100 protein-coding genes, 2 tRNA genes and 3 pseudogenes (1 of these 105 only partly in view) are annotated in these 115,343 nt (G+C 61.1%); 61 read left to right on the top strand and 44 right to left on the bottom strand.

All coding sequences use genetic code 11. The features are described from left to right. Positions 1–1,499, bottom strand: partial view of an acyl-CoA dehydrogenase gene (locus AC066Y_RS15990; protein WP_478274701.1) — the 5' portion only. It extends 280 nt beyond the left edge of the window; only the first 1,499 of its 1,779 coding nucleotides appear in the window; its start codon is at positions 1,497–1,499; the stop codon falls past the left edge of the window. Between the two features lie 220 nt (positions 1,500–1,719). Here AC066Y_RS15990 and AC066Y_RS15985 point away from each other — a divergent pair. Then, positions 1,720–1,794 (top strand) — tRNA-Gln (locus AC066Y_RS15985). A gap of 202 nt (positions 1,795–1,996) precedes the next feature. On the opposite strand, the gene AC066Y_RS15980 is transcribed toward AC066Y_RS15985, so the two are convergent. After that, positions 1,997–2,494 (bottom strand): hypothetical protein, encoded by a 498-nt coding sequence (locus AC066Y_RS15980; protein WP_478274718.1) that lies wholly within the window; start codon positions 2,492–2,494, stop codon positions 1,997–1,999. Between AC066Y_RS15980 and AC066Y_RS15975 the strand changes: the two are divergent. The 3 genes and pseudogenes from AC066Y_RS15975 to AC066Y_RS15965 all read left to right on the top strand — a co-directional run. Beyond that, positions 2,484–3,417, top strand: a pseudogene (locus tag AC066Y_RS15975) (molybdopterin-dependent oxidoreductase); the annotation flags it as partial. The gene AC066Y_RS15980 and the pseudogene AC066Y_RS15975 sit on opposite strands and share 11 nt — an antisense overlap. Beyond that, complete coding sequence (locus tag AC066Y_RS15970; protein WP_478274716.1) at positions 3,391–3,873, top strand: Ig-like domain-containing protein; 483 nt, start codon at positions 3,391–3,393, stop codon at positions 3,871–3,873. The pseudogene AC066Y_RS15975 and the gene AC066Y_RS15970, both read left to right, overlap by 27 nt. Further along, a complete protein-coding gene (locus AC066Y_RS15965) occupies positions 3,773–4,177 on the top strand; it encodes a calcium-binding protein (protein ID WP_478274700.1) in 405 nt (134 codons plus the stop codon). Before AC066Y_RS15970 ends, AC066Y_RS15965 begins: the two co-directional genes overlap by 101 nt. A gap of 145 nt (positions 4,178–4,322) precedes the next feature. Here AC066Y_RS15965 and AC066Y_RS15960 read toward each other — a convergent pair whose 3' ends face one another. From AC066Y_RS15960 to AC066Y_RS15920, 9 genes are all read right to left on the bottom strand, one after another. Then, complete coding sequence (locus tag AC066Y_RS15960; protein WP_478274715.1) at positions 4,323–4,742, bottom strand: GntR family transcriptional regulator; 420 nt, start codon at positions 4,740–4,742, stop codon at positions 4,323–4,325. A 178-nt stretch (positions 4,743–4,920) separates the two neighbouring features. Continuing rightward, complete coding sequence (locus tag AC066Y_RS15955) at positions 4,921–6,186, bottom strand: aspartate aminotransferase family protein (protein ID WP_478274699.1); 1,266 nt, start codon at positions 6,184–6,186, stop codon at positions 4,921–4,923. A 4-nt stretch (positions 6,187–6,190) separates the two neighbouring features. Further along, positions 6,191–7,255, bottom strand: a complete 1,065-nt coding sequence (locus tag AC066Y_RS15950) for a phosphotransferase (RefSeq protein ID WP_478274698.1) — start codon at positions 7,253–7,255, stop codon at positions 6,191–6,193. Between the two features lie 19 nt (positions 7,256–7,274). Next, the gene (locus tag AC066Y_RS15945) at positions 7,275–8,210 is read right to left on the bottom strand and encodes a 2-hydroxyacid dehydrogenase (RefSeq protein ID WP_478274697.1); all 936 of its coding nucleotides are present in this window, start codon (positions 8,208–8,210) and stop codon (positions 7,275–7,277) included. 3 nt (positions 8,211–8,213) lie between these two features. After that, a complete protein-coding gene (locus AC066Y_RS15940) occupies positions 8,214–9,833 on the bottom strand; it encodes an ABC transporter ATP-binding protein (RefSeq protein ID WP_478274696.1) in 1,620 nt (539 codons plus the stop codon). A gap of 3 nt (positions 9,834–9,836) precedes the next feature. Beyond that, positions 9,837–10,676 (bottom strand): ABC transporter permease, encoded by an 840-nt coding sequence (locus AC066Y_RS15935; RefSeq protein ID WP_478274695.1) that lies wholly within the window; start codon positions 10,674–10,676, stop codon positions 9,837–9,839. After that, positions 10,673–11,644: an ABC transporter permease gene (locus AC066Y_RS15930; RefSeq protein WP_478274694.1), complete on the bottom strand. Its 972-nt coding sequence runs from the start codon at positions 11,642–11,644 to the stop codon at positions 10,673–10,675. The genes AC066Y_RS15935 and AC066Y_RS15930 overlap by 4 nt, the downstream gene beginning before the upstream one ends. Positions 11,645–11,714: 70 nt before the next feature. After that, a complete protein-coding gene (locus tag AC066Y_RS15925) occupies positions 11,715–13,265 on the bottom strand; it encodes an ABC transporter substrate-binding protein (protein WP_478274693.1) in 1,551 nt (516 codons plus the stop codon). A gap of 55 nt (positions 13,266–13,320) precedes the next feature. After that, a complete protein-coding gene (locus tag AC066Y_RS15920) occupies positions 13,321–14,094 on the bottom strand; it encodes a class II aldolase/adducin family protein (RefSeq protein WP_478274692.1) in 774 nt (257 codons plus the stop codon). 149 nt (positions 14,095–14,243) lie between these two features. Between AC066Y_RS15920 and AC066Y_RS15915 the strand changes: the two genes are divergently transcribed. Beyond that, a complete protein-coding gene (locus tag AC066Y_RS15915) occupies positions 14,244–14,948 on the top strand; it encodes a GntR family transcriptional regulator (RefSeq protein ID WP_478274691.1) in 705 nt (234 codons plus the stop codon). A 65-nt stretch (positions 14,949–15,013) separates the two neighbouring features. After that, positions 15,014–16,039, top strand: a complete 1,026-nt coding sequence (locus AC066Y_RS15910; protein ID WP_478274690.1) for a histone deacetylase family protein — start codon at positions 15,014–15,016, stop codon at positions 16,037–16,039. A 79-nt stretch (positions 16,040–16,118) separates the two neighbouring features. Here AC066Y_RS15910 and AC066Y_RS15905 read toward each other — a convergent pair whose 3' ends face one another. Together AC066Y_RS15905 and AC066Y_RS15900 are read right to left on the bottom strand one after the other, a co-directional pair. Further along, a complete protein-coding gene (locus AC066Y_RS15905) occupies positions 16,119–17,393 on the bottom strand; it encodes an SRPBCC family protein (RefSeq protein WP_478274714.1) in 1,275 nt (424 codons plus the stop codon). Positions 17,394–17,488: 95 nt separating this feature from the next. Then, positions 17,489–17,863 carry a helix-turn-helix domain-containing protein gene (locus AC066Y_RS15900; RefSeq protein ID WP_478274689.1) on the bottom strand — a complete coding sequence of 125 codons (375 nt, stop codon included), beginning with the start codon at positions 17,861–17,863 and terminating at the stop codon, positions 17,489–17,491. A gap of 986 nt (positions 17,864–18,849) precedes the next feature. Here AC066Y_RS15900 and AC066Y_RS15895 point away from each other — a divergent pair. From AC066Y_RS15895 to AC066Y_RS15865, 7 genes and pseudogenes are all read left to right on the top strand, one after another. Beyond that, positions 18,850–19,158 (top strand): annotated as a pseudogene (locus tag AC066Y_RS15895) (NAD(P)-binding protein); the annotation flags it as partial. A gap of 364 nt (positions 19,159–19,522) precedes the next feature. Further along, on the top strand, positions 19,523–20,989 hold the full coding sequence (locus AC066Y_RS15890; RefSeq protein WP_478274688.1) for an N-acyl-D-amino-acid deacylase family protein: 1,467 nt from the start codon (positions 19,523–19,525) through the stop codon (positions 20,987–20,989). Positions 20,990–21,030: 41 nt separating this feature from the next. Next, positions 21,031–22,260 carry a M24 family metallopeptidase gene (locus AC066Y_RS15885; protein WP_478274687.1) on the top strand — a complete coding sequence of 410 codons (1,230 nt, stop codon included), beginning with the start codon at positions 21,031–21,033 and terminating at the stop codon, positions 22,258–22,260. Further along, positions 22,260–23,423 carry a DSD1 family PLP-dependent enzyme gene (locus AC066Y_RS15880; RefSeq protein ID WP_478274686.1) on the top strand — a complete coding sequence of 388 codons (1,164 nt, stop codon included), beginning with the start codon at positions 22,260–22,262 and terminating at the stop codon, positions 23,421–23,423. Before AC066Y_RS15885 ends, AC066Y_RS15880 begins: the two co-directional genes overlap by 1 nt. A gap of 112 nt (positions 23,424–23,535) precedes the next feature. Beyond that, positions 23,536–23,838, top strand: a complete 303-nt coding sequence (locus AC066Y_RS15875) for a helix-turn-helix domain-containing protein (protein WP_173638845.1) — start codon at positions 23,536–23,538, stop codon at positions 23,836–23,838. Positions 23,839–24,094: 256 nt separating this feature from the next. After that, positions 24,095–25,048 (top strand): SphA family protein, encoded by a 954-nt coding sequence (locus AC066Y_RS15870; protein ID WP_478274685.1) that lies wholly within the window; start codon positions 24,095–24,097, stop codon positions 25,046–25,048. A gap of 77 nt (positions 25,049–25,125) precedes the next feature. Next, positions 25,126–25,569 (top strand): cupin domain-containing protein, encoded by a 444-nt coding sequence (locus tag AC066Y_RS15865; protein WP_478274684.1) that lies wholly within the window; start codon positions 25,126–25,128, stop codon positions 25,567–25,569. Positions 25,570–25,633: 64 nt separating this feature from the next. Here AC066Y_RS15865 and AC066Y_RS15860 read toward each other — a convergent pair whose 3' ends face one another. Continuing rightward, positions 25,634–26,389 (bottom strand): carboxylesterase family protein, encoded by a 756-nt coding sequence (locus AC066Y_RS15860; RefSeq protein ID WP_478274683.1) that lies wholly within the window; start codon positions 26,387–26,389, stop codon positions 25,634–25,636. After that, positions 26,389–26,979 carry a MarR family winged helix-turn-helix transcriptional regulator gene (locus AC066Y_RS15855; protein ID WP_478274682.1) on the bottom strand — a complete coding sequence of 197 codons (591 nt, stop codon included), beginning with the start codon at positions 26,977–26,979 and terminating at the stop codon, positions 26,389–26,391. The genes AC066Y_RS15860 and AC066Y_RS15855 overlap by 1 nt, the downstream gene beginning before the upstream one ends. A gap of 415 nt (positions 26,980–27,394) precedes the next feature. Between AC066Y_RS15855 and AC066Y_RS15850 the strand changes: the two genes are divergently transcribed. Both AC066Y_RS15850 and AC066Y_RS15845 read left to right on the top strand, forming a co-directional pair. Further along, positions 27,395–28,828, top strand: coding sequence for an amidase (locus tag AC066Y_RS15850; RefSeq protein WP_478274681.1), 1,434 nt, complete (start codon positions 27,395–27,397; stop codon positions 28,826–28,828). A gap of 170 nt (positions 28,829–28,998) precedes the next feature. Next, positions 28,999–30,063: a helix-turn-helix transcriptional regulator gene (locus tag AC066Y_RS15845; protein WP_478274680.1), complete on the top strand. Its 1,065-nt coding sequence runs from the start codon at positions 28,999–29,001 to the stop codon at positions 30,061–30,063. 117 nt (positions 30,064–30,180) lie between these two features. Here AC066Y_RS15845 and AC066Y_RS15840 read toward each other — a convergent pair whose 3' ends face one another. Next, entirely contained in the window at positions 30,181–31,908 is a 1,728-nt protein-coding gene (locus AC066Y_RS15840; protein WP_478274679.1) for an amidohydrolase, read from the bottom strand. A 97-nt stretch (positions 31,909–32,005) separates the two neighbouring features. Here AC066Y_RS15840 and AC066Y_RS15835 point away from each other — a divergent pair, with 97 nt between their 5' ends. From AC066Y_RS15835 to AC066Y_RS15790, 10 genes are all read left to right on the top strand, one after another. Beyond that, positions 32,006–32,797: a helix-turn-helix transcriptional regulator gene (locus AC066Y_RS15835; protein WP_478274678.1), complete on the top strand. Its 792-nt coding sequence runs from the start codon at positions 32,006–32,008 to the stop codon at positions 32,795–32,797. A gap of 193 nt (positions 32,798–32,990) precedes the next feature. Next, positions 32,991–34,121: a nitrilase-related carbon-nitrogen hydrolase gene (locus AC066Y_RS15830; RefSeq protein WP_478274677.1), complete on the top strand. Its 1,131-nt coding sequence runs from the start codon at positions 32,991–32,993 to the stop codon at positions 34,119–34,121. Positions 34,122–34,930: 809 nt separating this feature from the next. Continuing rightward, complete coding sequence (locus tag AC066Y_RS15825; protein ID WP_478274676.1) at positions 34,931–36,073, top strand: ABC transporter substrate-binding protein; 1,143 nt, start codon at positions 34,931–34,933, stop codon at positions 36,071–36,073. An 86-nt stretch (positions 36,074–36,159) separates the two neighbouring features. After that, on the top strand, positions 36,160–37,035 hold the full coding sequence (locus AC066Y_RS15820; protein ID WP_478274675.1) for a branched-chain amino acid ABC transporter permease: 876 nt from the start codon (positions 36,160–36,162) through the stop codon (positions 37,033–37,035). Positions 37,036–37,039: 4 nt separating this feature from the next. After that, on the top strand, positions 37,040–38,017 hold the full coding sequence (locus AC066Y_RS15815; RefSeq protein WP_478274674.1) for a branched-chain amino acid ABC transporter permease: 978 nt from the start codon (positions 37,040–37,042) through the stop codon (positions 38,015–38,017). Next, the gene (locus AC066Y_RS15810) at positions 38,014–38,766 is read left to right on the top strand and encodes an ABC transporter ATP-binding protein (protein ID WP_478274673.1); all 753 of its coding nucleotides are present in this window, start codon (positions 38,014–38,016) and stop codon (positions 38,764–38,766) included. The genes AC066Y_RS15815 and AC066Y_RS15810 overlap by 4 nt, the downstream gene beginning before the upstream one ends. Beyond that, on the top strand, positions 38,753–39,460 hold the full coding sequence (locus AC066Y_RS15805) for an ABC transporter ATP-binding protein (RefSeq protein ID WP_478274672.1): 708 nt from the start codon (positions 38,753–38,755) through the stop codon (positions 39,458–39,460). Before AC066Y_RS15810 ends, AC066Y_RS15805 begins: the two co-directional genes overlap by 14 nt. 460 nt (positions 39,461–39,920) lie before the next feature. Then, a complete protein-coding gene (locus tag AC066Y_RS15800) occupies positions 39,921–41,933 on the top strand; it encodes a hydantoinase/oxoprolinase family protein (RefSeq protein ID WP_478274671.1) in 2,013 nt (670 codons plus the stop codon). Beyond that, positions 41,923–43,518, top strand: a complete 1,596-nt coding sequence (locus tag AC066Y_RS15795) for a hydantoinase B/oxoprolinase family protein (RefSeq protein ID WP_478274670.1) — start codon at positions 41,923–41,925, stop codon at positions 43,516–43,518. Before AC066Y_RS15800 ends, AC066Y_RS15795 begins: the two co-directional genes overlap by 11 nt. A 47-nt stretch (positions 43,519–43,565) precedes the next feature. After that, positions 43,566–44,867: an aminotransferase class III-fold pyridoxal phosphate-dependent enzyme gene (locus tag AC066Y_RS15790; protein ID WP_478274669.1), complete on the top strand. Its 1,302-nt coding sequence runs from the start codon at positions 43,566–43,568 to the stop codon at positions 44,865–44,867. Positions 44,868–44,994: 127 nt separating this feature from the next. Here the strand turns inward: AC066Y_RS15790 and AC066Y_RS15785 are convergent, their stop codons facing one another. Then, positions 44,995–45,756 (bottom strand): IclR family transcriptional regulator, encoded by a 762-nt coding sequence (locus tag AC066Y_RS15785; RefSeq protein ID WP_478274668.1) that lies wholly within the window; start codon positions 45,754–45,756, stop codon positions 44,995–44,997. A gap of 295 nt (positions 45,757–46,051) precedes the next feature. On the opposite strand from AC066Y_RS15785, the gene AC066Y_RS15780 reads away from it, so the two are divergent. The 7 genes and pseudogenes from AC066Y_RS15780 to AC066Y_RS15750 all read left to right on the top strand — a co-directional run bounded on the left by AC066Y_RS15780 (position 46,052) and on the right by AC066Y_RS15750 (position 51,491). After that, positions 46,052–46,432, top strand: a complete 381-nt coding sequence (locus AC066Y_RS15780; protein ID WP_478274667.1) for a nuclear transport factor 2 family protein — start codon at positions 46,052–46,054, stop codon at positions 46,430–46,432. A gap of 477 nt (positions 46,433–46,909) precedes the next feature. Then, positions 46,910–48,367, top strand: coding sequence for an NAD-dependent succinate-semialdehyde dehydrogenase (locus AC066Y_RS15775; RefSeq protein WP_478274666.1), 1,458 nt, complete (start codon positions 46,910–46,912; stop codon positions 48,365–48,367). Positions 48,368–48,555: 188 nt separating this feature from the next. Further along, positions 48,556–48,760: pseudogene (locus AC066Y_RS15770) on the top strand (ABC transporter substrate-binding protein); the annotation flags it as partial. A 166-nt stretch (positions 48,761–48,926) separates the two neighbouring features. Beyond that, complete coding sequence (locus AC066Y_RS15765) at positions 48,927–49,154, top strand: hypothetical protein (RefSeq protein WP_478274665.1); 228 nt, start codon at positions 48,927–48,929, stop codon at positions 49,152–49,154. A gap of 2 nt (positions 49,155–49,156) precedes the next feature. Then, positions 49,157–49,429, top strand: coding sequence for an alanine racemase (locus tag AC066Y_RS15760; RefSeq protein WP_478274664.1), 273 nt, complete (start codon positions 49,157–49,159; stop codon positions 49,427–49,429). Between the two features lie 108 nt (positions 49,430–49,537). Next, positions 49,538–50,077, top strand: coding sequence for a type III PLP-dependent enzyme domain-containing protein (locus tag AC066Y_RS15755; protein ID WP_478274663.1), 540 nt, complete (start codon positions 49,538–49,540; stop codon positions 50,075–50,077). 274 nt (positions 50,078–50,351) lie between these two features. Continuing rightward, complete coding sequence (locus tag AC066Y_RS15750) at positions 50,352–51,491, top strand: acyl-CoA dehydrogenase family protein (RefSeq protein ID WP_478274662.1); 1,140 nt, start codon at positions 50,352–50,354, stop codon at positions 51,489–51,491. A 34-nt stretch (positions 51,492–51,525) separates the two neighbouring features. Here AC066Y_RS15750 and AC066Y_RS15745 read toward each other — a convergent pair whose 3' ends face one another. Continuing rightward, positions 51,526–54,339: a winged helix-turn-helix domain-containing protein gene (locus tag AC066Y_RS15745; protein WP_478274661.1), complete on the bottom strand. Its 2,814-nt coding sequence runs from the start codon at positions 54,337–54,339 to the stop codon at positions 51,526–51,528. Between the two features lie 181 nt (positions 54,340–54,520). Between AC066Y_RS15745 and AC066Y_RS15740 the strand changes: the two genes are divergently transcribed. From AC066Y_RS15740 to AC066Y_RS15720, 5 genes are all read left to right on the top strand, one after another. Next, entirely contained in the window at positions 54,521–55,696 is a 1,176-nt protein-coding gene (locus tag AC066Y_RS15740; RefSeq protein WP_478274660.1) for a CaiB/BaiF CoA transferase family protein, read from the top strand. A 333-nt stretch (positions 55,697–56,029) separates the two neighbouring features. Beyond that, entirely contained in the window at positions 56,030–56,791 is a 762-nt protein-coding gene (locus AC066Y_RS15735; RefSeq protein ID WP_478274659.1) for a crotonase/enoyl-CoA hydratase family protein, read from the top strand. 62 nt (positions 56,792–56,853) lie between these two features. Next, on the top strand, positions 56,854–58,086 hold the full coding sequence (locus AC066Y_RS15730) for an ABC transporter substrate-binding protein (RefSeq protein ID WP_478274658.1): 1,233 nt from the start codon (positions 56,854–56,856) through the stop codon (positions 58,084–58,086). Positions 58,087–58,130: 44 nt separating this feature from the next. Then, positions 58,131–59,696: an AMP-binding protein gene (locus AC066Y_RS15725; RefSeq protein ID WP_478274657.1), complete on the top strand. Its 1,566-nt coding sequence runs from the start codon at positions 58,131–58,133 to the stop codon at positions 59,694–59,696. 64 nt (positions 59,697–59,760) lie between these two features. Further along, positions 59,761–60,993 carry an acetyl-CoA C-acetyltransferase gene (locus AC066Y_RS15720; RefSeq protein WP_478274656.1) on the top strand — a complete coding sequence of 411 codons (1,233 nt, stop codon included), beginning with the start codon at positions 59,761–59,763 and terminating at the stop codon, positions 60,991–60,993. A 595-nt stretch (positions 60,994–61,588) separates the two neighbouring features. Here AC066Y_RS15720 and AC066Y_RS15715 read toward each other — a convergent pair. Both AC066Y_RS15715 and AC066Y_RS15710 read right to left on the bottom strand, forming a co-directional pair. Beyond that, complete coding sequence (locus AC066Y_RS15715; protein ID WP_478274655.1) at positions 61,589–62,239, bottom strand: LysR family transcriptional regulator; 651 nt, start codon at positions 62,237–62,239, stop codon at positions 61,589–61,591. 170 nt (positions 62,240–62,409) lie between these two features. Beyond that, positions 62,410–63,441: an MDR family NADP-dependent oxidoreductase gene (locus AC066Y_RS15710; protein WP_478274654.1), complete on the bottom strand. Its 1,032-nt coding sequence runs from the start codon at positions 63,439–63,441 to the stop codon at positions 62,410–62,412. Between the two features lie 80 nt (positions 63,442–63,521). Between AC066Y_RS15710 and AC066Y_RS15705 the strand changes: the two genes are divergently transcribed. Then, positions 63,522–64,148, top strand: a complete 627-nt coding sequence (locus AC066Y_RS15705; protein ID WP_478274653.1) for a TetR/AcrR family transcriptional regulator — start codon at positions 63,522–63,524, stop codon at positions 64,146–64,148. Positions 64,149–64,259: 111 nt separating this feature from the next. On the opposite strand, the gene AC066Y_RS15700 is transcribed toward AC066Y_RS15705, so the two are convergent. From AC066Y_RS15700 to AC066Y_RS15680, 5 genes are all read right to left on the bottom strand, one after another. Next, positions 64,260–64,336: transfer RNA gene (locus AC066Y_RS15700), tRNA-Arg, on the bottom strand. Positions 64,337–65,221: 885 nt separating this feature from the next. Then, positions 65,222–65,851, bottom strand: coding sequence for a hypothetical protein (locus AC066Y_RS15695; protein WP_478274652.1), 630 nt, complete (start codon positions 65,849–65,851; stop codon positions 65,222–65,224). A 9-nt stretch (positions 65,852–65,860) separates the two neighbouring features. Continuing rightward, positions 65,861–68,113, bottom strand: a complete 2,253-nt coding sequence (locus tag AC066Y_RS15690) for a xanthine dehydrogenase family protein molybdopterin-binding subunit (RefSeq protein ID WP_478274651.1) — start codon at positions 68,111–68,113, stop codon at positions 65,861–65,863. Between the two features lies 1 nt (position 68,114). Continuing rightward, entirely contained in the window at positions 68,115–68,579 is a 465-nt protein-coding gene (locus tag AC066Y_RS15685) for a (2Fe-2S)-binding protein (protein ID WP_461355754.1), read from the bottom strand. Between the two features lie 252 nt (positions 68,580–68,831). Further along, positions 68,832–71,639, bottom strand: coding sequence for an ATP-binding protein (locus AC066Y_RS15680; protein ID WP_478274650.1), 2,808 nt, complete (start codon positions 71,637–71,639; stop codon positions 68,832–68,834). Between the two features lie 527 nt (positions 71,640–72,166). On the opposite strand from AC066Y_RS15680, the gene AC066Y_RS15675 reads away from it, so the two are divergent. From AC066Y_RS15675 to AC066Y_RS15665, 3 genes are all read left to right on the top strand, one after another. After that, positions 72,167–72,925 (top strand): alpha/beta hydrolase, encoded by a 759-nt coding sequence (locus tag AC066Y_RS15675; RefSeq protein WP_478274649.1) that lies wholly within the window; start codon positions 72,167–72,169, stop codon positions 72,923–72,925. A gap of 50 nt (positions 72,926–72,975) precedes the next feature. Next, the gene (locus tag AC066Y_RS15670) at positions 72,976–73,989 is read left to right on the top strand and encodes an aldo/keto reductase (protein WP_478274648.1); all 1,014 of its coding nucleotides are present in this window, start codon (positions 72,976–72,978) and stop codon (positions 73,987–73,989) included. Between the two features lie 176 nt (positions 73,990–74,165). After that, on the top strand, positions 74,166–74,849 hold the full coding sequence (locus AC066Y_RS15665) for an alpha/beta fold hydrolase (protein ID WP_478274647.1): 684 nt from the start codon (positions 74,166–74,168) through the stop codon (positions 74,847–74,849). A 912-nt stretch (positions 74,850–75,761) separates the two neighbouring features. On the opposite strand, the gene AC066Y_RS15660 is transcribed toward AC066Y_RS15665, so the two are convergent. From AC066Y_RS15660 to aspT (AC066Y_RS15650), 3 genes are all read right to left on the bottom strand, one after another. Then, a complete protein-coding gene (locus AC066Y_RS15660; RefSeq protein ID WP_478274646.1) occupies positions 75,762–75,962 on the bottom strand; it encodes a hypothetical protein in 201 nt (66 codons plus the stop codon). Between the two features lie 205 nt (positions 75,963–76,167). Further along, on the bottom strand, positions 76,168–77,862 hold the full coding sequence (aspT, locus tag AC066Y_RS15655) for an aspartate-alanine antiporter (RefSeq protein WP_478274645.1): 1,695 nt from the start codon (positions 77,860–77,862) through the stop codon (positions 76,168–76,170). A 15-nt stretch (positions 77,863–77,877) separates the two neighbouring features. Then, positions 77,878–79,569: an aspartate-alanine antiporter gene (gene aspT, locus AC066Y_RS15650; protein WP_478274644.1), complete on the bottom strand. Its 1,692-nt coding sequence runs from the start codon at positions 79,567–79,569 to the stop codon at positions 77,878–77,880. A 360-nt stretch (positions 79,570–79,929) separates the two neighbouring features. Here aspT (AC066Y_RS15650) and aspD point away from each other — a divergent pair, with 360 nt between their 5' ends. The 5 genes from aspD (at position 79,930) to AC066Y_RS15625 (ending at position 84,207) form a co-directional block, all read left to right on the top strand. After that, complete coding sequence (gene aspD, locus AC066Y_RS15645; protein WP_478274643.1) at positions 79,930–81,561, top strand: aspartate 4-decarboxylase; 1,632 nt, start codon at positions 79,930–79,932, stop codon at positions 81,559–81,561. A gap of 195 nt (positions 81,562–81,756) precedes the next feature. After that, positions 81,757–81,945: a hypothetical protein gene (locus AC066Y_RS15640; protein WP_478274642.1), complete on the top strand. Its 189-nt coding sequence runs from the start codon at positions 81,757–81,759 to the stop codon at positions 81,943–81,945. Positions 81,946–82,031: 86 nt separating this feature from the next. Next, a complete protein-coding gene (locus AC066Y_RS15635) occupies positions 82,032–82,349 on the top strand; it encodes a hypothetical protein (protein ID WP_478274641.1) in 318 nt (105 codons plus the stop codon). A 329-nt stretch (positions 82,350–82,678) separates the two neighbouring features. Next, positions 82,679–83,758, top strand: coding sequence for an AI-2E family transporter (locus tag AC066Y_RS15630; protein WP_478274640.1), 1,080 nt, complete (start codon positions 82,679–82,681; stop codon positions 83,756–83,758). After that, complete coding sequence (locus AC066Y_RS15625; protein WP_478274713.1) at positions 83,758–84,207, top strand: potassium channel family protein; 450 nt, start codon at positions 83,758–83,760, stop codon at positions 84,205–84,207. Before AC066Y_RS15630 ends, AC066Y_RS15625 begins: the two co-directional genes overlap by 1 nt. Here AC066Y_RS15625 and AC066Y_RS15620 read toward each other — a convergent pair. Further along, positions 84,204–84,872, bottom strand: coding sequence for a helix-turn-helix domain-containing protein (locus AC066Y_RS15620; RefSeq protein ID WP_478274639.1), 669 nt, complete (start codon positions 84,870–84,872; stop codon positions 84,204–84,206). The genes AC066Y_RS15625 and AC066Y_RS15620 overlap by 4 nt on opposite strands. A gap of 247 nt (positions 84,873–85,119) precedes the next feature. Between AC066Y_RS15620 and AC066Y_RS15615 the strand changes: the two genes are divergently transcribed. The 3 genes from AC066Y_RS15615 (at position 85,120) to AC066Y_RS15605 (ending at position 88,220) form a co-directional block, all read left to right on the top strand. Continuing rightward, the gene (locus tag AC066Y_RS15615; RefSeq protein WP_478274638.1) at positions 85,120–86,964 is read left to right on the top strand and encodes a sensor histidine kinase; all 1,845 of its coding nucleotides are present in this window, start codon (positions 85,120–85,122) and stop codon (positions 86,962–86,964) included. 85 nt (positions 86,965–87,049) lie between these two features. Then, positions 87,050–87,682: a response regulator transcription factor gene (locus AC066Y_RS15610; RefSeq protein WP_478274637.1), complete on the top strand. Its 633-nt coding sequence runs from the start codon at positions 87,050–87,052 to the stop codon at positions 87,680–87,682. A gap of 163 nt (positions 87,683–87,845) precedes the next feature. Next, positions 87,846–88,220, top strand: a complete 375-nt coding sequence (locus AC066Y_RS15605) for a response regulator transcription factor (RefSeq protein ID WP_478274636.1) — start codon at positions 87,846–87,848, stop codon at positions 88,218–88,220. A 16-nt stretch (positions 88,221–88,236) separates the two neighbouring features. Here the strand turns inward: AC066Y_RS15605 and AC066Y_RS15600 are convergent, their stop codons facing one another. Both AC066Y_RS15600 and AC066Y_RS15595 read right to left on the bottom strand, forming a co-directional pair. Next, complete coding sequence (locus AC066Y_RS15600; protein ID WP_478274635.1) at positions 88,237–88,827, bottom strand: invasion associated locus B family protein; 591 nt, start codon at positions 88,825–88,827, stop codon at positions 88,237–88,239. A 27-nt stretch (positions 88,828–88,854) separates the two neighbouring features. Further along, positions 88,855–89,742, bottom strand: coding sequence for an alpha/beta hydrolase family protein (locus AC066Y_RS15595; RefSeq protein ID WP_478274634.1), 888 nt, complete (start codon positions 89,740–89,742; stop codon positions 88,855–88,857). 159 nt (positions 89,743–89,901) lie between these two features. On the opposite strand from AC066Y_RS15595, the gene AC066Y_RS15590 reads away from it, so the two are divergent. The 3 genes from AC066Y_RS15590 to AC066Y_RS15580 all read left to right on the top strand — a co-directional run bounded on the left by AC066Y_RS15590 (position 89,902) and on the right by AC066Y_RS15580 (position 95,058). Further along, positions 89,902–91,596, top strand: a complete 1,695-nt coding sequence (locus tag AC066Y_RS15590; protein WP_478274712.1) for a SulP family inorganic anion transporter — start codon at positions 89,902–89,904, stop codon at positions 91,594–91,596. A 186-nt stretch (positions 91,597–91,782) separates the two neighbouring features. Further along, a complete protein-coding gene (locus AC066Y_RS15585; RefSeq protein WP_478274633.1) occupies positions 91,783–94,533 on the top strand; it encodes a decarboxylase in 2,751 nt (916 codons plus the stop codon). Between the two features lie 90 nt (positions 94,534–94,623). Beyond that, positions 94,624–95,058 carry a hypothetical protein gene (locus tag AC066Y_RS15580; protein ID WP_478274632.1) on the top strand — a complete coding sequence of 145 codons (435 nt, stop codon included), beginning with the start codon at positions 94,624–94,626 and terminating at the stop codon, positions 95,056–95,058. A gap of 43 nt (positions 95,059–95,101) precedes the next feature. On the opposite strand, the gene ppk2 is transcribed toward AC066Y_RS15580, so the two are convergent. Then, complete coding sequence (gene ppk2, locus AC066Y_RS15575; protein WP_478274631.1) at positions 95,102–95,902, bottom strand: polyphosphate kinase 2; 801 nt, start codon at positions 95,900–95,902, stop codon at positions 95,102–95,104. A 22-nt stretch (positions 95,903–95,924) separates the two neighbouring features. Beyond that, positions 95,925–96,380 carry a hypothetical protein gene (locus AC066Y_RS15570; protein ID WP_092115708.1) on the bottom strand — a complete coding sequence of 152 codons (456 nt, stop codon included), beginning with the start codon at positions 96,378–96,380 and terminating at the stop codon, positions 95,925–95,927. A 155-nt stretch (positions 96,381–96,535) separates the two neighbouring features. Here AC066Y_RS15570 and AC066Y_RS15565 point away from each other — a divergent pair, with 155 nt between their 5' ends. From AC066Y_RS15565 to AC066Y_RS15555, 3 genes are read left to right on the top strand one after another with little or no spacing between them, the layout of a single operon-like run. Next, positions 96,536–96,973 carry a hypothetical protein gene (locus AC066Y_RS15565; RefSeq protein WP_478274630.1) on the top strand — a complete coding sequence of 146 codons (438 nt, stop codon included), beginning with the start codon at positions 96,536–96,538 and terminating at the stop codon, positions 96,971–96,973. Then, positions 96,966–98,198 (top strand): HlyD family secretion protein, encoded by a 1,233-nt coding sequence (locus AC066Y_RS15560; protein ID WP_478274629.1) that lies wholly within the window; start codon positions 96,966–96,968, stop codon positions 98,196–98,198. The genes AC066Y_RS15565 and AC066Y_RS15560 overlap by 8 nt, the downstream gene beginning before the upstream one ends. Positions 98,199–98,222: 24 nt before the next feature. Next, positions 98,223–98,636, top strand: coding sequence for a hypothetical protein (locus AC066Y_RS15555; protein ID WP_478274628.1), 414 nt, complete (start codon positions 98,223–98,225; stop codon positions 98,634–98,636). A 120-nt stretch (positions 98,637–98,756) separates the two neighbouring features. Here AC066Y_RS15555 and AC066Y_RS15550 read toward each other — a convergent pair whose 3' ends face one another. After that, positions 98,757–99,068 (bottom strand): hypothetical protein, encoded by a 312-nt coding sequence (locus tag AC066Y_RS15550; protein ID WP_478274627.1) that lies wholly within the window; start codon positions 99,066–99,068, stop codon positions 98,757–98,759. Between AC066Y_RS15550 and AC066Y_RS15545 the strand changes: the two genes are divergently transcribed. The 4 genes from AC066Y_RS15545 to AC066Y_RS15530 all read left to right on the top strand — a co-directional run bounded on the left by AC066Y_RS15545 (position 99,051) and on the right by AC066Y_RS15530 (position 103,224). Then, positions 99,051–100,070: a type 2 periplasmic-binding domain-containing protein gene (locus AC066Y_RS15545; RefSeq protein ID WP_478274626.1), complete on the top strand. Its 1,020-nt coding sequence runs from the start codon at positions 99,051–99,053 to the stop codon at positions 100,068–100,070. The two genes, AC066Y_RS15550 and AC066Y_RS15545, sit on opposite strands and share 18 nt — an antisense overlap. 66 nt (positions 100,071–100,136) lie before the next feature. Continuing rightward, positions 100,137–101,843, top strand: coding sequence for a DUF3300 domain-containing protein (locus AC066Y_RS15540; RefSeq protein ID WP_478274711.1), 1,707 nt, complete (start codon positions 100,137–100,139; stop codon positions 101,841–101,843). Further along, positions 101,840–102,772 carry a DUF2950 domain-containing protein gene (locus AC066Y_RS15535; protein WP_478274625.1) on the top strand — a complete coding sequence of 311 codons (933 nt, stop codon included), beginning with the start codon at positions 101,840–101,842 and terminating at the stop codon, positions 102,770–102,772. Before AC066Y_RS15540 ends, AC066Y_RS15535 begins: the two co-directional genes overlap by 4 nt. 29 nt (positions 102,773–102,801) lie before the next feature. Further along, on the top strand, positions 102,802–103,224 hold the full coding sequence (locus AC066Y_RS15530) for a hypothetical protein (RefSeq protein WP_478274624.1): 423 nt from the start codon (positions 102,802–102,804) through the stop codon (positions 103,222–103,224). 228 nt (positions 103,225–103,452) lie between these two features. On the opposite strand, the gene AC066Y_RS15525 is transcribed toward AC066Y_RS15530, so the two are convergent. Continuing rightward, entirely contained in the window at positions 103,453–104,316 is an 864-nt protein-coding gene (locus AC066Y_RS15525; protein ID WP_478274623.1) for a recombinase family protein, read from the bottom strand. A gap of 67 nt (positions 104,317–104,383) precedes the next feature. Here AC066Y_RS15525 and AC066Y_RS15520 point away from each other — a divergent pair, with 67 nt between their 5' ends. Next, positions 104,384–104,737: an NUDIX hydrolase gene (locus tag AC066Y_RS15520; RefSeq protein WP_478274710.1), complete on the top strand. Its 354-nt coding sequence runs from the start codon at positions 104,384–104,386 to the stop codon at positions 104,735–104,737. 470 nt (positions 104,738–105,207) lie between these two features. Here AC066Y_RS15520 and AC066Y_RS15515 read toward each other — a convergent pair whose 3' ends face one another. The 6 genes from AC066Y_RS15515 to AC066Y_RS15490 form a co-directional block, all read right to left on the bottom strand. Continuing rightward, positions 105,208–105,699, bottom strand: a complete 492-nt coding sequence (locus AC066Y_RS15515; protein ID WP_478274709.1) for an FAD-dependent oxidoreductase — start codon at positions 105,697–105,699, stop codon at positions 105,208–105,210. Between the two features lie 48 nt (positions 105,700–105,747). Further along, positions 105,748–106,569, bottom strand: a complete 822-nt coding sequence (locus tag AC066Y_RS15510; RefSeq protein ID WP_478274622.1) for an LssY C-terminal domain-containing protein — start codon at positions 106,567–106,569, stop codon at positions 105,748–105,750. A gap of 375 nt (positions 106,570–106,944) precedes the next feature. Beyond that, on the bottom strand, positions 106,945–107,457 hold the full coding sequence (locus tag AC066Y_RS15505) for a helix-turn-helix domain-containing protein (protein WP_478274621.1): 513 nt from the start codon (positions 107,455–107,457) through the stop codon (positions 106,945–106,947). 135 nt (positions 107,458–107,592) lie between these two features. Then, entirely contained in the window at positions 107,593–108,213 is a 621-nt protein-coding gene (locus AC066Y_RS15500) for a response regulator transcription factor (RefSeq protein ID WP_478274708.1), read from the bottom strand. Between the two features lie 247 nt (positions 108,214–108,460). Continuing rightward, entirely contained in the window at positions 108,461–108,805 is a 345-nt protein-coding gene (locus AC066Y_RS15495) for a hypothetical protein (RefSeq protein ID WP_478274620.1), read from the bottom strand. A 287-nt stretch (positions 108,806–109,092) separates the two neighbouring features. Continuing rightward, a complete protein-coding gene (locus AC066Y_RS15490; protein ID WP_478274619.1) occupies positions 109,093–109,563 on the bottom strand; it encodes a hypothetical protein in 471 nt (156 codons plus the stop codon). A 1,370-nt stretch (positions 109,564–110,933) separates the two neighbouring features. Here AC066Y_RS15490 and AC066Y_RS15485 point away from each other — a divergent pair. Continuing rightward, a complete protein-coding gene (locus AC066Y_RS15485; RefSeq protein WP_478274618.1) occupies positions 110,934–111,233 on the top strand; it encodes a hypothetical protein in 300 nt (99 codons plus the stop codon). Between the two features lie 277 nt (positions 111,234–111,510). On the opposite strand, the gene AC066Y_RS15480 is transcribed toward AC066Y_RS15485, so the two are convergent. The 3 genes from AC066Y_RS15480 to AC066Y_RS15470 all read right to left on the bottom strand — a co-directional run bounded on the left by AC066Y_RS15480 (position 111,511) and on the right by AC066Y_RS15470 (position 114,998). Continuing rightward, positions 111,511–112,815: an ABC transporter substrate-binding protein gene (locus AC066Y_RS15480; protein ID WP_478274617.1), complete on the bottom strand. Its 1,305-nt coding sequence runs from the start codon at positions 112,813–112,815 to the stop codon at positions 111,511–111,513. 16 nt (positions 112,816–112,831) lie between these two features. Next, entirely contained in the window at positions 112,832–113,773 is a 942-nt protein-coding gene (locus AC066Y_RS15475; protein ID WP_478274616.1) for an AraC family transcriptional regulator, read from the bottom strand. Between the two features lie 229 nt (positions 113,774–114,002). Beyond that, the gene (locus tag AC066Y_RS15470) at positions 114,003–114,998 is read right to left on the bottom strand and encodes an AraC family transcriptional regulator (RefSeq protein ID WP_478274615.1); all 996 of its coding nucleotides are present in this window, start codon (positions 114,996–114,998) and stop codon (positions 114,003–114,005) included. Between the last annotated feature and the right edge of the window lie 345 nt (positions 114,999–115,343).

The raw sequence follows: 115,343 nt of genomic DNA, 5'->3' as shown, positions 1-115,343 counted from the left end.
CGCTCCAGCGCGGCATGGGCGTCGCGCAGCTTGGTGCCGGTGGTGCCGAACGCCGGATCGTTGGAGGTCTCGACCTGCTTGATGGTGGCGGCGAGCTCGTCGAGCAGCGCCCATACCGAGGCGCCGCCATTGGCGCCGAGCTTGCGAGTGACGAGGTCGATCGACTGGATGCCGTTGGTGCCTTCATAGATCGAGGTGATGCGGGCGTCGCGGTAATGCTGCGCGGCGCCGGTCTCCTCGATGAAGCCCATGCCGCCGTGGACCTGCACGCCGAGATAGGCGACCTCGTTGCCGATGTCGGTGGAGAACGCCTTGGCGATCGGGGTCAGCAATGCGCCGCGTGCTGCGGCGTCCGCGCGCACCTTGGCGTCCTTGGCGCGCACCGAGACGTCGAGCGCGACCGCGGTCGCGTAGCAGATCGTGCGCGCCGCCGCCGTCATGCTGCGCATCTGCATCAGCATGCGCTTGACGTCGGGATGCACGATGATCGGATCCATCCCGTCGCCCTTGTGGCCGATCGCTTTGCCTTGGCGGCGCTCCTGCGCATAGGCCAGCGCCTGCTGATAGGCGCGGTCGGCAATGCCGACGCCCTCGAGGCCGACGCCAAGGCGGGCCTGGTTCATCATCGTGAACATGCAGCGCATGCCCGCGTTTTCCTCGCCGATCAGAAAGCCGATCGCGCCGCCCTTGTCGCCCATGGTCATGGTGCAGGTCGGCGAGGCGTGCATGCCGAGCTTGTGCTCGACGCCGGAGGCATGGATGTCGTTGCGCCCGCCGAGCGAGCCGTCAGCATTGACCATGAATTTCGGAACCAGGAACAGCGAGATCCCCTTGGTGCCGGCGGGCGCATCGGGCAATCGTGCGAGCACGAAATGCACGATGTTGTCGGTCATGTCGTGCTCGCCATAGGTGATGAAGATCTTGGTGCCCTTGATGCGGTAGGTGCCGTCACCCGCGCGTTCGGCGCGGGTGCGCAGCGCGCCGACGTCGGAGCCGGCGTTGGGCTCGGTGAGCTGCATCGTGCCGGTCCATTCGCCGGTGACGAGCTTCTCGAGATAGACCTTCTTCAGCTCAGTGCTGCCATGGGCGTCGAGCGCCTCGATCGCCGACAGCGTCAGCAGCGGGCAGAGGCCGAAGGCGACGTTCGATGCGCTCCAGATCTCGGTGCAGGCGGCGTTGATCGCGAGCGGCAGGCCCTGGCCGCCGAACGCTTCCGGCCCGGACACCGCGTTCCATCCCGCGGCGGTCCAGCGCTGATAGGCGTCGGGCCAGCCGGGCGCGGTCGTCACCTTGCCGTTGTCGAGCTTGATGCCGTGCTCGTCGCCGACCTTGTTCAGCGGCGCCAGCACATCGGAGGCGAACTTGCCGGCTTCTTCCAGCACCGCAGCGGTGATGTCGCCGTCGAAATCGCCGTAGTGGCCGGCCGCCACGGCGGCAGCGAGTCCCGCGCCGTGATTGAGGGACAGCAGGATATCGTTGATCGGCGCACGGTAGGTCATGGCGTTACTCCCGACGAGGCGTTTGGAAATTGTCTTCCCATGAAACCAGCGGCCTCTCAACTGTCCGAGCGGACATCGCCCGGTCTGTTTCGGCCACCGCGGCGTCGCCCTGTAATAAGGGTGCCGGCATCAACCTGCGGCTTTCCTGCGTTTTCGCGCGCCGCCCTGTTGAAATGGCGGGACTCACCCTATAGACCGGCGTGGCCTTCGATCGGCGCGTTGGGGCGTAGCCAAGCGGTAAGGCAGCGGATTTTGATTCCGCCATTCGGAGGTTCGATCCCTCCCGCCCCAGCCATCTCCAAGATATTGATTCTATTGTGATAAGTTGCGCGGTTTGAGCCGCCATCGCATGCCATTTGGAAACGAATTTCCCCCGTCATTTGGAAACTCCGTGCCCATTTTGTTCAACATCATTGTCCGCGACGCCGAATCGTACGCCGTGAGCGGCGTTCAAGTTTTGGTGGCCTGCAGAGACTATTGAACGGGGGCTGGCCACGTTAGGAGGCGGTCTGCCGCATTGCCTCGTCACCGCTCCTTGCGCTCTGCTCGCCCGCGTCAGCGTCCGCTTGTTCGAACTGCCTCTGCGCCAAAAGGTGCGCGTGACGTTTGCGCGTTGCCGCCAGCGCCCGCCGCATCGTTTCCTTGGCATAACCCCGATACGCCTGCGCGGTCTTGTGTCCGGAGAGCGCGCGGCCCTGACCGTCTGTCAGTTCGGCTTCCTCGAGTTCAGTCATGCCGCCATGTCGGCACGCATCAAGCGTAAACACCTCCGACACGCCAACGATCTTCTTACGCATCTGCTGAACGACTTTTTCCATGCCAGGATAGGACCACACCTTGGCGCAGCCCTTACGCTCGCCTCTTTCGATCTTGCGCATGATCATCGGAACGCCGAGCCTCGGCAGATGGCCCAGGATCTCCTCAGCCTCCGCATAAAACTTGACGGGTTCTCCGACGACGATCTCCTCGAGGGGGTGCCACCACGGGGTGTTCACGCCAAACGACCAGTTCTACGTGCGCTGGCACTGGGCGGTGATCCCGACGTCGGTGGACGCAGCCGCCTTCAGGCTTTCGGTGCGCGGCCACGTCAATGAGGCTTTGTCATTGTCCATCGACGATTTGGTCAAGATGCCCCGCGTGGAGCTTGCCGCCGTCAACCAATGCTCTGGGAATTCGCGAGGGTTCTTCCTCCCTCGCGTGCCTGGCGCGCAATGGGCGCACGGCGCGATGGGCAACGCGCGATGGACCGGCGTCCTGCTTAAGGACGTTCTCGACCGCGCAGGCGTCAGGCCGGGCACGGTCCAGGTCCGCTTCAGGGGCCTCGACGAACCGGTGGTGCCCGAGGTACCCGCCTTCCGCAAGTCGCTCGACGTCGACCACGCCCGTGATGGCGAGGTCATGATTGCCTTCGCCATGAACGGCGAGCAGATGCCGCTCCTCAACGGCTTTCCGCTGCGACTGATCGTGCCCGGTTGGTACTAGAGCTACTGGGTCAAGATGCTCAGCGACATCGAGGTCCTCGATCGCGCCGACGACAACTACTGGATGACGACTGCCTACACCATCCCGATACCCGCACGCCAGCATTACGCCGGGCCAGACCGGCTTCAAGACGGTCCCGATCAGCCGCATGGTGCCGCGTTCGTTCTTCACGAATGTCGCGGACGATGCGTCGCTTCCGGCCGACACAAGCGCAACGATCAGAGGCATTGCCTTCGGCGGCGACCTGGGCGTGGCCAAGGTCGAGCTTTCCGTGGACGACGGGCGGACCTGACCTGGCAGCTCACGACGCTGGGCGAAGATCACGGCAAATACTGTTTTTCGCCGCTGGGAGATCAACATCCCCCGCCTGTCGAAGGGACGCCATTCGCTGATGGTCCGCTGCACCAACGTGGCCGGCGAAGTTCAGCCCCATGACAGCGGCGGTGGTGATGCTGAGCTCGTCAGCAGCAACGTTATCTTCAATGTCGACCCGACGGCAGACGGGTCTCGCTACTTTGCATATACCGTGCGAGCCGAAAACGGCCAGACTGCGTCGAGTCACGTCGATCTTGATCTGACGCCAACTGATACAGCGCCGGTCGCAGTCAACGACACCGGCCTGACTGTGCAGGCCGGTCGCCAATTGGCGGTCACGCCGGACAGGCTATTGTCTAACGACATCGATCTAAGCGGTGATCCGCTAACGATCCTGTCGGTGCAAGACGCGGTCGGTGGAACGGTTGGTCTTGATCAGGATGGAAATGTGATCTTCACTGCAGCGGCAGACTCCAATGGGGGCGTCCTTCACCTATACTGTCGGAGACGGCTTTGGCGGACAATCGACAGCCCAGGTGAATCTCAATGTTTCTGCCAGCTCGAGCAGCGGCGGTGACATGCTGGTTGGTGGACCTGCAGACAACGTGCTCGTAGCGAGCTCGTCGAATGAGATCCTGACCGGCGGCGGCGGAAATGACAGCTACAAGCTGACGTCGGGGTTAGGCCAAACGGAAATCAACAATTTTGCCAATGATGGTATGACATCTCCGCGTGGTGAAATCGATTTCGGTGCCGGCATAACGGACCAAAATCTTTGGTTTGCACAAAACGGTAATGATCTTCAGATCGACGTTCTCGGCACGACGGACCAGGTGACGATTAGCGGTTGGTATTCAGAGGGCGCGCGAGCGCAGGTCTAGAGTATCAATACTGCCGATGGATTGAGACCTGATAGTCAAGTATCTCAGCTAGTTTCTGCGATGGCGACATATGCCGCGGGCAATCCTGCCTTTAGCGCGAGCTCAGCAACCCAGATGCCAAGCGACGCAGCCCTGCAGAGCACGATCAGCGCTGCATGGCATGGTTGATGGGCAAGTTCACCCGAGGAGCAGACGATAAGCCTAAACGTAATCGAGTCAGTGTTGAGTGGAATGGCGCGCGCGAAAGCAGGCCCGGTCGGGGGAAAAGGACGGGAGTATCCATCGGCGGCGCAAGCCGGCTGAATTGAGGGCCTTCGCCCCGTGAGCGCGGCCCATCGAGCGCCGATCGTGTTGGCCTGCCTTTCGACTCCGGAAGTTTCGCGGAGACGAAGGTGCCCTTGGTGCCGCGGGACGTCAGCCAACCTTGAGCGATCAACTCGTCGTATGCGACGACGACGGTCTTACGGTTGACGCCAAGCTCTTCAGCCATCTCACGTGAGCCCGGAAGGACTTCGCCGGCGATCAATCGGCCCCGCCGTATCTCGGCGATGAGTCCGTGGGCGATCTGAACGTAGACAGACGCGCCGCCAGGCCTGCGCTTCAGATTAAGCTTGAGGTTGAGCCTTCACTCGCGCAGCACCACTGCCTCCCCACTGGCCCATCTTCGATCCTAGATCTTGGCTTATGCCTTGGTCCAGCCCCCGGCCATAACGGCTCGCGGCAACGGCCATCGGATAGGGCCGTTAAGGTGACTCCCGTAGCGCCTGATCGAGCGCCTCGACCAATAGATCGCTGTGCTCCGCGCCGAATACCAGCGGCGGACGAATCTTCAGCACGTTGGCGCCTGGACCGGCAGCGCTGATCAGAACGCGCCGCTTGCGCATGGCGTTGACCAATCTCGTCGTCTCATCGGACGCTGGCGATTCGCCGCGGCGGAGCTCGATACCGATGAAAAGACCAGCACCGCGAACCTCCGCCACCAGTTCATGCCTCGCGCGCAGCGCGGCGAGCCGCTCGCGCAAATAGATGCCGGTGCACCTGGCGTTCTCGACCAGGCCTTCCCGCTCGATCACGTCGAGCACGGCCATGCCGGCAGCGGCGGACACGGGATTGCCGCCAAAGGTGTTGAAGTAGCGCGAGCGCGCGCCGAATTCCTTGAGGAGTGCCGGCCGCGCGGCCATCGCGGCGACCGGATGTCCGTTGCCCATCGGCTTGCCCATCGTGACAATGTCGGGAACGACGCCGTGGCGGGCGAAGCCCCATAGGCCATCGCCACAGCGGCCGAAGCCGGGCTGCACCTCGTCGGCGATGAACAGTGCGCCGGCGGCACGTGCAGCATCGACCGCCGGTCGGAGGAAGCCGGGCGGATCGGCGAACACCCCGTCGCTGGAAAAGATCGTATCGACCAACAGGGCGGCCGGACGAATGCCGCTCCGCTTCATGTCTTCGAACGCGGCGCGGACATGGCCTGCGAAGATCTCCCCGGTGTCGTCGCCTGCGGATTGTGGCGCCGGCACCAGACGGACATGGGGCGCGGTCGGTTCCGGAAGAGCGAGCGATGGCGACAGTTCAGCGAGCACGCCGGTGACGCCGTGATAGGCAGTCCTGGTGACGACGACGCCGGTGCCGCCGGTGCAGGTGCGGGCGACGCGGAGCGCGAGATCGTTGGCCTCACTGCCGGTGCAGGTGAACATCACATTGCCGATCTCGGCCGGGAAGGTCGCGAGCAGGCGCTCGGCGTAATCGAGAATGGTCTCGTGCAGATAGCGTGTGTGGGTGTTGATCACCGCGGCCTGCCGCGCGATAGCCTCGACTACGCGGGGATGGCAGTGACCGACGCAGGCGACGTTGTTGTAGGCGTCGAGATAGCGGTTGCCGGCCTGGTCGTATAGCCAGACGTCTTCGCCGCGAACGACCTGCACGGGCTGTTCGTAGAACAGCCGGTAGGCCGGTCCGAGCAGGCGATTGCGCCGCGCGATCAGGTCTTGCGTCGAAGTTTCCGCAGACATCGTGTCACTCCCCGTGGCAGGCGCGTTCGATCTGTCGCGCGGCCTGCTCGCGTGACAATGTCGCGATCCGGGCGAGCCGCGCCGAGGCCTGCTTGTTGTTGCGCAGAATATACGGGCTGTTCTCCGGATAGCGAGCGGCCCTGATGTTGCTGATCACGATCGTCATGACCATGCGGGTCGCGATCAGGTCGAACAGGATGGCGCGTTCGCGGGCTTCGAGCGGCGCGACCGCGTGATAGGCCGAAACCAAGTCGAGCGCCGGCGCCAGCGGATCGTCACTGTCGGTCACCTGATAGGCGGCTGCGATGGCTAGATCATTGATGCGGGCCGTCGCGGTCAGGTCGCCAAAATCGATGATCCCTGCGACACCGGTCGCGTCAGCCGGGTCGACCACGACATTATGCGGGTTCAGGTCGTTGTGCAGTGGTTGTTTGGGCACGTGCGCCAGCACCGGCACGGCATGGGTCTCAAAACCATCGAGGAAGCGCTCGATCAGATCGTGCTGGCCTGATGGCACCGTGCCGATGAGCGGCCGCAACTCGGCGGCGTGCTGGATGTCCCACAGCAGCTTGTGGCATGCAGCGGGATGGTGGAAATCGCGCATCGCCAAGGCGAGCCGCGCGGCGCACCGGCCGACGTCGCGTCGCAAGGCTGCGGACGGCGGCGCCTGATGCATCGGCGTTCCCGGAAGAAAAGACAACAGCCGTACGATCCGCCTCGAATCGTCGTCGAAGGCAAGGTCGAGTTCGACGGCGCCGTTCAGCGCGGGAATAATGCGCGGGATCGGCAGCAGCGGATCGCGCGCCGCGACGTGGCGCAGTGCCTCGGTCTGCAGATTGGTGACTGCGCGGTCTTCGGCGGGATTGGCGATCTTGAGCACGTATTCGCTGCCGTCGGACGCGCGCAGCCGAAAATTCTGATCGCGCTCACTGTCGAGACGGCGCACGGCGGCCCGTAGGCCGAAATACTCGGCCGCCAGCCGCTCCGCGCGCGCTTCGGGAATGGCAGACGCTGCGCGCAGTCCGTCGATCGGATCCGCAGATGCGATGGCGGTTGAACGGTCTTGCATCTGAGAGGCCCTGGGTCTTTCAATAGCCGCGGCTGCGATCGATCGCATGCGGCGGACGCTGTCCGGCGCGGAGTGCATCGGCCGTCACGGCAAGCGTCGTTGCGACGGCGTTGACGCTGACGTCGCTGGCGTCATGCGGCGTGATGACGATCTGCGGATGATACCAGAACGGGTGCTCCAATGGCAGCGGCTCGGTGGTGAAGACGTCCAGCGCCGCGCCGGACAATTGGCCGCATGCGAGTGCGGCGAGCAAATCGTCTTCGACCAGGTGCTCGCCGCGGCCGACCTGGATCAGGTAGCCGCCGCGCCGCATTCGGCCGAACAGTTCGCCGTTGAGGATGCCGCGCGTCTCCGCGGTCAGCGGCAAGAGGTTCACCAGCACCTCGGTTTCGCCGAGCATGGCGGCAAGGCCCGCGGGCCCATGGAAGCTGCGGCTTGACGACGAGATAGCCTTGGCGGTTCGGCTCCACGACATCACGGGAAAGCCGAGATAGGCGAGGTCGGTAGCGACGCGCTGGCCGATCTCGCCATTGCCGAGGATGCCGACCGGGAAGTCGTGCGCGCGCCGCTGGTCGCGGCGTCGCCAGATCCGTTCGCGCTGCTGGGCGCGGAAGGCGGTAAAGCCGCGCTGGTGTCCGATCACATGCCAGGCGATGAAGCCGGACATCATCTGCGCCTGTTCGCGATCGACGACACGCACCACGTCGACGTCAGGCGGCAGGCTCGGGCAGGCCATGATGTTGTCGACGCCGGCTGCGATCGAGCAGACGGCCCGCAGATTGGGATAGCGTTCGAATGCATCGTCGGGCGGATGCCAGGCAAGTGCGAGCTGAACATCGCCGGCCGGGGTGCCGGCCGCATGGTCCACCACCTCGATACGGGGCGCCGTGCGCGCAAGCTCCGCGCCAAAATAGCCACGAAGATCGAGGCTCTTGCTGACCAAAACGCAACGCATCGCCTAGGCCGCCCGTGATGACGAAATCTGGCCGGGCACCGCCGCGAGCAGTTCGCGGGTGTAGGCGTGCTCCGGTGCCGAGAACAGGGTCGCCGTCGCCTTCAGTTCGACGATGGCGCCACGCTGCATCACCGCGATGCGGTCGCAGATCTGCGCGGCCACCCGCAGATCGTGGGTAATGAACAGCATCGATAGGCCAAGCCGCGCCTTGAGGTCTTCCAGCAGGTTCAGCACCTGTGCCTGCACGGAGACGTCGAGCGCGGAAACGGCTTCGTCCGCAACGATGATTTCCGGCTCGAGCGCAAGCGCCCGTGCGATGCCGATGCGCTGGCGCTGGCCACCGGAGAATTCGTGCGGATAGCGCTCCATCGCGCTGGCGTTGAGGCCGACCAGGCCGAGCAGGTCGGCGGCGCGCTTGTGTGCGACCGCGGGATCGGTGCCGTGGGCGATCGGTCCATCGACGATGATGTTGCCGACCTTGCGGCGCGGGTTGAGTGACGCGAATGGATCCTGGAAGATCATCTGGATGCGACTGCGTTCCTTGCGCAGCGCACGGCCGGCGATGCGGGTGAAGTCGGTGTCGCCGAGGCGCACCGTGCCCTGATCGGGCTCGATCAGGCGCATGATGAGCCGGGCGACCGACGACTTTCCGGAGCCGGATTCGCCGACGAGGCCGACGGTCTCGCCTTGCAGGATGTTGAAATTGACCTCGTTCGCGGCGCGCACGCGCCGCTCCGGCCGGAACCAGCCGCCGCCACTGACATAGGTCTTGTCGAGACCGATCACCTCGACCGCCTTGGCGCGATCCGCGAGCGGCGCACGTTGCGGCGGCTGCATCGAGGGAACGGCCGCGAGCAGCGCGCAGGTGTAAGGATGCTGCGGACGCCGCAACACATCATCGGCCGCGCCCTGTTCGACCACCTTACCGTGCTGGAGCACGACGACGCGGTCGGCGATGTCGGAGACGACACCGAAATCGTGGGTGATGAACATGACGGCCATGTTGCGCCGACGCTGCAGGTCGCGGATCAGCTCGAGGATCTGCGCCTGCGTGGTGACGTCGAGCGCGGTGGTCGGCTCGTCGGCGACGAGGACCGCCGGTTCCAGCGCCAGCGCCATCGCGATCATGGCGCGTTGGCGCTGGCCGCCGGACAATTGATGCGGATAGGCGCGCATCGATCGTTCGGGGTCGGGCAGGCCGACCTCGCGCAGCAACTGCAGCGTCTTCTGCTTCCGCTGTTTCGGCGTCAGCAGATTGTGCGCCTCGAACGTCTCCGTGATCTGGTCGCCGATCCGCATCAACGGATTGAGCGCGGTCATCGGCTCCTGGAACACCATCGCGACGTGGCGGCCGCGCAGCGCAAGCCAGCCGGAGTCGTCGAGGGTGAGCAGGTTCAGTCCGTCATAGGCGATCTCGCCCGCTTCGCGGATGATGGTGTCGGGCAACAGTCCCATCAGCGCATGCGCGCACATCGACTTGCCGGAGCCGGACTCACCGACCACGCAGAGGATCTTGCCGGGCGTGAGGTCGAGGGAGACGTCGTCGACGGCGTAGGGGCGGTCCGAGCCTGGCGGCAGCGCGAGCTTGAGGTTCCTGATCGAAACGGCAGATGCGGCGGACATGCGTCAGCGCCCCTCCTTGTTGAGGCGCGAATTGAGCGTGTCGTTAAGGCCTTCGCCGATCAGGTTTAGCGCCAACACCGAAAGCAGGATCGCGATGCCGGGGAATAGCGTGATCCACCAGGCCTGCCGGATCACGGTGCGGCCGGCGCCGACCATGTAGCCCCAGGACATCAGGTTCGGATCGCCAAGACCGAGGAAGGAGAGCGAGGATTCCAGCAGGATCGCGGTCGCGACCATCAGCGAGGCCAGCACGATCACCGGCGACAGTGCGTTCGGCAGGATCTCACGCCAGATGATCCAGCTGTGGCTCTGTCCGGTGACGATTGCGGCTTGGACGTATTCGCGAGTGCGCAGCGACAGCACCTCGCCGCGCACTAGGCGCGCCACCGGCGGCCAGCTCACGATCGCGATCGCCAGCACGATCGAGACGATCGAGGGCTGCAGGATCGCGACCAGCACGATCGCCAGCGCAAAGCTCGGCACGGTCTGGAAGAACTCGGTGAAGCGCATCAGGGCATCGCCGATCTTGCCGCCGAAATAGCCAGCGAGGGCGCCGACGGGTATGCCGACCGCGAGCGCTGCCATGGTCGAGACCAGGCCGACCAGCAGCGAGACGCGGGCGCCGTAGATGATGCCGGCGAGCACGTCGCGGCCAAGTGCGTCGGTGCCGAGCGGCAGGCTGGATACCGTGAACGGCGGCACAAACGGCCGCTGCACCATGCGCCAGGGCGATGTCGGGAACAGCAGCGGGCCGAATACAGCAATCGCGATCGCAAGCATCAGGATCACGAGGCCGATCACGCCGCCGGGGTTGCGTAGCATCATTCGCCAGGACTTGCTCATGAGGCGAACTCGATGCGCGGGTCGACGGCGCGGTAGATCAGGTCGGTGATCAGGTTGAAGGCCAGCACCATCGCCGAGCAGACCACGAACACGCCGAGCAGGAGGTTGTAGTCGCGCTGCAGCAGCGCCTCGTACATCAGGCGGCCGATGCCAGGCCAGGCGAACACGGTCTCGGTCAGCACGGCGCCGCCGACCAGCGTGCCCGCCTGCAGGCCGGCGAGCGTCACCACCGGCAGCAGGGCGTTGCGCAACACGTGGCGGCGCTGGATCACGGCATCACGCAGGCCCTTGGCGCGCGCGGTTTTGACGAAATCATGCCGCTTCACTTCCAGCATCGAGGCGCGGGTCATGCGGGCGTAGGTCGCCATGAAAAACAGGCCCATCGTCGTCGCCGGCAAAATCAGATGCGCGCCGACATCGAGCACATGGGCGAGGCCGGTGTAATTGGCGCCGACGGTCTCGTAGCCGAAGCTCGGCAGCCAATCCATCGCGACCGAAAACAAGAGGATCGCCATCAGCGCGACCCAGAACAGCGGCGTCGCATAGAAGATCAGCGCCAGTATCGTGATCGCAGTATCGGCCCAGGTGCCGGCAAAGCGCGCCGCCAGAGTGCCGAACAGAACGCCGAGCAGCAACGAAATCACGAATGCTGTGACGGTCAGCAGTAGTGTCGCCGGCAGCCGTTCGGCGATCAGCTTGGCGACCGGCATCTGCTGGCGGAACGAGAAGCCGAGGTCGAGTGTCACGATGCCCTTGACGTAGCGATAGAGCTGGACCGGCAGCGGCTGGTCGAGCCCGAATTTCTCGCGCAATTGCGTGACGAAGATCTTGTCGCTGGCGCCGGCCTCGCCCGCCATCACCATCGCCGGATCGCCCGGCGCCATGCGGATCAGCATGAAGTTGAGGACGACGATCGCGAGCAGGACGACAACGGCCTTGGCAAGTCTCTGGGCTATGAATGCGAGCATCGGTGAGGTCGTTGCGTTCGAGGAAGCGGCGGAAGCCGCGGCGCTGGACGGCGCCGCGGCCGGATGGTCGTTACTTGTCGAGCCAGGCGTCGCGGAAGCCGTCGTTGACGCCGATCGCGGTCGTGACGAGGTTCTTGACGCTGCAACGGGTGATGGTCGGGAACTGCAGCTCGAGCTGCCAGGCCACCGGCACGTCGTCGGTCAGAATTTTCTGCGCCTTGACGTAGATCTCCTCACGCTTGGAGTCGGGGAAGGCGGTGGCGCCGTCGGCGAACAGCTGATCGATCGCAGGGTTCGAATAACCTTCGACGTTGTTGAACGGCGAGCCCTTGGAAATCTGGCTCGAGATGTAGTTGCGGCCGACGCCGAGTGCGGGATCGCCATACTGATAGAGATAGGTGAAGGCGATGTCGTAGTCCCAGTCGGAGACCTTCTGGTTCCAGCCGGGCACGTCGGTTGCGATCATCTCGACATTGATGCCGACGTCCTGCAGATTTTGCTTCACTGCTTCGGCCCAGCGCTGCCAGGTTTCGCCATAGGGCAGCGGCAGCAGGCGGACCTTCTCGCCGTTGTAGCCGGCTTCCTTCAGCAGCGCCTTTGCCTTCGCCGGGTCATAGTCGTAGGTGGTTACCTTGTCGGTGTAGTATTTGATCGTCGAGGCCGACGGGCCGGTTGCGACCTTGGCGAGGCCGTTCCAGATCACGTCCTTGGCGAAGTTGCGGTCGATCGCGTACATCAGCGCCTGGCGGAATTTCTTGTTCGCGGTCGGGCCGGAACGGTTGTTGAGCCACAGCCAGGAGTGCGGGCTGAAGAATTCCCAGCCGGCGCCGGTGACGCAGACGTTCTTCAGCTTGGTGAGGCGCGGCACATCGAAATTCTCGACCGAGCCGCCGGGCAGCACGTCGACCTTGCCGGTCTCGAACGCCACCGCGCGCGCGGCCGCGTCGGGGATCACGTGCCAGTAGATCTCGTCGAGATAGGGCTTGCCCTTGATGTAGTAGTTCGGATTCTTGACCAGGCGAATGAAGGAACCCTTCTGCCACTCCTTGAACATGAACGGCCCGGTGCCAACAGGCGTGTTGTTCGCGGGATTGGTCTTGTAGTCGGTGCCTTCGTAGATGTGCTTGGGGATCATCGGCAGCGAGCCGACCTCGAAGATGCCGAGGAACGGGCCGAACGGCTGCTTCAGCGTGAACACGACGGTGTCGTCGTCCGGCGTCTCGACCTTGTCGAGCTGGGCAAGGTTGCCGCGGGCGCGCGGATGGGTCTGCTTGAGGAAATCGATCGAGAATGCGACGTCGGCCGAGGTGAACGGCTTGTTGTCGTGCCAGGTGACGCCCTTGCGCAGCTTGAAGGTATAGGTCTTGCCGTCCTCGCTGACGCTCCAGCTTTCGGCGAGGCCGGGCAGCGGCTCGAGCTTCGGTGAGTAGCGGAGCAGGCCTTCATAGATGTTGCCGGCGACCATCTGGGTCGGTCCGTTCTGCACCAGGCCGACCATCAGGCCCGGCGGCTCCGGCTGGATCACCGCGTTGATCACACCGCCGGATTTCGGCTCCTGCGCAAATGTCGCAGTGCTCAGGGCACTCGCCACCAGAAGGCTCAGCAGAACTCGCTTCAACATGTCCAATCTCTCTTGCTGGATTGTCCCGGCCGCAGCTCCGGGCAATGGCTGACGACTAGTTCACGAAATCCGGATCGGTGCGCGCAAGCATGCGCTTGAAGGCCGCCCACTCGCTGTCGGGCACGCCGTTCGTCTCGATGCTGTCGTAGAAGGTCGCGTATTGACCGGCGGTCTTCTGTGCGACTGCATCCGACAGCGGCGCGATCTCGGCGCCGGCCGCCTGAATCGCGAGTTGGGCGCGGCAGGAACGCTCCAGATTGTGCATCAGCTTGAAGGCCTCGGCGACCGAGCGGCCGCAGGTCAGCATGCCGTGATTGCGCAGCACCATCACGAACTTGTCGCCGAGGTCGGCAACCAGACGCTGCCGTTCGTCGAGATCCAGCGCGATGCCTTCGTAATCGTGATAGGCGAGGCATCCGGTGAATTGCATCGACCATTGATTGAGCGGCAGCAGTCCCTGCTTCTGGCAGGACACCGCAATGCCGGCGACGGTGTGGGTGTGCAGCACGCAGGCGACGCCCGGCCGCGCCGCATGTACCGCGCTGTGGATGGTGAAGCCGGCTGGATTGATACCGAGCCCGAGCGGATCGTCGATAACGACGCCGTCGAGATCGACGGTGACGAGGTTCGAGGCCGTCACCTCGTCGAAGCGCATTCCGTAGGGATTGATCAGAAAGCGGTCATGACTGCCGGGCAGCCGCACCGAGATGTGGGTATAGATGCTGTCATCGAGTCCTAGCCGATGAATCAGCCGGTAGGCCGCGGCGAGGTCGATGCGGAATTGCTGGTTCTGGTCCTTCACGGCCTCGGGCCGCACATGCGTCGTCATCGTTGCTGCTAGTCCCTGTCCACGGGCCATTCGTGTTTGCATTGCAACACCCGCACCACTAAACTGTCGACAATCTAAGAATTGATCAAGCCTAAACTGTCGACAATCGACGATTAAATCCTGTACAATGGTCCAAACGGACCCTTTTGATGCGCACGATGTCCCCTCCGGTCGGCTTGCCGGCCCTCAACGAGACAGACCTGGTCGGACAGGTCGCCCGTCGCTTGACCGAAGCGATCGTTCAGGGGCGGCTGCAGCCGGGATCAAAGGTCGTCGAAGCTGGAATCGCGCGCGAACTGGGTGTCAGCCGGGCACCGGTGCGCGAGGCGGCGCGGCTGCTCGAGCAACAGGGCTTGCTCGTCGCCAATCCGCGCCGCGGCTTCTTCGTCCGGCAGTTTGCCGCCAACGATATCGACGAGATCTACGATCTGCGGCTCTGCGTCGAGCGTCATGCCGCGGTGCTCGCGGCGCGCAACCTGACATCCGAAACGCGCGACCTGCTGCGTCGGCAGATCGACGTGCTGCACGAGACAGCCGATCTCGACGATCCGGCGCGGCAGGTCGAGGAGGATTACCGCTTCCATCGCCTGATCTGCGAGATCGCCGGTAACCGGCGGATGCTGCGGCTGTTCGACGATCTCGCCTCCGAGCTGCGCATGGTGATCGGCCTGATCGGCCGCCTCTATGACGATCCGCACGAGATCGCGCGCACGCACGAGCCGGTGCTCGCTGCGATCGAGGCCGGCCATCCGGAGCGTATCGTCGCGCATGTCGACCATCACATCGGTCATGCCTGGCGCGAAGTCGGAAGACTGGTGCGCGAGATTCCGCCGTGGCCGGCGGCGGCGAAATAGGCGCGCGTGATCTTGCTCAGGCGCGATGCCATCGATCTTGCTCATTCATCCAACAGGAGTGTCCCGTGAAGGCCGTCTACAGTGATCTCCACCGCAGCCATGATCCGCAGTTCTTCCTGGTCCGCGGTGTGGTCCAGCGCACCACCGAGCAGCCCCAGCGCGCCGACCGGCTGCTGGCGGGCCTGAGAGCCGGCAAGCACACGCTGATCGAGCCGACCAGGTTCGGGCAGGGGCCGCGGGCGCGCGTGCACAGTCCGGAATATCTGAGCTTTCTCGCCGAGGCCTGGGATGCATGGTCCGCGCTCGGCGATGCCGGGCCGGAGATGATCGCGAACATCCACCCGGTGCGCAACGCCGGCACCTATCCGACCCATATCGTCGGAAAACTCGGCTGGCACACGGCGGACACCGCGGCCCCGATCGGCCCCGGCACCTGGGCCGGCGCCTGCGCCTCGAGCGACGTCGCGGTCACCGCCGCGCAAATGGTGCTCGACGGCGAGGACGCCGTCTACGCGCTGTGCCGTCCGCCCGGTCACCATGCCTATCGCGATCTCGCCGGCGGGTTCTGCTTTCTCAACAACAGCGCGATCGCGGCCGAGCATCTGCGCCAGCAGCATGAGCGTGTCGCGATCCTCGATGTCGACGTGCATCACGGCAACGGCACGCAGGGCATCTTCTACGAGCGGCCGGACGTCTTCACCGTGTCGATCCACGCCGATCCGTCGTTCTTCTATCCATTCGTCTGGGGCTATGCGCATGAGCGCGGTGCCGGACCCGGCCTCGGCGCCAATCTCAACATTCCCCTGGCCAGAGGCACCGGCGACGACGACTACATGAAGGCGCTGGCGGCGGCGGAGAAGGCGATCCGTTCCTTCGCGCCGACCGCGCTCGTGGTAGCGCTCGGCCTCGATGCCTCCGAGAAGGACCCGCTCGCGGGCCTCGCGGTCACGACCGACGGCTTCCGCCGCATCGGCGAAGGGCTGGCCCGGTTCGGACTGCCGACGGTGCTGGTGCAGGAGGGCGGCTATCTGTCCGATATCCTCGGCGCCAATCTGACGGCGGTGCTCGGCGGGTTCGAGGCTGCGCGCTGACGTTTCTTGCGCCATTGCGCAATTCGTGAACAGACTTGCGCCATGCTTTCGGCTTTTGAGCGAGGGCTCCGTCGGTTCCTCATTGGCGATTCCAGGTCCCTCGGATGATCTGGCGCACAAAGTTCAGCAACTGGCCAAAGGCGAGCGCCACTCCATCGATGGATGTTGCTTCCTGCGTCGGCTCTAGTGACGCCGCGCCCGAAAGCTGTCGTTCCAGATTGCGCGCAAAGTCCGCGGTCAGACGTACCGCAAGGTCTCGTACCAGTCTGTCGCGCGCGATTTGAGCGAGCATGCGTTGCAGGGTGTAGCCGATTGAGAGTTCGACGCGGGTTGCAGTGCCTGAGTTGATCGGCACAACGCGATAGCGGATTTCGCCTTGGGTGGAAGAGCGGGTGCCCTGGTCGTTCCCCGTTCCCACGATGCGGCCCGACATCGTGTCGGGTTCGCGCTCGATGCGGGCGGCTCCGCGAAAGCCTGCCGAAATCGGGCCGAGCTTGACGCGGATCACCCCCTCGACATATTCCGGAGTAGGCCTGCCCGTGAGCGAAACGCCGGGAATACAGGCAGCAATTTGCGTGATATCGCCAAACATCGCAAAGACCCTGTCGGATGGAGCGGCAATGGTGAAACGCTCGTCAAAAACCTTGTCAGGCTCGAAGTCGGGAATTGCAGCTTTGCCGCTGATGCGCTCCTGAGGCGCGGCATCGGCCGGCTGCCTGGGCGTCCCTGGATGGGCAACGCCTGCGCCGTTGCTGGAGCCTACCGGTCCAAGCGCAGCGCGGCCGGCACCGGGCACAGGCCGGATGCCGCGTTCGCGCCTGGCTTCAACGACCGAGCGCACGGCCCGGACGATGCCGACATAGCCGGTGCAGCGGCAGAGATTGCCGCTCAGCCCGAGGTGGATCGCGCGTTCATCCGCGGCATCAAGACGGGCAAAAGGATGCCCTTGTGCCCAAATCCTCCGCCGATATCGGGCGAGATGATGCGGATGCGGCCCTGCTACGAGGACCTGAAGGCGCGGTTCGAGATATCTTTTCACGATGTTCGCCATCGCGTCTTGCCCGAATAAAGCCAGATCGAGGTCAGTCGCGGCAAGAGGCTTTCGGGTCTTATCGTCGAGCCGGGCGTCCTTGCGCTTCTCGGCGGCCTCGACCGCATTCCAGAGTCGAGCGCGGTCGGCCATCCAGGCCGGTGGGCCGGGCGGCAGCCTGATCTCGGTGAACACCAGATCGCGTCGGCCGCCGAAGGCGCTGTCCTTTAGGGGACGTACTTTGCCCACGGATACACTTGTCGTCGCAGTCGCCGCCGCTGCGGCGCCCGTCGAATTGCGTCCCCTAATCCCTCTGCAAGTCATTGGAATCACATGCGCTGACTTTCTCGCGTCGATGCGAATGTTGACGCCAACCGAGCAATGTTCGTGCCCTTTCGAAAGTCATGGTTCGGATTGAACTAAGCCGCAACACTTCCACTCGCGGAAATCAGCAAATCCGCCGGAATATGGAAACGTTCGCGCAGACGCTTCACCATCGCCATGCTCAATTCGCGCTTGCCGGACATGACCTCACTGACGCGGCTCGCAGTGCCCAGAAGCTGCACAAGATCAGCGCGCGTCAAACCATGTTGCTCCACCAGATAGGTTAGCAAATCGGGCAACGGCGGCGCTTTGCGCGGCCAGCGCACGCGTTCATAGGCCTCGATAAGGCGAGCCTGCGCCACCATGCGCGCTCGATCGGCAGCTTCGTTCGATTGCATCAGCTTGCCGACAAGCGCCTTGGCCGCCTGATGATCGGCCTGGTTCTGGATAATTATCAATGTTGCCTTCATCACACCGTCTCCGCGTCCATCTTGTCATAGTCTTAAAGAGCCGGACCGACGGAGCGCGGTCAAGGCCGCAAGCCGGCGGAGCCAGTCGCGCGCAGTGCGAGCCTTGACGGTGCACCGTTGGTCCGGCAGCTGCCTCCCATGCGATCATGGACGGACATCATCCATAGGACGCGCCGCAAACCGCTATGCTGCGATGGGTGGCGCTGTGGGGGACCGGGAACAAGTGGCAATGCCGGGAGTCATTCACTGCTCCCGCGATCTGGTTGCCCCCCGACCGGGAGTTTAGTGGCGATCCTGGCGCTCCCCGCGCCAGGGTCGCTGTCGGTTAAAGCAAGCCGTCGAGGAGGCGGTAATCCTGAGATACCCGCCGGTTCACGCCTCGCGCACTTTGAGCAACTGTGGTTTGTCCCAAATGCGGGTGCGCGTGAGATGTAAGGCCGCTCACCTCGGCAGGGTTCGGATCTGCAACCCGCAGAGTAGAAATCCGCTACTCGGCCGGAGGGACCGGATTTCGCCAACTACCGATTGACCATCGAAATACCGTGAACAAATCGCGATAAAGGTGATCGTTCGCACGCGAACTTCGTTGTTTTTGTTGCTCTTTTCGTTCGCTATTTGCGTTCGGGACGCAGGGCTGCGGGTCGGCAACGGGAGCTGAAACGGCCCTTTGAGGTTGATAGCAACCTTTTGATCTTCATCGTTGGGATAAGCGGCTGAAATCGCAGCAAATGCGAACGCCCTCCGAGCGCACCATAAACCCACGACATAGTTGCCTACTCGGGGGGACGCCAACTCATGCAAGAGAACAACATCACGCTGCGCCGAAACACCAACTCGCTTAACCGGCTTATCAACTGATCTTGAAATCGCGGATCGGTAGCCTCTCGTGCCGGCTGCTCCTTCCGAAGAAACTTATATCGATTGATAAGATTGCAAACGCAAGTAATATTATCTAGGTAGATAAGCTGTTTGCGGAAGGGGGCGGGATGAAAGCAATCATCGTTGGCGGAGGAATTGGCGGGTTAACCGCCGCGCTGATGCTGGCGGCGCGCGGAGTTGCCTGTGAGGTGTTCGAGCAGGCCGACAGCATTCGCGAGTTAGGTGTCGGCATCAACACGCTTCCGCACGCGATCCGCGAGCTCGCAACGCTCGGCTTGCTCGGTCGGCTCGACGCGATCGCGCTTCGCACCGACGAGCTCATCTATCTCAACCGCTTCGGCCAGGAGGTGTGGCGTGAGGCGCGTGGCGTGGAGGCGGGCCACGACGCGCCGCAGTTCTCGATCCACCGTGGGCGGGCCGGAGGGGGGGGGCGATGCGGTGGAGGAGCTTGCCCCCGACGGCTTCAGCAATGTGGAAGCGGTCATGAGCTACGCGCGACGCAAGGCGATCGTCGAGGGCTACGCGGCGACCGCGGGCTTTGCCGTCCGCGCCGCGGGCGAGCACGCGCTGTATTCCTGACCCATCGCATTGGATATCAGAATCGTCGGTTGAGAGCGGCGCGCCGGCGCACGCGCGGCTTGTTCGCGCCGCGCGGCTCGTCCGCTATGACTATGCGGGAGAGATCTCAGGGGTATCTGCTTGATCGCCGAGCCGCAGATATAACTTGCAAATGCAACTAATTGTCGCTAGCCTCCCTCTCAACTGAACGAGGGGGAAGCGATGGCGACTGCAGGCGAAGCGGCGTGCGACCTGATTTTTTGCGAAGCGACGGTGATCGACGGCAGCGGTGCGCCGCGATTTGTCGCGGACGTCGCGGTGAAGAGCGATCGCATCGTCGCCATCGGCGATCTCGCCGGCGTAGCGGCGCGCGAGGTGGTTGAGGCGCGAGGCCGGGTGCTGGCGCCGGGCTTCATCGACACCCACAGTCATGATGATAATGCCGTGCTGGCGACGCCCGGCATGGAGATCAAGGTCTCCCAGGGGGTGACCAGTGTCGTGAACGGCAATTGCGGCGTGAGCCTCGCGCCGCTCGCCGTGGACAGTCTGCCGCCGCCGCCGGTCTCGACCCTCGGGGAAGCGAAGGACTTCGCTTTTCCAACCATGGCGGCCTATCTCGATCGCCTCATGGCGTGGCCCCCCGCGGTCAATACCGCGAGCCTGGTCGGACATTCGACGCTGCGGGTCGGTGCGATGAGAGACCTCAATCGCGAGGCAAATGCTGAAGAACTGGCCGTGATGCGCGAGCGCCTGCGCGAGGCGATGGCGGCGGGCGCGATCGGGTTCTCAAGTGGTGTGTTCTATCCGCCAAGCCAGGCCGCCACGATCGCGGAGACGACGGAGCTCGCGCGCGTCGCCGCTGAGGCCGGCGGCATCTACACGTCCCATGTCCGAGACGAGAGCGATGGCATCGTAACCTCGCTCCAGGAAGCCATCACGGTCGGTAGCGTCGCCGGCGCACCGGTGGTGATCTCCCATCACAAGGTTGCCGGCGTGAAGAATTTCGGCCGTTCGCGCGAGACGCTGGCGCTGCTCGACAAGGCCAACGAAACCCACGAGGTCGGGTTCGACGCTTATCCGTACACCGCGGCGTCGAGTTGGCTGACGCCCGACTATCTGAGCCTGTGTAGTCGCGTTACGGTGACGTGGTCAAAGCCCTTTCCGGAAATGAAGGGGCGTGACATCGCCGCGATCGCGCGGGAATGGGGCTGTGATGACAAGGAGGCGGCGAGCCGGCTGCAACCGGGCGGCGCGGTGTACTTCCTGATGGACGAGGCGGACGTGCGCCGTGTTGTCTCCCATCCCCGCGCGATGATCGGCTCCGACGGCCTGCCTAACGACATGCATCCGCATCCGCGGCTGTGGGGTACCTTCCCGCGCGTGCTCGGCCACTACGTCCGCGACGAGAAGCTGTTCGATCTCGAGGAGGCGGTGCGGCGCATGACTGGCTTGCCCGCGGCAACGTTCGGCTTCGCCGACCGCGGCGCGGTGAAGTGCGGTGCCTTTGCCGATCTCGTTTTGTTCGATCCGGACACCGTGATCGACGCGGCGACCTTCGAGCAGCCAGTGCAGACGGCGCACGGAATCGAGCTCGTGCTGGTCAACGGGGTGCCGGTGTGGCGCGACGGCGCCTCGACCGGCGCGCGGCCCGGCCGTGTGTTGCGGCGTCAATCGATGCGCGCGGCCTAGAGCGCAGCGCGTCGCCGGATCGATATCAGAGGAGGACCACTTTGGGTCGCGAATTCACCAAGATCGACATGAGCTTCGATCGGATTCCCTACGACTGGGAAAGCCGCAAGGCTTGGCTCGATATTCCGTTTCCCAGCGAGGAATATGATGCACGGGTCGCCCGGGTTCGGCAGGCGATGGGGCAGGCAGGTCTCGATGTAATCCTGATCCACGGCGGACCTGGCTGGCTCAATGGCGATGTGCGCTGGATCTCGAACTTCCCGTCGCAAATCGGCAATACCGTCGTCGTGTTGCCAAGCGACGGGCCGCTGACGCTGACGACGGATTCGATCCTGCACTCGGCGCCGATGCATTCCTTCGTGCACCACACCTGGATCCGCGATGTTCGCCCCGGCCACCTGCCGGGGACGGTCAAGGACCCGCTCGGTATTGGCCGTCATGTCTGCGACGTCCTCGCTGAGCGCAAACTCACCGCCGCGCGCATCGGTCTCGTCGGCGAACGGTTCTTCCCCGGCGTGATCCTTCATGAGATTCGCGAGCGTTGTCCCGCCGCCACGTTTTCCTCGGCCCAGCTGCCATACTGGTCGGCAAAACAGATCAAATCGCCGCGCGAAATCGCCTTCATCGAGCGGGCCGGACGAGCGACCGCCGCCGGTCTCGAAGCGGCGATGGATCTTGTCCGGCCCGGTGTGACCGAGCTCGAATTGTCGGCCGCGGCGCACCGCGCCATGGCCGGACTCGCCGACTGGGTGGGACACTGCATGGTCGCCACCGGGCCGCGCTCGGGGTTGAAGCACCTCTTTCCGACTGCGCGCAAGCTCGAGGACGGCGACATGGTGTTCCTCGACATGGGCGTCCATCTGCAGGGCTACTTCACCGACACTGCGCGTACGATGTGCGCGGGTGTAGCTGGTGCGCGGCAGCGCAAGGTGCTGCAATGCGGCCTCGACATGTTCGAAGCGGTGGTCGCCGCGGCCAAGCCGGGCGCCGTCATCGCCGAATTGCAGAATATCGCCCAGGGTATCGCCGAGGACGCCGGCCTTGGCGAACATTACTGGCCGAGTGGCTTCGGCCATGGCATCGGCACCAACATCGCCGAGCTGCCGAGCCTGCACTGGAAGAGCGATGCTGTATTGCAAGCGGGGCACGTGTTCGCGCTCGAGCCGATGATCGTGATCCACGACTTCGGCTGCGGCGTGGTCGAAGACCAGATCTTGATCACCGAGACTGGCGCCCGCTCACTCACGCCTGCGAAGAAGAAGGTGTGGTGATGACAAATTTCAGTTCGCCGCAGGAACCGCGGCAAAGTATCAATGCCGATCTGATCGGCGTGCCGGGCGGCGCGTTGCAGCTCGTGACTCCGGCGCTTGTCATCGATCTCGCTGCGATGCGCGAGAATCTCCATCGCATGACGCGGCAATGCCGGGATGCTGGCATGGCGCTGCGTCCGCACGGCAAGACCCACAAGTGCAGCGTCATTGCCCGCGAGCAGATCGCCGCCGGCGCGGTCGGCATCTGCGCGACCACGGGGCGAGAGGCGATTGCCTATTCGCAAGCCGGCTTGCCGGGCCTCCTGGTCACGACGCCGATCGTCCAACGTGCCCATATAGAAACGTTGGCGACGCTGCATCGCAGGGGGGCTGACATCACGCTGATATTCGACACTGCCGAAAACATCGTTGAATGGGAAGCCGCGCTTACCGGTGCCGAGCGCCTGCTGCCGGCGTTCGTCGACCTCGATCTCGGCATGGGGCGCACCGGCGCGGCGTCGATCAGCGCCGCTGTCGAGCTCGCACGGCGGCTGCACGGCTCGTCGGCGCTGACCTATGCGGGGCTGCAAGCCTATTCGGGCCGCGTGCAGCACATCCTCAGTTACACCGAACGCCGTGCCGTCTATCTCAAGCAGATCGAGCGGCTACGGCAAACGCTAGCGGCGCTGGAGGCCGCGGCGCTCCGCCCGCCGGTCGTCAGCGGTGGCGGCACCGGCACCTTCGCCATCGACGTCGAGCACGGGCTCTATACCGAGAGCCAGGCCGGCTCCTATGCGCTGATGGACGTCGACTATGATGTAGTCGAGCTGTTTCCCGACCGCGCCAACCCGTACCGCTTTGCATTGTACCTGCGCACCTCAGTGGTCAGCGCCAACCAGCCGCATCACGTCAGCATCAATGCGGGCTTCAAGAGTTTGTCGACCGACGGGCCCTTGCCCCGCGTGCGATCTGGGCAGTGGCCCGGAGCGGCGTACGATTTCTTTGGCGACGAGTTCGGCCTGATCGCTCTCGCACAGGGAGCCCCGCGGCCGACCGTGGGAGATTTGGTGGACATCGAGGTGTCGCACTGCGATCCGACCATCAACCTGCACGACTATTTCCATGTGCTCGATGGTGACACAGTCGTCGACATCTGGCCGGTTGACGCGCGGGGTGTGCTCTAGGCGCGAGAGGCTGGCGCCACCCGGTCAGCACGGCGGATGCCCCCGCCGCGACCGTGGCGGCGCTGCTGGGGGGCAGCAAAGGACAACGCGTGTCCGGCAGAGAGGTCGCAGTATGATCGTCATCACGCGTCAGATTCGCGCGGCACGCGCGCTGTTGGGTTGGGAGCAGTACGAGCTCGCCGTCCAGTCCGGCGTCGCCATCTCGACAGTGCGTCGGCTTGAGGGCTCGAAGTGCGCGGTGAACGTGCAGTCCGACACGGTCGAGAAGATACGACTGGCATGCGAGCGCGCTGGCATTGACTTCATCGGCTATCCCAATCCCGGTGTGCAGTTCAAAACCGGCGACCGAGCCCTGCCCGCCGACCTGCAGCAGGTGGTGATCTCCAGCTTCGCAATGCAGGCACGCGTGCTCTAGCGGCGCGCACAACGAGCGCGCGATGGATGCGAGATACAATGCGTGAGATCCCTGTCGCCGCACTGAAACACTCGACCATCATTATCGATCCCCGAGATGTTTTATAATTGAAATAATGTCGTCGACCGCCTTTCATCGTCTTGCGTGTTCAGCAATGGGCGGTCGCTGACCGTGTCCATCGCACGATGGCAGCGCAGAAACGAACGAGGAGGGGGCTATGAGAACAGGGAAGATCGGAATCGCCGTCGCGGGAATCATGGCCGCGACCCCGGTGAGTGCCTACGAATTCGGCTACTCAGGATACGCTTCGCTACCAGGCGTCACGGTGGGCGGGGCAACTGCCGGCGCGCCGCCGCCGGGTGTCTACATGTTCAATCAGGTCGGCGTGACGGTAGGCAGCATCGTTGGTCCGGGCGCGCCGAACATCAACGGTAGCGCGACGCCAGTCCACGTCTCGGGCGCAGCCACCGGGCTGTTGTGGGTGCCGGGCTGGACGTTTCTTGGCGCGACCTATGATGCGGTCGTCGTACAGCCCTGGTTCGCGGTCGATGTCGGCAACCCCGTCGACGCGCACCCGGTCGGCTTTCACAATACCTATTTCGTACCGGCCGAACTGAGTTGGAAGCTCGGCGACAGCGGCTTCTTCGTCAAGACGGGCTTCGGCTTCTACGCCCCGAATGGCAACATCTCAGGCGCCAACGGTCTTGGCGGCATCGGCAATCCGTGGTGGACGTTTCAGCCAGAGTTCATCGTGTCCTACCTGAAGGATGGGTGGAACTTCACCGCCAACGTGTCGCGTGAGTTCAACACCAAGAATTCAATCACGGACTATCGCACCGGCGACATCATGCACGCCGAGTTCACCGCCACCAAGACGATCGAGCGTTGGACCGTTGGTGGTGTCGCCTTCTACGTCGGACAGGTGACCAACGACACGTCCAGCGCGTTCTACAAGGGCGCCATCAACTCGAACAAATATGACGTCTGGGCCGTTGGCGGCTTGGTTGGCTACGACTTCGGCCCTGCGAACTTCACGGTGTGGGCGCTCGACCGGGTGTCCGCTGTGACGTCAGGCGGAACAGCTGGTCCTCCGGGAGTGGATACCGCTGCGATCTCGAAAGGCTACACAGTGTATGCACAACTCAGCTTCCGCCTGTGGGCGCCTGAAGAGAGTGCAATTCCGACGCACCTGCCGCTCATCCGCAAATAGACCTCGTCGCCTAGCGCAATGCCGCGAACTATCGCGGCTGCGCCAGTATCATCCCTTCATCACCTTAGAACATCAACATGATCTCCGAGACGACCGGCATAACGCCTGGCAATTCCGGCCTCGGCGGCATTTCCTGGAACATCCTCGGGCAGACATATGTCCCTAAGCAGTTCACGGACCGTTGCTTTGCGTGGCATGCGACGCTGCCGCCCGGAACCTTCGTGCCGCCGCACATTCATCCAACCCAGGACGAGTATCTCTATTTGCTCCAGGGCCCGCTCGACGTCCTGCTCGATGGTATCGAGGTAGGCGCGGCAACCGGAGATCTCGTTCGTCTACTGATGGGACTTCCCCATGGCATCTTCAACAAGTCTCCTGGCGTCGCCAAGGTCGTGTTCTGGGTGTCTCCGTCGCGCCGGCTGTTCGACCTGTTCAGAGGGCTCGACAATCTCACCGATCCCGACGCAATCGTCGCGCTCTCAGCACAGCATGAAGTCGATTTTCTTCCGCCCGTGGCGTGACGGCGGAGGAGTCCTGAAGCAGGCACGTCACGAGAACAGGAGCCATCGTCAATGAAGACGTTTCTCACGACCGACTGGGGGGCCTGGCGCTGCCGATGCCGGCTTCGTGCCTCAATTTCCTCGACCGGCAGATCTTTCGATCCTCAGTCGGGCAATGAGTGCCGAATTGCTTCTGTCGGACGGTGCAGCACTTCGCTACGCTCGAGCAGCGGGCGATGGCTGCCGCTTTCATGCTGCTGGTGACCAATTTGTTCGAGCTCGGTCTCTCGGCTCGGACGCGCTGCGCCATATTGGTCTTGACCCACTGCAGCGCGCAGAGCTGGTCGAGCAGACCGTAGTTGTTGGTGGTCCGCGTCGGGTCGGTCGCCGCAAGTTCCGGATGGGCGAGAAAGCCGAACGGTCCAAGCCGATAGTTGAGCGTAACCAGTACGACACCGCGCTCGGCAAAATGCGCGCCGTCATATCCGCTTTCGCTTCCCGAGCCGGTGAAGAAGCCGCCGCCGTGGATCCAGACCATGACCGGCGCCACAGCTTGCGGCGGCGCTGGCGCCCAGACGTTGAGATAGAGACAGTCCTCGCTGGTTGTGGTCGCACGCTCCGGTGAAATGGTGAGCTCCGGCGGCAGTGCCGGCTGCGGGCTCGCGGGGCCGAAGGCGTCAGCATTGCGCACGCCGTTCCACGCACCGATCGGTTCTGGTGCAAGCCACCGCCGCGCGCCGGTCGGTGCATGGGCGTAGGGAATTCCGAGGAACGATCGCACGACGCCGTGCTGTAGCCCGCGGAACTCGCCGGCCGGAGTTGTGACAACGCTTGCATCCATTATTCGATCGCCAGGGCCGTCGCGACTTCATCGCCCACCTCGCTGAGATCGTTTGCGCGCGCAAGGCCACGGTGGATTGTTCCGAGACCGAGGCACATCAACTGCGCCGCACCTTCGGGCAGATCCTGGCAAGCGATTCGGTTGATTCGGTCGGCGATCGGCCAGAGCTTGTCGAATAGTTCTTTGCCCTTGTTCGTCAGATTCAGGCGCAAGATGCGCATGTCCTGGTCGTCGGCCGTGCGTTCGATCCAGCCCGCGCGGATCATCTGCTCCATGGAGCGTGAAAGCGTGGTCGGATCGATGGTGGCGTATTCGGCGACCTCGGTCATGGTGATCCCCGGCCGCACATGCACCGCGAGCACGACGCGCCATTCTGGCACCCGCACGCCGAGGGCCCGGAATTCGCGGGCCAGCAGCCGGTCGCGCCGACCCATGATCTGAGTAACCCAGAAGAAGATGTGGCTGTGTGCGACCGGCGCCGGCGGCGATTGCGGCGGACTGTCGTCGAGCTCATCGAGTGGCGGCAGCGCTTTGATTGCGCTGGCAGCATCAACGGCGCGCACGCCGCGAACTGGTTTTTCCTTTGGCATCCCGTCGTCCGGTCTTGTTCGATTTCAAAGTCGCAACATACCGAATATACTTGCAAATGCAATTAAATGATGATGATTGCGGCAAGAATGCCGAACTTTTCGAACTTTTGTCAATGCAAACGCAACTGTCTGGTGAGCTGATTTGAGGACCAAGCTGCTGCGTTGGACTGGGGCTCCGATCCGTGAGCAGGTCGCTCATAAGGTGACGCTCAACCGCATCTCGGTCCTGAAAACGGGGCGCGATTCAGGTCCAGATCGATATGGCACGTGCAGCGCAGTCGCCAAGCGTACCGCCGATGCGATCGACGGCTTGCGTTGGAAGTCGCAATCCGGGTGGAACATCTGACCGATAGCGCGCCGCTACCAGACCTGTTCCCTTAGTTCGGATTTGGACACGCAAAATTTGGAGACCGGGATGAAACTCGACGAATACGCACGTTATGACGGATTGGGCCTTGCCGCGTTGGTACGGAGCGGCGAGGTGAGCGCTGGCGAGGTGGTCGAGACCGCCCAGAAGGCCATCGACGCCGTCAATCCCACCCTGAATGCCGTGATCGGCAGGATAGAGCCGCGCGCGCAGGCCGGAGACCGCAACGCTCCGTTCTTCGGCGTTCCCTTCCTGATCAAGGATCTCGCGCTGCACGCCGAAGGCGTGGCTTGCGACATGGGCAGCCGGCTGGTCGCGGGCAGCTTCGTCTCGCCCCATGACACCGACCTGATGCAGCGCTTCAAGGCCGCGGGCGTCGTGACGCTCGGTCGCACCAACACGCCGGAATTCGGGTTCTGCAGCACCACCGAGCCGGTGCTTCATGGTCCCACGCGCAATCCCTGGGATACGGGCCGATCGCCGGGCGGCTCGAGCGGCGGTTCAGCCGCAGCCGTCGCCGCGGGCATCGTGCCGATCGCGCATGCCAACGACGGCGGTGGGTCAATCCGCATTCCGGCCGCCTGTTGCGGGCTGGTGGGGCTGAAGCCGACGCGCGGACGCACGCCGCCGGGCCCCGAGGTTGGTCAGGCGTTGCACGGGCTTGGGGCCGAGCATGTGGTCTCACGCACTGTCCGCGACTGCGCGTCCATGCTGGATGCGGTGCAGGGGCCGGGCGTCGGTGATCCATTCGTGATCGCGCCGCCCCTGCGGCGCTACGCGGAGGAGGTCGGCGCGCCGGTGGGGCGGCTGCGTGTGGCGGTCTCGCTGTCGGGCATGATGGACGCCACGATCGACGACGATATCCGCGGCGAGGTGATGCGGGTCGCTCGCCACCTCGAATCCCTGGGCCACTACGTCACCGAGACCTCTCCAGCCTTCGACGAGACCACGTTCCACACCGCGAACATGACCTATTGGTGCGGGTTTCTTGCGGCCGGCGTGCTCGGGATCGCCCGGTCGAACGGTCGCAAGCCGTCGCGCGAGACGCTCGAGGCCACGACGCTCGCGTGCTACGAATACGGCGCGTCGTTGAAGCTGACCGATGTCGAACTGGCCGACATGCTCGCCAACACCGTCTGCCGTGCCGTCGCACCGTTCTTCAATGACTACGATGTGCTCTTGACGCCGACGGCCACCGGTGCCGCACTGCCGCTCGGCTTCACCAATGCCGACGATCCGAAGCTCGGCGCAAAGGGGTGGTACGAGCACCTGTTCCGGTATGCTCCATTCACGGCGCTCTACAACATGACTGGCCAGCCGGCGATCAGCCTGCCGCTCGCCGTCGATGCGAAGGGCCTGCCGGTCGGCATGCAATTCGTTGCGCGTTTCGGTGCCGAAGACATCCTTCTGCGCCTCGCCGCACAGCTCGAGCAATCGTTGCCGTGGGCCGGCCGCCGCCCGGGCGTTCACGTTGCAGCGTAGGCAGGTTCCCGGCGGCGCGCACGTTCCGAAGTGCAGCTGCCGAAATCCCCTTGCGAAGGAAAATCCTGTTGTCGAGAACCGTGTTTCACATTGAAAACGTGATCTGAACCGCACTACTCTTCGACCAGTTTTCGCAGAGGAATATCCTGCAGCGAGATCGGAGGCAGTGCATGTCGAACGTCGCGTCAACGTCCGTGCCTGCGAAGTCTCGCCGACGGGCGCGGGTGCGCAACGGCGCGGCCGACATGATTTCGCCACGCTCGCGCGACGGCAGCCTAGCCCGCCGCGCGAGCGCCTTCCTGCTCGATCTCTATGCGATGTCACGCACGCATTCGTTCGACCGTTTCCAACAGGCGACACTGTCGCGGCTGCGCGTCGAGTTGCCGTTCTGCTCGGCCTATTGGGGCATGTTGCGTGCACCGTCGGAAGGTCCCCTGATACTGCACAGCACCTTTGTTGATGAGTTGCCCGGCGAGTTTGTCCGTGAGTGGGAGACCGTCAAGCACAAGGACGAGCTGGCGGCGCGTGTCATTGCGAGGCCAGGCGTAGCATCGAGCATCAGGACCGTGGACATGAATCACAATGAATTCATGGCCATGGGTGAGCGGTTTGGAATCGGCAGCGCCACTTCCATTGCCGTGGTCGCCCCCGTACCCAGGCTACTGACGTTTCTGTCGCTCTATCGACCGTTCGATGAGCCGCCATTCGATCACGACGATCGCTGCCTGCAAGAAATCATCATGCCCCATGTCGCCGCCGCGTGGCATGCGAACCGGATGCATCATTTCGAAGGTGTGCGTGCCGGCACGGATGGATCCCGCAAGGGCTTTGCCGTCGCCGACAGATACGGCGTGCTGCATGTCAGCAACGCCACTTTCTCCGCCTTGATGCGCAGCGAATGGCCCAGTTGGAGCGGGCATGAACTGCCCGCCGCGCTGCGCTCGTCCATTGCAGGGGGCTGCGATTACGAAGGCGATCAGCTGACCGTCCTGTTACGCCGCCAAGGCGACCTAATCTTGCTCCAGGTTCGCCGGCGCAGTGCGCTCGACCGCCTCTCGCCGCGCGAGGCCGAAATCGTTGGCTGGTATCGCGAAGGTCTATCCTACAAGCAGATCGCCATGCGGCTCGGTTGCTCTCCGTACACGATCCGCCATCACCTCCGCGAGATCTACGGCAAGCTTGGCGTATGCAACAAGATTGCCCTCATCCGCCTCGCAGGTGACGCGCGCATGTAGTGACGACCACAAACAGGCTGCTCCGACAGGATTACTGTTCGGATCAAGGAATTTGCATCTCTGCGTGATGCGGGCCGCCAGGGGCGTCGGCCAATGCTCTGGCGGCCTGATGTCCGGCTAACCGATTTGCGGTCCGGCCGAAAACACGGTTCGTCCGCCAACGATGGTCTGAAGGACCTGGATCTTGGGCAGATCGTCGACCGGCACCTCGAAAGGATCGGCATCCATGATTGCAAAGTCGGCATATCCGCCGACCTCGATGGAGCCGATCCCCTTCCAGCCCAGAATATCGGCGGCGTCCTTGGTGAACATTCGGATCGCCTCCGAACGGGTGACCGGTTGGGAGCGATGCTGGTTCCTGCGGTTCGACCCGGCGAATTCACAGGTTTCGGCAAGCTTGATCTGCTCGAGCACGCTCTTGGGCCCCCAATCGGTCCCGCCGCCGACCTTGATTCCGTGATCGAGCAGCCGCCGCATCGGAATCAGGTCCGGCAGCGCGTGATCGCCGATCCGCTCGCAATACAAATCACCTTTGCCCCAGTGAAACCCCTTGCTGGTGGTACAGCACATGCCGTGCCTAGCCATGTTGCGCGCGCTGTTTTCGTTCACCAGAAGTGCATGCTGGACGATCCAGTGTTGGCGCGCGACGCTCTCCTGCACGCCGAGCTTGGCGATGGTGGCAAAGAAGTCGTCGAAATCGGGAGGGGTCGCGAGCAAGGCGCTCAGTCGCACGCCGGTCTCAGCACAGTGGCGCACCACCGTTTCCTCGACCCGGCGCGGCAAGAATTCCAGCCCGTAGGTCGTGCCGCCGTAGGGCGCCTTGATCGGCTCATACATCCGCAGAAAGCCGGGATTGCAGGGGCCGGTTCGGCAGAGCAGCACGCCTTCGGTGCGTAACCAGTCGTCGGTCAGGTCGGCTGCCTTGCTCATGAAGTCGATGACGTCACAAAGCTGGATGTCCGATGGCTGGTAGTGGATGTCGAATGCCGTGTCGGCGACATCCAGTCCAGCCAGCACGCGGCACGTCATCTTGCCTTCGCGGCGAAGTGTCTGATACGCAGCGAGTTGCGCCGCATTCATCGCGTGAATCTCGAAAATGCTCGTCACGCCAATGCTGTTCATCTCCGCCATCCCCGCTTGGCCGGCGATCGGCCAGATTGCAGGCGGCGGCGCTGGAAGTTTGCTCAGGATCTGAAGCCAGAACGGGTCACGCGTATAGTAGTTGGTCACCGCGCCACGCAGGATTCCACTGACTCGGTCCTCCGAGTCGCGATCGATCCAGACGTCGCAAACGCGCTCCGGCAGCACCTCGGAAATGCCGAGTTGGCTCAGCGCCAGGCTGTTGAGCGCGACGATGTTGGGTTGCTTTGGCGCATAGGCCTGAATGATCACCGGATGCTTGTCGGTCGCCTCATCGAGGCGCCAGCGATTGGGAAGTGTCCCCTCCGGCAGGTCGCGATAGGAGCGGCGAATAAAGTAGTGAGCTTCCCCGACCGGAGTGCAGAATATCCATTCGCCGGGCGGCGTCACCGCGGCTCGGGCACGGATGCGCGAGACGATGTCATCGTGCGACTGTGCGTCGCTCAGATCGATCGCCGCCACCTTCAAGGCAGCGAAGTGCATGGCGTGCGGATGGGTGTCGACAAATCCGGGGAGGATCGTTGCCCCCTTAACGTCGAAGCGTGGAGCGCTTGCCTTGACCATCCTTTCCAAATCGCCGAGCGCGCCGACGGCGGCAACTCTTCCGCCGCGGACCAGGATGGCTTCCTGAGGCGGCGATTGAAAATCGCAGGTCTGCACCCGGCCGCCGTGCAGCAGAAATTCCGTTGGTTGATCGTTCGACATGTCTCTCTCCACACTTGCAAGATCCCGACTGCGCGAGACCTTTGACAAGGCTGACGTCGTGCCTCATGGTTGCCAATCATCCTTCGGAGTGACGATCATGGCGCGCGGCGCTTGGCGATCGCATATCGCGGCGGCGGGCGGTCGGGCTGCTCACATAACCGGGCGTGGGTCGTGTGAGCAGTTCGATGCGCCGAAGTGCGGCGCTGTTCTGCCGTCCCTGATCAACCTCGCGCGCGTGCTCGTTGAAGCGCTCAGCTTTTTCGAGCGGACGATGCCGATCTCGAGCAGCTGTTTCTATTGGGTCGACGCCGAAGCCAATGCGGACCACCAGCAACTGCGGTCGCTGGATTCGGTCTGGCTCAGGGCCTATCGTGAGGAATTTCATCGTTGCGATCCGCTTCATCCGCGCCGTTGGCGCGCGGAACGTGGGCGGGTCGCTGCTCTGGATGGCACCGCGAAGCTGCGGGATCGCGGCTGCCGAAGCTACGTCGATAACTTTCTGTTGCCGCAGAACACGCCGTATCAGGCGGAGATCTATTTCTGGCAACGAGATCGGATGGTTGCCGGGATGTCGTTGCTGCGGACCGCCGATCTGGGAGCGTTCACATGCGGCGACATCCGCTCGATCGAGTCCGGGCTGCCGCTGATCGACCTGTCACTTTCGCTTCTGCCGGACGCCGCGCCGCTGGACGGGGGCCGCTTGAAGCTTACGCCGCGGGAGGCCGAGATCACGGCGATGGTGGCGGCGGGCGACAGTAACAAGCTCATTTGCCGCAAGCTCGGGATCGAATTGCCCACCGTGAAGACGCATTTGAAGCGAATCTTTCAGAAGACCGGTGTTGGATCGCGTACCGAACTGATCAACAAGCTCTATCTGGCCCGGCGGTGAAACCCTTCGCGCGACCCTGATCGTCATCCTTGCGGGTGATGGCCGCGCGGCGGAGGTCCTGCTAGCTCTCTCTCTCTCAAGACAGGGAGCTTCGGTGGATATGACTGACCCAAACGGCGAGGAGGCCGTCACGATTGGGGGCGCCGTCGATCGTACGGTTGCGCCCTATCTGGCGATCGGCCTGTCGACCATCGTGACGGGTATTGCGGCGCGCCATCACATCCGGAGAAATCTCGAGAACATTGAAGAGGCCGTTCACGCCGCGATCTCAGTCTGCGGCATCAACATGCCAGTCAAGCTCGTCGCACTTGCGGAGGGCGCATTGACCGGCTTTACCGATGAAATCTTCGATATCCCGCACGCCACCGCTGCACGCGAGCTGTTTATCGATGTTCCCGGCGAGGAAACGGAGCATCTGGCAGGTCTTGCCCGGCACTATGGCGTCTATATCGTTGCGCAATGCAAGGCGAGATGGCCCGAGGTCATGCGCGATCGCTTCTTCAATACGCTGTTCGTCATTTCGCCGACCGGCGATGTGGTGCACAAGGCTGCCAAGAACCACGTCTGGTGCCGGGAGCGAAGCTGTACGCCGCATGATGTGTACGACCGCTGGGTCGAATGCTTCGGCGATAGCGTTGAGGCATTCTTTCCGGTGCTTCGGACCGCGGACATCGGCAATCTCGGGACCATCTGTTGCTCGGACGGCGAATATCCCGAGGCCGTGCGCGCGCTCGCTTTCAACGGCGCGGAGGTCGTCTACCGCCCGTCGGAGGCGATGCCGATGACCGGCAGCAGCTATCCGGGGGGAGGCTCCTGGATGATCCAGAACCGCGCGCATGCGGAGTTCAATTCCGTCTTTATGCTATGCCCCAACATCGGCCCGGTGTATTTGAGTCCCAGTTCGCAGCACGCAATCGACATCGCCGGCGGCAACAGTCACATCGTGGACTACCGGGGCAACATCGTGTCGTATTCCGCGTCAGCAGCGAACACCATGACCTGCGCCGTGATCGACATCGAGGCGCTGCGCCAGTTTCGCGCGATGAACCTCAACAGCAACTGGCTGAAGGACCTCAGAACAGAGCTATTTCGTACCATGTATAACCGGTCGATCCATCCGAAAAATCTTTGGATCGCGGATGAGCCGGCGAGCCATGCCGCGGTCGACGCAATTTACCGAAGCAACATCGAGAAGCTGTACCGGTACCGCGTTTGGGAGCGTCCAGGGATCCATCGCCACGGCGCGGCCTATCAGCCCGCCAACGATGTGCCAGCGACGGAAGCCTGGGATCGGATGAAGGCCCTCTGGCGCGCATGGAACTGAGGGGTCCCAGAGCCTACGATCCGAATTCTTCGGCCCACGATGAGCAGGAGCTCGCCGTTCGGTCCGCACCGACACGATCAAGCCTCTGCCGAGCAGCCCTTATTTTCGATGGTTTTGCGTCAAGCCCTTCGAGGAAGACGCAGTCAGCTCGCGGCTGAAGAGCAAAGGTCTTCGATGGCCGACCATCGAGGCGCGCAAAGCGCGTCGGTGGAGATCGAAGCCGCGGCGATCATATACCTTATCCGAGCCTTGGTAGTTTGTGGGGGAGCTTGAATTTAGATTGTCAGCCAGACATTCGAGGCTGCGCATGGCGGTGATAGCGCACCTGACACGATTCGAACGTGTGACCTTTGCCTTCGGAGCAAGATAACGTGCCCGTCCGAATTGTGAATAGGCGCCCAACATTGACCCCGTCATCATGAGGTCGATCAGGTACTTAGAATGCCGATCGGCGCTCGGACCCCACGCCGAGTGACATACATGTCTCTCGACTGCGCAGGCAGCGTTGTCGCTTGAGGGGCCGTGACCGCTTGGCCGCGCATTGAATGCGCGAACTACCGAGTGCGCCGGATGAGCGCAGAGGCCACTCCAGCGTGTGAAGCAAAAGCAGGGAGCCCAGCCCGCTTGTATCAAATTGCGCTGCAAAAACGAGCATTGGGAGCCGCATTTTAATCCAAACCATACGTTGACAGCCACGGCAGGTTCGGCATAATTTTACGAATATCGGGTAAAAAGTTCGAAAATCGGAATTTATGGACGGGCGTTGGACTTACAGGGCTAGCCTTGTTTGTCTTTACGGGAGGGGAATCATGATCACTAAGCGCACGATGCTTGGACTGGTATGTGCGGCGGCGATAGCCGGCTCGCAGAATGCGGCAGCTGAAAACGCGCCGATTTCGATTGGAGCAACTATTCCTACAACCGGGCCATTGTCGCTAACCGGTAAGCAGTATTTTAACGCCCTCAAGCTCGCGGAAGAACACATCAACGCGGCTGGTGGCATCAACGGACGGCCGATCAAGTTCACCTTTGAAGATACGCAATCGTCAAACGGCACGGCGGTGACTGCCTACGTAAAGGTCGTTCAGGAAGCGTCGCCCGTCTTTGTATTTTTATCGAGCTATTCGACGCAGAACTTCGCTGTCTCTCCTGAAGTCAAGAAGACTGGGATTCCCGCGATGTACGCAGGCGGAGCAGACGCTGTCGCCGACGCGGGCAATAACTTGATGTTCCGTATCCGGCCCGCTGACAGCCTTGCGGCACGGGCGATGGCGCGCTTTGCGAAGTCGACCCTTAAATCGCAACGGCCGGGGATCATATACATTCAGAATGACTTCGGTCAGGGCGGGGCGCAGGACTTAGCGAAGCAATTCGAGCTCGCCGGCACGCCGTCTGTCGGGATGGAAGCGTACGGCCAGAACGACAAGGACTTCTCGGCGCAACTCCTAGGTCTGCGTCAAAAGGGCGCCGATGCGATCTTCGCGTTTGTCTATACGCAGGACGGCGCGATGTTGCTGCGACAGGCCAAAATGCTCGGCCTCAAAATGCCAATTGTCGGCTCGTCTGCTGCCTTCGTTCCTGCGGCTATTCAGCTTGTGTCTCCGTCCGATCTGGAGAACGTCTACGGGGTAGTTGATGCGTTCCTCGACGTAAACACTGGAGGCCGCATGCAAGAGTTTATCGAGCAATACAGGGCTAGATTCAAAAGCGACGCCGATCCCTTCGGACTTGCCTACTACGACGGTGCGATGTTGCTGGCCGAGGGAATGCGGAAGGTCGGAACCGAGCCGAAAGTGCTGCGAGACTGGCTTCAGTCAGTGCGTGATTGGAGCGGAATTGGCCACAACTACGCTTTCGACAACAAAGGTAATGGCGTTTTCGATCTTTCAGTGATCAAGGCCAAGCCTGGAACGAGAAGCTTCGAACTTGTTGAAAAACTCAAGCTTAACTGAATCGAGGGCCTGAGCCGATTCCGCCGGTCAGTTGCGAGGCCGCGCCGCTGATCCTCAAAGACGCTCACACAATACAAGGCAAGCTCATGTCCGATTTTCTTCAGCTGTTCGTCAACGGGTTGGCGTTGGGTAGTATCTACGCGCTTGCCGCCATCGGTTTCGTCATAATCTATTCCTCGACAGGCGTCGTCAATTTTGCGGCTGGTCAATTCGTAATGTTGGGCACGTTTTCGGGCGTCGCGATGCTCGTCAACTGCGGCCTGCCGTGGCCGATCGGCTACGTCGGTGCGCTGGTCGCGATGGTCCTTTTGGGAGCGTTGTTCTTCGCGGCAATCTATCTTCCGCTTCGTAGAAGTCCAATTGTCACCGTCATCATCGGAACGGTTGCCGCTGGCATAGCAATGCAGAACGCAGCGCAGCTCGCGTTTGGAACATGGCCTGTCAAGCTTCAGTCGCCGGTAGAAGGGCGGGCGTTGTCGGTAGGTGGAGCGATTATTTCTGTCCACTCATTGGTTGTTATTGTCGGTACGATCGCGATCGTTGCACTCCTGTGGTTGATCTTGCATCGAACCGGTGTCGGAATCGCGATGCGCGCGGTTGCGCAGGACGCGAAAGCGGCGCGTCTTATGGGCCTTCGTGTCAATGCGTTGCTGGCGTTCTCGTGGATACTCGCCGCGCTTCTAGCGGGAGTCGCGGGCTTGATGCTTGGCCCAATGTGGTTCGCGGACGTCAATATGGGCGATCCGATTGCGCTGAAGGCGTTTGCCGCGACTATCATCGGAGGCTTCGGAAGCGTGCCAGGCGCCATCGCAGGCGGCGTCCTCGTCGGCCTGACTGAAGTCCTTGGAGCATCTTATCTCTCGTCTGCCTACAAAGACCTCATCGCGTTTGCGGCAATGATAGCATTCCTGCTCGTTCGCCCGCAGGGGGTGTTTGGTGAGAAAATCCAAGACAGAGGATGATGAAATGCTCAAGATCATACTCTGGAGCGCGGCCGCAATCGTGGCGGCGCTTCTCGCTCCCGACATGGCCTCAGACTACACCGTGCGCCTGCTGAACGTAGCTGTGATTTCCGCAGTGGCGGTAATCGGATTAAATTTCGCGTTCGGCTACGCAGGGCTCATTTCACTCTGTCACTCTGCTTTCGCCGGATTCGGCGCTTACGTCGTTGCTACCTTAACGGTCAAAGCAGGCATTTCTGCCTGGCTTGCCATGCCGTTCGCGCTCGTTGTCACGCCGGCCGCCGCAGCCATCGTAGGGTTGCCGCTACTGCGCCTGAAAGGGCACTATTTTGCGCTAGCAACCCTCGGCCTTAACGTTAGCTTCGCAATCATAGTGACGAACTGGATTGATCTGACAGGAGGAACTAACGGTATCGCCGGCATTCCGAGCCTTCGAGTCGGGAGTCTTGATTTATCAACTGAGCGCAGTTTTCTTCTATTCGGAACCGTCGTCCTCCTGACAGCCGTGGTCATTGCGCGCCGAGTACACCACTCCCGATTCGGAAGGGAAATGATTGCGGTGCGAGATGACGAAACGGCAGCGTCCATGGCAGGAATCAATATCACCGTCGTCAAAGTGGCGGCTTTTGCTCTGTCATGTACATTTGCCACGGCCGCTGGATGTCTATTCGCCACGCACGTCGGCTTCGTTTCGCCGGATGACTTCAATTTTGCGCATTCGATCGTCTACCTCTCGATGCTGATCGTTGGCGGCGAGGGAGCGATCATCGGGGCGGTTCTGGGAGCGTTTGTTCTAGTGTTTTTGCCGGAATGGCTTCGCTTCTTGGGCGACGCCTATCTCCTCTTCTTCGGACTGATGATGCTTGCGATCCTCGTGTTTCTGCCGACCGGCATCGTCGGCCTCTTGAAGCGTGTCACCGATTCCAAGGACCGTAAAATCGGTGCGTCGCTCAGAGCACCAATTGAGGTGGAGCGGATATGAACTCTCTTACTCATGATGCCGTTCTCGAAGTTCGGGGAGTATCGAAGAGCTACGGAGGCCTTCAGGCTCTTTCCGATATTGATCTCTCGGTCAAGCCAGCTGAGTTCTTGTCCATCATTGGACCAAATGGTGCAGGAAAATCGACTTTGCTCAATGTACTCACCGGTCTGACGTATCCGACAGAAGGGCAGATCTTCTTGGATGGGAGAGAAATGACGCGAGAACCTACCTTCCGACGAGTACGCGCGGGCTTGGGGCGAACGTTTCAACACGGACGCATGTTCGAACGATTGACTGTAGTCGAGAACGTCATGACAGGAGCTGCGCTAAAAGCCGCGGCCGAAGAGAAACAGCGCACGCGCGCGTTGGAGATGCTTGAGTTCATGGGGCTCGCGCACGTCTCTCAGCGGTCAGTGTCCACGCTTTCTTACGGGCAGAAAAGAATGGTCGAGCTTTGCCGCGCTTTGGTCACAAAGCCGAGGGTCCTCCTGCTTGACGAGCCTGCAGCTGGATTGAATCTCGGCGAAGCAGACCTACTGTCGGATCGGCTGATCAAGTTGTGCGAAGAGCATCGGCTCGCGATCGTCCTGATTGAGCACAATATGGGTATGGTCATGCGGCTCGCGGAGCGGATCGCGGTGCTCAATTTCGGAAGAAAGATCGCCGAGGGGACGCCGCGGCAGATCCAGCGCGACCCGGTGGTACTTACTGCGTATTTGGGGGCGGGGTATTCGAATGCTGAGGTGTAGCAGGCTTTCAGTTTCGTATGGGGAAGTTGAAGCGCTGCATGACGTGAACATCCACGTCGGCTCCTGTGAGACAGTCGCGTTAATTGGCGCCAACGGTGCAGGAAAGACAACGCTACTACAGACGATATCCGGCCTGAACAAAGTACAGTCCGGCGATATCGTGTTTGAGGACCGCTCAATGATGGAAATGCCCTGCGAGCGGCGTGTCCGGGTTGGTATCTCCCACGCACCGGAGGGCCGCCGCATATTTCCAGGATTGACGGTTGCAGAGAATTTGTCATTGGCCGCTGGTCCATGGCGAAAGTGGAACCAATCGATCGCGGCAGATCTCGACCGAGTGTTCGACCTGTTTCCACGGTTGCGCGAACGGCGACGTCAACTCGGGTGGTCGCTATCCGGTGGTGAGCAGCAGATGCTGGCAATTGGCCGTGCGCTGATGGCCAAGCCCCGACTCCTGATGCTTGATGAGCCGTCACTAGGATTGGCGCCGAGGCTGGCGGAAGAGGTCTATGAGCGCGTTAAGCTCATTAGTGAGACCGGGATAGCGATTCTCGTGGTCGAGCAAAACACTGTGTTGGCGCTCAGCGTAGCCAATCGCGGCTATGTGCTGGAGAATGGCAGGATAGTGCTCGAAGGAGCAGCGGAAGAACTTCGGAAGAACCCCCGAGTGCGAGAAGCGTACCTAGGACGATAGCTTGCCGGATAGTCCGTCCGCACTCCGACTCCCGATGCTCGATGAGCCGTCGCTAGGATTGGCGCTGAGGCTGGCGGATGAAGTCGATGAGTGCGTTAAGCTCGCTAGTGAGGCTGGGATAGCGGTTCTCGCGGTCGAGCAAACCCCCTGTTTGCGCCTAGCATAGCCGACCGCCGCGGCTATGTGTTGGAGCTGGCCCCCGGAATACCGAGATCAGTTCGGTTCATGGCGCGAGTCGCCGAGGGCAGTAGCTGTCGCCGTATCTTTGAGGCGTGCCGACCAAACAGGAACGCTTTGCTCGCGATACAGCTTGACGGACGTGCTTTGCGATGGCATTCTGATTATCGAAAGCAGAGTTCGGAAATCGAAATCGAGCTCCCGGGATGCACGGGCGTCAAGCTTCTAGCCTGGACGCCATCTCGAGAACGAAGCTCTCGCGTAGCGCTCGAAAGGAATTGGGATGAGTAAGTGGCGGCTCGGGATCGATATCGGTGGCACGTTCACGGATGTCATCGCCTCAAGTACGAGAACGGGCGAGGTTCGACTCGCGAAAGTGCCGACCTACAAGGAAGACCCCGTCAAAAGTCTCGTGAACGGCATTGAAAGCGTTGGCCTGAGCTGGGATCAGCTCGCCGAGCTGACCCATGGCACCACGATGGTCACCAATGACATTGTCGAAGGTAACAATGATAGAGTCGCGTTGATCGCTTCAAGAGGCTTTGCCGACACGCTCGCAATTGGGCGAGTCAGAAGGCGGTACATCTATCATCTCGATCGGCTGCCAAAGCTCGCGCCTCTCGTTTCTGAGGAGCTTCGCTTCGAAGTTGCCGAGCGCATTGATCATAAGGGGGAAGTGAAGCTTGCCCTCACCGATGACGAAGTTCGCCGCGTAGTTGATCAGGTGAAGCGAAGCGGAGTTCGTGCGGTGGCCGTTTGCCTGATGCATAGCTATCAGAACTCCATCCACGAAAGGATGCTCGGCGATGCACTAGACGGCATCATTGAGCACGTCTTCCTCAGCCACATCATAAGCCCGGAGATACGTGAGTACGAGCGAACGAATACAACAGTGCTCAGCGCATCGGTCAGCAATCGTGTTAGATCATATCTCAAGCGGATCGAAGAGGAAAAACCGAAGAACAGCCATCTTCACTTCTTTCACTCTTCGGGCGGTATGGCGTCACCGAAGATCGTCGGTCAGCATCCGCTGTTCCTTGCCATGTCGGGACCCGCTGCGGGCGTTGGTGCAGCCGTGGAGACGGTGCAAGGCCTCAATATCGAAAAGGCTCTCACTTTTGATATGGGGGGCACGACGACGGATACGTGTCTGATCATCAATGGGCAGGCGGAAATAGCAACGGATCGCGAGCTGGCGGATCGCCGGATCAGACTTCCGATGGTGGCCGTTCACTCAATCGGCACGGGCGGTGGCTCGATCGCTAGGATGGAGGCGGGAGCTCTGATCGTTGGTCCGAGAAGCGCTGGAGCGTTTCCAGGCCCCGCATGCTATGGCCGAGGAGGAGCCGAGCCAACGATCAGCGATGCCAATGTAGTCTTGGGTTACCTGAACCCTCACCGAACACTCGGAAAGACGCTGAAGATCGATCATGGCGCTGCGGTCGCGTCGATGTCCAAAATCGCGATGGAATCAGGAAGAAGCGTCGAGGACGTAGCCATCGGGATACTGCAGGTTGCTCACTCTAATATGGTGCGTGCACTCAACACTGTCACGGTTGAGCGCGGAGTCGACGGAAGAGAATGTGTCCTGGTTGCGTTCGGTGGCGGTGGGCCAATGCATGCGGCGTTTGTAGCCAAGCAATATGGAATCAAGACGGTCCTCGTTCCGGCATATTCATCGGGCTTTTCTGCATTGGGATGCCTCTCGGCCAAGATGAGCTATTCGCGACAGCGCTCGATCGGCATGCGGAGCGCCGACTGGGACGCTGAAAGAATTGCGAATATCTACGAGCAGTTGCTTGAGGAAGTCGCAGTTCCAATGCGCGAGAGTGGCCATGCACCGGACAAGTGCCAGACCGAGTGTGTGGCTATGATGCGATACAGGGGGCAAAGTTACGACGTGCCGGTTCATCGAGCGTCGCTGGGAGACACCCAAAATCTGACTGCACAGTTCTATGCCCGTCATAAGGAGCTCTTTGGCTTCGCCACAGACGAGCCTTGGGAGTTGGCCTCGATACGAATCTCAATGATCGAAATGGCGGCTAAAGGGATCAAGGCAGTCGACAGCGCTTCAGGTGAAGCCAGGGAATCCAACCGAAGGTGCTTCTTCCGAGGAGCGGGGATAGTCGACACGCCGGTCTTCAGCCGAAACGCGCTCGTGTCAGGGTGGGAAGTCGTGGGTCCAGCAATTATCGAGGATGAGTGGTCAACGATTGTCGTGCCTCCCTATGACAAAGCAAGGATCGACAAGAACGGACATATCTTTATTGAGGTCGAGGAAGAGAATGAGCGTTGATCCCTTCGTAATTGAAGTTGTTCGAAATGCCCTATCTTCAATCGCAGAAGAAATGACGCTCGTCGTCATGCGGTCGGCGAGATCGCCCGTTTTAAGAGAGGCAGGCGACCTGTCGTCAGCGCTGACAGACGGCGACGGCTATCAGATAGCTCAAGGACAGGATGTCCCGATGCACATGGGTGTAATGAGTTACACTGTGCGCGAGTTCTTGAAGCTCGTCCCGAAGGAGAAATTGTCGCCAGGCGACTGCTGGATGCTGAATCTTCCCCACGTTGGGGGAAATCACCTGCCAGACGTCAAGCTTATTCGGCCGATATTCTCGAACGGGAAGATCCGTGCTTTTGCGATTAGTCTTGCTCACTGGGGAGATACAGGGGGCGGTGCGCCCGGCAGCTACTTCGCACAAGCGTACGATGCCTGGCAGGAGGGGCTTCGTATTCCGCCCCTGCGCGTGTTCACGGCGGCAGGGATCGACGAGGAGAAGCTTGCAATTGTTCTCGCCAACGTCCGCGCGCCGGATACCTGTCGTGGAGACATCATGGCGCAGATGGCCGCGACCCGAATAGCCGATCAGCGGTTTCAAGAGATGTTCGCCAAGTGGGGTGACGATTACATCGAGACTGTATTCGTCGCACTCCACGATCGAGCTGAGATGCAGATGAGAGCGGCAATCCGCCAACTGCCAGTCGGGGAATATTACGGCGAAGATAGCATGGACGATGACGGGCACGGCGGCACGCCGGCTGTCATCCGCTGCAAAGTCGTCGTACGCGATGATAACGTGACATTCGACTACTCGGCATCCGACGACCACGTAGCCGGGCCGATCAACACGACAAAGTACATCACGGGTGCGTCGGCGTACTACGTGATGAAAGCCGTCTGCGGTCCAGATATCCAGCCGAGCGCCGGATGCTATCGCCCGATCGAAGTGATAACTCGCAATGGGTCAATTTGTGATGCCGGCCCGGAAAAGCCAGTCGTTGGTGGTAACCATGAGACATGCCAACGCATTGCGGACGCCGCGATGAAGGCATTGTCCACCATCGTTCCCGAAAGGCTGAGCGCCGGTGGCCCTACAACATCCGGCTTGGTCATTTTCGGTGCCTATCGGGAAGATGGTCTCTGGACGACGCTCTACGAAACCCACGGAGGGGGGGAAGGCGCAAGAATCGATCGCGATGGCGCGCCGGTTATTCGAGTGCACATGGCCAATGTAATGAATACGCCGGCGGAGGTTATCGAGGCCGAATATCCGATAGCCGTCGAATATCAGAGAGTACGGAAAGACTCTGGTGGGATCGGCCGACATAGAGGTGGGGAAGGCCAAGAGCGCGCATACCGCATGCTGGTGGACGATGTGAAGCTCACGACCATGTTTGAGCGCGCGAAAGTACGACCTTACGGCTTGCAAGGCGGCGCAGAAGGCGCTGCTTTCGAAGTTGAACTCGTTAGGTTTGGTGCGAAGGGAAGGCTAATTCCCGGGAAGACCAACATGCGAATCGATAGGGACGATCTTGTCATCGTTCGGTCCTGCGGCGGAGGAGGATACGGAGTGCGTTCAGAAGCCGGAGGCGATGCCTAGACGATATCGGCATTCCTACCCTGAAGTATTTAAAGATAGAGGTGAAGATGAGCAAATTGGTGCACACGAGTTTGGTGGCTGGGGCCGGCAAGGAAGCTAGAATCGTCGGCGGAAACGGTGCCTGGCTCGAGCTGGAAGACGGCCGTAAAGTGCTGGATGGTTCGAATACTGGAGGCCCTCTCGGACACAAGCATCCGATTATGGTGGAAGCAGTGAGACGCGCTGCGGAGCTTCCGGTGGTCAATGAAGGGTGGTCCTGGATTGAGCGGGAGCAGGCCGCGGAAGAGCTGATCGAAATAGCTTTCGCGGGTGAAGATTGGGTTGGCGGAGTGCGGTTCTGTCTATCCGGCAGTGAGGCCAACGACCTGGCGTTATCCTTTTCCCAAGCGTTTACCGGGCGCAACGCTCTGGGTACTCGTCAACGTGCCTACCATGGCCTTGCAGGGCTTTCTCGCAGTATCACGGTCCAACCGCAGTGGCATGGCGGGTTATCGGTCTTGAACCGACCTTCGCAACCGGCACCCGTACCGTTTCCGGTGCGGATTCTTCCGGCACCTCTAAAGGCCCGTTACGGCGGCGAGCGCCAGAACGAATCATACGAGGAGAAGCTCGCTTCGATCCGGGCGACCGAGTTGCTTTCCGATGTGGCTGTTACGGCTATCGACTATTCTCAGGGCGGCATCTACTACGATTCAGAATATCAAGACGCGGTGGCCAAAGCTGCCAAGGACGCGGGTTCTCTTTGGTTGGCCGACGAAGTCGTAACAGGTCTTGGACGTTCCGGTAGATGGTTCGCCTTTCAGGGCGGGAGACGACGTCCAGATATCGTGACATTGGGCAAACCTCTTGCCGGTGGAGCATCTCCGGCTGGGGCCGTCGTGTTCTCTCGCGAAGTACTCGATCAATTGAAGGACAAGTCCTGGCGCACGTACTCGACGTTCCGCGGTCATCCACTAACCATGACCTGCATTCGCGCGTATCTCCGTGCCGTTCAGACCGAAAAGCTGTTGGATCATGTAAATGCACTGGAATCCATCATCGATGCTCGCATGGAGAAGATCTTTAAGCGGCACCCGTCGGTGGCTCGCGTCGACGGGTTTGGATTGCATTGGACGGTGGAATTGTGTGGTCCGGATTGGCGGACATTCGCTGCGAATACTGCTGACGTGCCTGTGGCAACCAAGGTGGTTGCGAGAGCTGCGGAAGCAGGAGCCATGATTGCAACATCAGGAGAGCAGACATCTATCTTCCTAGCTCCTCCTCTCATCGTGTCGGAAAGCGAACTAAATCAGATTCTCGACGCTCTCGATGAAGGGCTGACAGTCGCGGACGGTTTGATTGCCGCCTAGCGGCTCAACAATGATGTTCAATTGGTCTCCAGAGGCGTCGGGTAGCCCGCTCTTGTCAACACGAGAGGCCATCGAACTCGTCCGGGAGCGACGGAGTACCATTTCACGGGATGCACACCGCGTTAGCTCACGGCGTCGCAAAAAGGCGCCGTGAGATTTCGTCCGAAACCTTTTGCAGGGCCGTCTTAATGCTCCGCCGACTTACCTTTGAGAACCGTTCTCTCAAGCCGCACACGCCAAGCGCATATAGCACCTGATCGTCCTCCGAGAGGATCGGGCAGGCGTAAGCCAGAACACCTAGGTCCACTTCGTTGTCGCAGATCGAGAACTTCTCCTTTCGAACGGTCTCGAGTTCCGCCTGAACCTTGCGTCGGTCTGTTGTCGTATCGGGTGTCAGACGGGGTAGAGGCTCCTTCAGCACATCTCGAATGAATGCGTCCGACTGGAAAGCAAGGAGTGACTTGCCCGTGGCGGTGGCGTGAAGAGCCATGACACGTCCAGGATGGACAATTGCTCCCACCTCTCCAGGCGGCTCCTGAACGACAATTGTATGAACTACACGTCCCACCAGTTTGGTGATGTAGACGGTCTGCGAAAAATCGGAGCTCAGTCGCCGCAAAAGGTCGCTGGTCTGAGTTTCAATGTCACGCGCCAGAAGCTTAGCCAGTGCGAAGCGACGTGCGCGAGGGCCTAAAACGTAATGTTTGGGCGTAGGGCCGACCGCAAGCAGCTCTGCCTCCAAAAGCGAATTAACCAGCCGATGAGTTGTGCCACCTGTAAGGCCAAGGAAGGCAGCGATCTGCGAAATCGAGTTGCCATTGATCTCATGGGCAACGCATTCGAGGATCGAGAAGTATCGATCTAGGGGTTTGCCCTGCGAGGCATTCATTCTTGCTTAATCCGTTCGAGGATTTCGATTTTCGAAATTTACCGTTCCGAGCGTATACTTGCAATAGGCGAGGCACCGATCGAGCTGAGCCGAAGCCGAACGTGAGTTTCTATTGCAGAAAGAATTGCATTCCGCGTGCCTTAGGCAGTCGGTCCATCAGGCAGTCAAATCGCGAACTCGCAAAGTTCGTAAATCGGAATACTGACCCGAAAATCAAAAATTAAGGTTGCGAGCCGCAGCGAGAACAAGCTATTGGATGAGTCAGCCAATCGAAGATCGTGAACAGGAGAAAAGCGTGACCACGGAGGCTGAGACGGCTGCGATCGCAAAGCTGGCAACGCAATACTTTGATGCGCTTTACCATGGCGATGTGGAGCTTTTTCGGAAGATATTTCATCCTGACGCAAGGCTCTACTGCAGCAATGATCAGTATCTGACGATGGATGTGGATGCATACATGGACCTCGTCGCGAATCGAGAGTCGCCTGCGTCACGGAAAGACAAGCGCAGCGAAGAGATACTGTCGATCTCTATGTCAACTCCGACTACGGCTCATCTGCGTGTCCGGGAAACCTTCATTCCGAAGCATTTCACAGATGAGTTGCTGCTACTCAATGTTAACGGCGACTGGAAGATCGTCGCAAAAACTTGGGATTTCGTACTACTCAAGGCATAGGAGCACGGATACGGGGGTCTTTGCGATCATATGCGCGGAGGCGCCCAATTCGCCATGGGAAGGCGCGACGGCGCATAAAACAGGATATCGAGGAGCACATAGGCTCATCGATCGCCGCATCGCTGGCTTGAGCCTCGTCGGACGATGGTGGCGATATGGGTCTGTGGTCCGAGCCCAATCGGAGGCGGCCGTCTGCGCGAACTGTCGCTTTCGCATGGCCTGACCCATTTGGCAATCACACAGTGCCTGAAGGTGTGTTTCGATGAAGGGCTGTAACGGCTGTGGTGGCGTCGCCGCAATGGTCGCCGGATCACCCGACGACGGCTAGTCCAGCGGCATCGTCTGCCGAAATGCGCCGTTTCTTTAACGATCACGGCAATCTGAAAGAGATCGCGCAAAGATCACGGATGACCGGCCGCCTTGCAGGAAGGCGTTACTGACCATCCAAACCGACTCTAGATAGAACGGGAAGACACTATGTCCAAGCTTTCCAACAGTCTCAAAGACCGTGCGCTGCTGCGCAACCAGTGCTACATCGATGGGGCCTGGGTTGGCGCTGGCGACACAGTGGTCACAAATCCAGTCAACATGGTCGAACTGAGCAAGGTGCCCAACATGGGTGCTGAAGAGGCCACGCAGGCGGTTGAAGCCGCGGAGAAGGCTTTTCCGGCGTGGGCAAAGATGACAGCCAAACAGCGCTCCAACGTTCTGCGCAAGTGGTTCGACTTGATCATCGCCAACCGGGAAGACCTCGCGTTGATTCTGACATCCGAGCAGGGTAAGCCGATTGCCGAGGCGCTGGCCGAAGTTGATATCGGTGCCGCCTATATAGAATACTTCGCCGAAGAGGCGAGGCGTGTGTACGGCGAGACGATCCCGACCCATCGCTCCGATGCGCGGCTGCTTGCCATAAAGCAACCGATTGGCGTTTGCGGCGCAATCACACCGTGGAATTTCCCGAATTCGATGATTACCCGGAAGGTGTCACCGGCACTCGCTGCGGGCTGCACCGTGGTATTGAAGCCGGCTGACGAGACCCCGCTGTCGGCGCTGGCGTTAGCTGAACTCGCCGAGCGCGCGGGCATTCCCAAAGGAGTGCTCAACATCATTACCGGTGATGCCCCGGCGATCGGACTTGTGCTGTGCGAGCATCCAGCAGTCCGCTTCATCGGCTTTACCGGCTCCACCGGAGTAGGCAAGATTCTTTATAGTCAGGCCTCGTTCGGCATTAAGAAGCTGGGGCTGGAGCTTGGGGGCAATGCTCCCTTCGTCGTTTTCAACGATGCCAATGTCGATGCGGCTGTCGAAGGTGCCATGGTCTCCAAATATCGAAATATGGGGCAGACTTGCGTTTGCGCCAACCGTCTCTACGTGCAGGATGGCGTCTATGACGAATTCGTAGAAAAGCTGTCGAAGAAGGTCGCGGCAATGAAGGTCGGTGACGGTCTGGAACCGGGGGTCGTACAAGGACCATTGATCGACATGAGGGCGGTCGAGAAGGTTGAGCGGCACATTGCGGATGCAGTGCAGGGGGGCGCTAAAGTTGTCACCGGCGGCAAACGACACGCGCTTGGCGGCTCCTTTTTCGAGCCGACCGTGCTTGCGGACGTAAGGCCGGAAGCGTTAGTTGCGCGCGAAGAGACGTTCGGTCCGCTAGCCCCGATCTTCCGCTTCAAAGACGAAGCCGACGTCATCACTATGTGCAACGCCTCGCCGTTCGGTTTAGCCTCCTATCTCTATTCGCGAGATCTCGGCCGCGTGTGGCGCCTCGCTGAGGCATTTGAGGCCGGCATGGTCGGCGTGAATACTGGTCTGATCACCACCGAAGTTGCGCCGTTTGGGGGAGTGAAGGAGTCGGGCTTCGGCCGCGAAGGGTCACGCCACGGCATAGAAGAATATGTTGAAATCAAGTATGTGATAATGGCAGGTATTTGATTGGGCCATCACAACCAGCAACAGATGCGGCTATCTGTGGAGTCTATTGAAGCTGCTCGCACCTCTTTTTGGGCGGCGAAGGATAGCGCGTGTGCGGAGGGGTCGCTATCGCGACGGCTGGTCGGGCAGGCTGCTGTCATTGTTGGTGAACTGCGTGCAGCGCTGCCGTCCGGGCGCGAGGCCCACAATGCGGCGACGATTTGACACGAGAAAACGTAATGAAGCAGGCCTCGCTTCTCAGGGGCTTCGCCCCCGACACTCTCTTGCCGGGCATCGATATTAATACATCGCGACGGACTTCGCTCCGATAATGCATCTGCAGATGATGCGGTCGAAGGCAACAAGTGGACACCGTTCGGCGATATCATGAGCGGGACGAGCGATAAACAATAGCGTGCTAGGCTCGGAGCAAGCTCGGCGATCGTCCCGTGTGGCGGCGGATCAGACGATAGAGCGCCGAACAGCCTCGCCCAGCAGAAAAACCCCGGTTGATTTGCACCGTCTTCAGCACCCCATAGACCGGACGTCATCTGGTCAGCATGATCGAGCGAGCTTAGTCATGACGAACGGCTCGACGGCCATGGATCAGGCGAAAGCCCTAGTTGGTCGCGTTGGCTCGCGCTATCAATTGCCGACGCCCGCTCTCATTGTCGACGTCGAGGCGCTGGAACATAATATTGAGCGCATGGCACAGCGGGCCAAAAAAGCGGGGCTGGCACTCAGGCCGCATTCTAAGACCCATAAGTCGGCAACGATCGACGACGCCAAATCGCTGCCGGCGCAGTAGGCGTGTGCTGTGCAAAGCTCGGTGAAGCCGAGGCACTGGCGAACGCGGGTCTTCGCAAATTGCTCGTTACGTCGCCGGTGGTCGGCACGGATACGACCGATCGCGCCGTGGCGCTCGCGGGGATCGATGCGGATGTCATGCTCGTGGTCGATCACGAGCAGCAGGTTGATGCTCTGCGGGCTGCCGTAGCCAAGGCCAATCGCACCTTGTCCGTGCTGATCGATGTCATGTCGCCATGGCGGATACAGGTGTTGCGACGCCGCCTGCGGCTGTAGCGCTCGCGGGTAGGATCGCCACCTACCCATCGCTTCGTTTTGGTTGGTGTGCAGGGATACGGTGGGATCTGGCAGCATATCGTTGGCGAAAGCGAACGGCGAAAAGCCGTGGCGACCGGCATGGATCGTCTCGGTGCGATCGTCTACGAGCTGCGAGAAGCAGGGCATCGCGTTCCGCTTGTGACAGGTGGTGGCACCGGCACATTCGCAGCCGACGCGGCACTCCAGGTGCTGAACGATGTCCAGCCGGGATCGTACATTTTAATGGATAATCAGTATCGCGACGCACTCGGCCAGGATGAAGATGGTGGCTTCAAGCAGAGCTTGTTCGTGCAGGGGCGTGTCGTCAGCATCAACGCGGAGAAGTGGGTCGCCGTCGATGCCGGCCTCAAGGCCTTTGCGAGCGATGGTCCGGTCCCTCGCGTCGCTGATCAGCGTTTCACGACTGATGGCTATTTCTACTACGGAGATGAACACGGCGGGGTCATGCGACCGGCCGGCGGAAACGGGGTCGCGCTTGGGGAGCGGATTGAGCTAACGCCACCGCATTGCGATCTGACCGTCGATCGGTACTCGGTCTATCACTTCGTTCGTGGCAATACGCTTGTCGATATCGTTGAAATCGAGGCGGCGCGCCGATCGCAGTAGCTGGCGTGCTTGAAGGTGGTTGCGAGCAATTGACCTCCAGAGGTCCGGCTTGGCCGGAGTTGCAAGGAGAAGGGATGGTGCCAGACGGTGCAGGCCGGCTAGAGAGTACTGCAGTCGCCAATCGCTGGAGCAGATTCGAGGTGCTGGGGCCGTGCCCGTCCGCGGCGGCGCAGTCAGGCTGCTGGCCCACCCAACCCGAGTGGGGCTGGATTGCGCTCGCTTGACTAGTTGTTGGTCAGACGAATGAAGCTGCCATCAACCTGAGGGATCCTCCATGCAGATTGCTCGTACGGTCTTCCGCGACGACCATGAGATGTTCCGCGCTACGGTTCGACGATTTATCGAGCGGGAGTGTGTGCCGCGGCAGGACGAATGGGATGATGCTGGGCGTGTTGATCGCGAGGTGTGGCGTAAGGCCGGGCAGGAGGGGCTGCTGGGTGTGATCCTGCCGGAAGAATATGGCGGCGGTGGCGGTGACTTCGGTCACGCCGCGGTTATGGCCGAGGAGATGGCTCGCGCCAACGTCAGCGGTCCCGGTTTTCAGGTGCATTCCGACATCATCGCGCCATACATCGCGCGGGTCGGAAACGAGCAGCAAAAGAGGATGTGGCTGCCTCGTGCGTGTTCAGGCGAGTTGATCATGGCGATCGCGATGACCGAGCCCGGTACCGGTAGCGATCTCAAGTCGATACGGGCGACCGCGGTCAGGGACGGCGATGAATACGTCATCAATGGAAGCAAGACGTTCATCAGCAATGGCCTGAACTGCGACATCGTCATAGTGGTCTGCAAAACCGACCCGAGCGCCGGTGCCAAGGGCATGAGCCTCATCGTCGTCGAAGCGGATCGTGCGGGATTCCGGCGCGGACGGAAACTGAAGAAGGTCGGACAGTATTCGGCGGATACGGCCGAGCTGTTCTTTGATGACGTCCGCGTCCCCGCCAGCAACCGGCTCGGCGAGGAGGGAATGGGATTCAAGTATCTGATGGGTGAGTTGCCGCAGGAGCGCTTGACCATTGCGGTTGCGGCGGCGGCCCGGCTCGAGGTAGCGCTCGATCAAACGCTCGCCTATGTCAAGGAACGGAAAGCCTTCGGCCAAACCGTCTGGGATTTCCAGAACACAAAATTCAAGCTCGCGGATATCAAGGCTCAAGCCGTCGCGGTCCGCCTGATGATTGACCACTATCTGGTCGAACACATGAAGCGGGGGTTGACACTCCAGGAATCGGCGATCGCGAAATTGTTTACGACGGAGACCCTGGGGAAGGCGCTCGACGAGATGGTGCAGCTGCACGGTGGCTATGGCTACATGCTCGAATATCCGATCGCCAGATCGTTCGTCGATATGCGTGTCAGCCGGATCTACGGCGGTACAAGCGAGGTCATGCGAGACCTGATCTCGCGTCAGCTATGACGGTCCCGCGCATTAACTGTCGTCGTGCGTCGCCTCAGCGCGTCCGCCTGACGGAACCATCCGGGCGCCAGCCAATGTCCCGCATACGTGCCACTGCGTCGTCGCGACCGGCAACACCAAGCTTGCCGTAGATATTCTTGAGATGCCATTTGACGGTGTCGGGCGAAAGACCAAGCGCCCGTGCGATCTTCTTGTTGGGAAATGCTTGCGAGAGCAGGTCGATGACGTCGAGCTCGCGATCGCTCAGGCCCTCGATGAGCTCGGAGTTGCTCCGAGCCATATCGACGGGTGATGCTGAGGCCGCCCGTTGCAACGGTGCATCCGCGCCGCGCAGACGATCGACGTAGAATGAGAGCAAGACATCGAAGCCGACTTCCTCGCCGCACGAGCGAATGAGATCGAGCGCGGATGCGTCTGCGTCGAGTAGGCTCCGTACGAGGCCAAGCCGATGGCCGACGCGCAGCGCGGCCAGCGTCATCTTGCTGGCCTGCTCGCTGATGCCGCGGCGCTTTGCCACGATCGCGTTTTGGAGTTGGAGCATGGCTACGATCTGCTGATGGCCTCGTGCGTCGCATACCTCGATGAGTGGCGCAAGGCGCGCCGCGGCGTCATCATAACGGCCGACGGTAAGATCGCTTCTCACGTGCGCCCGCTCGACGATAATGAAGATCTCGTCGCCCAAATTGCTGCCGGATTTCGGGTGCCGCTGGCCGATCTCATCCAGCGCACTCAGCTTGCGCCTTGCGGCCTCGAATTCACCTTGCGCCAAATGGCGTCGAGCCTGTTCGCTGAGGCTATGCGCGAGCAGTCGATCGAGCCTGAGGTTCAAAGCGTAGTCTTCAAGCCGGTCCAGGTAGGAAAAGGCCTCCTGACGTCGCCCTGCAAGCCAATGCGACGCTGAAAGCACCGTCAGAACGCGCAGGACCGAGTCCGGAATGGACACACGCTCGAGCACATCGATGCGATCCTCGAGCAACTGCAATGCAGCCAAAGGATCGTTAAGCTCATAAAGCACTTCTCCGAGCAGTGCCGCGGCCAGGCAGGCTGGATCGATGCAGGAAGGGCCTCGCTGCTCGGATTCATAGAGGACGTCGCGATAGATCCGCTCGGCCTCGATGATCTGGCCCTCGAGGGCGTAGCTCAGGCCGACCAGGCAACGTCCCTGCAGCCGGCCGCCCGGGGAGCCAAGGAGGGGAACTCCACTTGCGCGGGAAGGGGAGCCAAGCTGTACCTGCCGCGCCAGTTCATAGTTGGCGCGATGCATGTAGAGCCAGGACAGGATGTTGTCCCGTCCTCCGATGGCGTCGGGGTCGACGTCCGGCGGCGGATGCAGCAATTGCGGAAGAACGAGCATCGCGGCGTCGGTATCGTCGCGGGCAACCGCCAGTGTTGCCTTGAGCAACGCCAGTGCAAAATGCCCGGATGCGTCGCGCGCCGGAAGATCGGACTCCAATCGTTCAATGCTCAATGCGCAGGGGTCCAGTTCGCGCGCCAGCAGCTGCGAGCGAGCCATCCAGAGGCGCAGGTTTGTGCGCGTCTGAATTTCTCGTTCCGGAAGCAGCCGAACCAGGCTGTTGAGATTCCGCGTTTCACCTCGCGCAAGCAAATCCCGACCGTGTTGGTCGAGCAGACTAGCCGCGGCGGAGGCCTCGTCGGCTGATACAGCGTGCCGCACTGCCTCATCGAGGTGGCCGTGATCGCGGAACCAGGCCCACGCCGCTCTGTGGCATTGCCTTTGTTGAACCTCTCCGCGCAGGCGAAAGCGAGCCCGCATGGCCTCGCTGAGCAGTGGGTGGAATCGATACCAGGTTTCCCGTTCCGACGTTTCAACGGGGATGATGAAGATGTTCTGCGCGACGAGACCGGTCAGAAGCAGCTCGATCTTGGCGCGGTCTTCCTCTTGGCCGAGTAGCGCCGCGCAGAGCGAGGCGCAAAAGCGGTTGCAGATCGAGGCCGCCTCGATCAGCGCGCACTCGCTCGTCGAAAGGTTTGACAGGATCTCGTGCTCGAAATAGTCGGCGAAGGATTGCTCGTCCTGGATCTGTCCCCTGGAAGCGAGCCTGATTTGCCTTGAATCGCGCTTCTTCGACCAACCGATCGAGAGCAATTGCAGGCCAGCGATCCATCCATCCGTAAGTTCATAAAGGCGCTGGGTGGTGCGACGGTCGACATCGCCGAACTTGCTCCGGAGAAACGTCTCGGTCTCGGCTTGAGAGAGGCGTAGGTCCTGAAAATCCAGCTCAAAGACGCCCTGCTGATCGCGTAGCCGGGAAAGGGAGACTGGAGCAACTCCACGACAAACAAGGACGAGGTGAAGGTTGCGTGGCGCCTGATCGAGCAGCCATTGCAAAGCCCACCGGCTCGCCGCGTCCGTGAGCAGATGAAGGTCGTCGAGGACCAGCACGGTCTCCCGTGACCGCACTGCGACACTCCGCACCAGGGCAATCAGCGTACGCTCGATCGCCTCACTGTCGCTGCCGCGCCCGGCGAGCTGCGACGGGGCCTGGCTGATAGTGGGATCGACCTGGGCAAAGCTTGCTAGGACATAATCCAGCCAGCGGGAGACTTCGTTGTCGTCGGGGGCGAGCGTCAGCCAAGCGACGTCGAAGCCGAGCGTGAGCAATTCGCGACGCCAAGCCGCAACGGTGGACGTCTTGCCGGAGCCCGCCGGGCCGTGCACCAGCACGCAGCGGTGCCGCCGCGCCTGCACCAGCCGCGCGATGAGATGATCCCGCGGCAACAGGCGGCCGCCTTCGCGTGGCGGGAATAGCTTGGTGCTGACGATGGATTGCAGGGGCTCTTGCAAGGAACCTGCTTCGTCCGGCGGACGAGACACCATCTCAGTCATTCCTCCATTCTCGGCGGGCAAGTCCCGACACCCGCCCTTCAGCCGGCCGACTTTGCGGCGGCGAAGTCACACTATGTAGCCCAGCAGCCCAAAGACCACCCGGAGCGGGTGGGGTGGCTCAGGCTCGTTCAGTTGTAGCCTTGACGCAAGCTGACATTCACAAAGGTCAATCGGAGCAAAATTGAGCGTTTTGTCCGGAATTCGGGTCCTCGAATTCGAGGCGATCGGCCCAGCTCCCTTCGGGGGGATGCTGCTCGCCGATATGGGAGCCGACGTTCTGCGGATCGATCGGCCGTCGCCGCCGGAGGACCTCGGGCCGCGCAGCAGCGGTAAGTCCGTCGATATTACCGGCCGCGGCCGCCGCTCGATCACGCTCGACCTGAAATCGCCCTTGGCTGCGTCCGCGGCGCTCGAACTGATCGAAAGGGCCGACGTGCTGATCGAGGGATTCCGCCCGGGGACAATGGAGCGGCTTGGCCTAGGTCCCGATCTGGCGCTCGAGCGTAACCCACGGCTGATCTACGCGCGCATGACGGGGTGGGGGCAGACCGGCCCGCTCGCCGCGGATGCCGGTCACGATCTCAACTACATCGCGCTGTCCGGGGTCCTGTCGGCGATCGGCCCGGCCGGCGGGCGTCCGCTGCCGCCGCTGAATCTCGTCGGTGACTATGGCGGCGGAGGCATGCTGCTCGCGCTCGGCGTCGTCGCTGCGTTGCTCAACGTGCAACGCGGTGGCGCGGGGCAAGTCGTCGACGCGGCGATGATCGAAGGCGCCGCGCAGCTTGGATCCATCATGTGGGGCCTGGTGGCGGGCGGCAACTGGCAGGAGCAGCGTGGCAGCAACGTCCTCGATGGCGGTGCTCCCTGGTATGACAGCTATCGCACGCTCGACGGGCACTACATGGCCGTCGGCGCGGTTGAGCAGCGCTTCTATGCCGAACTCGTCGAACGGCTGGGGCTTGCCGAGGCCGATCTTCCCAAACAATACGATCGCAGCGGCTGGCCTGTCCTGCGCAACGCCTTTGCAAGGGTATTTCTTGGCAAAACGCGCGATGAATGGTGCGCCATCTTCGGGGATAGCGACGCTTGCGTGACGCCCGTGCTCGCCTTTTCGGAAGCGGCCTGTCATCCGCACCATCGCGCTCGTGGCAACTTCATTCAAGTCGACGGCGTCGTCCAGCCAGCGCCCGCGCCGCGATTCCTGGGGACGCCATCGAAAGCGCCAAGACCGGCACCACGGCGCGGCGAGTATGGTGCGGCCGCGCTCAGTCAATGGGGTTTTGCCCAGTCGGATGTTTCGAGATTGCACCAGCTGGGCGTGGGATTTGCTGATGAAGCCGAGCTGCTGCCAGCGTGACAGATCCAATGGAGTACAGCAGGCAATGAGTGGAATCCTTGATCTGGGAAGCAAATTCGCGTTGATCACAGCCGCGGGAGAAGGCGTCGGCCGGCAGATCGCGTTGCACGACGTGGCTCACGGCGCCAACCGCGTCATCGTCAACGATTTCTTTGAAGTCGCGCGCGCACCGTCGTCGAGGAAATCACGGCACTCGGTGGCCAGGCCCGCCGCAACATATCGCGAACATGGCGCTCTAACTGGCCTCCAGCTCCGGCGACTGGATCACGGGCCAGACCTATTCCGGTCAATGGCGGCTTCTCCTTCTCAATGTAATTTTCGAGCGGTTATAAGATGAACGAGCGAGTTCTGACCGAGCGTCGCGGCCATCTCCTGGTGATCACGATCAACCGTCCGGAGGCCAAGAACGCTTTCGACCTTGCATGCGCTCAGGCGATGCATCGGGCGATGGACCTGCTCGATGCGGAGGACGACCTCTTCATCGGCATCATTACGGGAGCCGGGGGCACGTTCTCCGCGGGCGCCGACCTGAAGGCGGTGGCGCGCAACGAGCGCGCAGTAACCGAGCGCGGCGGATTTGGCATGTTCAAGCGTCCATCGCGTAAGCCGCTGATTGCAGCGGTGGAGGGATTTGCAGTCGGCGGCGGGCTTGAACTGTGCCTGTCCTGCGACCTCATTGTGGCGGCACGGAACGCGAAGATGGGGCTTCCCGAAGTGAGGCATAATGTTGCCGCGGTCGGCGGCGGATTGTTTCGGCTGCCGCGACGGATTCCTTATCACGTGGCTATGGAGCTCGCGCTGACCGGCAGCTTTTATGACGCCGAGTTCTTCCAGAGTCTTGGGCTGGTCAATCGCGTCAGCGAGCCGGGGTGCGCGCTTGCCGACGCGATCGCATTTGCCGAAGAGTTGCTGGTCAACGGACCCACCGCGCTGGCTGCCTCCAAAGAGATCATCTTCCAGTCGGCCAACTGGACCGACGAAGAAGCGTGGAGCCGGCAAGGTCCCATCGCGGCGATCGCGTTCGAAGCAGAGGATCGCACGGAGGGGTTGCGGGCCTTCGCGGAAAAGCGAAAGCCGTTTTGGCATGGACGCTGAAGGCGCGGTGTCACCGACGCGGCATCGGTAAAGGAAAACAAAATTAAACGGGAGGATGGGAGTTGGCTTGTAAAGATCTGGGAATTGCGACCGTCGCACTCACATCATGGATCGCGCTAGCGAGCGCTCCTGCCAATGCGCAGAAGAAGTACGATCCCGGCGCCAGCGATACCGAGATCCGGGTCGGCAACATCATGCCCTACAGCGGACCCGCGTCAGCCTATGGCGTCATCGGCAAGGCGAGCGAAGCGTATTTCCGCATGATCAATGACAATGGCGGCATCAACGGCCGCAAGATCACGTTTATCACATACGATGATGCGTACAGCCCGCCGAAAACCGTCGAACAGGCCAGAAAGCTCGTCGAGAACGACGAGGTGCTTCTGATTTTACAGCCGCTGGGAACGCCGGGTAACTCGGCGATCCAGAAGTACCTAAACTCCAAGAAGGTGCCGCAGCTCTTCGTTGCTTCGGGGGCGACCAAGTGGGGCGATCCGAAGCACTTCCCATGGACAATGGGCTTTCAGCCGAACTATCAGAGCGAGGGGCGGATCTTCGCGAAATACATCCTTGAGCACAATCCGCAAGCGAGGATCGGCGTCCTCTATCAGAATGACGATTTCGGCAAGGACATGCTGAAGGGGTTGAAGGACGGTCTTGGCGAGAAGACGTCGTTGATCGTTGCGGAGACAAATTACGAGATTTCCGACCCGACGGCCGACTCCCAGATCGTCAAGCTGAAGACCGCGAATGCCGATGTATTTGTCGACTTGACGTCGCCGAGATTTGCGGCCCTGGCGATCCGGAAAGTGGCCGAGCTGGGTTGGGAACCCATGCATTTCCTGAGCAACGTCTCCGGCTCGATCGGGTCCGTGCTGCAGCCGGCCGGACTTGAGAATGCGAAGGGCATCCTGAGTACGGCCTACACCAAGGATCCCTCCGATCTCCGGTGGAAGGACGATCCGAAAATGATCCAGTGGAATGCCTTCATGGACAAGTACATGCCCGGCGCCAACAAGGCCGACCAGGGCTACATCTGGTCCTACATGGCGACCCAGACCCTGGTCGAGGTGTTGCGGCGATGCGGCGACGATCTGTCTCGCGAGAACGTCATGCGGCAGGCCGCAAGCCTTCACGATTTCGAGGTCGACGTTCTGTTGCCGGGTATCAAAGTCAACACCAGCCCAACGGACTTCTTTCCCGTCGAGCAGATGCAGATGCGACGGTTCGACGGACACGTGTGGGAGCTGTTTGGTCCTGTCATGAACGGAGAGGTCGGCAGCCCGGCCGGCTAATTCAGCGAGATAGCGCCGTCAGGCAAGGATATGAGAGGCAAGAGATGAACGAGCAAATCGGGTTCGCGCCGACGACGACCGCGATGATCTCGCGCGCACTGTCGCGGTTTCCCGACCGTCAAGCATTCATCTGGAATGGCGGTAGCTTGACCTATCGCGCAGTGCGCGACCTGATAGCCGGCCTGCAGGCTGGAATGGTTCGAGCGGGCCTCAAGCAGGGTGACGTCGTAACCCTCTTGAGCGCGAACAGCGCCGAGACCTGGTGCGCCGGCGTTGCAGCGCAGGCCCTGGGCCTCCTAATCACTTGGCTGCATCCGCTCGGCTCGCTGGCCGATCATCTTGAGGTCATCGAGGACATCGAGGCGACCGTTCTGATCGTCGACCCGAAGACCCACGGCCTGCGTGGGGGAGAGCTGGCGAACGCCGCCCCCGGACAGCTCAAGGTGACGTTGACAATGGGACGAGCTGAATTTGGCCGCGATCTGCTCGCGATGGCCCAAGCGGCCGGTAGCGTCCGGTTCATCGATCTCACCAACATCAACGAGCATGCGATTGTGTACTATACCGGCGGTACGACTGGACGATCTAAGGGAGCAATCCACCGTCACCGTGCGCTGGTGGCATCGACGCAGTCGATCTCTGCCGAATTCGGGCTTCCCGAGGTGCCCCGCTATCTCGCGGCCGCACCAATCACGCATGTCTCTGGAAGTTTCGTCCTTCCATCGCTGACCCGCGGCGGCACTGTGCATTTGCTGAAAGGCTTCGACCCCGGAGAATTTCTTGCGACTATCGCCGGCCAAAAAATCAATATGACCATGATGGTGCCGACCATGATCTACGTCATGCTCGACGATCCGAAGCTTGAGACGACGGATATCTCATCGCTTGAGCTTCTGCTTTACGGCGCTTCTCCGATGTCGCCGACGCGACTGGTGGAGGGGATTGAGCGCGTAGGTCCGATCTTCGGCCAGCTTTACGGCCAGACGGAATGCTATCCAGTCAGTCTGCTCGGCAGGGCAGATCACGACGCCAAGCGTCCGGAATTGTTTGCGTCATGCGGATTTCCGTTGGCTTCCTGCGCGGTTTCCCTGATGGACGAGCACAATCACCCCGTCAAGCAGGGAGAGGCCGGTGAAATCTGTGTCCGGGCGACCCAGGCGATGGAGGGCTACTGGAAGCGCCCCGAGCAAACCGCTGAAACCTTCGCCGGCGGCTGGCTGCATACCGGCGACATCGCCCGGGCCGATGAACGAGGGTACCTCTATATCGTCGACCGCAAGAAGGACATGATCGTCTCTGGTGGCTTCAACATCTTCCCCCGAGAGGTGGAGGACGTGTTGTCGTCGCATCCCGATGTAGCGATGGCCTCCGTCATCGGCGTGCCTCATCCCAAATGGGGCGAGGCTGTCAGAGCCCTGATTGTCGCGAAGCCCGGCAAGCAGCCGAGCGCCGAGTCCCTGATGGACCTCGTCAAACAACGAAAGGGCGGTGCGCATGCGCCCAAGCAGATCGAGTTCGTTGACCGCCTGCCACTGACTGCGGTCGGCAAGGTCGACAAGAAGATGCTGCGCTCGAAGTACTGGGCCGGCCAGGACCGGCAGGTCGGGTAGCGGCTCCGTCGAATTCGGGCTCCGCGTAGCCGCAAAGTTCAATCGCCAACATTGTGAGACGGACATGGTTGAAGCACTGATTATCGATGCATGCAGGACCCCGCGGGGAATTGGCAAGGCCGGCAAGGGCGCTCTTTCCGGAATTCATCCGCAGCAGCTTGGCGCCACCGTCTTGCGCGCCTTGGCGGATCGCACCGGCATCAACACCGCGGATGTCGATGACATCATTTGGGGCACCAGTTCGCAGCGTGGTCGGCAAAGCGGCGATCTGGGCCGGATGTCTGCCCTGGACGCGGGGTACGACGTCCGCGCCAGTGGCGTCACGCTCGACCGCTTCTGCGGATCCGGCATCACCTGCGTAACCATGGCCGCACACGCGATCATGTCGGGCTCGGAGGATCTCGTGATCGCAGGCGGCACCGAGATGATGTCGATGGAGGGGCGTCTTGACGAAGGGACGTTGGTGATGGACGCCGGGAATTTACGGCTCCGTGCGCGACACCCGCAATCGCACCAGGGCGTCTGTGCCGACGCGGTGGCAACCCTCGAAGGCATCACGCGACGTGAACTCGACGAACTCGGGCTGGAGAGCCAAAGGCGCGCTGCGGCCGCGATCGAGGGGGGCCATTTCGACAGAAGCCTGGTCCCTGTTCGTCGAGAGGACGGCACGCTTGCGTTAGATCATGAGGAATATCCTCGACCACAGACGACGCTCGAGGGACTTTCGACGCTGAAGCCGGCCTTCGCGGCTATGGCGGACCACCCGCTCGACGAACGGGGTACGACCTACCGCCAGTTGATCCTGGAAAGGTACCCCGATCTCGAGATCAACTTCGTCCATCATGCCGGCAATTCGTCGGGCGTGGTCGATGGTGCCGCGGCGATTCTGCTGGGCTCGCCGGACTATGCGAAGAAGCATGGCCTGAAGGCGCGAGCGCGCGTCGTGGCGACCGCGAACATGGGCGACTCGCCAACGCTGATGATGAATGCGCCGGTCCCCGCGACACGTAAAGTGCTCGCGAGGGCAGGACTGACGCTCGACGACATCGACCTGTTCGAGGTGAACGAGGCCTTTGCCGTCGTCGTAGAAAAATACATTCGAGATCTCAAGATCGACCGCAGCAGGATCAACGTCAACGGCGGCTCGATCGCGCTCGGTCATCCGATCGGAGCGACCGGTACGATCCTGATTGGCACCATTCTCGATGAACTGGAACGGCGCGATCTAAGGCGGGGCCTCGTGACGATGTGCGCCGCTGGGGGCATGGCTCCCGCAATAATCATCGAACGCATCTAATGACGTTTGGAGGATGAGACGATTCCGCGCGCGACGCGCGAACCGGGAATCACGAACCGCCTCGCTGCGCGCTCACGTAGCGCCGCTTTCGGCGCAAAGCTGCCGCCATGGAGCGAAATGCGCATCGTAAAGTAGAATATCAAAGCAAGCACGGGCTCTCTTATCGCTCACCTCGATCATGTCGAGTACTGGCAATCCGGCCCTTCCGCAGGCAGCACCTGACGTCATGGCAATGATGATGCGCCCCGCGCCCGATCCCAAGTCCAATCAGGCAGGATTTCTGACCCACAGTCTTGCTTTTGCACGTCGCATCACGGGACCGGCGGCCTATCCGTTTGACGAGGAAAGCCACCGGCTCCTCGTTCTCGAAGAGGCACCCGCGCCTACGATCCCAGCGGCGTCGGACGGCAGATTGCAGCAATAGCGGTGGCCGGCGATCGGCGTCCGCGCCTCGCGACGATCAACGTGCCAGCGCTGGTGATACATGGCGCGCACGATCCGCTCATCCTCCCTGAGTGCGGGAGGGACACCGCCATGTCGATCCCTGGTGCTAAGTTCGCGTTGATCGATGGCATGAGGCACGATTTGTCGTCCCCTAGCATATTGAACGGGACTTAGTCGTCAGCAGATGTTCGAGCTCCGGCCCGGGGCCCTGGCTCGTGAGCAGTATCCGCTCCCCCGCCAGCTCCGGCCACTCCACGGCCGTGCGTTGGCAGAGCGGGTGGCCATCCGGAATCGCAGCAACGACTCGTTCGCTCCACAGCAGCAAGCACCGATCGTCCCAACTCGACGAGCTCCTCGTCATGATTGCTATGTCGATGGACTTCGCCATCAGAGCCCCGAAGAGCCGGTCATGGCCGCCATCCACGATATGGACGTCTACCTCTGGATACCGCCGGTGATGCCCCGCCAGGGTGGCATACATGTTTCCAGTGGTGAGCGAGGCGTAGACGCCGATCGTCAAATGGCCTGTTTCGCCGCGGCTCCGGGCTTTGAGTTTCCGAAAAGCTGCGGACGCGTCCCCTAGAATACGCCGCGCGGCATCGAGAAATTCGAGGCCGGCAACGGTTGGATGCGTGCCGCCATTGCTGCGAAGGAACAACTCAGCGCCAAGCTGGTCCTCAATGAATCGAAGCCGCCGACTTAGCGTGGATTGCCTGATGTTGAGGGTTTGTGCCGCCCGCCGCAAACTTCGGTGCTGCGAAGCGACGACCGCCCATTTGAGATCATGCAGGACCACGCCCATTACGCTTCTTCCTTACGGAAGGCGCATTCGCTAGAATCTTAGGCGAAGCGGCAGCAGGATTCGACCGTCCACCCCGCAAACTTGGGAAGCCGCCTAACTCCACGACATCATCGCCTTCCAGCCGCCAGTCCGCCTATCCAACTTCTCGAATGACCGACCGGTGCAACACTTCAGACCTTTACGATTACCGTTCCCAGGTGACCGCCTCTGATCGTCTGCTCTAAAGCCTGCGGGGCTTCAGCAAGACCGTTCACAACCACATGAGGAAAGCGGATTTGTCCTGATCTCAGCCATTCTCCGAGATGTTGTTCCCATTCCTGTTGAGCATCGGGATCGTCATCGGCGCTGTAGCCACGAATGAGTAGGCGCTTCATCAGGATGTGCGCGGAGTCGAGGGAGATCGGTGCGCTTCTGCTTCCACCCTCAGCTGCTAACTGCTGAGATAATGTTCCTGTCACCACCACGCGTCCGCCTTCGCGACACGCGATAACGCCAGCCTGAAATTGCTCGCCGCCCACATTATCGACGAAGACGTCCAGCCCTTCGGGCGCTGCCTCCGCCAGCTGGTGGGAGATTGGCGCTCCGCCACGATAGATGGCCGCGTCATAGCCAAGCTCCATCACTAGCCGATCGGCTTTTTCTCGCGTGCTAGTGCTGCCGATGACGCGGGCCGCGCCCAGTAGGCGCGCGATCTGCGCAGCCATCGAGCCGATCGCCCCTCCGCCGCTAGAGATGAACACGGTATCGCCCGGCCGAACATTGATGCCGCGCGTCAGAGCGGCATAAGCCGTCCAACCATGACCGAGGTGCGCGACGCGATCGGGAAGATCGTCCTGAACCTTGCGACACTGTGCGACCGGCACGGCCGCGTAGTCGCGCCATCCCAGAAAGTGAACGACTAGATCGCCTGGCGAAAGACCGCTCTTCTCGGGTGCTACTAGCACCTCGCCGAGCGCCTCGCCACGAAGCGTTTCTCCCACCCTTACAGCTGGAAACGGAACACCCTTTTCGTCCGCTGCGCCTCTGATGATCATCTGGCGTAAGGACGCTGAGACGAGGAAGTAGAGATTTCGGACGAGCACCTCGTCGGGCGCGGGCTCCGGGCAGGGCGCGCGTGCAATCTCGAAATCAGCCAGCACGGGAAGCCGCTTATGCGCCCTGACCAGCCTGACTTCTCGACTCTCGATCGGCAACTCGTACATAAGACACTCCTCTTGCGCCGAACGCATGACGGCGGGATCATATGTGAGTATACTGCTCATATTCTATCGGAGGTCGAGCTTTGGCTACTCGCATTTCCTCGTCCGCCAAACCCATGCGCAAACAGCCCCGCCAAGCGCGGTCGCGCGCCACCGTAGAAGCGATTCTGACGGCGGGGGCTCAGGTTTTAGGTGAGGTCGGATGGTTGAAATTCACAACCAATCGCGTGGCCGAAATCGCCGGTGTCAGCATCGGTTCGCTGTATCAGTACTTCCCCGACAAGACGGTCCTGGTCGAAGCGATCACCCAGCGCCATTTCGATGATGTCTTGGGCGTGTTGCGTGAGATCGATAGTTGCGAATTGCCGCTGCAGGTGCGCGCCGAGCGGCTCATCACCGGCATGATCCAAATTCATGGCAATAATCCACGCCTGCATCAGGTGCTCCTTCGGGATGTACCCACTGGCGAGGGCCTGAATGCCACGCACACAACTTTCGAAGCCGAGTATTTCCGACGCTACGAAAGCTTCGTCGCCCCAGCTAGTAGGGCTGGGTTGGACCGAAGGAGGGTGGCTGAAGTTCTGTCTTCCGCGATCGCGGGCGTGATTCATGACGCGGCGGAGAGGGGAACGCTGGGCCCGGTGCAGCTCCGACAGGAACTCATCGCAATCGTTCTTGCCTATGTACGTCATCGGCAAGGGTCGGTTTAGGATCCCGATTGGGTGGAATTTGGATTAAATCTACGGTCCGCAACTCGCGTTGCTTGCCCTAGGCGTCGAATCCATGGTGGCTGTCTGACTAGGAAAATAGCCACCGAGAGGTGGCGCACCCGACACGATTCGAACGTGTGGCCTCCACCTTCGGAGGGTGGCGCTCTATCCAGCTGAGCTACGGGTGCATCTCTCATTCGCCTAGCCCGACCGACCCGTGAGGGTCAACGAATTCGGCGATCATAAAACCAGACCCCATTCGAACGACTCGACGGCTACGCTCCGCCTGTCTGCGGTCCGCTTCCGTTCTCCCGAAAGTGCTTACGCGGTGCTTACGCGAATTTTCCGGGACTTCTGCGGCGGTAACCTGGGGGTCCTCAAGCTTCTGTTTTACATACCTTTCTTCAGTTGACGACGAACGAAACGCGCTTGACACAAGCCTACGGAGGGCAAACGCCAATCAACCCTGCTATCCACCGCCAACGGAAATCGAAGGGTTGGGCCGGTGCTTGGATGCTACGATGGATTCGGTGAAAAAATTGGAGGTGAAACGCCAGTTTTTGGCCGTGGCTCGAATAGTGGGTTTTGGCCTAAGAAGGTCAAAAATGCTCTATCTTTCAATGGGGATTGACTGACTCCCTCTCCGCCATTTACACGATTTTGTACGCTAAACTACGATTTCGCGCGCTTGGGTTCGTTAGTTGTGACGAACGCACGCCACCATGGCTGGCGTGAAGGACTCTGGATAATCATCGCCATCAACAAGGATGAGGACGCTGATCTTCCTGGTCGCCGATTACGTCCTGGTCGAAGCTGATGACGCGCGAGCCGGCCAAGTGGTGTTTCACCGAGAAAGGTCGCAACTTTCTCGCGATGCTCGATCGGCCGGTAGTCGAGGATCGAGACATCATGCTCGCGCGAGCCGATGATGGTTGCGACGGTAAGCCCAGTCATTGCAGCGGGGGTCGGCTGTGTCTCATCCGTCCGACGCAGCTTCACCGCCAGCGTTGCGCTTGATCGGTGTTCCGGGCGCCTTGTCCGGCGCCCGCCTTCATCACGGCATCGATGAACCGTCAATTTGGGCAGGGTTGCCCGGCAGCTCCCCACAGGGCCATGTCTTTAACATGACCCTCGAAGGTACCCGGTGGCGTGGTGCGGCCTGCTCCCGGTGCCCATCCCCGCGGGATGAAGCCGTTTAGCGATGCATCGTGCCGCAAGTGCTCGAGAAGACCGACGGCATCGCGACCGCCATTGCGTTTGGGATCCTTCAGTTGCGCACAAATCTCGGCGCCGCTCTTGCCGAACCAGATGAACGCCACCGGGGCGAGCTGCCAATCAATACCGGCGCGCGGCGGCGCCGGTGTCGGGTCGTTCGGTTGGGTAGAGGTCATGTGACAGGTCGAGCAGGGGATCGCTTCCGCCCCGATGCGGCTCTGTCCGCCATGGATATTCATGCCGTGCACTCGGGGCTTTGATTCGCCCGCCGGCGTCCAGATCGGAATTGCCTTGGCGTCGACATGGCAGTTGGCACAACGTGGATGTGTCACCACGGCTTCGATCCGTTTCCAGGCCTGCAGCCCCTCGGCGCGGCTGACGCTGCCCGGTGGGAGCGCATCCTTCGCCGGGTCTTTAGCGACGACAATTGCCGTGAAGGCCACTGTTGATGAAGCGGCGAACGCAAGCGCGATCAGAGACATCTTCATGGCGCGCGCTCACACGAAATCGATGAACTTGTTGAAGGGCATTTCGCGGATTCGCTTTCCGGTCGCCGCGAATATCGCGTTGGCAAGCGCGGGTGCGGCAGGAGGCACGGGGGGCTCGCCGACGCCTCTCACCTTGGGATCGCTCTCGAGCCCGCGCACCTCGATCACCGGACACTGATAGATCCGCATCGCTTCGTGGTGATTGTAATTGGTCTGCTGCACGCCGCCCTTGGCATAAGTGAGTTCGCAATTGATCGCGTGGCCGAGCCCCCAGATCACGCCGCCCTGCACCTGGTTCTCGAAGTTGACGGGATCGATGACCTTGCCGACGTCGACCGCGACCCAGACCTTGTCGATCCTGATGCCCTTGTCGGTCGCCGTGACCTCGACGACTTCGGCTGTCGGTGTCCCGAATGCTTCCACGAACGCGACGCCCCGGCCCTTGCCGTTGCCGAGCGGTCCCTTCCAGTCCGACATCTCCGCCAGCGTCTCCAAGAGCTTGCGGTAGGTCGGAATCGCGCACATCTCGATGCGCGCCTTCATGGGATCGAGCCCCGCCGCGTGGATCATCTCGTCGATGAAGCTTTCGGTGAAGAAGCCGGCCGTCGAAGCGCCGACCGAGCGCCATGTGGTGCTTGGCGATAGTCCCCGCGCCTCATAGGTCGTGGCCCGGAAATTCGGGATGTCGTAGTAGACGTTCCAGTGACCGGCGGCCAATTGGGCGTCGGGATCCTTCGAGGGGACGCCCGAACGCTCGAGCAGTCCGTTGAGCGGCGCGGTCGACGCCAGTTTCAGGTCGGCCGCGACGATCTTGCCGTTCTCCACCTTGCCCTTGTGCCGGGCGATCGCAATCTGCCGCGGAATGTCCTGGATGAAATCCTCCTCGCGCGAGAACACCAGCTTAATCGGCGTTCCCTTCATTTGATTGGCGATCTCGGCGAGCACACGGACGTTCTCGTATTCGAGACGATGACCGAAACTTCCGCCGGTCCATTGATTGTGGAAGGTGACCTGTTCCGGCTTGAGGCCGATCGCTTTCGCCGCGACCGACTGCACGAACTGAGGGCTCTGATGGCCGACCCAGATCTCTATGCCCTTGTCGGTGACGAGGCCGATCCCGTTGAGCGGCTCCAGCGGCTGATGCGCCACATAGGGGGCGCGATACTCCGCCTCGACCAGCTTGCCGGTCTTTAGCGCCGCATCGACATCGCCGATCTTCCGCCATTCCTTGCCGAGGAATTCCGGCTTGAACGAGTTCTCCAGCACCTTCCAGTGGCCGGCCTGTTCCGCGGGGTAGGTCGAAGGCGCCCATTTGCAATCGATCGCCGCGACCGCCTTCATCGCGTACCAGCTGTTGGTTGAGATGACAGCAACGCCATTCTTGATTTCGAGGACCTTCTTGACGCCCGGCATCTTCAGCGCCTTGCTGGCATCATACGATTGCAGCGGCTGCCCCTTGGCGGGGTTCAGCTTGACGGAGGCATAGAGCATGCCGTCCATCTTCCGATCGATGCCGAACTTCAGCTCGCCCATGACCTTCGATTTGATATCGAGGCGCATCATCGGCTTGCCGACGAGGCGCCATGTCGACGCCTCGCGCGGCTTCACATCGAGCACCGGCGGAATTGTCGCGGCTTCCGCGGCGAGTTGGACGTAGGGAATCTTCGTGCCGTCGGGCAGGATCACATCGCCGGACTGGGTGCGAATGTCGGCCACCGTAACGCCCGAACGTTTGGCCGCCGTCGCCTTCAGCGTCTCGCGCGCGACTGCGCCGGCTACCCGGCATTTTTCGTAGGTGTCTGGAATCGTGCTGGAGCCGCCTGTCATCTGCAGGCCGGTCTTTCTGAGATATTCGAGCGCCGCCGCGCGCGCTTCCTCAGCGGCAGGACTCTGGTCCGCCGCCAGGAACGGCGCGAACTCGTCCTTGAAGCCGGTGTTGAAGTAGGCGGGCGAGGGCCCGGCAAACCGGATTTCGAACTGACCGGGATCGAGATCCATCTCCTCGGCGATCAGAATCACCTGCGCGGAGCCGACGCCCTGGCCGATGTCGGCGTGTTGGGCAATGAGCGTTATTTTCTCCGGGCTGATCTCGACCCACGGATTGAACGTCACGGAGTTCGGACCGAGGCTCGCGGCCAATGGGTTGCCATTGGCGGCCATGGTAGCCGCCGCGCCGCTATACGAGCCGAAGGCAATGCCGCCGGCTACGGCCGCGGAGCCGAAAACGAAGGCTCGGCGGGAAATGCGCTGTAAGTCGCCCATCCTACTTCTCCGCCATCTTTCTTGCGGCAGCCGCATGAATCGCAGCGCGAATGCGCGGGTAGGTGCCACAACGGCACAGATTGCCGGACATCACCTCGTTGATCTGCTCCTCCGTTGGCTTGGGAATCCTTTGAAGGAGCGAAATGGCCTGCATGATCTGGCCGGTCTGGCAATAGCCGCATTGCGGGACCTGATGCTCGATCCAGGCCTGCAGGACCGGGTGCTGGTCTCTGTTATCCAACCCCTCGATCGTGACGACCGACTTGTTCGCGACGTCGCCGATGCGCGATTGGCAGGAACGGACAGCCTTTCCGTCGATGTGAACCGTGCAGGCGCCACATTGCGCTACACCGCAGCCGTATTTGGGGCTCGTTATGCCAAGCTCGTCGCGCAACACCCAAAGCAAGGGCATCTCAGGAACGACATCAACTTCGTGCCTAGTCCCGTTGACCGTGAGTTCGATCATGTCGATATGTCCCTTAGGGATGCTAATCCCAGCCTAGCTCAACTGTTTGTAGAGCGAAGGTAAAAGCAGGTTAAATCATTGCGGGCGCGCGACAGATGCAATCCCCGCTCCCCTGCAGCTTGACGGCGCCGCGCTCTTTCGCGAGGGCTTTCGTCAGAAATCGTCCCCGGGCTGAGGTCGGGATAAGCGGCTTCGGGATTTAAAGGACAACGTTGCCAACTGCCAACAAATCGCAGATCACGCGCAACGCGCTCATCTTCTCAAATCTCTCGTGGAAGCGCCTTCGGCGAATCGCTTGAGGACCGGTCGCATCAGTCGTGCCGCCTCTTTGTTGCGGCCCGAATCTGTGTAAAGGGACGCCAGATCGTTGACGATACGCAGTTCGAAAGAGACGGAGTTCATGCTGCGCGCCTCATCTCGCGCAATTCTTAGCAAGCGTTCAGCGTCAGAGTACTTGCCGGATCGAAGCAGCAGTAAGGCTTGAGTTCGCTGTATTTCTGGTCGGCACCATCGCTCCCGCTGCTGCTCTTGATGTCTCAGCGCCTTGATGATCGCTTCTTGAGCTTCGGGAATCTTGCCCTGCCGGGAAAGTACCTCAGCAAGATGCGCGAGATACATGCCGATGCGCATCAAGTAACGGCACTCTATCAACTCGCTGACGGCATCCCGCATCTCGAAAACGGCATCCCGATTGCCGTTCAAGTCTCGGACGACGGCCGCGAAAAATCTTTGAACGGGAACCCAGCGCGCGATATGTTCCCGCCTCAAGACGGATTGCAGTTGCAGGGTGTAGTTCTCGAGCGCATCGAGATCGCCATTATAGAGCGAGACCGGGAGCGCGCCCAATCCCAACGCGTTGGCTTGCGAGACCAGGTGACCCGCGTTTGCAGACGCGACGACAGCCTCGCTGGCAACACTTGCGGCGTAATCTACACGCCCGCTCAGCCATGCGACGATTGGCAGATAGAATCGTGTCGAGATGTAGCGATCGACATCCAGTTCCGCCATGCGGGTTCGCTTGTCGGGCTGACTGTAGGTCTTCGCTTGCCTCGAGAGGACGTCCCAGCTCCAAGTCAGATCTCCCGCATGCGCCTTTGCCCAGGCTAAAGCCCGATCGCCATCAGCGGCTCCCGGCCAATCCCCGTGAATTTGGCGTAGTGCGCGAAGTTCTTCGAGACGCTCAATGGCCTTGTCGATCTGTCCGATCTGCATCAGATAATAGGACAGTCCCAATAGGGCGCGCATTTGATAGTCGGGGCTGTTCGCGGAACGAGCATATGAAAGGGCGGTGATCCAGGCTTCCTCGTTCTCGTTCCGAAGTTTACGCGCGTAGAACAAGCCCCACGCGCGGGAACAAGCTAGTTTCGCCTTCGAAAGATCGTCGCATGGGACAGTGTCGGCCAACTCGAGGGCCAAAGCCACCCATTGCTGCGACTCCGACAGCAAAGACATCTCCGACCAGAGCGGGATCGCGGCCGCCGTGAGTTCGATGCCGAGTCCCTTTTCGTTTCCATGGCCGAATGCCCACGACAAAGCCGCTCGCAAATCGGCGAGGCGCCCGCGGTACCGGGTCAACCAGTCGTGACCCTCACTCAATTCGCACTCATCTTCAGATCGCTTTAGTAGGGTCAGTATCCGACGGGCGTGGCAATGAAGAGCCGGTATGTCAATCGAGCTCTCCTGCCGCCGCGCCGCCGCATAGCGCCGTGTGCTGTCAAGGAGTCTGTAACTGAGTCCCGCTCCAATCACTTGTGCTGTGACGAGTGATTTGATGACCAGGCCGCCCAGGCCGGCAGCGACATGGACCGGCTTCAATCCGGCGACCGCTGCGATGGCGCCGATATCGTCCAGTTCGAACGCGTCGGCGAAGACCGAGGTCAGCTGAAAGACCATTGCCTCGTTTTGGGATAGAAGCCTGAAGCTCCAGTCGATCGTTGCCAGTAGCGTTTCATGACGGGGCGTTGTGTCGCCAAGGTGAGGGTTTTGAAAACCCGCATGTTCATCCAGAATTGCCAGCAATTCGTTCGGAGCATAGTGCTCCATCTTGGCTGCCACCAGCTCGATCGCGAGAGGAAGACCGTCGATTGCGTGGCATATTTGTGTGATTGCGGCGCAATCTGAATCCACAAGTTCGTACCCGATCCACTCCGATGCTCGGCGTACAAACAGTTCGACAGCGGGAAAACTCAGGGCTTGCTCACTCGTGATCGTGTCTACGACGTCGGGACATGCGAGTGGATCTATCCAAATGATGTGCTCGGCCGAGGTCTCAAGCGGTTCGCGACTGGTCGCGAGTAGCTTCGTACTACCGCTGTCAGAGGCAAGCCCGCGAGCAAAGACCGTGACCGCTGGAAGTACATGCTCGCAGTTGTCCAGAATTACCAGCATCCGACGCTGCCGAACGTAATCGAGAATTGCGTTGAGGGTATCTCCTGGATTACCGCGGAGCCCCAATGCGGCAGCAAGTGCGATGGGGACCAAAGATGGGTCGTCAATAATCGACAAATCGATAAAGCAGACGCCGTCCGGGTAATGCCGCTCAAGGGCGCGAGCAACGGCTATCGCGATAGTTGTCTTGCCGATTCCGCCGGCGCCGACCAATGTTACGTGGTGCTTGTCGCGAAGTTCAGCCATGACGTTCGCAACGTCGGCTTCGCGTCCTACTATGTCGCGCTGCGCAGGGAGGCCGGATATGTCCTGCGACCTCTCAGGAACTTCCAGATCAGCGCGATCAGAAATGGTGGTCTGAACCGGAGCCACGAATCGGTAGCCATGACCGGCGATCGTCGCGATATAAATCGGGGCGGTCTGCACGTCGCCGAGGGAGCGGCGCAGACTGCTCATATTGACCTTCAAGTTGCTGTAGTGAACGTAAACGTCGGGCCAGGCGGCTGCGATCAACTCGGCCTTTCGAACCAATTGACCGCTACGTTGCACCAGTAGATGCAGAAGTTCAAAGGAGCGGCCGCCGAGTTTGACGGGTTGGTCGCCGAGCAGCAACTGTTGGCGTTTCGGATAGAGACGAAATGGACCGAAGGAGAATACGAGTTCGTTCGGCATTGAACTATACCGGTTGTTCTTCGTTGGGCGCAGTCTGGTCTTGCCAAGTCAAAAATCAGCATGCCTCCACAAGGCGATCTGCAACAACACGCTTGACGTGTTGCAGAGTTGCTGGGCACGATGCAGACATACCATGAAAACATTGGCGGAGCGATCTTTACGACGCCTCGAGCTGCTGACCGCTTTAAGTGCAGCTAGACACGAAAATGATGCTTTCTGCGGCAGGAGGCTGCGCGCATTGCAGCGGGAACTCGGGACAATGTCGCATTGGTCGACGCCGGCGGGAGCCCGCCGACCGGGCTGTGCAGCCCTCCAATAAGGCGACAATTGAGCCTGCACTCGGCGCGCTGCCATCAGCGACGCAACGCGGCCAGCTACACCATCCGCGAGGCGATTTTACCTTAATTGACCCCCGAGGCTCGGCTTCTCCGATAAGCATCCATCATGACGCCAGGTCTGGCTAAAGCAGCTCGACACTCGCTCATCTCAGTCACTCTTCTGCGAAGTAAACAACGGAGATCAACATCATGATCCGCATCTATGGCATATTTCTCGCGGCCCTGATCGCGGTCGCGCCGGCCGCCGCCGACGCGCAGGAGGCAAAGCCGGTCTCTATCGTGCTGGTCCATGGCGCGTTCGTGGATGGATCGGGTTGGAAGGCGGTCTATGAGGTCCTGACCAGGGACGGATATGAGGTTCTCATTGTGCAGAATCCGACCCGCACGCTGGATGACGACGTATCGGCAACCAACCGCATCATCGCCGCGGCGAAGCATCCGGTCATTCTGGTTGGTCACTCCTATGGAGGAGCAGTGATCTCCCAGGCCGGTGACGACCCCAAGGTCAGGAGCCTAGTTTATCTGGCGGCCTTCGCGCCGGACACCGGCGAGTCGGTTACCGAACTGGCGGAAAAGCCGACCCCAGGCGAGCCCAGCGCGCCGCTGCTGCCGCCGACCGACGGTTATCTGATCGTAGACCCGACAAAATTCCCTTCCGCGTTTGCCGCCGATGTTGACCCCTCGACGACCCGATTCATGGCCGCGGCACAGACTCCCTGGGGACTGAAGGCGCCTCAGACCAAGCTCACCAAGGCCGCCTGGAAGGTCAAACCGACCTTCTTTCTGCTGACGACGCAGGATCACATGATCCCGCCCAGCACCCAGCGGATGATGGCGACCCGGACCGGCGGCAAGTTGGTCGAGATCAGTAGCAGCCATGCCGTGATGCTGTCCCACCCCGAGGACGTCGCTTCCTTTATCGAAAACGCCACGCGTTCGTCGAACTAGCGGGAGTCGAACGCAACGGCCTTCGATCGCCTGAAGAAAGGAATCGGATAATGGCCCTCAAAGATATTCTCCCGAGCAAGCTTGGATTCGGCGCTGCCCCGTTAGGGAACATGTTCCGCGATATCCCCGAAGCGGAAGCGCTTGCGACCGTTGACGCGGCTTGGAACGACGGCATCCGCTATTTTGATAACGCGCCATTTTACGGGGCGGGCCTTGCCGAGATCCGGATGGGCGAAGCGCTCACGGCGCGACCGCGCGGCGACTACGTCATCAGCACCAAGGTCGGCCGCATCATCCTCGACGAAGTCGAGGACGTCAGCGCGCGCGATCTGGGCGAGAAGGGCGACGTGTTCAAACATGGCCGTCCTAACCGGATCGTGAACGACTATTCGGAAGACGCGACGCTGCGTTCGATCGCAGACAGTCTGAAGCGTCTCAAGACCGACCATATCGAAATTATCTGGGTCCATGACGTGGCGCAGGATTTCTACGGCGACGAATGGCTTGGTGTCTTCGAAGGCGCGCGGAAAGGGGCATTCAAGACACTCGACCGACTTCGCGATGAAGGGGTGATCAAGGCCTGGGGCCTTGGCGTCAACCGTGTCGAACCGATCGAGTTGCTGCTGGCACTCGAAGGGCCGCGTCCGGATGGCTTCCTTCTCGCCGGGCGTTATACGCTGCTCGACCATGACCGCGCACTCCAACGCGCGATGCCCCTGGTCGCGGAACGCGGCCTGGGTGTCATCGTGGGAGGTCCCTACAGTTCTGGCGCGCTCGTCGGCGGACCAAACTTCGAGTACGCACCCGCAACGCCGGCGATCCTCGACAAGGTCGCGCAGATCAAGGTGATCGCGGATCGCTACGGCATCAGCATGAAGGCCGCCGGCCTACAGTTCTCGTTGGTCCATCCCGCGGTTGCGGCAGTGATCCCGGGCGCGAGCCGCCCGAGCCGTATCGCAGAGGACAGTGCTGCGTTGAACGAGGTCGTGCCCGCGGACTTCTGGACTGAACTGCGCCGTGTGGGCCTCATCAACCGCGAGGCGCCGACTGGTCGCCCGGAATGACGCCATGAAAAGGGTCAGCGCAGCATCACCTCCCAAGGGAGAACCGTTTGCGAATTTTACTTCGTTTGACTGCGCGAACGCTGCTTCTCGTTCGATAATGCCGTCATGCACGACCGCGCTATAACGCAATCAAGTCGGCATGTCTTGAACAACGATCAACAGGTAGGAGTATCATCATGGCAATCAAAACTGTCGTTCTTGTGCATGGCGCGTTTGCTGACGGCTCTTGCTGGGCAAAGGTCATTCCGTTGCTCGTCAAGCGCGGGCTGAAGGCAATCGCCGTCCAGAATCCCTTGAGCTCACTGGCTGACGATGTGACGGCTGCGCATCGAGTCATCAACATGCAGGACGGCCCCGTTCTCCTGGTCGGCCACTCCTGGGGTGGCGCCGTCATCACCGAGGCCGGTAACCATCGACAGGTGAAGGGCCTCGTCTATATCGCTGCAGGCGCACCGGACGGCGGGCAGTCATTCGCGGATTGGTGGAAGGACTATACGCCCGCGCCCGGCGCGGCCGAAATAAAGCCGTACGGTGAGGGCTATGTCGCCTTGACTCCCGAGGGCGTTCGCAAGCACTTCGTGCAGGACATCCCGTCGGACGAGGCCGATATCGTATACGCGACCCAAGGACCGCTGGCCGTGAAATGCTTCGGCGACAAGGTCACCGAGGCTGCATGGCGCTCGAAACCGACCTGGTACATCGTCGCAGCCAAGGACGAGACCATTCCTCCCGCTGTCGAGCGCGATTCTGCGGACCGGATGGGTGCCGAGACCATCGTGCTGGAAAGCTCGCACGTCCCGATGCTGTCTCAGCCCGTGGTGGTGGCGGAGTTCATTGCCAAGGCGGCGGCGTCGCTCTGAGATTATCAGGATCGGGGCCGCTCAGGCGGCCCCTTTTCCGTGCCGGATGGCATCGAGGCGCCGCAGCCAGAGGCTTTCATCGAGTGGCGCAACGACTGGGCGCCGGATACAAGCCCAGCCCACCAACCGAACCCCATTCCGTCCGTAGCTCAAACAGTGGGTTCTGGTCTCGAAAGTTCGAAAATGTTCGATTTTTCAACGGGAGTTGACTGACTCCCTCTCCGCCATTGCGCTGTTTTCCAGCGTATCGGATCGCTTCGACCGGCGGCGGCTAATCGGAGGGTAGCGCGACACTGACGTTACAGCATGTCCCCCGATGTTACTCCTAGTCACCGCGCAAGCCGTAGCTTGTGAGCGTAGGTTCGGGGGGGAGGGATCATGCGATCGAAGCGTGGCGCGAAAAGCTCATGCGATCGAGGTTGAATGCAGAAAGGGGAGTGCGGCCAGTTAATTAGATCGCAACCTGAACCGAATGTCGGGATCGGTGGTTGCGCGTCCGGGATTTGAACCTATCGATCGATCACCTTGTAGCGGGTTGACCCAGTAAAGTCAGAGCAGCGCGTGTTCAGATATCAGGCAGTGCAACGACTATGATCGTGCGACGAATACCGATTCTTGGTTGGATAAGCCCAGTGGTGCGACCAGTAAGTCATTGATTGTTCTCAACCCGGGGCTGTCTCTTAATCAGCGGGTCCCAGGTTCGAGCTCTGGTGCGCCCACCATATAAATCAAGACCTTAGCAAGAGAAACCGTTTGAGAGGACCGAACTAAAACGGTTTTTCAAACGGTGTTTTTGACGGCTGGGTGGCGAGTCCACTCTCAGCAATGTGATCTGCGCTCCTCGTCTCGGCGGAGGCCAAAGGCGTCGCGAAGGCTGCCCGACAGAGCCGCTTCCTCAATGTTGTATCTGGGTCAGAGCCGCCCGACATTGCCGGCATTCTCCCACTTCTGTTCAATGTCATCGGCGACGCATTGGGACAGCTGCGCCGCGCTCCCATCGAAATAGTGCTTGAAGTCGACGTGGACCCTCATGTTGTCCGGGCGGTAGGCAGCCATGCGATCGTAGAGAAGAACGGACGCCGCCTCGAAACGCCGATAGACCGATTTGTGCATCGGTGATCTCGATTCTTCCGTTTCGGCATCGATCGGCAGGTCACGAACCCCGGCCTTGAGGAAGCCTCCCGCCTGCTCATTGTGCTGGGGACCCGCGGGATTGGGCGACAGCCGTAGCACACGGCCGTCGTGTCCTGACTAGTCCGGCACGAGGCGGGGATTTTGTAATATAATGACGAGCGTGGAGGGCTGGGGCTCTAATGGCTCATCCCGCGAAAACGATCACCATGACCGATCCCCAGGTCGTCAGCAGAATGTTCGAGATCGGGTAGGCCGGCGTATAGCCGAGCACCACCACGGAGCTGCCCGAGCGCTCCTGAATGGCAGCCATCGCCGCCGTAACCGTCTGTGCTCCGGTCAATGCGCCGAGCAGGAGGATGGGATTCATGCGCAGCACGAAATGGCCAAAGCAGAAGCCGACAATCTGCGGCAACAGGGTTACGATCATGCCGCCGAGAAGCAGGCCGATACCCGACTCCCGTATGGCGGAAAGGAAGATCGGCCCGGCATGAATCCCGGTCAGGCCGACAAAGGCCGCCAGTCCGAGCGACGTCATCAGACTGATCGCGCCGTCGGGGATACGGCCGAAATAGGGCAGACGGGTGCGGAGATAGCCGACCAGAAGTCCGGCGAGCAGGGTACCGACGCTGGTGCTCAGCGAGATCGTGATGCCACCAACAGAAAAGCTCACGAGGACACCAACGAGGCCGCCAAGGAAAATCGCGAGTCCCAGGACCACGAAATCAATCGTGGTGCTCGGCGCGACAATGACGCCGATGCTCTTGGCCGCATTCTCCACCACCGTTTCGGGGCCGACGATGCGAAGCAGATCGCCGCGCTGCAGGATCACCCCGGCGGCGATGGGGAGTGCTTCACCACCCCGGCTCAACGAGCGCAAGTAGAGGCCGCGTGTCCAGTCCTGTTCCGACGCCTGCTGGAGACTGCTGCCCGCGAGTTTCGGGCTGATCAGGAACACGTCGGCCGAGACCAGGGGGATATCCAGCAGCTCGCGGTCCTCCACCTCCTCGCCGCGTGGATCGACCAGTTCCACGATGATCTGGCGCGGTGCGGACAGCGCGACGACGTCGCCTGCCGCGAGCATCGTTCCGAGCTCCGCCTCGAGGATGCGCTCTCCGCGGCGAATGCGGTGGATGAACACGCGCTGCCCGGGCACCCGAGCTTCGGCGGCGGCCACCGTCAGTCCGACGATTGCCGCGTGTTGATCCAGCCGGTAGGCGCGCAGCTCGAACTTGCGCCAGGCGGACGCCAGCTCGGGCCTGGCGCGCGTGATGCCCAGGACCTGTTCGAGCTTGAGCGCTTCCGTCTTCAGATCGATCTTCAGCAGCGCTGGAACGACGATCGTGCAGAATGTGATGACGCCGGCATAGCCGAAAATGTAGCACACCGCATCGGCCACCGCGATGTGCGAGACGAACAACGCGCGCTGTGCTTCGGACACGGGCAGCCCGTTGACCGCGTCGGTCGCCGTTCCCATTGCCGCGCTCTGGCTCAGGGCTCCCGACATGAGCCCGGCCGCGAAGCCCGGGTCAAGTCGCAGCACGCGTGCCACGACGATTGCCGCCGCAAGGCCGGTGAGGCTGACGACAACGGCCATCAACATCGGCTTCAGCCCGTCACGTTTCATCGCCAGCACGAATTGCGGACCGACCGAATAGCCTACCCCGAACAGGAACAGCAGGAACAGGAACGATTTGGTCATGCTGGACACGGGAACGTGCGCGAAGTCGCCGACCGCAAGGCCGGCGAACAGCGAGCCCGTCACCGGGCCGAGGCTGAAAGCGCCGATCCTGAAGCTTCCGATCCAGTAGCCCGCTGCGATCACCAGGAACAGCGCGAGTTCCGGATAACGGACCAGAAACTGCTGCAGCCAGATCAACATTTCCCGGGGCCGCGGCTAGGTCATCATCATCACCAGCACCATGCCCCAGATGGTCAGCAGCGTGTTTCCGACCGCGTAGGTGACGGTGTAGCCGAGGCCGGGTATCTGGCTTTTCGCGCGGTCGTTGATCATGCCCAGCGATGCAGTGGTCGTGCGCGCGCCGGAGCAGCATCCGAGCAGGATCGCGTCGTGGAAGCGGAACAGGTATTTGCCGACGAACATCGCCAGGATCAGCGGCACCGTCGTCACGATGACGCCCCAGAGGAACAGGCTGAAGCCGAGCTTTTGCAATCCGGCGACAAATCCCGGTCCCGAGGAGATGCCGACCACGGCAATGAAGACATTCAGGCCGACCGAGTTCATGAACCACACGGTCGGTGACGGGATGCGGCCGAACGTCGGGTGCACGGATCGGAGCCAGCCGAAAAACAGACCGGAGATCAGCGCGCCGCCGGAAGTGGACAAGGTGAGCGGCACGCTTCCGATCTTGTAGACGAAGGCGCCAACAAGCGCACCGATCGCAATGGCTGCGCCGATGAACGCGACGTCGGCAACATCGGTCGCACGATCCGGCCGGCCGAGCATTGTCGTGGCGGCGGCGACGTCGGGCGTGCGGCCGACCAGGGTGACGATGTCGCCCCGGTTTATCTTCGTGTTCGGCAGGATCGGAATCTCGGTCGCGATCGCGCCCCGGGTGATCTTGCGCAGGAATATGCCGCGAGCGCCCGGTGCTCTCGCCAGTTCCTCCAGCGTCTTGCCATCGACGTCCTTGCTGGTCACGTAAACATCGACGCCTTCGATCGGCACCGCCAGCAGCTCACGATCGTCAACTTCTTCCGCCTGCTCGCCGATCAACTGCACGAGCACGTCGCGGCGGCCAGCCACGGCGACGACATCGCCGGCATGAATCACCGTGTCGGAGGTTGCCTCCACGATCTGCCCGGCTTGCCGAAGTCGGAGGATGAAGACGCGCTGCTCGGGTATCAGTGCCTCTGCCTGCTCGACCGTCTTGCCGACGACAGGCCCACGCTCGCGAACGCGGTAGGCGCGTAAGTCGAACTGGTGCCAGGCCGTCCCAGGGCCGCCCAGCTGCTTCTTGCCGCCATGCTCTTCCTCGTACTTCTTGCATGCCGTCTCGAGATCGATGCCGAGCAGTGCAGGACCTAGCAGGGCCAAGACGATCGCCGACCCGACCGTGCCGAAAATATAGGTCACGGCATAGGCGACCGGCATGGCATCGAGCAGCTTCTTGGCTTCGTCCGCGGGCAGACCAGCGCGATTGATGGCGTCGGTCGCGAGCCCCATCGACGCGGAGATCGTCTGTGAGCCGGCATAGAGCCCGACCGCCGATCCGACGTCGTAGCCGGCGATTTTCGCACCGAGATATGCAGAGAGAAGACAGAACACACAAACCACGGCCGCGAAAATGGCTTGCGGAACGCCGTCCTGCGCAATGCCGCGCACGAATTGTGGTCCGACGCCATAACCGATTGCGAACAGGAACATCAGAAAGAAGAACGGCTTCAGCGGGCCCGAAATGGTGATTCCGATCTGGCCGATGATGACTGCGGCGACCAGTGTCGCGGTGACTGCTCCGAGACCAAGACCCTTGTAGGTGAAGGACCCGAAATAGTAGCCGAGGGCCAAAGAGAGGAAGATCGCGATTTCGGGATAGGTGCGGAGCGTCTGGAAGAACCAATCGATCATGATGTCACCCGTTCATGCTGTCCAGGGGCTTCGGCATGCGCCCGCTTCGATCTCGCGCAGGGGCCGAGAAAGGGCGAGCAGCTCTATCGATCGACATCAGGCGGCGGCTGGTGAGAAGGACGTTGATCTATGTCAATCGCAACTGCGAGAGCGCTGCGGTTTCATTGCCTTGCCGACGACCTGCGCGCGGTTAGCAAAACTGCATCGTGACGAGCCCACCGTCGCCGCGCACCGCCTCCACGAGACCGTTGACATAGATCAAGGCTCGTCACCGGCTGCCGATCATGCTGAACGCGATTGCGCGGGCGAACAGCCTGTCCGCCTCCATCCCAACAGCTTGCATCGTTACGGGAGTGTCAAATGGCCGATCTTCTGACCTTAAGGAAATTCGAGGCATTGAGCCCCTTCGAGATCAAGGACGAATTGATCAACCTCGCGAAGAGCGCTTCGAAGCGAAGTCAGACGGCCTTTCTAAATGCCGGGCGGGGCAACCCCAACTGGGTGGCCACGACGCCGCGCGAAGGCTTCTTCCTGCTCGGACAGTTCGCCATCACCGAGAGCAAGCGGGTGATGGAGCATCCGGCGGGCATCGGCGGCATGCCGCAGGCAAAAGGCATCGCCGGGCGGTTCGAGGCCTGGCTCAAACAGCACAAGGACATGCCCGGTGCGAGCTTCCTGACCGAAATGCTGCCTTTTGCGGTCAAGAAATTCGGCTTCGATCCCGACGCTTTCGTCCACGAACTCGTCGACTCGATCATCGGCGACAATTACCCGGTGCCGGACCGCATGCTGGTGCACAACGAACGGATCGTGCACGAGTATCTCATGTGGGCGGTTTGCGGCGAGTCCCGGCCGGCCGGGAAGTTCGACATCTATGCGGTGGAGGGCGGCACGGCGGCGATGTGCTACCTCTTCAAGTCGCTGAAGGCCAATCGGCTGCTGGTGCCCGGTGATACGATTGCGCTGGCGACGCCGATTTTCACGCCCTACATCGAGATGACGCACCTGGAGGACTACGATCTGAAGGTCGTTCAGATCAGGGCTCCGCAGGAAAACAAGTTCCAGTTCACCGACGAGGAAATCAAGAAGCTGGAGGATCCGAAGGTCAAGGCCTTTTTCGTCGTCAATCCGTCCAATCCTCCGGGGATGGCGTTGAGCAAGGAGACGATCGCCAAGCTGGCCAATTTGGTCAAGACCAAGCGTCCCGACCTGATGATCCTCACCGACGACGTCTACGGAACCTTCGTGCACAACTTCCGTTCGTTGCTCGGCGAGCTGCCGCACAACACCATCGGCGTCTACTCCTATTCGAAGTATTTCGGCTGCACGGGGTGGCGGCTCGGGGCCATCGCGATCCATGAAGACAACATCTTCGACAAGATGATCGCAAAGCTTCCGGACGAAGCCGTGAAGGCGCTCGACAAGCGCTATGGGCCGCTAACGCTCGAGCCGCGCAAGCTCAAGCTGATCGACCGGATCGTCGCCGACAGCCGCGACGTGGCGCTCAATCACACCGCGGGGTTGTCGTTGCCGCAGCAGGTGATGATGAGCCTGTTCTCGCTTGCGGAGATGATGGACGTGAAAAAGGCCTATCAGGCCGCCTGCATGGAAATCGTCAACAAGCGCCTGTGGGCGCTGCTCGACGGGCTCGGACTTGCTGATAAGCTAACCCCCAATCCGAATTACGATGCCTACTACGGCCTGATCGATTTCGAGTTCTGGGCTCGAAAGAACATCGGGGACGATGCCGTTGAACACCTGAAGAAAAATGTCCACCCGCTGGATCTCGCATTCAGGCTGGCCGAAGCCCACGGGATCGTGCTGCTGAACGGCGGCGGATTCGATGCACCCGAATGGTCGCTTCGCGTATCGCTCGCGAACCTCCCTGACGACGTCTACGACGACATCGGACGAGGTGTCCGGACGATCGCCAGGGGCTATCGCGATGCCTACGAAGCAGCGACCGGGAACAAGGGAGGTGCAAGGCGCTGACGAACCGAGTTCTCCCATGGTTGTTGATCTCTGGCGCGAGGGCTATCGTCAATAACGCTGCCACGTCATTCGCCATTCAGAGCGTCGCGGTCAACCGGGCCGTTATAGTCGAATTGGGTAAGTCAGCTTGTCGCAAGCATTTCCGATTGTCTGGCACAAGCTGCGCTGGTCAGTCGGTTTTCTCCGTGATCTACCATGGCGATCATGGGAAATGGCAGCGACATATTTCGGCGAGCGGTTCGCGCAGGAAAGCCGGCCGGCGCTCGCAATTGGCTGCGTCGCCGGCTCGAAGCGATCGACGGAGATTTTGCCTTCAGGTTGATGGTTATAACGGCCGGGATGCTGTCGACTGTCGCGTTTGCCTTTGGATTGCTGTCGCTCTGAGCGAGCCTCTTCATCTGAGCCTGAGCGAACCGATGTCAGCGATGAATTCGGCACCTGCGACCGGAGACACCAGTCCGGGGCAATGAATGCGCTTCAAAATAGCTGCAAATTCGACCGGACGGCGAGATCATCTGGCCGCAAGGCCAGGAATCGGGCTCTCGGCCACGATTGCCCTGTTCTGCTGTGCACAACAGACGATCGCGCTGCCGCTAACGCCCTTCCGTTATGCGGCACAGGCCCAGCGGCATTGTCCCGGCGATACCGTGGTCTGGCTCGATTTTCGCCGTCGACGCTATTATCTCGAGGGGCAGAGCCGCTATGCCAGGGGTTTCGACGGCAGTTTCGTGTGCAGGAGCGAAGCTCGCGATAGCGGCTATCGGCGTTCGTTGCTCGGCCGGCGGTGACACCACTGAGGGCCGGCCTGGCGCCGAACAACCGACCTACCATCCGTAAGGATAGCGCGGCTCCTTCGGCGGGGCAGGCGATCCATCCTGCACCTTGGGACAACTGCCGACGACGGCGGTCCGTCGCTTAAGTCGGGGCGCGATCGCGTTCGTGATCCCGGCCGTGATCGCAACTCGACCTGCGGCGGCCCCGAATCTTGCTCCCGAACCGGGGCCGTTTACTTTCCGAAGGGGCGGACATGTGACGCTTGATCTGGATCAAGCCAAGCGTGGCGCGGCGATGGCACCGCTTCCTGCGTGCCTACTGACGCTCAATCGAAAGCACGTTCTTGAAAACGCTTCGCCAACTCGTGGCCGGAGACGAGTTCGTCCAGCTCGCAATTCGCCTCGGATTGCTGGCGCTGCTGATCTACTGGTCGTTCGTCCTGATCCGTCCGTTCGTGCCGATTCTGGCTTGGAGCGTCGTGCTTGCGGTCGCACTCTATCCGGTCTTCAACTGGCTCACAGGGATGTTCGGGGGCCACGCAGGCATCGCGGCCCTGGTCCTGACCTTGATCGCATTGGGGATCGTCATCGGACCGGCGACCTGGCTCGGGATCGGGGCGGTGGAGGGGGTGAGGGAGCTTGCCGGACAATTGAGCGCCGGTAACGTTGTCGTGCCATCGCCGATGCCGGAGATCAAGGATTGGCCGCTGATCGGCGGCCCGCTCTATGACCTCTGGGATCGGGCGTCGACCAATCTGCGCGCCGTGCTGCGCGAGGTCGTGCCGCATCTGAAGCCGCTGGCCGGGATACTGTTTGCGTTCGCCGGCAATGCCGGCGTCGGGATGCTGAAGTTTCTGCTGGCGGTCGCGCTCGCGGGGTTCCTGTTTCCTCACGGTCGGCAGCTTGCCGCGGCATGCAGGGGCTTCCTGTCCCGTATTGTGCCGGAGCAGAGCGAGCACTTCCTCGACCTTGCTGGCGCAACAATCCGGGCCGTCTCCCAGGGCGTCATCGGCGTTGCCGTCCTGCAATCACTGCTGGCCGGCGTCGGCTTCAAGATGGCCGGGATTCCGAGCGCGGGCCTGCTGGCGCTTGTGGTTATGCTATTGGCGATCGTGCAGATCGGCGCTGCGATCGTGCTGTTTCCCGTCGTCATCTGGCTCTGGTCGACCAAAGACTTCACGACGGCGCTTGCCCTGACGTTGTTCTTCCTGGTCGTCGGTGTCCTCGACAATGTGCTGAAGCCGCTGGTCATGGGGCGGGGCCTGACCACGCCGGCGCTCGTCATCTTCGTCGGCGTGATCGGCGGGACGCTTGCACACGGCATCGTGGGCCTGTTCATTGGCCCGATCATTCTCGCGGTCGCCTGGGAGCTGGTCACGGCTTGGATCCGGGACGACCGCGCGCGGCTGGCGGGACAGCGATGATATTGCTTCAGCTCCTCGCGGGATTGGCGGTGAGTGCGATCAATATTGCGCTCCATTCATTGTTCACCGTCGTGGTGATCCGACTGCTGCGCAATGTCGCCCTGAGCGCCGCCGCTCGGTTCGAGTTGCAGCTCAGCAGCGTGATGGTTGCGACCGCGCTGATCCTAATGGTAGCTCACACCTTGGAGATCGGGGTGTGGTCACTGGCCTATTTTGTGATTGGCGCAGCGCCCGCCGGCAGCAATCTGCTCTATTTCGCCTTTGTCAACTACACCACGCTCGGCTATGGCGACGTCGTGCCGGTCAAGCAGTGGTTGTTGCTCGGCCCGATGGCCGCCATGAACGGCATTCTGATGTTCGGCTGGTCGACTGCGGTCCTGTTCGAGGTGCTGCAAAAGACCATTGAGCGTCAGACGGCGGCCGCGGAATCCTCGTCAACATCGGGTTAGTTGTCCAAATTGGCCAACTGTTCGCGGTCAACCAGCATGATCTCGCGCTGATTGGAGCCGAGGAAGTTGAGTGCTCCGTGAGCGTGCAGCTTGGATAGCGCACGCGATACGGTCTCGAGGGTCAGCCCGAGATAGTCGGCGATATCGCGCCGGCACATCGGCAGGGCGACGACGTCGGCGCCGGTCAGCCGGCGATCCATCTCGAGCAGAAACGCGGCCACCCGCTCCAACGCGGTCTTGCGGCCGAGCAGCAGCATATGATCTTCGGCATGCTGCAGGTTGCTGGTGGTCATGATCAACAGGTTGCGAGCCAGGACGGAATCAGAATGGGCCCCCCGTTCGAGGCTCGTCCGCTTGATCAGGCGCACGTTGGTGTCGACGACAGCTTCGGCTGTGAAGCGATGGGTTTCGGCATTCTCAAGGCCGAAAATGTCCCCGACGAGGTGAAAGGCACCGATCTGACGTCGTCCGTCGGAGAGGAGCTTGTAGCTGCGAACGGCCCCCGAAACGACCTGGTAGACGTACTCCGCAGGCTCTTTCTCGCCGTAGATCTCGGTGCCCCTCCTGTAATGAAATTCACTGGTGATGAAGTTGGCGTGTTGGGCGGTCAGCCCACCGAGGATGCTCGGTACATTGGCCGGTCTGACATTGACGCGAGCGAACATGGACCATCTCTCTTCACTATGACTTTGCTGCGTCCGTAGCGGCTCGAAAATGCTTGTCCGCGTGCAATGACTACGACACGGCCCGACCAGCCTCTATTGGTCTTGAGGTCATTGTCCCAAAGGACAGGGTGCCCGAAATGCGGCAATTTGTTCGTAATTGGTAAGCAAGTCCTGGATTACTTTTCAGCATTTACGACGATAACCGTGCTAGACTTCTTGAACCCGTTGGTCTCCGGCTCCGAGCGCTATGGGCAAGGCAATTCGGCTCTCTGGACTGATCATCCTGCTGGCGAGCTTGCTGTCGCCGGCGGGCCTCTGGGCGCAAGAGATGCATTCACATTCCATGCTGGTGCTGGACCAGTCCGATCGACGTGGCCCCTTTTACTATCAGGTCTTCGTTGGACTGAGGGATGCCGTGAGCGCGCACGATCACGCCCCGACGACAATCTACACGGAAAGCCTCGATCTCAATCGCTTCGGTGGCGAGGGCTATCAGGAGGGTTTCCGGCGGTTTCTCGAGGCCAAATATCGCGATCGACCGATCGGTGTCGTGGTCACTGTTGGAGCCGCTGCGCTCGAGCTCGCGCTCCGCTGGCGCCCGCAGCTTTGGCCCAATACGCCGATCGTCTTCGCTTTGGTCGAAGAGGCCGACTTTAAGCGATTGCAGCCGCCTGCCTATGTCACGGGCGGCATGGTGACTTCGACGCTCAAGGATGCCGTCACGGCCGCTCGGGCCGTCGTGCCAGACCTCAAGACCGTGGTGCTCGTTGGCGCGGAATGGGATCGGCAGGTTCTGTTTCGCAATTGGAAAGATCAGGCAGCAGCCGGCATTCCGGGCATCGACATTATCGAGATTGTCGGACGTCCGATGCCTGACGTCCTCGAGCGGGTCGCTGCGCTTCCCGAGCACAGCGCGATCGTCTACACGGGCCTCTATAGTGACGGCAAGGGCAACTATTATCCGCCCTCGGATGCCCTCGCATTTGTCGCGGCGAAGGCAAATCGTCCCATCGTTGTCGCGGCGGAGACGTTCCTCGAGCCGGGTGGCATCGGCGGATTCACGATCGTCCCGTCCCTGATCGGTACCGAGGCAGCACAAAGGGCGCTGCGGATCCTGGATGGAGAAGCGCCGGAAAACTTGCCGCCGTCGGTCATCAATGCCGTGAAGCCGATCTTCAACTGGCAGCAGATGCAGCGCTGGAATGTCAGCGAAGCCGGTCTGCCGCAAGGCAGCGAAATCCGCTTCCGGGAGCCGACCCTTCTGGAAAAATATCGCTGGCGAGCGGTTGCGCTCGCTGCGGCGTTGCTGGTCCAGAGCTTGCTGATTGCGTTCCTGCTGCACGAACGGTACATGCGCCGAAAGGCCGAGGTCGAGGCGCGCAATCGCTTGTCCCAGCTGGCTCACAGCAATCGGCGGGCGACCGCCGGTGAGCTGTCGTCCTCGATCGCCCATGAGCTCAACCAGCCGCTTGGCTCGATCCTGACCAATGCGGAGACAGCGGAGTTGATCCTCGGTTCGCCGACACCCGACCTTCAGGAGGTGCGGGAAATCATTTCCGACATCAAGCGTGATGATCTACGCGCGAGCGAGGTGATCCGCAGGCTGCGCAGCTTGCTGAAGCGTGCACCATTTGAGAGGAAGGAGATCGACCTCAACCAGACCATGCGGGAAGCATTCGATTTCCTCAAGCTGCAGGCCTCGGCTCGCAACGTTGCAATCTACCTGCAGACGTCGCCGCAGATCCTGCGGGTGAAAGGTGACCCGGTCCAGTTGCAGCAGGTCATTCTCAACCTCGTGGTCAATAGCATGGACGCGATGGCAAAAATGCCCTACGGACGCACGATCATCGGTCGTACTGAAGTCAATGGAGGGGCCGCGGCCATAATTTCAATCTGTGATTCCGGTCCGGGAATTCCCCAGGACAGGCTGAACGAGATTTTCGATCCATTCTTCACCACGAAGGAGCAGGGAATGGGCATCGGCCTGTCAATCGCGCGGACGATCGTTCTGGCGCATAGCGGTCAGATCTGGGCTGAGAACCAGTCTGGGGGCGGAGCGGCTTTCCATCTTTCATTGCCACTGGCGGCATAGCGCGTTTGGGCTCTTACTTTGGCAGCGGGCAGTGCTAACTTGACGATCGCAGTATTTTGCCGTCGGTCGCGTAGGAGAGAGGGCAATGCACGCTTGCGTGCATATCGTCGATGACGACGCCTCGTTTCGTACAGCACTCGAGCGCAGGCTCAAGCTGGCCGGCTACCGTGTTGCGACCTATGCATCGGCCCGGCAACTGCTCGATCAATTGCCAGGCGACGAGGAAGCTGGCTGTATCCTGCTGGACGTACGCATTCCCGGAATGAGTGGTCCGGAGCTGCAGACCCGTCTTAACGAGCTGGAATCGACGCTTCCAATCGTATTCCTCACCGGACATGCCGACACAGCGACGACCGTGCAGGCGATCAAGGCTGGAGCCGAGGATTTTCTGACCAAGCCGATCGCGTCAGTGCAGCTGATCGAGGCAATCGATCGCGCCGTTGCACGGCACGAGTTGGCGCGTAGCCGGCGAACCCGGGTCGAATCGCTTCGCGCGTTGCTGGCGAAGTTGACTCCGCGCGAGCGGCAGGTGTTCGATATGATTGTACGAGGTCGGATCAACAAGCAGATCGGCTATGAGCTTGGCACGACGGAACGCACAATCAAGGCGCATCGTCACCAGGTCATGGAGAAAATGCAGGTGCAGTCGCTTGCCGAGCTGGTCTCGATCGCCGGGCGGCTCGGCGTTTGCGAGCTTGACGGCGAGGTCAAGGGGTAATCCGCCGGGGGGCAGCTGCGGCTGTCCTGTCCCATGGTACAATATGAAAGCTCTGTGACGGCGCTTATGTCCGATCTTGGCCGCGACGGTGTCGTGCTGCGATGTCTCCTGCATCGAGACGGACATTGGGTCACGAGTCAAAATTCAGCGCCGAGGTAGAGGTTTGCCGACCCCGAAGATTGTTTTCGTTGTGGATGATAACCCCTCCATGCTCCGAGGAATCGGACGGCTGCTGCGGGAATATGGATTCGCATCCAGATTGTTCGAGACGGGAAATGCCTTGCTGATGGATGGCAGCTTCGATTGCGCGCTGTGTTTGATCCTGGACATCAATCTCAGCGATGGTTCAGGGATCGAACTGCGCCACCGCTTGGCGGATCAGGGCATCGAAATCCCCGTCATCTACATCACCGGAAATGACAACCCGGCGACACGCATGGCCGCAATGGCATCGGGATGCGTGGCCTATCTCACCAAACCCTTCACGGCAAAATCGCTGATTCAGCCGATCGAACAATTGTTGGCTGGCGCGGTCTAGCGATCGCGGGTCCCAATCATTCGTCAATGGCTTGTTCGAGCGTCAGTGCGGGGGCCCCCTTGCGGACGGTCGCAAAGCGGTCGAGCGGCACCGATGTCGTCACCGTGAGAATGCTGGTATCGACGACATCGATCGAGAGCGCCCTTCCGCTATCCATTTCCTCGAGCAGCTTGGGATCGGCAACATCGGCCGCAATGCACATGTTGCTCACGCACCAGGTATAGGGCAGGCGATGGACCTGCTGCTGGTCGACCGACAGCTTGACTCCCGCCTGCAGGTACATCCCGACCGGTAGGAATAGCTGGAGACGGGCGCTCCCGTCTTCACGCTCGACCAGATCGATGCGAACGGCCGTCTGGCCGGTCCCGAAGGTACCGGTGATCGTGGTCCGGCATAGTGTCTTGGTGCCGGCCGCATTGAAACAAAGCCTGCGCCAATCGCCAAATTTGACGTCTCGCGCCACGCGCGATCCCCGAGAGGCCACCTCGCCACCATCCTTGACGGCGGGCGGCGGCGCGGGGGTCTGTTGACTGTGGGCAGCACTGATGCCGGCTGCTAACAGCGCCGACGTCGCCAAGGCACGATACAAGGCAACATGTCGTACCATGGATACTCCTCCAGCGAGATTGCGCGCCTAGCGCACCTTGTCCAGAAATCGTTCGACCAATGGCGACCAGGTGGGAATGGCATCGGGAGAGCCGATCAGGAAATGCCCTTCGTCACCGAACGGCGGCAATAGATGGTATTCAACCCGGCCGCCCGCGCGCGTGAAGGCCTCGTACATTCGCTTCGACAGGGCCGGGCCGAAAAATGTGTCGTTTTCGACGTAGAGCCACAGCATGGGTACCCGCGACGTGTGGCCGAACACGCCGGTCGCTTCGACCAGTTTGTCGGGGCCACAATTGTTGTTGGGCTTGCCGTCGACGCGGCCGCCGCGGCCCGCCGCGAAGGTGATGATGGCCTTGACCTGCGGTGGGTTGAGGCTCGACAACGCGATCGCCGCCCAGCCGCCGGCCGACTGCCCGACGACGATGACGCCTTCCGGCAGGGTGCGTTTTTCGGAGGCCATGTAATCAATGATCCAGAGATCGACCTGCGCAACCGCCAGACCCGGCTCGAGGAAGTTGGGATTGGCGCATTTCCCGATCTTGGAGAAGAACGGGCCGTAGAGACCACGTTCGGGAATATCGATGGCAGCCGCGCCATAGCCGGTGCCGACCGGTGCGACCACGAGATAGCCGCGCCGCGCAAACCACATTGCGGCGTCGCGAAACTCCACCAAGGGGAAGAAGCTGCGATCCCTGGCGTTCAGCGACACGCCGTGGTTCATGATGACCAGCGGGAAAGGGCCGTCGCCGACGGGGCGGGCCAGGTAAGCGAACATCGGTAGCGGCAGCGGCAATGCCCAGATCTCTTCCTGGATGCGCTGGGGTGGGCCTTGATCATCGGTGCGTGCGGGAGCGGTCAGGCCAAGCAACAGAAGCGTTGCGGTTGCAAGGATCCGTAAGCGGTGCTGACGCATGCCATGCGCTCCAGTGGTCGTCCGGCAAATGTGCAGGTCACGATAATCCGAGCTAGGTGAGAAGCACATTGCGGGCAGCGAGGCTTGATCTGAGTCAACGAGCATCGCATCCACCGGCGCAACCACATGCAGCCATTGCGGCTTCATACGGCGGGCTTGATGTCGATCCGGGGAGAGATGAGTTGGATGCGCCGGTTTCCGCCGGCGATCTGGCTCGCCGATTATCGCGTCTCCTGGCTTGGCGCGGACGCAATCGCCGGAGTCACGCTGGCGGCCTACGCGATCCCGGTGTCGTTGGCCTATGCGGGCCTCGCCGGGCTGCCGCCGCAGATCGGCGTCTACGGCTACCTGCTTGGCGGCGTGGGCTACGCCCTGCTGGGTTCCTCCCGGCAACTCGCGGTTGGGCCGACCTCGGCGATCTCGCTGATGATCGCCGGTGCCGTCGGCATATTGGCCGGCGGCGATGCCACGCGTTACGGACAGATCGTCAGCCTCGTTGCCTTCAGCGTCGCAGCGCTCTGCCTGATTGCCTGGTTGTTCAAGCTCAGCCTGCTGGTGCGGTTGATCAGCGATAGCATTCTGGTGGGCTTCAAGGCCGGGGCAGGGCTCACCATCATCATGAGCCAGCTGCCGAGCCTGTTCGGCGTCGCAGGCGGCGGCCATAATTTTTTCGACCGCGCGATCAAGCTTGCCGGCCAGTTGGGCGATACCCGCCCGCTGGTGCTCGGCCTTGGTGTGGCTGCGACCGTGCTGCTCCTGCTCGGCGAACGCAGGCTGCCCGGAAGGCCTGTTGGGCTCGCCGTGGTCGCGCTCTCGATCGTCACGGTCTCCGTCCTTGGGCTTGCAGAAATGGGACTGCCGGTGACCGGAACGATCCCGACGGGGTTGCCGACCCTTGCGCTGCCGACGTTCGGCTTGCTCGAATTTGACGATCTGTTTCCCATTGCCGCCGGGTGCCTGGTGCTGGCCTATGTGGAAGGCGTATCCGCCGCGCGAAGCTTTGCGGCAAAGCACGGCTATGCACTGGATGTCCGGCAGGAGTTTCTGGGACTCGGTGCGGCCAATCTCGCGGCAGCCCTTGGGCACGGCTATCCCGTTGCGGGCGGTCTGTCGCAGTCGGCCGTCAACGACGCAGCCGGCGCGCGGACGCCACTGGCGCTGGTGTTCTGCTCCGTGACCCTCGCACTCTGCCTGCTGTTCTTCACCGGTCTGCTGACCAATCTGCCGAGGACCGTGCTTGCTGCGGTCGTCTTTTCGGCCGTCTACAAACTGGTCGATATTCCCGCGCTCGCCAGAATGTGGCGGATCAGCCGGATCGATTTCTATGCCGCGCTCATCGCGCTAGTATCCGTGCTGTTCCTCGGAATCCTACAGGGTGTGCTGCTGGCAGCCGTCGCCTCGATCTTGCTGCTTCTGTTGCGCGCCTCCCAGCCGAATATCGCGTTTCTTGGCCGTCTCCCTGGCGGCGGCCGCTATTCTGATCGGGCGCGGCACGACGACGTGGAGCCCTTGGCCGGGATCATCGCGTTTCGCCCGGAAACCTCTCTACTTTATGTCAATGCCGAGACGATCTTCGAGACGGTTTTGGCGGCGCTTGCGATGTCCCCCGACGTCAAGCTGGTGGCCTGTGACCTGTCGGCCTCGCCATTCATCGACCTGGCGGGGTCACGCATGCTCCACGATCTGCACCAGGAACTCACATCGCGCGGAATCACGTTTTGCATCGTCGGGGCGCACGCGCAGTTGCGCGACCTGCTTCAGGCAGATGGCTTTGCCGACAAGACCGATAGTGGAGACTGGATGCGTACGCTTGACACCGTGTTGGACAACAGGAAGCCGCCGGCAAACACCTAGCGCGTGCGACCGAGCGGATCGCCCCCGACGCAGTAGCCCCGTCGCATCGCAAGCCGGGGCGCCTACCGGCAGCTGTGAGACGCGTCTCGATCCGGCGTCGGCTTGACTTGGATCAAAGGGAGCGTTGGGCCCGGTTCCTACGATCGGACAGAACCAGCGCCAGGATCACGAGATCAGGAGTCATTCATGGCCAACGACGCGAAGCCGGCACAGCAACGCATCGACCAGTTCTTCTCCGGACCCGGCGGACGCGCCGACAATTGGCGCGATCTGGTTGAGGCGGCCAAGGCGTGGAGCCGGGGCGGTGACCGTGCGCCGTACGACAAGGCGCTTTCGGCGCTTGCGGTCACAGAGGAGTTTCACGGCTATCCGGGCCTTCGCTTGATGGCGGCGCTGAAGGAAGCCGCGGCGGCGGGCGATGCCGCCACCTCGCATATGCTTTCGACCCGGATCGCGCAGGCACTTCAGACGAAATCCTTCCGGCAACATGCTCACGATTGGAGCACGCAGGACGACGGCAATGGCGACGTCCCCGATCTGCTTCCGCCAACGCTCGGACAATCGGGGGGCCGCCGTCCCTACTTCGAGACCCTGATCGTGACCGGGGTGCCTGCCGGCCACTGGCCGGGACTGCTTTCGGAATGGCGCAGGCTGCGGCGTCCGGTCGACGCCTTCATCTACGAGCCCGTAGTAGTGGGCAGTCTCGAGGACGCCTTCTGTGCGGCAATGCTGAATCCCAACATTGCGGCGGTGGTGATCAACGAAGGCTTTGGCTTGCGCTCGCGTCACGATGCTCCGGTGCTTCGTGCCATGACCGGCGCCATGGGGCTCAACGAAGAGTCCGATGCGTCCGCGCTCCGGCTGGCCCATATCCTGAAGCGAATCCGTCCCGAGCTTGATCTCTACCTGATGTCCAATCGCGACGTCGAGGAATTGGCCGGCAATCCCGAAGCCGACGTGGTGCGCCGGGTGTTCTACTCGGTCGAGGATATCCTCGAACTGCATCTTTCAATTCTGGAAGGCGTGCAGGATCGCTTCGATACGCCGTTCTTCGACAATCTGAAGAAATACGCGCAGCGGCCGATCGGAACCTTCCACGCGCTGCCGATCGCGCGGGGCAAGTCCGTGTTCAAGTCGGATTGGATCCGCGACATGGGCGAATTCTACGGGCTCAACCTGTTCCTTGCCGAGAGCAGCGCCACTACCGGCGGCCTTGACAGCATGCTGGAGCCGACCGGCAACATCAAGAAGGCGCAGGAGAAGGCCGCACGCGCGCTCGGTGCCGACCGCGTCTACTTCGTGACCAACGGCACCTCTACCTCCAACAAGATGGCGGTGCAGGCGCTGCTGGGTCCCGGCGACATCGCTATCGTCGATCGCAACTGCCACAAGTCACACCACTACGGCATGGTGCTGGCGGGCGCGCAGCCGCTCTACGTCGAGGCATTCCCAATGACGGAATACTCGATGTACGGGGCAGTGCCCCTGAAGACGATCAAGCAGGCGCTTCTGAACGCGAAAGCCGATGGCCGGCTCGACCGGGTCAAGATGATCGACCTGACCAATTGTACCTTCGATGGTCACATCTACAACACCCGGCGGGTGATGGAGGAATGCCTCGCGATCAAGCCCGACCTGATCTTCCTCTGGGACGAGGCCTGGTTCGGCTTCGCGCGGTTCTCGCCGTTCCTGCGGCGGCGAACCGCGATGGGCGCGGCCAACGACATCGAAGCCTGGATGCGCGATCCCAAATCGGTTGCCGCTTACGAGAAGCAGCAGGCCGAACTCGGCAAGAGCCCCTCGGACGAGGTGCTGCTCAAGACCCGGCTGATTCCCGACCCGCGCCAGATCCGGTTGCGGGTCTACCAGACCAACTCGACGCACAAGTCGATGTCGGCAATCCGGCAGGGCTCGATGCTGGCCGTCAAGGACATCGAATTCCACACGGTCGAAGCGCAGTTCAAGGAGGCCGTGTTCACGCACGCTTCGACCAGTCCGAACCAGCAGCTGATCGCAAGCCTCGACGTCTCGCGCCGGCAGATGGAGCTCGAGGGTTACGGACTGGTGGCCAATGCGATGGAGATCGCGTTCGCCATCCGCAATGCGGTCAACACCAACCCGCTGATCTCCCGGTACTTCCGCGTTCTGGGCGCGGATGCGATGGTGCCGAAGGCCTATCGCCAGAGCGGGTTCACTGACTATCTGGCGGCCGGCACCAACTGGGCGAGCGCCCTGAAGAGCTTGAACGACGACGAGTTCTGCCTCGATCCGACCCGGATGACGCTGGTCTGCGGCACGGCCGGGTACGACGGAACGCAGTTCAAGGGCCTGCTCGCCAGCCGCTATAACATCCAGGTCAACAAGACCTCGCGCAACTCGGTCTTGATCCAGTCCAACATCAACAATACGCGGAGCGACGTCGCGCATCTGGTCCGGGTGCTGGCCGAAGTCTCCGGCGAGATCGATCGAGGCCTCGCCAAAGGCGGAGCGAACGCCAGGGGCGATTTCGACGCGCGGGTCAACAGCCTGATGAAGGACGTGCCCGACCTGCCTAACTTCTCGCATTTCCACGACGCCTATCGCGGCGATGCCGGCACAAAGACGAACGAGGGCGACATCCGCAACGGATTCTATTCAGCCTATAATGCGGCGGGATGCCAATACATTCGCCTGAACGATCCCGAGATCGACCGGCGGCTGAAGAGCGGGCCCGATCTCGTCTCCGCGAACTTCGTGATTCCGTATCCGCCGGGCTTCCCGATCATGGTGCCTGGACAGGTCATCACGCAGGAGACGATCGATTTCATGCGCAAGCTGGATGTGAAGGAGATCCATGGCTACGACGCCGCCGAAGGTCTGAAGCTCGTGACCACCGAGGCGCTGGCCAAGATGGGCAAGCCGCGGGCGGCAGCGCCGAAGCTGAAGGCCGCATCATAAGGGCACAAGATCTCGCAAGGCGTCTTCGCATTCTCGCAGCGATGATCCTTGCACAACAAGTCGTAACGCAACCGGTTTCTGGAGAGAGTCATGAGGAAAGTGGGTTTGATCGGAGTTCTTGCTGCGGTGGTGATGGGATCGGCCGGCTTCAGCACGCCGTCACTGGCCGAAACCGGCTCGGTCGCCGTCATCTTCACCAAGGGCGGTTTCATCGTTGGTGTCGGAGGCGGCGAGGGCGTATTGACCCTGCGAGGCAAGCATTATCCCTTCACCGTGTCGGGCATGAGCGTTGGCTTCACGATCGGCGCCTCGACCACCAAGCTTGTCGGGCGCGCCATCAACCTGAGGGGGCCCGGCTCAATCGAAGGCTCGTACAGCGCCGCGGGCGCCGGAGGTGCGATCGCCGCGGGCGCGGGAGGGGTGCATCTGCAGAACGCCAATGGCGTGATCCTGCAGCTCAGCGGCCCGAAGGTCGGCGCCGAAGTCTCGGCCGCTGTGGGCGGAGTCACGATCCGCCTGAAATAGGTGGCAAGGACCCGGGCCGCGCATCCCGCGGGGCCTGGATTTTTCAGTACCGTTCCTCGACGAACTTCATCCCCCGCAGACCGGCCTGATCGTTGAAGCGCCCTTTGCCGGAGCGCCTAGGCAGTTTCACCTTGTCACGCTTGACCCGTCCGTAGGGGATCGTCTTGAGGAGGTGCGCAATGCAGTTCAGCCGCGCGCGCCGCTTGTCGTCGGAGCGGATGATGAACCAAGGCGCGTGCTTCGAGCTCGTCGCCTTGAACATCAGATCGCGCGCGCGCGAATAGTCGTACCAGCGGCGGTAGGATTCCGTGTCCATCGGGCTCAGTTTCCACTGTCGCAGCGGATCGTCGATCCGGGCCCTAAAGCGGCGTTCCTGCTCATCCATCCCGACCTCGAGCCACAGCTTGATCAGAATGATACCTCCCTCGATGATGTATTGCTCCATCTGCGGGCAGAGCGAGAGGAACCGCTTGTGCTCAGCCGCCGTGCAAAATCCCATCACATATTCGACGCCTGCGCGATTGTACCAGCTGCGATCGAAGATGACGATTTCGCCGGCGGCCGGAAACTGTTGCATGTAGCGCTGGATGAAGAGCTGGGACTTTTCGCGATCGGATGGCGCGGGCAGGGCGACCACGCGAAACACCCGCGGGCTGACCTTCTCGGTCATGGCCTTGATCGTTCCGCCCTTGCCAGCCGCATCGCGACCCTCGAACAGGATGATGACCCTGAGATGATTCGCCTTCACCCACTCCTGGAGATGACAGAGCTGAATCTGCAGCTTCTGCAGCTCTTCCTCATAATCTTTGCGCTTCATCTTCCCAGTGGACTTGTCATTTGCCATCGATGCCCGTCCATCGTTTGAACTAGTCGCCCCAGGCAATGACAATGCCGATGTCACCGGGCATGCCACCCGGATAATCCACGATCTGGTAGCGGATGCGATAGCCGCGCGGCTGCAGGTAGTCAGCCCAGAGCTGGTATATTTCCTTGGGTATACCTGTCAGCGTCTTTTCCCAGCCCACCTCCATCTGATTGATGGCCCGTCCCTTGTCGGTGCACAGCGTGTTGGGGAAGCGATAGACCTGCACTTCGGTCAAGCCGTTGCGCACCGCGCGCTGAATTACCGTCGACGCCAGCTTGACTTTCTCGTCCTCGCTGAGCCCAGAGGGCTTGCTCAGGCGTTCGATCAAGGCGCGCTTCTCTGCCTCTGCAGCAGCCGCACGCTTGGCGTGCTCCTCAGCTTTCTCCGCTTCCTGGAGCGCCGCCTGCTTCTGGATCTCATGCGCCTTTGGGATCAGGTCATCGATTTTGTCTCGCATGGCTGGGGACTCCTAAGCCGACCTTCGACCGTGCCCTCAAACGGTATGACCGGGCCGACCGGCTTCCTTGATCCAGATCAAGCAAGCCGCAAGGCGGAAAGGCACGGTGCCGGGCACGGCTGCGAAGCGCCAGGCGCCCGGGAAGGGAATGAAATTTGAGCGAACAGATGCATCCGGCAGCCCCCCATCATCTGCCCTTTTTCATTCCAGGCGCCGACGGGTCGGACACCCTGATGGTGGTGATGGGCTTTTTCCTTGTAGCTACTGTCTTGTGGGTTGGCACCCTTTACTGGAAGCTGCACAGCCTGCCGGAGCGCATGGCCCACAAGTCCCAGAAGCTCCAGTTTGAGATCGTCGCCGTCCTCGGCCTGATATCGCTTTTCACCCACATGCATATCTTCTGGGTCGCCGGCCTGCTGCTGGCCCTCATCGACCTGCCGGATTTCGGCACTCCGATGCGCAGCATTGCCGATTCCGTCGAGCGCATTGCCGACGCCACGCCGAGCGCGCCGGCTGCCGAAGCCGAATCGGTGTCCGACGGCGGTCCCGACGTCCCGACGCCCGCGAAGCAAGGGGTACACGACCATGCTTGAGCTTATGATTTGCTCGCTGGTGACGATCCTGCCGGATTACCTCTACCGCCGCTATCGGCAAGGCAAGCGGTTCGGCAAGGAGATCACGTTCTTCTCGGTCTGGTACGAATTAAGGTGGGGCATCACCGGCTGCCTGATGCTCACGATCTCACTGATCACGATGATCTTCTACTTTCACCCCTCGACAACGTCCGCGGCGATCTACTTCAGGACCGTGCCGATCCTGCCCGAAGGGTCCGGCCGCGTCGTCGAGGTCAATGTCGACTTCACCGCGCCGGTGAAGAAAGGCGACGTTCTGTTCCGGCTCGATAGTTCGAAGCAGGAAGCTGCGTTGGAGACCGCCAAGCGAAAGATCGCCGAGGTCGATGCGTCGCTGATCTCGGCGCAGGCCGATGTCGTCAAGGCGGACGCTCAGACAGGGGAGGCGAGAGCCTCCTTGCAGCAGGCCAAGGACGAACTGGAAGTGAAGAGCGAATTGCAGCGTCGCAATCCCGGCATCGTGCCGCAACGCGACATCGAGAAGCTGCAGGTTCTGGTTGATCAGCGGCAGTCTGGCGTCGATGCCGCTAACGCCGTCAAGGAATCGGCGACGTTGCGCGTCTCCACGCTCCTGCCGGCCGAGAAGGCGAGCGCCGAGGCCGCGCTCGCACAGGCGCAAGTGGATCTCGACAAGACCTTCGTCCGTGCCGGCGTCGATGGCCGTGTCGAGCAATTCCTCGTGCGCCCCGGGGACCTTGTCGCCCAGATCATGCGGCCGGCCGGAGTCCTTATACCGGACGAAGCGGGTCGGAATAGATTGCAGGCGGGATTCGGGCAAATCGAGGCCCAGGTGATGAAGCCCGGCATGGTTGCGGAAGCCACATGCATCTCGAAGCCATGGGTGATCATTCCGTTGGTCGTCACCAGCGTGCAGGATTTCATCGCCGCCGGCCAGTTCCGGGCCAGCGAGCTATTGATCGACCCGCAGAATCTGCAAAAACCAGGTTCGATTCTCGTGTTCCTTGAGCCGCTCTACAAAGGCGGTCTTGAAGGTGTGACACCGGGCAGCAGTTGCATCGTCAATGCCTACACGAGCAACCATGACGTGATTGCCGATCCGAAAACCGGTGCATTGAAGGGATTTGCCCTGCACGCGGTCGACGCAACCGGGCTCGTTCATGCATTGCTGCTTCGGATCCAGGCCCTGCTGCTGCCGATCCAGACGCTGGTGTTCAGTGGTCACTGATGGGCGCGAACAAGGAGACGGCAGATGAAACCGGACAGCAAGCTTCGCGCAACCGTGGTGGCGGGCATAATCCTCGCATTGCCGGATTGCGCGCACGCGTTCGATCTCGCCGGCGCCTGGGCCACGAGCGCGGGCCAATGCGGCAAGGTGTTCGCGCGCAAGGGCAGGGCGAACCAGGTCACGTTCACCAATTTCTCCGGGGTCTATGGCGGCGGCTTCATCGCGGAGGCCGATCGTCTGAGGGGCAAGTTCGAGAACTGCAAGATCAAATCGCGCAAGGATGATGGCAAGGACCTCAATATCATCGTGAGTTGCGCGTCGGGGATCATGGTGTCCAACGTGCAGTTCTTCCTCAAGGTTGTCGACGACGACACCATCACGCGCGAGTTTCCGGGTATCGAGGGGATGCAGGTCTCCTATCATCGCTGCAAACTGTAGCGGAATGCAGCCTTGGACCAACTTCTGCAGCCCGATATATTGAATGTTGTGACGCAGAATCCGGTCAATGCCGGATTGACCGAGTAGCGCGCCGTGGATCCCAGCAGTTTGCCAAGGTCGTTACGCGTCGCCCTGGTGGTCGGGCTCGTTCTGATGCTCGGGGGTGCCACTTTGTTGGCCTATCGCTGGTATTTTCGGCCGACCACTCTCACTGTCGCCGTCGGTTCGCTGGATGGGGAGGCGAACAAGCTCATTTCGGCGATCGCCGGCAAGCTCACCGAGTCGAAAACGACGGTCAGGCTTCGCCTGGTCCAGACCACGGGACCGCTCGAATCTGCCGCTGCGTTCGCGTCCGGAAAGGTCGATCTTGCGGTGGTGCGTGGCGATGTCGGCGACCTGTCTCAGGCCCAGGCCGTGATCGTGCTGGCTCATGCCGCCGTTCTGATCGTTGCTCCGCCTGGGGCTTCGATATCTGACGTGACGGAGCTGAAGCGCGCCATGCTCGGCGTGATCGGGTTCGACACCAATCAGAAGCTGATCAAGGTGTTATCAGACGAGTACGATCTTGCGCGCGCAGGCGTGACCTTCAAGCCGCTTCTGCCCTCGGACGCGCGTCAGGCGTTGGAAACCAAGCAAGTCCGCGCCATCCTGCTCGTGATTCCTCTGACCGAGAAATATCTCTCCCTTCTGCGAGGCGTTCTCCCGCACACTTCGCGAACCGGCCCCGTGATGATCGCCATCGAGTCCGCGGGCGCGATTGCTGAAAAGGAGCGAGCCTACGAAAGCTTTGATGTACCCAAGGGAACCTTGCGGGGCTCGCCGCCAATTCCCCCCGATGACCTGACGACGCTGCGGACGTCATTCTACCTGGTGGCGCAGAAGAAGCTTGGCAACGACCTGATAGGCGACTTGACCCAGTCGATCATGACCGCACGGCACGATCTGCTTGCTGAATTGCCGGGGCTGGCGCAGATCGCGACGCCCGACACCGATGCAGATGCCTATATCCCCGTGCATCCGGGCGCGGCCGCGTTCTACGAGGGGACCCGGGAGAGCTTTCTCGATCAATGGGGTAATGCGATTTTCCTGGCGCCGATGATCGCAGGCGGCCTTGCATCGGTGCTTGCCGCGGCCTGGAAGTTTCTCCGGCCGGTCGAGACACCGAGCCGCCAGGAGGCACTCGACATGCTTTATGCGCTGGGGCCCCGGATCCGGGCGGCCGAGCATGTGCCGGAGCTGGAAGAGATCGAGCGCGAAATCGACCAGCTGCTGCGGACGCAGCGCAAGCAGCCGGTCGCGGACGACCAGGCCGAGCGTGCCGTCACCGCGGTGAACGTCGCAGCCCATCGGCTCGAGAACCTGATCCATGATCGCCGTGCCTATCTTGCATCGCAGCAGCCGGCCTGGCCGGAAGCTGAGCGACGCTTTCCTTGATCTCGATCAAAGGACAGGCGCGGCCGTGGCCGATGCTGTCGACCGTCGGTGTCGATGGAGGTCGCGATGTTCCGTTGGGGCAAGACTCTGCTTGCGATTGCGCTGGTATCGGCCATCCCCGCCGCCGCGGTTGGGCAAACCGCCGACAAGCCGTCTGCGCAGAGTAGTCAGCCACAGGCAGCTGCGCCGACGGCACAGCCGGCTGACAAGTTGTTGAAGCCCGAGCAGCTCGAAGCGTTGGTCGCGCCGATTGCGCTCTATCCCGACGAGCTGCTGGCCAACGTGCTGGCGGCGTCGACATACCCGCTGGAAGTTGTGCAGGCGGATCGCTGGCTGAAGGAGCGCAAGAATCTAAAAGGCGATGCGTTGAAGACGGAGGTCGAGAAGCAGGCCTGGGACGAAAGTGTGAAGGCGCTTGCGAGCACACCCGACGTCATTTCGATGATGAGCGAAAAGATCGATTGGACCAAAAATCTGGGCGATGCGGTGCTCGCGCAACAACCGGATGTGATGGATGCGATTCAGCGGTTGCGGTCGAAGGCCTATGACAACAAGAAACTGGTGACGACCAAGCAGCAGAAAGTCAGCGTTCAAACACAAGAGAACAAGCAGGTGGTCGTGATCGAGTCGGCAGATCCGAATACGATGTACGTGCCCTATTATGAACCGGCCACGGTCTACGGCACCTGGCCATACGCGGAATATCCGCCTTACTACTTCGGGTATCCGTCCTATATCGGCGCAGGCGTCATCGCGACCGGCCTGGCGTTCGGCGCGGGATGGGCAATCGGCCGCTGGGGCAACTACTGGGGCGGCGGGTGCAACTGGGGCAACCGCAACGTCTACGTCAACCACTACAACCGGGTTAACAACATCGGCAACAGCTGGCAGCACAACCCGGCGCATCGCCAGGGCGTCCGCTATAGCAACACCAACGTCCAGCAGCGGTTTGGCGGCAATAATGTGAAGGCCGGCGTCTCGGACCGAATGGATTTCCGCGGCCGTGACGGACAGCAAGTGCTGCGTCCGAACCAGGGAGCCGGAGATCGGGCGGGTGACCGAGCCGGAGATCGAGCGGCGGATCGTGCAGGTGACCGTGGTGGTGACCGCGGCGGAGATCGTGCCGCCACGCGTGATCGGCCCGGTGGCGGTGATCGTGCAGGTGCTTCAGATCGCGCAAAGGGCGGCGGCGATCGAGCCGGAGCAAAGGGGGGCGGCGATCGCGCAAAGGCCGCCAACCGAGGCAGTGCCGGTAATCGCGCCGCTGCGGCTAATCGCGGTGGCGGCGGCAGTCGCGGTGGCGCCATGAACGTGTCGTCCGGACGGGCTGCTGCAGCGGCATCGGCGCGCGGCCGATCGAGCATGGCCAGCATGCCGCGTGGCGGCGGCGGAGCAAGCTTCGCCGGTCGTGGCGGCGGCGGATTCCGGGGCGGCGGCGGAGGCGGCTTCCGTGGTGGTGGAGGAGGCGGCGGCTTTCGCGGCGGTGGTGGCGGCGGACGGCGCTCCGACATCGCGCTCAAACACGATATCGAACTGCTAGGGCATCTCGCCAATGGCCTCGGCTATTACCGCTTCAGCTATCTCGGCAGCAGCAAATCCTATGTCGGCGTCATGGCGCAGGAAGTCGAGCAGCTCATGCCAGCGGCGGTGACGCGCGGTGCCGACGGCTATCTCAGGGTCTATTACGACAAGCTCGGTCTCAAGCTTCGCAGCTACGACGAATGGCGTGCCACTGGTGCGAAGATTCCATCTCCGTCGGAGGCATCACGATGACAGGCTTTTCGTTCTTGCGATTGAATCGCATTGCTTCCATCAGCATCACCGCGGCAGCAGTGCTCGCTCTGCTGTTGTCTCCAGTTCGCGCCCAGCAGGGCTTCCCCAATCCCGAAGACGCAGCGTCCGCCTTGGCGACCGCCGTCAAGACCGGCACCAGCCGGGCCATGCTGAAGGTGCTGGGCCGCGATGCCGCCGATATCATTGAGTCGGGCGACGATGTCGCCGACGTCAATGCGCGACAGCGCTTCCTTTCGGCTTACGACGCCAAGCATTCGATCAAGGCCGACGATAATAAGAAGGCCACCCTGATTCTGGGGCCCGACGACTTCCCGTTCCCGATTCCTCTCGTCAACAACCGTGACGGCTGGAGTTTTGACGCGGCTGCGGGACGTCGCGAAATCCTCTACCGCAGGATCGGCAGTAACGAGCTTGCTGCGATCCAGACCTGTCTCGCCTATGTCGACGCTCAGAATGAATATGCCGAGAAAGATCGCGGCGAGGGTGTGGGCGCCTATGCCCAGCGCATCGTCAGCAGGCCGGGCAAGACCGACGGATTGTTCTGGCGCGACGACAAGGACCCGAGTCCGCTCGGCGAGCTGGCGGCCCAGGCCGCGGCGGAGGGCTACAAGGTCGGCGAGCAGAGCGCGCCGTATCACGGATACTACTATCGGATACTGAAAGCGCAGGGCTCCGATGCTCCGGGCGGCGCGTTGAACTATGTCGTGAAGGGCAAGATGATCGGTGGATTTGCACTGGTCGCCTGGCCCGCCGAATACGGCAATTCCGGCGTCATGACCTTCCTGGTCAACCACGCAGGCACTGTCTATCAAAAGGATCTCGGCTCGCGCACCGATTTCCTTGCCAAGCGCATGATCGTTTTCGATCCAGATCACACCTGGAAGAAAGTCGACCTCACAAATCCCTGAGCCAGGAGAGGGCTGCAGCGATGCGATTCATGATGCGTCCCGTCATACTGGCGCTTGTGGCGATGATCCTGTCGGTCACGCCATGCTCCGCACAGGCGACCGGCCATGTCCAGGTCAAGTTCGTGAAGGCGGCTCTCGTCGTGGGTGGTGGCGGCGGGAACGGCACGCTCACCTACCGTGGGCGGCACTATCGGTTCATCGTGTCCGGCTTCAGCCTCGGCATAAGCGCGGGCGCGTCAGTGACCTGGCTGGAAGGCACCGCCTCAGGCATCAGGGAGGTCAACGATTTCGCCGGGAGCTACACGCTGGTCGGAGGAGGCGGTGCATGGGCCGCCGGCGTAGGCGGCGTGAGCATGCGAAATGAACACGGTGTTCTGCTGACGCTCAAAGGGCCGAAAGCGGGACTGGAATTTGCAGCAAATCTGGGCGGGCTCACAATCTCGCTGCGGTGAACTTGAGCTGTATTCGGACTCTAACGATAGGCTTGGAAAAGTGGTAACGCTCCTTCTAACTTGGGCGAGCCACGACGAATCCCCATCTTCGGTCGGATAAGCCCCGAGGTGCGACCTGCAAGTCATTGAATATACTGGACTCGTAGCTGACTCTTAATCAGGGGCTTTGTCGGTGCATCTCCAACCGATGAGTGGGCGACGATAATATTCACCGTCACCCAAGACGGCCTAGCGCCATCGAGCGGGTTGAAGGGTGACCAATTCTGCCTTGCGACCTTCGAGTTCATCCATCGCCGCTTTCATGGATGGCTGGAACATGCCCTCTTTGATGGCCTCAATAATGCCTTGGATTTGCTTCTCCACCTTGATCAGCTCTGACCGCCAAGCTTCACCGTTCGAACGCCGTTCGCGATTCAGCCGGTTTGTCTCTTCTGCATAGGCACGCATCGCCTCGGCAACCATCTCCGGTGCCATCATCCGGTCCTTCAATCCGGTCAGGACGCGCCGTTCGAGTTCTTCGCGCGGAATGGTCCGGCCGTTCGAGCAAGAGCCGTTAGTAACGTGAGCAGAGCAAACGAAGCGATCGGCACCTCGCAGCGAATAGGGCCCGCTACAGCAACCGCAGAAAACCAATCCCGACAGCAGCGACCTTGGCCGACGCGCGCTCTTCAGCCGATTTTTGGAGTGGTGTTCGCGGATGGCCTCAGTCACGTTGACATATTTGTCTGCAATTTCGCTCTGACGGGTTTTCACCGCCTGCCAAAGCAAGTCATCGAGAATGCGTAGCTCCGGAACGTCAGTGACGATCCATTTTAAATCTGGGTTGAGGCGCGACACGCGCCGCCCCGTCGAGGGGTCCTTTACACAGCGCTGTCTGTTCCAGACTAAGCGACCAATGTACAACTCGTTGTTAATAATGCCGGTCCCGCGCTTAACATGCCCGCGGATAGAAGTGTCGTTCCATAGCTTCCCTTCCGGGCCGGTGACACCCTCATCATTGAGCGTCTTGGCAATCGTGCGCGGACTGGTGCCCTTCGCGAAATCTCGAAAGATGCGGCGAATCACGCCCAGTTCTTTCGGCGTAAAGAGCAATCGCTGCTCGGCGAGATAGCGTAGCCACGACGGTCAGGTTCTTCTTAACAGGCAGTACAAGCACGGAATAAGGAAAGTTGTACTTGAGCTGCCCGCTGGCGGAATCGGTCGGAGCGAAGAAGCTCTCACCGCCGCCAGACGAGAGCTCGAAGAAGAGACAGGCTATAGAGCAGTCGACCTAATATTCCTTGGCCGCTTCGTCCTAGATCCGACTGGATCGGATGGCTTCGTCTATCTCTATCAGGCTAATGCCATTACCCCAACTGGGCGCAAGGCCGCTGACGAGCGCGAGAAAATCGAAAACATCTTCGTTCCAGAAGCCGATCTTCCACGCCTCATCCGCGATGGTGAAATCGACGTCCTCTCGCATGTGGGCCTCATTCAGTACGCGCTGATGTTGCAACGGCGAGATTCGGGCTAGGCAGTGTCACCATTCGACGATGGCTAGAATGCCTAAGGTTCGCGGAACGATTGGTGATGGCTACATGGTGAAGTTGCACAGAAGCTTTCTCGGCTCGAAAGCGCCTGAGTTTGAGCTCACGCGGCTGGCCGATGCCAATCGCGTCGCCGCCCAACTGAGGCGCTGCGGTGGAGATGGCAGGACACTGCGGATGACCGGCGACGTCGACAAGATCAATGTAGGATCCCGGGCAGCGAACCGCATTTTCTTGGGTGGATTGCTCTCTTTGGGGCACCTACGATCTCCTGACGTAGCGTCACGCGCAACGCCAAGAAGTTCCGCGGCTTCTGTTGCTATCAGACTTGCAGAGCCGAAACGAGACGCTGTTCGTTGGCATTGGGCCGTTATCCCGAATGCCGTCGACGTCGGAACCTTCCGTCTCGCGATCCGTGGGCATGTCAACAAGGTGCTGTCGCTCGCCTTGCCCGAAATCATTCGGGGCCTGCCGCAAGTCGAGTTGAATGCCGCTGGGTTGCCTCAGTATCAGCCTTCACAGGAACCTCATTAAGGCCGACGCGCGCGAACGGCGGGTCGACAAACGTGCAAGAGGGGATAAGGCTGCCGGTCGTACGACGGTCCAGGCCATCGAGATCGTCGCGAACCACCCGAAAGTCATCGAGCGACATATGGGTGAACTGCGGGCTTCCAGCGCAGTCACCCAGCGCCCAAACCGAGGCAGCGGTCGTCCTCAGGTGATCGTCGACGACGATGTTGCCCTTCTTGTCGATCTCCACTCCAGCAACATCCAGTCCCGCTTCGGTCGTGTTTGCGGAACGGCCGGTCGCGACCAGGATGTGGCTGCCCCGAATGACCTCTTCGGCGCCGGCTCGACCCACATGGACCGTCACGGCATCACCGGAACGCCCCTCCACGCCGATGATCTGCGAGGAGGTACATATGGCGATCCCTTCATGATTGAGAATATCCGACCAGCCACACTCAGCTGGCCCAGATCAAGTTGCGGAGGTCAACTAGGGCGCACCGGAGCGGTCAGTGTGGGCCGAAGACGCCCAGGAAAACACGGCATCCTTTATCTGAATCAATGCGGGCGGCGGCAGCGCCATGGCAACCCTGTCCGCCTTGTCGCCTCGGCGAACGAGCCTGGCCACCCATATCTCTCCATCCGTATAATAGGGGTCTCCCTCGCCATTCCGTCCATTGAGCGTGGGACCGATCCCTCTCATTTGATAAATGCCCGTGACCATCTGCGCTTGATTCAGTTCGTCAACCAATTGATCGCGCTCTTCATCAATGTTTGATGCGATCTTATGGGTCACCTGGCCGGTATCGTGGCTCAGTGTCACTCCCTTGTCGAAAGTAGCAGATCCAAGCCAGACGGCACGTGCATCGGCCCCGTTGGCAAGCACGAACCACACCCGGACGTGTTGCCGGCGGTCGGCGCTCACCCCATCCGGCTTTTCAAACGCCAGGTCCTCGCGCCGCCCCTCGAAGAAGAGCGGACTGACAGGCGCGTCCTTGTAAGGCCGATCAAACAATACGCTGCCCACGATTTCTGCGCTGGTCCGCAACGTAATCGGGTCTGCCGGATACCAGCCGGCGGCATGAAATGCAGAAACGACGTCTTCACGGCTTCCAACGAGGCCGACGTTGATGGGGCCGCCTGGAATTCCCTGCGCCGTCGCAGTCAGCATCGGCCGGTGTGAGAGTCCGGGCTCGTGTTCGATCCGTGACCATGTCGCAGGCAGAATCAAGTAGCTGATCGTGACGTAACAGGCGATCATCGCTGCGGGAACGGCAAATAGCGGCGTCCGAGTCCTTCTGGATCTATTCATGGTACTGCCTTCGAAATTTGATCGTGACAAATGGACGCAATATCTGCGAGCCTATACTGCGGCCGGGTGACCCGACCCAGATCCGGGTAAGTCGCTTACTTCGTCACGATCCGCCGCGTTGGCGTGACCGTGCGGGTGGGCGCCATCGGCGAGACCGCGAACGTTATCCAGGCATTCAAGCCGCATGGTCGGTTCTGCGCTTCGAACTCGTCATAGGCCTTCGGGTTGAGGTATCCCTGCATATCGCCGACGGGAAACACGAAACCGGCTGAGGGGCGATGCAGCGCACGCGCGACTATTGCGGGCCATCTGCCTGTCCCCCTCGACGGCGGCGTGGATAAGCGCAACGATCGGACGTCTCATCTCGGGCCAATGCTATGCAAATTCGGCCGGGTTCTTTATTTCGTCCTCGTCTGTGTCAGCTAGGTCACGCTGGAACTGTATTATTCCCGATTTCGCTGAAGGCTGCTCCCTGCGGTCAGCATAGGCCTGACCTGTGGCACTCCGCTGCAGGGTTTTCGAAGGACTCTCACCATACACCTTGCGGTACTCGACCGAGAATCGGCCCAATTCCACGAAGCCGAAGTGGGTAGCGATCTCGGTTACCGTTGCAAGATTACTGCCGGCGGACAGAAGCGCGCGCCTGGCCTGCGCCAGCCGCTGCATACGAAGATGGCGGCTGGGTGGGGCGCCGTGAACGGTATGAAATGCCTTGCGCAGCGTGCGCTCGCTGACGGCGAGAGCGTTGCAGAGCGCCGAAATGTGCAGCGGCGAGTCGGGCTCTGCGAGAACGATCGCCTCGGCCCGGTCGACGAGACCGCGCCAGGTTCTGCTGGTCGACTGGCAGGAAACGTCCGAAAAGTTTTCTGACCAATAACGGATAGTCATTAGTGCCCCGAATTTAGGATCACGGTAAAAGCGCTAGAGCTGTGGGCAACACAGCATCAAGTCGCGGGGGGCGCTACTGTACCTGGGGGCAAACGGTGCCTGGTCGAGCGGCCCTAGGCGCTTGCCCGGCGATGGTTATGAAGCGCCCCTGACATCGGGCGAGGGCTCAGGCGTCAGCATCCCGGTGCGCTCCGCCACAGAGACTGCCTCCGCAAACGAGCGGACCTGAAGCTTTTGCATGATCATCTGCCGATGATATTTGATGGTTCGCTCTGAGGTACCCAGCGAATGGGCAATCTGCTTGTTCATCTTGCCGCGGACCATCAGTGCGAACACTTCGCTCTCGCGAGGAGTTAGTTGCGCAATCAGCGCCTTTAGCGAATCGAGCCGGCTCTGATTCCGTTGGACCTCCCTGAAGCGTGACAGTGCGCGTTCAATCGTTTCCAGCAGCGTCTGCTTGAGGATCGGCTTAGAGAGAAAGTCCTCTGCGCCGGCCTTGATGGCGCGAACGCTCGTGGGAATGTCGCCGTGACCTGTCATAAAGATGATCGGCCAGTGATACGACAGTTTTGCCAGCTCCTGCTGAAGATCGAGACCGCCGAGTGCGGGCATCTGCACGTCGAGGAGAAGGCAACCCGGCTCGGCGTCGGTGGCTTCTAAAAAGCTCGCAGCCGAATCGTAGTCGGCAACGGCATAGCCTGAAGCTTTCAACACCCGGGATATCGCGCTGCGAAACGATGCGTCATCGTCCACGATATGAACTCTGGGAGCACCTGCTATTCCCAATCTCGCCCTCGTCTTGGCTCGTCGGCCGAGTCCCGAAAGATCTCGGACGATTTGCTGCGGGCAGACCAAGGCTCAACTAAGCGCCGCAGCAAGAAGTAACCGGAAACGTGAGAATAAGTGGGGTGGTCTCGGGCAGTCAACTGGAGCGTGCATGTATGGAGTATACAAGTCTCTGCCTGACTGCTGTATGCAGTTTGTGCCAAGCGAGCGAGGCTGGCTACAGGCACGCCGTGTGGGAGCCAACCATACCAGGATTGACGCCAAGGCCGATGACTACAGCGTTTGCGGCAAATGCCGCGGCATGTCCAGACATTCCCAGTCGCAGCGAGTCGCGGCTCATCTCTTCCGGGATAGAGATCGTCGCTGGAAATACTGTTGTCCCGGCGAGTGCGTTGGTGCGCGCGAGCGTTCCGGACGTGGCAATCTGCCCCTGACCGACGCCTTTCGGGATTTCGGTGATCTCTGCGCAGTGGATGCGGCCTGGCACATTGCCGAAAACGATATCGACGGGAGCGCCGACCTTGATCGTATCGAAGCCATTCTGAGAAAAATATTCCGCCAATTGTAATCTCATCCTCGACGATAACTGACACTGCCCAAGCGTTGGATCGCGATTCGTGAACGGCTGCTCCGGCTCGCTTCCTGAAGAGGGTTTCGCGCGGTGATCCGGCGGAGGTCGAAGAGCGGCGCTTAGCTGCCTAGCTGCGGCGCTAGGTCGGTCAGCCGCCATCACAACAGCAAATTCATGTAACAACGATCTTACACCTGCTCACGCTTTGAGTATCGTCTTTGTGTAGCGCGCCCATCGGGTGCCAGCCTCGCGCGATTCTGCGTCCAGCACGATTCAATTTACGATAGGGACAACCTCTCTCTGCTTCCGACATCCGAAAGTTCGCTGATCATGGCGAACAAGAACGCCGTCGTCAGGCCAAACAGCAGCATGCCATTCAACGCTTCCAAAGCTCCCATCAGCTGCCACTGATCTTTGAGATAGAGGTTTGCGTGACCGTAGCTGGTCATGGCGCTGAGCGAATAGAGCATCGCAGACCGCCCATCGGGAAACGCATCAAGAAATCGATATGATACAGCCCATAGGGCTCCTTCAAGAGCGTGAAGTACCGTGGCGAGCAATACAGCCACGCCCAGCACCGCGATAAACATTGGTGCAAAGTATCTGTGAACCGCTGCAACATTCATTGTATGGACGGCACCTCGAAGGATCGTCATGAGGCCGACGACGTGGATGACCACGCTGACGACGATCAATGGTAAGCCCCAAAGCCAGTCGATGTCCCAAGGGGCCGCCACAGTTGAACTCATTGCTCACCCCCAAACCCCAAACCAGTAACACTAACCCTCTGACTGGATGGGGAACGAACGCAGCTCTCGCAGTGCGCGGCCATTGGTCGAGTCTTGCTTAGCGGCGACGGCCTACGGAGATGTTCGTAAACGCGAATACGGAGATCGTTGGCCACCCACTGCTCGACGCTTGTCGTGTAATAGTTGTCGGCATAGCTTGCTACCGCACCGAAGATGACAATAACCAGCGTCGCGGTCCCGGCGAATAACGCTACACCGAGCGCAGCCCGTGATCTCCGAGGGCGTCATCGAGGACAAGCCTCAATGGCCATGGACGTGGCTGCTACCGCAGGACTAGCGGCAAACTCCGCACGTACCATTGGGCCGCGCTGGGCCGCGGATTGCCGCCGTTATCCCGTCCTCATCGCGCTCTTGCGCGTTGACGACGCACGGTTTGTTGCCATCCCGCACGATTGAAAGCCGAGGCGTCAGAGCATCTATCAATTGTAACAGGCAGCCCGCCAACTCCTCTTGGGAACTCACACTAGGTGCTCCTGCTTCTGGTCGGGCACGGCGACAGCACGCTGTAGAGAACAACACCGAAAGGTTCGATCACGTGGACCAGCGCCGTCTCTACCACTTCGCGGTAGAGCTTGGAGGCATGACACGCGTCCGTGTCTCAGTTGATAGATTAACCCGACCGTGCGCCTGTCAGTATCGACGCACTCCAACGGCTCCTCTGCGGTATCCATACCGGCCAACTCCAACTGCCGCACATCCCCGTGGCCCGCAACGAGCTGCTGCGCAACCTCTTGGCCCACATCCCGCAGCGCCTGCTCTATAGTACGCTTCACTCCGACCACCACCAAAGGTGACGAGGCCGAGAAACACGGTGAGACTCAAAGCCATGACACGAACAATCGGTGACATTTTCTTCTCCGGCGCTATCCATCTTGTCGCGCTACTTTGCACTGACCAAGCTTGACGTAAATATCAGAAGCCTCGTGGAGTCGACTATGCAAAAGCGGACAGTGAGTAAAAAAGTCTCGGCGCGCTACAGAACTAACATTGCCAGTGCAAAGTAGTTTGTTGCGCTAAGCTAGCCGGGATGACCACTGTGGCTGGTCTATTGGATCTCTCGGAGACGTGCACCCAGCAAACGTGCACCCAGCAAGAAGCACCTCGGATGATGTCGGGCCTAAGTTTACTGAAGATTAGAATGAATCGGTAACGGGCGACGACGGGCCGCCGAAACGGCCGTTTACGCGCATAATGACCACATATCCACATCCTGGCTGATCCGATTGAGCGCACCGGCGCGTGTGGTCGCCACCCGGCCAGTAACGACCATCTCCAGTGTATCGCGGACGACGTCGACGACGATCTCTGCAATGACGATTCAGGTATCTTCTTGCGCGTCTCATGCGTGGCTCCCGCCCGGTCCCAGGCCGCAGCCACGTCGCGCCGAGTACCATGAGGCATTGCCGATCCACGTTGGTGGGAAGCAGCTCAGTCCCGGCGTCGAGCTGATTGATCCCGGTTTCGAGACTTCGCACGGCAAAAAGTCGCTCGTTCCAGCGTCTCTCAAACTCTTCGGCTACAAGTCGACTGTCAGCGTCGATCGCGTCATACTGTCGGTGCGCTCGAGCTGGCTGGATACGAGCTTGCCGGAGCACGAAGTCAAGCTTTGACTTCCACTGCCGCGGCGTCGATCGGTCGGATCTTCCGATCTATGTCTACACGGGTGACGCGGATCCGATAACCGCAAGGCTTGAATTTGTTACCGCAGTGGGCCTACGCTCCGACACCCGTGATTGTGGCTCCATCTACGGCTGGACCGGCTTCTAAATCGGCGCAAACGGCGGGTGCGGAACGAGCCGCAATTCCTGGAGTTTCGTGCCAGAAGTTGGCGTGGTCACCATCAGGCGGGCCGCCTATGCAAAATCGGCAGAAATGAACGCAGATCGATTATGACGCTTTCAGCATGGCCCGGCGCGCGTGTATGAGGCTCTCAACCCTGTTGGCGGCAACGTTCAACGTCGCCATATCTGCTGCATTCTCGTCCCCATCCACAATTTTGAGGCGCTGGTCGCTCAAGATGTCATCAATCCGGTTCTCTATCTGGGACAATTCCTCCTCGCGCTCCGCCTTGCGAACCCGACGAGCCAGGACATAGAACGCGTCGAGTGCCGCTTCATCCGGTTTCGATGTCCGCAGGCCGATGAACCGCCAGGCCGCCGCGAGAATCGAGGCCAATCCGCCAAGGATCATCGGCGTCAGGTAGATCGCATTGCTCCATTCGTCCAAAAAGCTCTGCTGGGTGCCATTGAAGTACTCAGCCGCACCTGCATGGACCGGCAGGAAGGCGTCGGGATCCGTGTCGGGAGCGGTGACCTGCGCTAGCATCGGCAGTTCGTGGATGAGGTCGCGCCGCGCGGCGAGAAGCGATTTCGTCAGGTCGGCAATGGTGTCGGGATTGAGCTTTTTTTGCGCGACCAGGTAGAATGACACACGCAATGTCGTCAGGTCGTCGCTCGGAAGCGGTGGCGCGCCGCGCAGCGTGCCCTTCGGCACATCGAAGCTTTCATATGCGGGATGGCTTTCCGCGATCGCCCCGGCCGATTCGATGGGAATGAGCACCGGCTGGGATTTCGCATTTTGCGGGAAGAGGCTGCGCGCCAGCGCCAGGTATTTTTCGGTCAAGGGAAGCACAAGCAGAAGCGCGTCGACGCTCCTCGAGGCGATAGCGCGGCGTACGTCAGACGCCGGGATATCCTTGAAGGTGACTTTCGCGCGGTCGAGATCATATTCCTGACGCAGCGCGTCGACGACGGCTCTGTTGATCTCCCCGCCGACCACGCCGACGCTGTGGCCTTTCAGGCTCGGCACATCAGTCAGCGACGAACCGGGAGGGGCCAAAATCAGTACGACGGCGTGGGTAAGCACGAGGACGGCCTGGGCCTGCGACAGGTCGCCCACGTCACCACGGACGACGGCGAGATCGACCTTGCCCGATGAAAAGGCCTTGGCGGCTTCGAGCGTGCCCGGTTGCTTGACGATCCGCAGCCTTACCGGCGCCCCCGTCGCGGTCAGCCGATTGGCGATGGCAGACAGGATCTTGTCGGCTTCGCCATCAAGCGATCCGACGGCAACTGTCAGCGAGATCGGACGGACATACCAGAGATAGGCGAACAGCCCGGCGCCAATGGCCAGCAGGAAAGCGCCGCTCACCATTACGATACGTAGCCAGGCCGGTAGCTTGATCGAGGTCATCGGGAAACTCTCCGAGCTAAGCCTTGCGTTGCAACGTCGTCAACGGCGCTTCTCCGAAGGCGGCACGATACGTCGCGGCAAAGCGTCCGAGCTCGAAGAATTGATGGTCCCGCGCGATGCTCGCGACGCTCGCCCTAGACGGGTCGGCGCGCCGTAGCGCAGCGCGGACCTTGTTCAGCCTGCGCAACAAGAGGTATCGCATCGGGCTGACGCCGAGAAATTCGCGACAGCACATCCGCAATGTGCGTTCGGCGACGCCGATTTCGGTACAAAGACCGCGCAGCGCGACCTTCCGGTCGACGGATTTGCGTAGCGCTTTTTCGAGGCGGATCATCAAGGAGGTGTGCTTGGAGCGTGTCCCGGGGCTGTCTTCAGTCCCGTCGCCGGTCAGGCAATGGATCACGGCATGTAGCATGTCCTGTTCAAGTGCTCGTGCCACTTCGGGCTGCTCAATTAGTTTGCTTGTGGGGGCTGCCAGGTGACAGGCGTGTTGGAATAGGCGTCGAAATCGGGACAGGTCCGCGCCGCAAGGGTGGAGCAGTCTGGTTGAGCGCGGTGGCAGGATCGGCTGGCCGGTCAATGCCGCACCGCTGCTTGCGAGTTGATCCAGGGGCAGGGATATCAGGCCCCATTGGCATTTCCCGCTCGATAGTTGATGCATCTGCTGGCCTGGGCCGTGAAAAGCGATCTGGTCACTTTGAAAAGCAAACCCGTCGCATTCCAGGCTCGCCCGACCAACTGGAAAGGACAAGAAAGCCCTGTCGACTGCAAGCGAAATGCAGCCAATGCGCGGCAGCCATTCGCGCAGCCGCATGATGACGAGATGGTTCAGTTTCAGCCGCAGCAGCTCCGCTTCGAAATCTCCGGGACCGGTTATTGTGAGATTGACCCCGATGTCGCCAAAACCCGCTTCGTATGCTCCAGGATCGTCAAAGCTTTGAATGGAGCGTTCAGTCATATCCGGTGTTCCATCGGACGGGCGAACGGCTCTTACGGCCTTTTGATGCCCGTGAGTATCCTCGACGCGGCACCATCAGACAACTGATAGGCGCCGGCTATGCAATTCCGGCAGCGTGAGACGAAAGGCCACTTCAGGGAGCGCGGACGCACATCCAGCTCCGGCAAATGCCGCGCTAGCGCAAATCGGGCTGGTCGATTGTGCGTGGTTTGGTAACGAAAATGTTGCGTCAATGAAGGCGTCCCACGATGTTCTCGGTGGGCAGCGTCGTGGGACGATTGAGATGGAGATCGGGATCCTGTGCGGGCCGTCGCAGTGTTTCCGACGGCAACTCTCCAAACAGCTGGCGGTAGGTAACCGAGAAACGCCCGAGCTCCCAGAACCCGTAGTCGGTCACGATGCGGGTAACGGTGGCTTTGGATGCGTCAGCGCGCAGCAGCGCGCGCCGGACCAGATACATTCTTCGCAAGGCGAGATAGCGCATTGGGGCCATGCCGAGATGTTCTTCGCAAGCCGATCGCAGCGTCCGCTCGGAAACGCCTGTCGCAGCGCAGAGTTCGGTCAGATAGATGGCCCGGTTCGGATTTGCGGCCAGATAGTCCTCGAGCCGGGCGATGATCGCATTGTGACGCCGCCTGCCGGCGGTAATCTCGATGCCGGCGCCTTCTGCAAGGCATCGAACCATCAGATAAGACAATTGTTGCTCGAACCCGCGAAGCAGCTCCGGCGATTCCAGTGTGTCCGGCGCCGTACGAGCCAAATCGCCGACGGTCTGGTGCACCTTCAACAGGCGCGCCATCAACTCCGGGCGGGGCCGAACCACGCGGGTTGTCAACTTTTCCAGAAAGTCAGCTCCGATGACGGTCGTGAGAGTTGCGTTCATGTCCTCCTCGGAGAGAGACATCCCTCCATGGCGATGGTTGGCGCCGGAACGCTTGTGCGACACGTCGAACTTGTCGATGATAATATCACCCGGCGTGACGTCCATGCCGCAGTGTTGAATTGAAGCGCCTTCCGATTGCGTCAGAAAGCTGATGGATCTGCGGCCCGGCCGGACGGCAAGTTTGTTAACTTGAGGCAGATTTACCTCGTATCGACTCATCCAAAGCCGATTCAAACCAATCTGCTCTATTTTTAGATCAAACTCACCACGCATTGTCGGAAATACGTTGAGCTCGCATCCTTGAACGGCACTCGGGCAAAGCAGCGGATCTTCGATCCTCATCGTTCTAACCCAAAACACTTCGGATGCTCCTGCAATGGTTGGATATCTCAGGAAAGATGGCTCGAAACTAGCGCAGCATTCCAAAAGTAAAGTTGTAATTCAATATCGCATTCAGGCGCCGATCAATGAAGCCGTTATGACGAACCGAAAGGGCAATTTTCGTCGTGTTGGCGCAACCGGTTGCCGATAGGTCTCGGCTATCACGGGGAATGATAGAAGGTTGGAGCGCTGAAGGCGTTTGAATTTCGAAGCCGCGGATTCGCTGCGAATTCGGTGCCGTGAGCCAAGGGCGCAATCTTTTCGCTTACGCCGAGTTCGTCGTGCCGATTTTGCATAGTCTCGGCT

The organism is Bradyrhizobium sp. USDA3010 (assembly GCF_056429065.1).
Note: the sequence above shows the minus strand (reverse complement) of the source record. Positions and strands in the feature narration are given on the sequence as shown.

What these genes read in the sequence shown, in the direction of transcription:
- AC066Y_RS15815 (WP_478274674.1), top strand. Translation starts at nt 37,040, where the DNA reads ATGCTCAAGATCATACTCTGGAGCGCGGCCGCAATCGTGGCGGCGCTT.
- AC066Y_RS15690 (WP_478274651.1), bottom strand. Translation starts at nt 68,113, where the DNA reads ATGGGCGACTTACAGCGCATTTCCCGCCGAGCCTTCGTTTTCGGCTCC.
- AC066Y_RS15540 (WP_478274711.1), top strand. Translation starts at nt 100,137, where the DNA reads ATGTTCCGTTGGGGCAAGACTCTGCTTGCGATTGCGCTGGTATCGGCC.
- AC066Y_RS15835 (WP_478274678.1), top strand. Translation starts at nt 32,006, where the DNA reads ATGGCGCGCGGCGCTTGGCGATCGCATATCGCGGCGGCGGGCGGTCGG.
- AC066Y_RS15890 (WP_478274688.1), top strand. Translation starts at nt 19,523, where the DNA reads ATGGCGACTGCAGGCGAAGCGGCGTGCGACCTGATTTTTTGCGAAGCG.
- AC066Y_RS15710 (WP_478274654.1), bottom strand. Translation starts at nt 63,441, where the DNA reads ATGTACGAGTTGCCGATCGAGAGTCGAGAAGTCAGGCTGGTCAGGGCG.
- AC066Y_RS15610 (WP_478274637.1), top strand. Translation starts at nt 87,050, where the DNA reads ATGCACGCTTGCGTGCATATCGTCGATGACGACGCCTCGTTTCGTACA.
- AC066Y_RS15635 (WP_478274641.1), top strand. Translation starts at nt 82,032, where the DNA reads ATGCGCTTCAAAATAGCTGCAAATTCGACCGGACGGCGAGATCATCTG.
- AC066Y_RS15750 (WP_478274662.1), top strand. Translation starts at nt 50,352, where the DNA reads ATGCAGATTGCTCGTACGGTCTTCCGCGACGACCATGAGATGTTCCGC.
- ppk2 (WP_478274631.1), bottom strand. Translation starts at nt 95,902, where the DNA reads ATGGCAAATGACAAGTCCACTGGGAAGATGAAGCGCAAAGATTATGAG.
- AC066Y_RS15615 (WP_478274638.1), top strand. Translation starts at nt 85,120, where the DNA reads ATGGGCAAGGCAATTCGGCTCTCTGGACTGATCATCCTGCTGGCGAGC.
- AC066Y_RS15945 (WP_478274697.1), bottom strand. Translation starts at nt 8,210, where the DNA reads ATGCGTTGCGTTTTGGTCAGCAAGAGCCTCGATCTTCGTGGCTATTTT.
- AC066Y_RS15955 (WP_478274699.1), bottom strand. Translation starts at nt 6,186, where the DNA reads ATGTCTGCGGAAACTTCGACGCAAGACCTGATCGCGCGGCGCAATCGC.
- AC066Y_RS15535 (WP_478274625.1), top strand. Translation starts at nt 101,840, where the DNA reads ATGACAGGCTTTTCGTTCTTGCGATTGAATCGCATTGCTTCCATCAGC.
- AC066Y_RS15640 (WP_478274642.1), top strand. Translation starts at nt 81,757, where the DNA reads ATGGCGATCATGGGAAATGGCAGCGACATATTTCGGCGAGCGGTTCGC.
- AC066Y_RS15685 (WP_461355754.1), bottom strand. Translation starts at nt 68,579, where the DNA reads ATGATCGAACTCACGGTCAACGGGACTAGGCACGAAGTTGATGTCGTT.
- AC066Y_RS15765 (WP_478274665.1), top strand. Translation starts at nt 48,927, where the DNA reads ATGACGAACGGCTCGACGGCCATGGATCAGGCGAAAGCCCTAGTTGGT.
- AC066Y_RS15530 (WP_478274624.1), top strand. Translation starts at nt 102,802, where the DNA reads ATGATGCGTCCCGTCATACTGGCGCTTGTGGCGATGATCCTGTCGGTC.
- AC066Y_RS15695 (WP_478274652.1), bottom strand. Translation starts at nt 65,851, where the DNA reads ATGAAGATGTCTCTGATCGCGCTTGCGTTCGCCGCTTCATCAACAGTG.
- AC066Y_RS15560 (WP_478274629.1), top strand. Translation starts at nt 96,966, where the DNA reads ATGCTTGAGCTTATGATTTGCTCGCTGGTGACGATCCTGCCGGATTAC.
- AC066Y_RS15585 (WP_478274633.1), top strand. Translation starts at nt 91,783, where the DNA reads ATGGCCAACGACGCGAAGCCGGCACAGCAACGCATCGACCAGTTCTTC.
- AC066Y_RS15510 (WP_478274622.1), bottom strand. Translation starts at nt 106,569, where the DNA reads ATGAATAGATCCAGAAGGACTCGGACGCCGCTATTTGCCGTTCCCGCA.
- AC066Y_RS15800 (WP_478274671.1), top strand. Translation starts at nt 39,921, where the DNA reads ATGAGTAAGTGGCGGCTCGGGATCGATATCGGTGGCACGTTCACGGAT.
- AC066Y_RS15670 (WP_478274648.1), top strand. Translation starts at nt 72,976, where the DNA reads ATGGCCCTCAAAGATATTCTCCCGAGCAAGCTTGGATTCGGCGCTGCC.
- AC066Y_RS15950 (WP_478274698.1), bottom strand. Translation starts at nt 7,255, where the DNA reads ATGCAAGACCGTTCAACCGCCATCGCATCTGCGGATCCGATCGACGGA.
- AC066Y_RS15475 (WP_478274616.1), bottom strand. Translation starts at nt 113,773, where the DNA reads ATGACTGAACGCTCCATTCAAAGCTTTGACGATCCTGGAGCATACGAA.
- AC066Y_RS15480 (WP_478274617.1), bottom strand. Translation starts at nt 112,815, where the DNA reads ATGACCTCGATCAAGCTACCGGCCTGGCTACGTATCGTAATGGTGAGC.
- AC066Y_RS15660 (WP_478274646.1), bottom strand. Translation starts at nt 75,962, where the DNA reads ATGCACAAATCGGTCTATCGGCGTTTCGAGGCGGCGTCCGTTCTTCTC.
- AC066Y_RS15725 (WP_478274657.1), top strand. Translation starts at nt 58,131, where the DNA reads ATGAACGAGCAAATCGGGTTCGCGCCGACGACGACCGCGATGATCTCG.
- AC066Y_RS15900 (WP_478274689.1), bottom strand. Translation starts at nt 17,863, where the DNA reads ATGAAGGCAACATTGATAATTATCCAGAACCAGGCCGATCATCAGGCG.
- AC066Y_RS15870 (WP_478274685.1), top strand. Translation starts at nt 24,095, where the DNA reads ATGGCCGCGACCCCGGTGAGTGCCTACGAATTCGGCTACTCAGGATAC.
- AC066Y_RS15805 (WP_478274672.1), top strand. Translation starts at nt 38,753, where the DNA reads ATGCTGAGGTGTAGCAGGCTTTCAGTTTCGTATGGGGAAGTTGAAGCG.
- AC066Y_RS15880 (WP_478274686.1), top strand. Translation starts at nt 22,260, where the DNA reads ATGACAAATTTCAGTTCGCCGCAGGAACCGCGGCAAAGTATCAATGCC.
- AC066Y_RS15675 (WP_478274649.1), top strand. Translation starts at nt 72,167, where the DNA reads ATGATCCGCATCTATGGCATATTTCTCGCGGCCCTGATCGCGGTCGCG.
- AC066Y_RS15490 (WP_478274619.1), bottom strand. Translation starts at nt 109,563, where the DNA reads ATGAGTTCAACTGTGGCGGCCCCTTGGGACATCGACTGGCTTTGGGGC.
- AC066Y_RS15965 (WP_478274700.1), top strand. Translation starts at nt 3,773, where the DNA reads ATGGGGGCGTCCTTCACCTATACTGTCGGAGACGGCTTTGGCGGACAA.
- AC066Y_RS15550 (WP_478274627.1), bottom strand. Translation starts at nt 99,068, where the DNA reads ATGAGCCAGCACGATCACGGCCTGGGCCTGAGACAGGTCGCCGACATC.
- AC066Y_RS15930 (WP_478274694.1), bottom strand. Translation starts at nt 11,644, where the DNA reads ATGCTCGCATTCATAGCCCAGAGACTTGCCAAGGCCGTTGTCGTCCTG.
- AC066Y_RS15485 (WP_478274618.1), top strand. Translation starts at nt 110,934, where the DNA reads ATGACGATTCAGGTATCTTCTTGCGCGTCTCATGCGTGGCTCCCGCCC.
- AC066Y_RS15505 (WP_478274621.1), bottom strand. Translation starts at nt 107,457, where the DNA reads ATGACTATCCGTTATTGGTCAGAAAACTTTTCGGACGTTTCCTGCCAG.
- AC066Y_RS15795 (WP_478274670.1), top strand. Translation starts at nt 41,923, where the DNA reads ATGAGCGTTGATCCCTTCGTAATTGAAGTTGTTCGAAATGCCCTATCT.
- AC066Y_RS15715 (WP_478274655.1), bottom strand. Translation starts at nt 62,239, where the DNA reads ATGGGCGTGGTCCTGCATGATCTCAAATGGGCGGTCGTCGCTTCGCAG.
- AC066Y_RS15810 (WP_478274673.1), top strand. Translation starts at nt 38,014, where the DNA reads ATGAACTCTCTTACTCATGATGCCGTTCTCGAAGTTCGGGGAGTATCG.
- aspD (WP_478274643.1), top strand. Translation starts at nt 79,930, where the DNA reads ATGGCCGATCTTCTGACCTTAAGGAAATTCGAGGCATTGAGCCCCTTC.
- AC066Y_RS15905 (WP_478274714.1), bottom strand. Translation starts at nt 17,393, where the DNA reads ATGACTTGCAGAGGGATTAGGGGACGCAATTCGACGGGCGCCGCAGCG.
- AC066Y_RS15860 (WP_478274683.1), bottom strand. Translation starts at nt 26,389, where the DNA reads ATGGATGCAAGCGTTGTCACAACTCCGGCCGGCGAGTTCCGCGGGCTA.
- AC066Y_RS15875 (WP_173638845.1), top strand. Translation starts at nt 23,536, where the DNA reads ATGATCGTCATCACGCGTCAGATTCGCGCGGCACGCGCGCTGTTGGGT.
- AC066Y_RS15840 (WP_478274679.1), bottom strand. Translation starts at nt 31,908, where the DNA reads ATGTCGAACGATCAACCAACGGAATTTCTGCTGCACGGCGGCCGGGTG.
- AC066Y_RS15825 (WP_478274676.1), top strand. Translation starts at nt 34,931, where the DNA reads ATGATCACTAAGCGCACGATGCTTGGACTGGTATGTGCGGCGGCGATA.
- AC066Y_RS15925 (WP_478274693.1), bottom strand. Translation starts at nt 13,265, where the DNA reads ATGTTGAAGCGAGTTCTGCTGAGCCTTCTGGTGGCGAGTGCCCTGAGC.
- AC066Y_RS15570 (WP_092115708.1), bottom strand. Translation starts at nt 96,380, where the DNA reads ATGCGAGACAAAATCGATGACCTGATCCCAAAGGCGCATGAGATCCAG.
- aspT (WP_478274644.1), bottom strand. Translation starts at nt 79,569, where the DNA reads ATGATCGATTGGTTCTTCCAGACGCTCCGCACCTATCCCGAAATCGCG.
- AC066Y_RS15855 (WP_478274682.1), bottom strand. Translation starts at nt 26,979, where the DNA reads ATGCCAAAGGAAAAACCAGTTCGCGGCGTGCGCGCCGTTGATGCTGCC.
- AC066Y_RS15735 (WP_478274659.1), top strand. Translation starts at nt 56,030, where the DNA reads ATGAACGAGCGAGTTCTGACCGAGCGTCGCGGCCATCTCCTGGTGATC.
- aspT (WP_478274645.1), bottom strand. Translation starts at nt 77,862, where the DNA reads ATGTTGATCTGGCTGCAGCAGTTTCTGGTCCGTTATCCGGAACTCGCG.
- AC066Y_RS15940 (WP_478274696.1), bottom strand. Translation starts at nt 9,833, where the DNA reads ATGTCCGCCGCATCTGCCGTTTCGATCAGGAACCTCAAGCTCGCGCTG.
- AC066Y_RS15620 (WP_478274639.1), bottom strand. Translation starts at nt 84,872, where the DNA reads ATGTTCGCTCGCGTCAATGTCAGACCGGCCAATGTACCGAGCATCCTC.
- AC066Y_RS15470 (WP_478274615.1), bottom strand. Translation starts at nt 114,998, where the DNA reads ATGAGGATCGAAGATCCGCTGCTTTGCCCGAGTGCCGTTCAAGGATGC.
- AC066Y_RS15785 (WP_478274668.1), bottom strand. Translation starts at nt 45,756, where the DNA reads ATGAATGCCTCGCAGGGCAAACCCCTAGATCGATACTTCTCGATCCTC.
- AC066Y_RS15600 (WP_478274635.1), bottom strand. Translation starts at nt 88,827, where the DNA reads ATGGTACGACATGTTGCCTTGTATCGTGCCTTGGCGACGTCGGCGCTG.
- AC066Y_RS15680 (WP_478274650.1), bottom strand. Translation starts at nt 71,639, where the DNA reads ATGCCGAACGAACTCGTATTCTCCTTCGGTCCATTTCGTCTCTATCCG.
- AC066Y_RS15935 (WP_478274695.1), bottom strand. Translation starts at nt 10,676, where the DNA reads ATGAGCAAGTCCTGGCGAATGATGCTACGCAACCCCGGCGGCGTGATC.
- AC066Y_RS15580 (WP_478274632.1), top strand. Translation starts at nt 94,624, where the DNA reads ATGAGGAAAGTGGGTTTGATCGGAGTTCTTGCTGCGGTGGTGATGGGA.
- AC066Y_RS15790 (WP_478274669.1), top strand. Translation starts at nt 43,566, where the DNA reads ATGAGCAAATTGGTGCACACGAGTTTGGTGGCTGGGGCCGGCAAGGAA.
- AC066Y_RS15665 (WP_478274647.1), top strand. Translation starts at nt 74,166, where the DNA reads ATGGCAATCAAAACTGTCGTTCTTGTGCATGGCGCGTTTGCTGACGGC.
- AC066Y_RS15590 (WP_478274712.1), top strand. Translation starts at nt 89,902, where the DNA reads ATGTCGATCCGGGGAGAGATGAGTTGGATGCGCCGGTTTCCGCCGGCG.
- AC066Y_RS15850 (WP_478274681.1), top strand. Translation starts at nt 27,395, where the DNA reads ATGAAACTCGACGAATACGCACGTTATGACGGATTGGGCCTTGCCGCG.
- AC066Y_RS15595 (WP_478274634.1), bottom strand. Translation starts at nt 89,742, where the DNA reads ATGCGTCAGCACCGCTTACGGATCCTTGCAACCGCAACGCTTCTGTTG.
- AC066Y_RS15555 (WP_478274628.1), top strand. Translation starts at nt 98,223, where the DNA reads ATGAAACCGGACAGCAAGCTTCGCGCAACCGTGGTGGCGGGCATAATC.
- AC066Y_RS15820 (WP_478274675.1), top strand. Translation starts at nt 36,160, where the DNA reads ATGTCCGATTTTCTTCAGCTGTTCGTCAACGGGTTGGCGTTGGGTAGT.
- AC066Y_RS15845 (WP_478274680.1), top strand. Translation starts at nt 28,999, where the DNA reads ATGTCGAACGTCGCGTCAACGTCCGTGCCTGCGAAGTCTCGCCGACGG.
- AC066Y_RS15865 (WP_478274684.1), top strand. Translation starts at nt 25,126, where the DNA reads ATGATCTCCGAGACGACCGGCATAACGCCTGGCAATTCCGGCCTCGGC.
- AC066Y_RS15775 (WP_478274666.1), top strand. Translation starts at nt 46,910, where the DNA reads ATGTCCAAGCTTTCCAACAGTCTCAAAGACCGTGCGCTGCTGCGCAAC.
- AC066Y_RS15915 (WP_478274691.1), top strand. Translation starts at nt 14,244, where the DNA reads ATGCGCACGATGTCCCCTCCGGTCGGCTTGCCGGCCCTCAACGAGACA.
- AC066Y_RS15745 (WP_478274661.1), bottom strand. Translation starts at nt 54,339, where the DNA reads ATGACTGAGATGGTGTCTCGTCCGCCGGACGAAGCAGGTTCCTTGCAA.
- AC066Y_RS15720 (WP_478274656.1), top strand. Translation starts at nt 59,761, where the DNA reads ATGGTTGAAGCACTGATTATCGATGCATGCAGGACCCCGCGGGGAATT.
- AC066Y_RS15920 (WP_478274692.1), bottom strand. Translation starts at nt 14,094, where the DNA reads ATGACGACGCATGTGCGGCCCGAGGCCGTGAAGGACCAGAACCAGCAA.